The sequence below is a fragment of the Sphingomonas mucosissima genome (assembly GCF_002197665.1).
In the GTDB taxonomy this organism is placed as follows: domain Bacteria; phylum Pseudomonadota; class Alphaproteobacteria; order Sphingomonadales; family Sphingomonadaceae; genus Sphingomonas; species Sphingomonas mucosissima.
On record NZ_NBBJ01000003.1, the window covers coordinates 396,378 to 511,720 of the forward strand.

Below are 115,343 nucleotides of genomic sequence, written 5' to 3' on the forward strand. Positions count from 1 at the left end.
GACACCGAGGAGCTAAAGGCGGCGTGGAAGCCGATCTTCGAGGCGCGCGGCGTCGATCTCGTGCTGCAAGGACATGATCATTGTTATAGCCGGCTCACCAGCGAACAGGGGCGTGATGCCTCCAATCGCGCGCGTGCCGCCGGGCGCGTACAAGGTCCGGTCTACTTGGTCTCGGTCGTTGGCTCCAAAATGTACGCGCTCAACGATCGCGCGGCGACGCAGCCCGATCGCGTGGCCGAGGATACCGAATTATATCAGCGCATCGACGTTGACGGCGACCGGCTGACCCTTCGTAGCTTCACCGCCACCGGCAGGCTGTACGACGGTTTTCGTCTGAACAAGCGGCGTGACGGCAGGAACCGGCTGGAGGTGTTGAGCGATCGGCCGATTGATACCCGCCGCTGCGCCGGAAACGTTGGACCCGATGGCTTCCCGTGCACGGCCCGAGGCCGCTAGCGATACCGCTCCCAGCAGGAGAAAGCCGCTAGCATTCGGCACAGTGCACCGGGTGTGCGGCCAAGCCCAGTTTCATCGAGGACAGTATACTTGCCTATATGAAGCCCGAAGACTGAGGCGCGCCACTGCGCCGAAGCTCGGCCTGCTGTTGAGGGATGCCGCCTTCGACTCATAACTCGGCCGTATGCCGCAGTCCGGCGATCTCAAGCTAAACTCCGGTCCGAGTTCAGGGAGTGCAGTACCTCTTCCGTATGCTGTCCCAGCCGCGGCGGCTCGCGGGTAATCGCCATCGGCGTGGCGGAGAATTCTATGCCGGGCGCCATTGCAAGATAACTGCCTACCTCATCGTCGATCGGCCTTGCGGAGAAGAAGCTGACGTCAGTGAGGTGTGGGTCTTCAAGCACGCTTTCCAGGCTGTTGACGCGCATGATCGGGATGCTGTGCTTCGTCCCGAGATCCATCCAGTCCGTTGTGGTTCGGGTCGCCGCGGCTTCCGCTAGCATGCGGTGATAGGCAGCCACGCGTCCGCGACCGTCTGGCTCCGCGGCGTAGCGACGCTGGACCTCTGCCGCATCGATCCCGCCCAGCGCGAGATAGCGGTCGGAGGCATCCACATCCTGCGCCAATATCATGATGTAGCCATCGCTCGTCTGGAGAGCCTTGCGGAAAGGCGTGAGTGCGCCCGGGTGGCCGAGCTTACCGCGCGGGGGGCTGTAGCTGTGTCCGTGAAGATGCTCGACAAGGAGGAACCCCGCAAACGACTCGAGCATTGGCACCTTTACTTCCTGCCCCTCACCAGTGCGTTCGCGGTGAAGCAAGGCGGATTGGACACCGATCACTAGCATGAGGCCGCACACCTTGTCGGCCATGTAGGTGGGGATCGGCCGGGGATCAGGATTGCCGTCGTACATCGGGAGCAAGGCTGTCGCCCCCGCCGCGCCCTGAATCAGATCGTCAAAGGCCTGTCGACCAGCATAGGCCCCGCCCTTGCCGAACCCACAAGCCCAGCCGTAAACGATGTCCGGGCGGATCGCCTGCACCTCGCGATAGCCGAAGCCAAGCCGTTCGACCGCTTCTGGACGCATGTTGTGGACGAACACGTCGGCCGTGCGGATTAGCGTGCGAAGGTGCTCGCGACCCGCGTCAGATTTCAGGTCGAGCACCACCGATCGCTTGTTCCGGTTCAACTGGAGGAAGGTGGCGGATACGTCCTCCGCCGGTGCGATCCGGCCCATCTCCCGCCGCTGGCGATCGCCCGAAGGTGTTTCGACCTTGATTACCTCCGCTCCGAGATCGCCGAGGATCTGAGTAGCGTATGGGCCAAGCACAAATTGCGTTATGTCGATCACTCGAATGCCCGCGAGCGGCCCAGAACGATCAGCCAAGATCCTGTCTCCTTGAGGTAGCCGAGTATGGCTGCGCGCTTCTACGCGCTTAAGCCGACCATCGCCTTTGATCTTCTCCGGATCAACCCGCCGAAAGTGTGCGGCTCAACAAGGATGTGGAGCCGATACCAACATCCAGCAGTCCGTCGATGGACTCAGCATGGCCGTGACGTGTCCGTTCACAAGAGCGCGCTGCCGGAACCGCCACGTTGACCGGAATGGTTGTGGTTATGCCCTATGCTGCTCATGAGCGGGCGCCGCGATGCCGAGTCCCTGGCGGCTGTCGGCGGCGAAGCCTGCGGCGCGACGCCGCTTCACGCCGTGGCGGCAGGTGTAAGCTTCGGCAGCACTGCTGCCTCGTAATCGCTCTCGGCAAGCCGGATGAGCGCGCGATCATCATGTTTCCACGGATGAAAACCCGGCAGGAAATAGGACAGCCAGACCCGAGCAACTTTGCGGGCCATGCCTGGATTGCCAAACGCATACCAGCCGAGTCTCGCCCAAACACGCGGCCCAGTGAGCCCGTCCTGTCTCAAAAGACCCAGCATCCCACGGGCTCGACCAACGAAAAACTGCCAAGTCGTGATGATCATCACGAAGGATTTCACAAACCAGCGCTTCCGTCTGGTCCAGTCCTGCGTCGCATGTTGCCATGTGTCGTATGCGACACCTTTGTGTTCAATCTCCTCCGCCGCGTGCCAAAGCCAAAGTGCGCGTGCTTGCTCATCCGCACCTTCCAGGTGCTTCGGATTTGCAATCAGCTCATGCGCGAGCATGGCGGTAAAATGTTCAAGCGCCGTGGTCACGGCAAGCGCGGCAATCGGATCACGGTTGTTGGTCAATGCCAATGCTTTGTCCACATCACGGTCGAGCAACTTGGTATCATATCCCTGCTCCGCTACGTGGCGGTTGAACGCAACGTGCTCCCGGGTGTGCATCACTTCCTGTTTGACGAAGGCCTGAATCTCCGCCGCCAGCTTCGGCGACGCGCCCTCTCGAAACTCGCGAACGCTGTCGACGAAATACCCTTCGCCTTTGGGGAAAGTCACGGACAGCGCGTTGTAAAAGGCCGTGGCGATCGGATCGTTGTTGAGCCACCAGCGCTGCATCACCCGTCCCCTAGCGAAACGGCGGTCTCGCGGCGTGATTGTAAGATCCTTTGGCGTTGCTGTGTTCACGGCCAACCTCCGGAAATGAGACAAAACTTTCCTTGAGACGAGATATGGCGTCGCAACCGATCGGCAAGTGCATGGGTGTCATCTTGTCGCGCCGACATGCCTTGGGAGAAGGCCGCCAGTTTTCTGTAGAGGCGCTGAGGCGAGCGGCCGACGTTCGGAGCGCTTGCTGACCGCCGCTCCGCAGCTGCAAGGACCGACAGCGGAACGTCCAAATCTCGCTCCGCTACTTGAAACGGCCGCCCTTTCGTATTCCGCTGCGCTTAACGGCGCGTCAGGCCCAGGAAAAGGTGATCCTATTGCCGACCCGAACGACTTTCCGCAGGAGCAACGCGGCGTCGTGCTCGGGATGGCGGCGGCACTGTGCATCACTGTCCTGGTCTCGGCAACGTGTCTGTACCGAGGTGTGGCAGACCCAACCACATTGGCCGAACGCCTGATTGTCACAGGGGGGCAGATGTGTTCGTGTTGTGCTGGCTTGCCGTGACGATCGGCAATGTCGGGCGACTGTGTTTTGGTCGCGCCAGTGGACGGCTATTCGGACGCTTGAGCTCAGTCTAATCGCTCATCTTCGTAGAGTGAGGCCTGAGTCGAACAGCAATCGCGCGCGGTAAGTGAACGGCTCAAAAATTCGGCTGTCGAAAAAGAACCCGTGGCCCGCAGGATACCTTAACCTCGCAGCAACAAAGAAAGGTACCGCTCAGGTCCCAACCGCAGTCTTTGTGCACATCGCGGCGAGTTCGCCCACGCCGATTGGCCGGGAGAGCAGGTATCCTTGAAGCGAGTTGCACCCAGCTTCAGTCAGAAACGTACTCTGCTCGGCCGTCTCTACGCCCTCTGCGGTCACTTGCATGCCGCTCGCCTTCGCCAGGTCGACGATCGCTTGAATGATCGCGCTCCCCCCCGCTTCGGCATCGATGCCGTTGACAAAGCTCTGATCGATCTTGATCCGATCGACGTCGAAGTAGCGCAGGTGGGTGAACGAGGAATAGCCGGTTCCAAAATCATCAAGGGCGATCTTCACGCCTCGAGCGCGAAGCGCGGCGAGGTTAGGTTGGCAGTTCGCCACGCTCTCGATGAAGCTTGTTTCAGTGATTTCCAGTTCAAGCCGCGACGGCTTGAGGCCGGTGCGCTCAAGGACAGCAATCACGCGTTCGGCGAACTTTTCATTGCGAAGTTGAACCGCCGACACGTTCACCGAAATCGAGTTGAGCGGCAGCGCTACTGCGGCACGGCAGGCCTCTTCTAGCACCCACTCACCAAGCGGTTCGATCAGGCCGGTCGATTCCGCCACGGGGATGAAGGTCGAAGGCGACATCAGGCCCTTGTGGGGATGCTGCCAACGCACGAGTGCTTCGGCGCCAGTAATCCTGCCGCTCTGCGCCGAATAAAGCGGCTGATAGACCACGTGCATCTCGTCGCCGGCTGCAATCGCGGCGCGAAGGTCACGCTCGATCTCGCGTCGGTGACGAATGCTGGCGTCCATCTGCTCGGCAAAGAAGACATAACGCCCACGCCCGGCCGCCTTTGCCTCGTAGAGAGCAATATCCGCCTTGCGCGCCAGTTCGGTCCGATCGCGAGCATCGGTTGGCGCCATCGCGACCCCGATGCTGACGCCGACGTTGAGCTTGGTTCCGGCCAGAAGATACGGCTCGCTGACCGCCTCGACGATCCGCATGCACAGCACTTCCGCTTCGGCGACCGAGGCGACGCCGGTCTGGATGATCGCGAATTCGTCACCGCCGATTCGCGCAACAACATCGCTCGAGCGGGTAGCGGCGACCAGACGCTTCGCCATGGCGCAGATCAGCTGATCCCCGGCCGGGTGGCCCAAAGTGTCGTTGACATGCTTGAAGCGGTCCAAGTCGAAATAAAGCAAGGCAACGGAGCGCGAGCTTTGATGCGCTTCGGCCAGCGCACGGGTGAGCCGCTCATCGAACAGCGCGCGATTCGCCAGCCCGGTAAGCGCATCGTGAAACGCCAGATGCTGTGCTTGCGCTTGGCTGGCCTCAAGTTGGAGCGTGCTGTGCCTGATACGCCGCAACAATAGCAAGATCGTCACGAGCATGATCAGCAGCGCGCCAACGGAATAAGGCACGATCTGCTTGATCATCAGCGCGCCAGGACCGAATGGCCGCCACGTAAAATATCCGAGAAGCGCGCCAGAGTCCGAGCGTAGCGGCACGGAACGGTAACCATCGTCCGATCGCGCAGACGGGGCAAAGCTCGCCTGATCAAGCTGATATTCTCTGCTCATCCCGGCGGCGAAATCGGCGTCCAGGTAGCGCACGCTGACATGAACATATACGCGATCGGGCACTTGGCGCGGCGCGCCGTGTTCGAAGATGATCGGCTTGACGCTGACAATTGCCGGATGGTTGCGGATCATCGCGAGGTCAACAACACCGGGGCTTTGCTCAGCCTCGTTTAACTGCGTTTTCGCGGGCAGGCGCAATTTGGCGTGCAGCTTGGCAATCAGCGGCGCAACGACCGGTCGGGTAGGCTGATAATCAGACGGCGATCCGCGCTTGCCGCCGCGCATGGTGTAGATCGGGTGATCAGAGCAATCGACAATATATGCCTCGTCGTGACTATAATAGGTGTGCAACCAAACCCCGAGATTGGCGTCAAGCCACGGCCAATCAGGCTGGGAGCTGCGCACCTTTTCAACTGCTTCGTCCCAAACGGTAACGGCTTCCTGGTCATGCGCCACTTGCGCCATGCTTTGCTTGAGTACGGTCGTCGCCAAAGCTTGCTGCCGATCGGCAGCCAGTTGGTTCGCCTGTCGAGCTGCCAGCAGCATGACGGCGGCGAGCACGCCGGCAAGCACGAACACCGCCGCGATGGCCGGCAGGGCGACGCGCGTGAAGAAGCGCCACTGACGGTCGACAGCCGGATGACTCGAAGGGGTGCCGAACATCAGCGGCGCGTAACAACAAAGCACTTAAAGACGACTTAAGGGCGTCACGAGAGAGAGCTGAATGTCGCTCGCTTAACGCGATCTTCAGTAGCTTAGCTCAGAGGAGCTACGTGCCTAGCTTCTCTGCGCAAATGCTCACATCGTCATCGATTGTTCCGGGTCCGCGCGGCGGGCCGGGCAGATCGCGCGCTATCTCTTTTTACTTGGGTGCAGCGTCCCGCTGCGATGCCACTTTGCGCTGCACACTCGGGGCGATTGTCGCAGCAACCCTCGCACCAGCGCCAGCGGCTGGACAATCAGCCGATGAGCGTCCGTCCTCGGCCGAGGCGCCGGGAGATATCCAAGTCACCGCGCAGCGGCGACCCGAGCTGAGCCGCAAGACGCCGCTCGCGCTTGCCGCATTCGACGGCGGCTTCATCGCCCGTACCCGTATCGACGACGTCAAAGACCTTGCCATCTATGCTCCTGGATTGAGCGGCAATTCCGAAGACAGCTATATCGACAGTCTCGCCATTCGCGGCATCGTTTCGAACGATTACGGCATCGGCGGTGATCCGGCGATTGGACTGTTCAAGGATGGGGTTCACCAGGGCCGCAGCGGATCCGCGGTCACCTCCTTCTTCGACATCGCACGCGCCGAGGTGCTGCGCGGTCCGCAAGGCTTCCTGTTCGGGCGCAACGCCATCTCGGGCGCGATCAGCGTCATTACCGCGAAACCGGAGCTCGATCGCACCGCCGGCTATGTCGATGTGGCGATCGGTCAGCCGAGCCGGTTCGAGGCGGAAGGCGCGATCAACCTGCTACTAGGACGCTCATCGGCCCTCAGGATCGCGGGTTATGGCGTTCGCGCCGATGGGTGGATCGACAATGCGTTCACGCCGGGCAACGATCGGCTGCTGGGGCAGAACAAGACGGCTGGGCGCATCTCACTGGCGCACGAACGGGGCGCGGTACGCCTGCTGTTGACCGCCGAACATGAACGCCGGCGGCTCGACGGCACCGTCTATCGCGGTTCGAACGACGATCGTGAGGTCCTCGACTATCTCGACCAGACGCTCGGCACCGCCGTGGTGATCCGCGGCGATGCGCGCTCGATCGACAGCGACCTTGTCGAACCGCGCGACCGGGGATCGATCACCAGCATCACCGCGCAGGCTGATTTGGAGCTCGGCTTCGCCACCCTCACATCGCTTACCGGTTATCGTGGGCACAATTTCTCGTACTTCGAGGATTACGATGGGACGGCGCTCCCGCTCGGGACCTATCGACAGTGGCAATCGGGGACCTACGCCAGCCACGAATTCCGGTTGGTCTCCCCGGGCGGGGGGTTGCTGAGCTGGTCGGCCGGCGTGTCCGGTTATCGTGAGCGCGTGCGCGCGCATTATGACGACGAGGCCGCCGAAAATCTCGTCTGCGTCGCCGGCTATGGCTATTCAGACTGCGAGGAGCTGACGCAGGATCTGTACGGGACGTCGTTCACGCCAAGCCCGGACGGCATGATCGTGCAGAGCAACGCGGCCCGCAATGTCGCTACCGGGCTGTCGGCGTTCGCCGACGTGAACGTCAGGCCGATGCCACGGCTGCAGCTGGGGGCCGGGCTACGCTACACCTGGGATCGCAAGGACTTCTCGCTCAACATCCCGCCGACGGAGAGCAGCCTCGGCAACATCTGGACCTTCAGCTATTATACGCTGGGCGCCGTCAGCGACGCGCGCTCGTGGCATGGGCTGACGCCGCGCTTGTTCGCGCGCTACGAACCGAGCGATCAGATCAACCTCTACGCAAGCGTCACGAGGGGTTACAAGGCGGGCGGGTTCGGCACCTTCACGGTGGATGCACCCGCGCCGATCCCCGAGTTCGGCGAGACACCGGCGGGCACCCGTCCCGATGCGTTCGACCCTGAGACGGTGTGGAGCAAGGAGCTCGGCGTCAAAGCCAATGTGTGGAGCCGCCGCCTGCAATTTGATGTGGCCGCTTTTCACTACGTCTACCGCGACCTGCAGACCAATCACTGGGACACCGCGACGAGGACGCAGCAGGTGATCAACGTGGGCAAGGTCAGTGGCTACGGCGTGGAAGCCGCGGCGACCCTCCGGCCCACCCGGTTCTTCGACGTCTACGGCAACGTGACCTGGACGCGGACGGTGACCAGCGGCGATCGAGGCTGCACATCAAACGATTGCGGCGGGCTCGCCAATCCGACCTGGGCGTCGAACGGGGTGGCAACGGCACATTACCCGCTTGTGTCCGGCGAGCTCTTCCTGTCGGGAGAGTGGAGTTATCAAGGCCGCCGCCGCGAGGCGTTCGACTGGCGCGGCGTTACTCGGCGTGACGCTTATGTTGCCGTCAACCTTCGCGCGGGATTTCGGCTCGGAAGCCGGCTGGAAGTTGGCGCCTATGTTCAGAACCTCTTCGACGCTTCTTATTATCAGGGAGCGTCAAACGGTGGCGATCTCACCCCCGCGAACTGGTGGGGCGCATCACAGCCGCGCAACATCGGCATCAACCTTCGTCGCAGCTTCGGCGGCTGATCGCACCCGAGCCGGAGCGTGAACAGATGGTCCTTCGGGGGCCTTCGCACGCCCGCTAATCCGGTGCGGTCACGCGAAAGCGAGGAGGCCAACCGAGCCGTCGACAGCGGGCGCCCACGCCGCTGCCTCCCGGCATCACCATCCGCACCCTGGTGGCGGCGGCGCGGTTGGAGCGCACTCTAACAGGCTGGTCATATTCGGCCGAAGGCGCCCTGGTCGCGGGCACTAACCGCTAAGTAAGGCTTTCCGGCCAAAGGCTCGCTCGAAGGAGGAGCCCGTGCGACTTACGATCTCAACACGCGTGTCAATCGCTTGCGCCGCTGTGATCGTATTGGCCTTGGTCCTCCTGGCGATCGGTCTCACCGTTAGCGACAAGATCCACGATGCGGACGCAAGCATCGCTTCAATGAGCGAAGCTTTACGCATCGAAGATCAGCATGATCAGGCGCAGCGTCGGTTGCGTCTCGATGTCGGTGATGCCACGCGAGAGGCGGAACGCGGGATCGCTATCTCTGTTGCCCGGTGGGAACAGCTTTCGAAACAGGCGGATGCTTTTGAACGCTTAGCGTCCAGACCTCTAAAGCTGATGAGAACCGACCGCAGCTTTCGGTGGGACCAGATCAAGGAGGCCCGGCGAGCAAGCATCGATTTCGCTCGCATTTCAAAGGCACTAATCCGAGTCGCTCGGCAGGAGCCCGGCCTGATCAAGAGGACGATGCCGCGCTTCGTCTTATCCTTGAAGCACCTTGAAGCCAGCCGTAGCGAGGCTCGCGAGACGCTGGTGCTCGGTATTTGGCGAGCCGCCGAAAAGAACAGGCTGGAGAGCCGTAGAAGCATCGTGGAAGTGCTTATTGGCGGCCTGATTACGGTCGCCATCATCTTTGGCATGGCGATTTGGCTTCGACGCAATCTCTTGTTGCCTATTACCGGCCTGGCCGCCCGCCTGGGTGAGTTCAGGATGGGACTCGGCGACGGGCAGATTGATGGTCTCGATCGCAAGGACGAGCTGGGCGATTTGGCCCGGGGATTATTTGAATACCGTGGTGCGGTCGAAAGCCGCCGCACGGCAGAGCGCCGCGTCGAGTTCCTGGCGCATCATGATATGCTCACCGGACTGGCAAATCGCCTGTTGTTCGAAAGTCGCCTCGCACACGAACTATCGCGCAGTGAGCGAACCGGCGACGTGGTGGCGGTGCTGGCCATCGACCTTGATGATTTCAAGGCGATCAATGATCGACATGGTCACGCCGGCGGTGACCAGGCCCTGAAGCGCGCCGCCCATCTTCTGTCCTCCTGCGTTCGTCAGGACGATCTTGTTGCCCGGATCGGCGGGGATGAGTTCGCCATCATCCAGGTCGCTCATGCGCAGCCGAACGCGGCGGAAATGCTAATTTCCCGGATCTTCAAGGAAGTGCGGGAACTCGCGAGCGAAGACATTCCGATCAGGATGAGCATCGGTGCGGCGCTTTCAGAGCCGGGGCAGGCAGGCGAATCTCTGCATGAGCTCGCCGACTTGGCGCTTTATCGGGCAAAGGCAGATGGCAGGAACACTGCCCGCTTTTTCAACAAACACCTAAAGGAAGAGGAAAGCCTTCGCTTGATGCTGGCCCGGGATCTCGAACAAGCTATCTCGGGTGACCAACTCCGCCTTGTTTTTCAGCCAATCGCCGACGCGGGGTCCTTGCGGATTGTCGGATATGAGGCTCTGTTGCGGTGGAAACACCCGACCTTGGGCGACATCGCGCCCGACCTCTTCATTCCGGTAGCAGAGTCGACCGGGATAATAACGTCAGTTGGAAGTTGGGTTATCAGCCGCGCACTCGCCGCGGCTTCATCATGGCCACCGCACATGGTGGTGGCTATCAATTTGTCGCCGCTTCAGTTCCGATCCGGTGATCTGGCTGACGAAATCATCGAGGCAGCGCGCCGCTGGAATGTCGCACCGTGTCGACTTGAGCTGGAGGTGACAGAAAGCGCCACCTTGTTAGGCTTCCAACGTGACAACGTGCTTGTTGCCTTGGAGTCGCTGAAGAATCACGGCGCGAAGGCGGTGATGGATGACTTTGGCACCGGACACTCGTCACTCAGCAACCTTAAGGACTTTGCCTTCGACAAGATCAAGATCGACCGGAGCTTTGTCGCCTCCATGCTGACGCATGCACCGTCGGTTTCGATCGTGAAAGCAATCATCGGTCTCGGGAAAAGCTTGGGCCTTACCATCTTGGCGGAGGGGGTCGAAACTGAGGAGCAGCTTGCAGACCTACGTGCTTGGGGCTGCAATCAGGTGCAAGGGTACCTGATCGGCAAGCCCGCGGAGACGATTATAGGTTCGAGTTTAGCGATGCCGGTCAGCTCAAACATAAATAGCTTTACAGACACCCTTTAGTTGAGTAATTTTCCAGGTGCAAATCATCCTGAGCTCTTGCCGACTCATGTTTGTGCCAATTACTTGCACAGGAACGATATCGACCCAGTTCTTGACGCGATCTTAAAAGTTTTCCAATAATAAGTTATATCCGAATATATCGCCTCAATTGCGGGCAAGACTGTGCAACGGGCCCGGCAGCATCGCCGGCGTCAGCGAGCCTACTTCGCCATCCGGCCGCGTTTGCTTGTAATTGTCGCGCCAGTTGCCCAGCATCGAGCGGGCTGACTCGGCGACGCGAATAGCGTGCTGATCGGGCATTTGCCGCACGACTGACCATTGAAGCTCTGTTCGACGCTTATCCCGACGAAAACATCGCCTCGACTGTGGCCAGAGTTCCGTTCCGGCACTGTCGAAGCAATCGTGCGCCCGCAGATCGCGAAGCCGACTGTCGCCGAGCTACTCCGCTCGATCCGCTGACAAGCGCGTCTCCGCGGCCTGACGCGTCCGAGCAAACGAGACATCCGCTAAGACCCCGACGGTCATTAAGCTTCTGCCTTTTGGTGTCAGCCTCTTGGAAATGAAGAGGTCGTTCTGAGGCGAGACGGCGAAAGCGTTCGGACCGCGAGGTGACGCAGGCGTCCGTCTGGCTTTGGTAAAAACAAGGAAAGCGACAGTCGCTCGTTCGTTGAGCGACCGACAGTGTCAAGCGCCGGCGCTCCCTCCACTATCATCAAGGACGGTAACATGCCTCACTTCCCTCCTCCCGGTCCGCTTGGCTTTGGCGGCGCGCCGCTCGGCAACATGTTCGAGCGCGTTGACGACGTGACAGCTGAGGCCGCGCTGGTCGCCGCTTGGGACAGCGGCGTACGCTACTTCGACACTGCGCCGCATTACGGCAGCGGCTTGTCCGAACACCGCTTCGGCAACGTGCTGCGGCAATACCCGCGCGAGGACTTTACCCTCTCGACCAAGGTCGGCCGCCTGCTCCGTCCCGATGCGGGCCGACCGGACAATGCGCCTTTCGTCGATGGTCTGCCATTTCGCGTACAGCCCGACTATTCATACGACGCGACGATGCGCTCGATCGAGGACAGCTATCAGCGGCTCGGCCTTGCCCAGATCGACATCGCCTTCGTCCACGATCTCGCCGCCGACCATCTCGGTGACGCATGGGAGGAACAATTCGAAATCGCGCGAACCGGCGCGTTTCGCGCGCTTACGCAACTACGCGAAGTGGGGGCCCTCAAGGCCTGGGGCCTTGGGGTTAACCTAACCGAGCCGTGTATTCGCGCGCTGGAGCAGGCAGACCCCGACGTTTTCCTGCTCGCCGGCCGCTACAGCCTGCTCAACCAGCCCGCGGTGGAGCGCTTGTTCCCGATGTGCGGTGAGCGCGGCGTACATGTCGTGATCGGCGGCCCATATAATTCGGGTCTGCTCGCGGGCGGACGAACCTTCGATTATAAAGACGCGCCACCCGAGATGATCGCGGGACGCGACCGGATCGCCACGATATGCGATCGCCACGGTGCCGACATCCGCTCTGTGGCGCTGCAGTTCTGCGCCGCGCACCCGGTCGTCGCAGCGATCATCCCCGGCGCGAAGCGCGCGGAAAAGGTGACGGAGAACGCGCGGTTGATGGAAGCCGTCGTTCCGGCCGCGGTTTGGCAGGAGCTGAAGCATGAGCAACTCATTCCCGCCGACGTGCCGACGCCGAATTGAGTCACGGTACGACTATGGAGAAACGACTGATCGGACTGTCGCCCGGCCCGCGATTGTTCGATCAGTCTGTATGTCTGGCGTATCAACTTTGTCCGTGCGCTTGAGGCCTCGCCAACAGTCCGGACCTGTGGGCTTGACCGTCGCGTTACGCCGACTATTCGCAGCCTCTTAACCGGGGGCGCCAGCGTGAAGACCCGTGGCGCTTTCCCAGAGACCGAACTTGTTTCCTGCCTAGGCGCTACCTCGATTTTCACAGGAGCATCAGTGCCGACCTGGCGCTACCGGTGTTTCCCGATCCGGACCTTAGATCAGGCCGCGTCGTCCAGGCCGCGGGGCCGTCCCTCGTTTGTCATGGCAACGTAGGTGAACACGCCTTCGGTAACTTTCTCTGCTTCTTTGGTGCCCCGCACTCGGGTCCACGTCTCGACCTTGACCTTGATGGACGTCGATCCCTCGTCTTCCCATGAGCAGAAGCAGCTTACCTCATCGCCGACAGATATCGGCCGTAGGAACCGCATGGCGTCGATTGCGACTGTGGCGACCGGCCCTGTCGCTCGTTCAACAGCGAATGTCGCCCCGGCGAGGTCCATCTGCGATAGGGTCCAACCGCCGAAAATATGGCCGCTGGGGTTCGCGTCCCTAGGCATCGCGATGGTTCGCAGGTGAGCGCCGCCCGGAGGGTTTGGAAGTGTGTGCATACTGCGGCAACGACTTCAGGTGAAAAGGTGTCCGAAGCTTGGCACCTATCTTGCGCGAGCCTCCACATCGCCGATCGCCGCAACGACCTGCTCAGGCACTGCATAGTGCAGCATGTGCCCTTGGTCCGGCACGATCCGCAACTCCGCTTCTTTGATGTCACCAACGAGGCGCTCGGCGTGCTTGTCGATATGGACGATGAGGTCCCCTCGCCCGGCCATGATGATCACCGGCAAAGTCAATTCGCCATAGCGGCGGCTCACCGCCAACGCACTGGGCACCATCAGGGCTGCGTCAGCGGAGCTTGCATGGATCTGCGACGGGCGCAGGGCCAGTGCCTTTGGAAAGTCAGCAAACTTGGGGGATACGGGCGCAGGCGCAAAGCTTGCTCTAACCCCGATGGAACCGCTGAGAACACCCAGCAATGGACCTACCGTGTAGGTAAGCAAGTCGCCGACGAGCGGTATGGCAGGCACCGACCCCGAAATAACGTCGGGGCGAGCAGTGCCGTAATAGTAACCCGACAGCAGCACCAAAGCTGAGACGACGCCCGGATGGTCAAGCGCCATCGAAAGCGCCACCAGCGTCCCCCAGCTGTGCCCCACCACCACGGCGCGATCTACGCCAATTGCAATCAAGGCCTTTGCGATCAGCTCTGCCTGCGCGGCTGGCGTCCAAACAGTTGAGCGCGGGCGCTCGCTATAACCGTATCCTGGACGATCAAAGGCGATGACCCGATGCTGCTCGGCCGCGAGCGACAGGACGCCGCTGACCTCAAAGTCCTGCAGCATGACCCCGTCACCGTGGAGCAGCACAACTACGGCACCCTCACCCCGGTCGAGATAGTGCAGCCGGACACCGTCGACCTCAACAAATTTGCCGGCGGGCGGCGTTTGTCTCTCGGCACGTTGGGCGCTTGCCCGGTTGTATAATGCGGTTCCGACGATCGCCGCAGTGCCTGCTCCCGTGGCGAGCCATCCCCTGTTCTGAACGATCCACTCCCTCCAGGCAGACTCGCGGCGGGGAGCGGCGGTGGAGGCCACACGCGACTTACGATTGGGCTTCTGTGTCATAGCGATGTAAGCGCTTCGCAGCATCCGAAGTTGCTGCCATCTCGCGGAGGTGCCAGGATTGGTCAGCGAGCGGATCTACCCGCCGGCGCCGCCTCTCGATCAGCTTTCCGGCAGGGAATGCGCCTGGGTTGTCCATGAGGCGGTTCGGAGGCGCTTCCGAACATCGGTAATTCGTTCAGGTGCCACTTGGCCGTTGAAGTGATCCAATAGCGGAATCAAGCTCGCGGCTTAGGCTGAAGGTGTTGCGGAGCGTTCTTCGCGTAAGTGTCCCGACACGGCGTCCGATTAGCGCATCTCAGATGGCGGCATGGAAACGGAACGCGACGAACTCACCCGCGCCGTTCTATCTGTTGACGCGGATACGCGCGGAGTACGCCTCGTTTACACCGCAATATCGCTCGAACGTAGAGGCTCGATCATCTTCAATCTCGTCTTCGCCGTGCCAGCGCTGGTCGTCTTGGTTCGTTGGTTGTGGCCACTTCCGCTTCCGTTCTGGGCCAAGATACCCGTCGCGCTCATGACGCTTGGCGCGTCGCAGTTTCACCTGTGGAGCCGGCTCTCGTCGGGGTCGGTGTTCGCCCCCGAGTTCCCGCGCTCGTTCGTGATCCTGTTCAACTGGGCGTTTGGCGCGCTGCTCCTCCTTGCTGTCCTTCAGCTTCTCTTGGACGTCGGCGCCCTGCTGACGATGCTCGTCCGGCGCGAAATGATCCGAGAGCCTGACTGGCTCCGCTATGCCGCAGCACTGCTGGCGGCGCTCCTCGCGGTGATCGGCGTCGGCAACGCTCTTCGCATACCGCCGGTCAAGGACGTGGCGGTCGTGATCCGCAACCTTCCGGCCCCTTTGGACGGGTACCGCATCGTCCAGCTCACGGATCTTCATATCAGCCGCCTGTTTACGGCGAAGTGGGCAAGGGCCGTCGTCACTCGCTCCAATGCGGCTGGCGCCGACCTGATCGTCGTGACGGGCGACTTCATCGATGGCTCGGTGCAGATGCGCAGGATGGACGTGGAGCCGCTCAGGGACTTGCATGCACCCGACGGGGTGTACGCGATCCCAGGCAATCACGAGTATTTCTTCGACTACCATGCGTGGATGCGTCACCTCTCGAGCATGGGCATTCGTATGCTACCAAACGCCCATGCCGTGATTCAGCGCGGCGATGCTCGACTAACCCTCGCCGGTGTTACGGACTTGTCGGCGCCGAGCGTCGGCGAGGCTGCCCCTGACCTCGGCCTTGCCCTCAGAGGCGCTCCTGCCGAAGCGCCGATTGTTCTTCTGGACCACCAGCCGCGAGACGCTCGAGCGGCTGCGGGGCGCGGCGTCACGCTCCAGCTGTCGGGACACACGCATGGTGGCATGATCAAGGGCCTGGACCGGCTTGTCGCGCGCGGCAACGCCGGGTTCGTATCGGGTCGCTATGAGTTAGGCGGCATGACGCTTTATGTGAGCAATGGCACTGGGCTGTGGCCGGGTTTCGCGCTCAGGCTCGGCGTGCCTTCTGAGATCACGCGGATCACACTGCGACGCATGTAGAGTTTGACGTTGGCAACCGCGTCAGATCACCCCATGCCGGAACAAACATCGGCATGAATGTTCAATAATCGCTTATTCAGCGCGGCTTGCCGTTTCTCTACACCGAATGCTCGCTCACGTTGCTCAGCCGCGCCTTTCAACGGTTTAGACGGCTAGACGGAACGGCAACTGGTGCGACTATCACCCGATCGGCATGCGTCGTCGCAAACGTTCTAAGTCTTGAACGCAAACACCTGGAGGCGTTTTCAAGATAAAACGGCCGGGGCCAGGGGGGGAGATGCGGGAGTACGCGCCGCCCCCGATGCGGTTCGGTCAAAGCGACGGTCGCCAATCAATGCAAGTGAAGCGCGTCGTTGATGATGTAGTGAAGGTCGGTCTGGTCGAGCAGGCCGCTGACGTTTACGCCGCGCGGGCCATAAGCGGCGATGCGCAGCTGCGTGCCGGTATGCCCCTGCGAACCTTCTTCCGCCGTGCCGTAGTTGACCGTCATTAGCCCGCCCTCACGCGTTCTCAGCGTAGCGGTCAGGCCAGGCGCGCGCGTGCCGTTTCCGATGATCTGGCTGGTGTGGGCATGGTCGGACGTGACGATCACCAGCGTGTGGCGGTCCGCCTTGGCAAACGCCATCGCGACCTGAACGGCTTCGTCTAGATCAACCGTTTCGCCGATCTGCCCGCAAGGATTGGCGGCATGGTCCTGCTTGTCGATCGACGCGCCTTCGACCTGGAGGAAGAAGCCCTTCCGATTGCCCTTTAGCAGAGCGATCGCCTTCTGCGTCATCGCGGCGAGCGTCGGGATATTGGCGTTGCGCGCGGGATTTGCAGCGCAGGTAATGGCAGGCTTGTCGATATTGCCGTGGTAGCTCGCCTTCGGTCCCGTCCAGCGGACAGGCATGTGCCCTTCCGAGAAGATACCGATCACCGGCGCCCCGTCATCGGCGCGCGTCACCGTTTCCAGCTCGGACGCGTTCCGGACGAACCGATAGCCGCGCGCCAACGCTTGCTGGGAGAGCGTCATGCCCTTCCACTTGCCCGCGGTCGCGACCGCAGCGAAACTGGCCGCGCCGCCGCCCAAGACCAGGTCTGCGCGCGTGTCGAGCAGCTGTTCGGTGATCGAGCCTGCGCCGCCATTCTCCAGCGCGTTTTGTGGGCAGGTCTTGAGCGTGGTGGCCGGCGTGTAGCAACTGCGGTGCGTTACATGCGCGAGCAACGCGCCGGGCGTGGCGTCCTGGATTTCGGCCGTCGACACGTCGCCGGTGGCGAGGCCCCTCGCCTTGGCGCGTTCCAGCAGCGTCCGGTGGGGTCGACCCGCGATATCGACGCCGATCGCGCCGTTATAGGTCTTCACACCCGATGCCCAGGCGGTGGCCGAGGCCGCGCTGTCGGTCACATAGTCTGGCTTCCCGGTTTCCCGATCGAGCGCATAATGCGTGTACTGGCCGGTGAAGGGCAGCGCGTCGATCCCCTTGAAATAGCCTCCCGCGCCTTCTGAATAATTTCGCGCGATCGTGATCTCGGAATCCCCCATGCCGTCTCCGATCAACAGGATGACGTTGCGCACATCGCCCCGGACACTCAAACGGGCATATTGGTCGCGCATGTCGCCTTTCAGGCGACGTGCCCCGCCAGGTTCGCGCAGGTCGCCGCGCGCCGCCCGCGAGAGGTCAGGGCCGCCTTCCTGCGCGAGTGCCGAATGGCACGTGCAGGCAAGCACGGCGACGAGGGCAAGGCGAGCGAACATGGCGGAACTCCGGGGTTGGGAAGAGCGCCATACCGGCGGCCCCTTCCGCGCAATAATAGATTTCGACTCTTGTTCGTCGTTGCGGCGCCTGCGCTGGCGCCGCGATCAGGATGCTGACCAGCGCCTCTACGGAAGCGCCGGCCAGCGAACGACCTCAAAACTGGGCGCGCACGCCCAGGCTGATGCGGCTGCCCGACGCTTCATAAAGGACAGGGAACAAAGGATCCATGGTATAGCCCTTGGTCTTCGCGTTGCCGATGTTGATGCCCTGAAGCTCGACGCGAAAATTGGGGGTCAACTGGTAGCTCGCGGCGAAATCGAACTGCCCATAGGCGTCGCGATAGACTGGGTACATATTGCGCTCGACCCGCTCCACATAAGCGCCCTTGCGATTGTAGGACACCCGCAATGACACCGGCCCGCGGTCATAAAAGACCGTGGCGTTGTAGACCGTATCAGCCAGGCCGACCGGTGAGGTGTCGATGCCAAGATCCGACTGGCCGGTAAGCGAGCTGTCAAGGAACGTCGCATTGGCGTTGATGCCGAAACCATCGGCCCAGTCGGCGAACATCCCGAACGGAACCACCGCGTTCAGCTCGATTCCGTTGATGTCGTACGATCCCTCGACGTTCACCGGCTGGTAGACGTCGAAATCGTAGACACCATCGACCGTCCCGTTGGCATTGTACTTAGTGACGCCGGGCACGGTTCCGGTCAGGCGGTTCTGGACGACACCCTTGATCTTCTTCCAGAAATAGGATGCAGCCACGATGCCGCCGCGCCCGAAATACTTCTCCGCGCCGACCTCCCACTGGTCGGCAAAGGTTGGCTTCAGGTTCGGGTTGCCGTCGGTGAAGCGGAAATCGTTGAAGCTGGCAGTGCGCTTGTAGGCAAGATCGGTCAGCGCCGGGCGGATCAACGTCTGCGATGCCGCTGCACGCAGGAACAGGCTGTCGGTCAGCTCGGCATGTGCGTTGAACGAGGGCAGGAACTTGTCATAGCGCCCGGTGCTCGAGACCGGAGCGTCGGTGTACCCCGTGCTGCCGTCCGGATTCTGGATCTGGAAGAACCCTTCCGACCGGATGGTGGTGCGAAGATAGCGTCCGCCCACATTGACGAACACCGGTACCGCGACGTCGAATTGGAAGTCCGCCATCGCATAGGCCGCGACCGTCTCCTCGCGCACCTTGTAGTAATTGCCATCGGAAAACGGCGTAACGAAGCCGTCAGGACGGAAGAAATCGCGCGCATAGTCGTTGGAAACCTGCGACCAGTTCAGATCCCGCACCTGATATGCCTTGCCGCCGGCAATGTCGGTGACGGGCGTGAGCGGGCTATCGGCCAGCGTGCGTTTGTTGACGTAAGCCGTGCTGCCGCGTGTCGGCCCCTGGATCCTTTCTTCGCCATATGCGCGCTCGTTGGTCTTGTTCGTGTAGCGCGCGCCCACATGGATCTGGCGCAGGAAGCGTTCGCCGAAATCATATCCGACATCGGCCTGCGCGGCATATTTGTCGTCCTGGATACGCTCGCGCTGCGTTTCATACGCCTCGAAGAGGTAGGAGGCAGGTGCGTTGTACATGTCGATCGTGCGCGGATTGTCGCTCGGAACCGTTTCGCCGCCAGTTTTGGTATAGCGGGTGCGTGACGGCGCGTAGGCGACGTGCTTCAGATTGGCACTGTCGAGCGTCTTCTCGGCGCCGGAATAGCCGCCCAGCACGTTGATCTTCCAGCTTCCAGGAGTCCAGTTCATCTCGGTGCCGAACTGGCGGTAGTCGGTTTCGCGAATGAACTCCTTGCTTAGGAACTCATGCTGCGTGTTGGTGTACGAAACGTCACGCAGGACCACGATCCCGTCCTTCGACAAAGTCTTCGCGTCGAACTCGTGGATGGTCGCAAGCGTCGAGTTGCTCGATGCCGAATAGCCAGCGGCATCATATTCGTCTTCGGTAACGTCGTAGGACCCGAGGAATGCATCGACCGACAGGCTGAACTCATTGCTGGGCTTGTACTGGACCGAACCGGACAGGCCAAGGCGATCCTGGTCATTCTGGTAGACGCGGTCGCCAACCTTGTCGAGGAAGACGATACGGTTCTTGTCCGCGTTAGTGAAGGTGATGCCGGCGTCGCGCTGAAGCACCGCGAGCGCCTGGTTGCGATTGGCACCGGTGCGATCGGTCCAGCGCGCGATCGGACGAAAGTTGATGCCTGAGTTGCTGTCGGTGCGGTTGGTGCGTTGCTGCTTGGCCGCCGACACTAGCACGCCAAAATCGCCCAAGGTGTGGCTGGCGAGGAGGGAGAAGTTCGGATCGACCTTCTCCGAGATCGAGTTGTACGCGCCTTCGACACTGCCGACGAGACGCAGGCCCGGGTTGTCGAACGGCCGCGCGGTCCGGATGTAAACCGACCCTGCGATACCGCCTTCCTCATCTGCGGCGGTCGGCGACTTCTGAACGGTGACCGACTGGATCAGTTCGGAGGCGAAAATATCGAACTCAACGTCGCGTCCACCCGACCCCGACGCGGTGGCCAGCTTGTTGATGGATACGAATGTAAACTCAGACGGCAGTCCACGAACGTTCACGCGCGTACCCAGCCCGCGATTCCGCTCGATCGCCACGCCCGGCACGCGCTGCAACGCTTCGGACAGGTTCTGTTCAGGAAAATCGGCGATATCCGTAGCGACGATCGAGTCCGAAAAGCCGATCGTATTGCGCTTCAATTCGATCGCTTCGTCGAGGCTGCGGCGATAGCCAGAGACTAGAATATCGGCCCCGTCCGAATTTTCGCTCACCGGATCTTCGTTGGCGATCGCAACGGGCGCGACCTGCGCAGCGACAGGCATGATGGTGAGGGCCGCAAGGGCGGTGCCCAGAAGAAGATGTGCGGAACGCGCGCGGTTGAAACTGAACGGCATGAATTGAACCCCCCGTGACGATTGGATGTCCATCGCTAAAGGCCTGAGACAGGCGCCTGCCGCTCCCGAACCGTACTGGTTCGGAATCGCGGCGCTGCCGACGAGCATGCAGCAATGATCTTGACCCGTGACCCGTGGGCCCGGTGCTTACCCCCCTAACCCAACTCGCAGCGTCGCTGTCGGTCGGTTGACGACGCCCGTGGCGAAGGGATGTGACGTGCTCGTTACGGGAACGCGGTACTCGACGTGTCGGCGCGATACTGCATCGCTTTGAAGGCTAGGCACGGCGGACGCCGTCGATGATCCAGCAGATCTAACATTGAATATGCGCGAAGTGATCCAACTTGCAGAGCATGTGAACCTGGTTGACGCCCACTTGGCGATTCGGCTTCATCACTTCCACTGCGATCAGCACGCGAGGAAGTTTTCTGCATTCGATGCGGGCAGCTATGGAGGTCAATGACCGGCATGGGGGCGAGCTGCCATTCTCGGAGTGGATGGTGAACTTCGCATCTGCCGTAGAGATCAGAACAGTATTGATCCTCCCAGTGCAAATCGAAGGTCTGGCGTCGCCTTGGTGAGCCCAGCTGCAAAGATAAGATCAAGCTGCGTTCGCCTGGTCATTTGCAATGACGCCGAATGTGCCGCCAGAACGTGAGTCTCGCTCCCCATCGGATCATTGTCTTCCTCCACCGATACTTCGCTGGCCAATGTTATCGCATCTGAAACGTTGTAGCTGAGGCCGACCACGCCACTGTAGTTACGATGGCGACCTTGGCCATCCTCGTCTGTAAGCGCCGCAACTCGGCCGGTGAAAGCGAGGTTAACTGATTCAGACAGGTCGTAGGTAATTGGCACCTCCACCCCTGCGCCCCAATCGCCACTGCCAATTGGCTGACGCCCCAGCGGGAGGATAGCGAATGGTTCGACACCGAACGACAGACCATCACCATCAGGATTACGGAGATTCCGTCGTACCGCTAATCGGACATCCCCGATGGCGTTGATCTGGCTGACCCTGCCTGAACCTTTGCGCCGCTCTCGATCCGTGCCGAAGGCTGTCCAGCCGATCTGCACCTCTGTTTGCTTACCTATACCTATTCTCGCCAGCAGGTCCGCGATGATGAGCTGGTCCTCGCGTTCTAACGCGTTGCTCTCACGCTGCCAGTCAACAAGGGAATATTCGAATTGCACATGCCCGGGGTTGGTTGTGCAGGCAGAGGATCCAAGGCTGGGCCGATTGGGACAGAAGCGCAGGTCCGGGCTATCTGATGCTCCACCCATGCTTCGAGCGCTATCCTCAGCCAGCGCAGGCGAGGCCGCCAGAACACCAGCGGTAGTCAAGTTTATCAAGAATGCGAGCGTCTTCATCGCCTGCCCCCCTAGACACCCGGTACTCAGCTGCCTGAAGCTCAGGCTTACACAGGCAGGAAAATGATCGCTGATAATTTTTGCAGGTGAAAGTGGCCCCAAGCCTTTCATCCTGCGGCGAACAAGCTTCCCATGACGTTCTGGCCCATATCCCCCCCCTTCCGCTCCGGAGCTACCGCTTGAAACAAAGTGCAGCACGAAACCTCACCGTGCGGGCTGTTCAAATGAGCGACAGCTGCACAAGCAGTGCGTCGAGCTCGGTGTCGTAAGGCAGAGCCTCCGCAATACGCTCGTCGAGAGCGGCAGCCGATTTACCCAGATCATGAAGGCACAAGGTGCCCGCCATGCCTGCAATCCGGTGAGCGATTTTCTGCACTTCCACGGGCGGCAAGGTGCCGCTGCGCAACGCTGCTGCGTCCTCTCGGCAGCGCGCCAGGAAGCGCGCCTTGAAACCCTGCAAACGATCCTGGATATCTTGGGTCACAGGAACTGTCTCGCTTCGGCTGCGAGGCCCATCGGATCGAATGGCTTCGCCAGAACACCTGCGGCACCCAGCGCCAGCAATCGCTGGACATCGCGCTCGGAGGTTCGGGCGGTGATGAAGACGATCGGCGTGTCGCCGCTCTCGGGCTGGGCTCGCAAAGCGTGCAGGGTAGCAGGGCCGTCCATCACCGGCATCATGAAGTCCAGCAGGATCAGCTCCGGCTGCCAGGTCCGCGCAACGGCGACCGCTTCTTCGCCAGAGGCGCACAGCCGCACCTCCAGCTCCGGATCCAATCCGAGCGCGATATCCGCAATCTCTCGAATGTCTGGCTCGTCATCGACGTAAAGTACGCGTATCATGGCGCTGTCCTCGCGGCATCCTGCTGCCACAGATGGTGAACGGTGGCGACCAGCCGGTCGATCGGCGTCCGCGACTTGGTAAGATATGCCTGCACCGACGCGGCCACTTCGGGATCGGCATCCTGCGCCGAGAATATGATCACTGGCACGGGCAAATTATCCACACGGCGCAGATCGGGTAGTAGATCCAGCCCTGATCCATCCGCCAGACCAAGATCAAGGATTGTGAGATCATAGGTGCGCGTGCTCAGCAGCCGCCGCGCCTCCTTCACCCCGCCCACTGACTCCACTTCCGCCTGACCCTCAAGCGCGGTTGCCACCAGCCGCAGGACGTCGGGGTCGTCGTCCACGTGGAGAATGCGCGGCCTGCCGCTACGCTGCCGCCCGTCCAGCGCCGCGCGGACGGCCGTGATCAGCCGATCGAGCGGCAGCGGCTTTTGCAGCCAGTCGACGATGTGTAGCGCCTCCGCCTCGATTCCGTCCTGCCGGCTATCTACCGAAATCATGAATATCGGGACTGCCTGCACGGCGTCGATCTGACGCAGCCCGCGCACGAGGGCGATGCCGCCGCCACTGGGCAGATTGGTATCGACCAGGATGACGCGATATTGGCGCTCCTGTGCGGCCATCATCGCCTGGGCGCTGCTGTGCACGATATCGCAGGCAAGCCCGGTTGCGGTGAGTGCCTGAGCCATTTGCTTCGCGAGTTCGGCGTCTCGCTCGCAAATCAGCAGGCGGTCGACCAGACCCTCCGCCTCCTCTGGCGTCGCGGCGGCGAGATCGACCCGAAAGCACGTCCCTTCTCCAGGCTCGGACACGAAGTCGATCGATCCCCCCAGACGTGTGACAATATCTTTGACGATGCTGAGCCCCAGCCCGGTGCCGCCCTTTTCCCGCGCGTCCGAAGAGTCGGATTGGGAAAACCGTTGAAAGATGCGCTTCCGAAAGGCTTCATCGATGCCGCGCCCACGATCAATGATGCTGATCCGGTGTTGTCCACGTCCGGTCTCCACGGCGATGCGAACTGTCTCGCCCCTAAACGAGAATTTGATCGCATTGGATATGAGGTTCGCGAATACCTGCATCAATCGATCTGGATCGGCCCATACGAACGTGCCCGCGGGGATGGACTCGAGGTGCAGCGTCACTTGGTATTTTTCGGCATAGCCTTGGTGCAGATCCACGGCTTGCTGCAGCAAAGGGGCGAGATCCAGGTAGCGATTGGAAAAAGTCATGCGGCCTGAATCGACTTTCTCGATGTCGAGAATGTCGTTGATCAGCCGGATCAGCCGATCGGCATTGTCCCGCGCGATATGGATGAGGCGCTGCGCCTTGTCGGGCAGCGCCCCGCCGGCGCCGCCGACCAACAAGCCAAGTGACCCGGAGATCGAGGTCAGCGGCGTGCGCAGTTCATGGCTGACGGTGGCGACGAATTCGCCCTTCACGCGCTCCGCGCGCTTGCGCTCCGTGATGTCGCGCGCCACCGCGACATAATGCACACCGTCCGACAGGGCGACGGCCGAAACGGCCACGTCGCAGGCGAATATCTCACCATTGTTATGCCGGCTCTGGACTTCGTGGATCATTCCCGGCTCCCCGCTGACCAGTCGCATGCTGCGCAGATAGGCGGCCACCTGCCCGGGCGGGGGCTGCGTTTCGAACAGCATGCCGATGTCACGTCGCAGCAGCTCGTCCGGCGTATAGCCGAACATGCGGGCCGCGGCTCGGTTCATCGACTCGATACTGCCGCTGGGATTGAGGATGAAAATTCCGTCCATGGCACTGTCCAGAATCGCTTGGCGCCGGCGGGACAGATCATCGAGGCGCTCGAATGCGCGCCGCCGCGAGGAAAGCGCGCGCAAAACCACGAGCCCGCACACACACAGAATGGCGGCCAATGCGGCAAGCAGTAGAAAGCTGTTGCGGCGCATGGCGACCTGCGCCTGCTTCGACTGGGCGGAAACGGCAGCGAGCCGTGATACTTCGGCGCGGGTTTCTCGGCTGATCTGTGCCCGAATGCCGTCCATCAGCTGCTTGCCGCGGCCGGATCGTACCATCGCAAGGGCTCCGGCCGGATCGCCCTCCTGGAAGCGCGCCAGCGTCTGGGCGGCGAACACCGCCTTTTGTTCAGACAAGCGTTTCAGCAGCTGCATGTTTGCATGCGCTTCTGCCGAGGCGGGCATGGCCGCGAGGGCGTCGAGGCCCCGTTCCGTGCGGCGCAATGCTTCTTCATAAGGACGTAGGAAGGAGCGTTGCCCCGTCAGCAAATAACCGCGCTGCCCGGTTTCCATGTCCTGGTGATCGGACAAGACGGTTTGCAGCAACGTGCGTCGGTGGTGCGAGCGTTGAACCTGTTCATAAAGGCGGGATTCCTCGAGACCCTGTGCTTGCAGCATCACGGCCACGCCGACCAGCAAGGCCACCAGCAGCGTCGCAATGCCACTCGCCCATAAGCGCCCGTTGCGGCTGCCGGTCATTCCGGATCCTTCTGATAAACGCGGACGTAATCGACCTCGAGCCGGGCAGGCAGCGCTGCCGCGTCAATACCCTGCGCACCGCCCCAATGCCCGCCAATGGCCAGGTTCAGGATTAAATACATCGGTGTGGCGAACCGTATGCCGAGATCTGAAACACGCACCGACAAGCCGATGCGATCGTCAACACCGATGCGAACCCACTCCTCGGTCCAGTGAAGCTGGTAGCGATGGAACGTGTCGCAGGCGTCCGGCAACTGGGTCACGCCATTCGGGTGATTGGCGGCACGGAAGTTACGATCCGGCGTCTGCACGGAATGATGAACGGCACCTGGTTCGGACCCGACATGTTCGGCGATGTCAATCTCCCCGCCGTGCCAGCGCCCGGTTTCGCGCTCGGGAAGCAGCCATATTGCCGGCCAGGTACCGCGCCCGCATGGCAAGCGCGCGCGCAGTTCGAAGAAGCCCGTGCGCCAGCTTTGGCGACCACGGGTGACCAGCCGGCCAGAGGTAAACTCCTGTCCGCCCCAATCGGGATAATCCGTCCGGTTCAACCGCTCGGCATGTGCCTCGATGATCAGGCGGCCGCCTTCGAGCCGGATGTTTCGGGAGCGGTTGCGGGAGTAATATTGCGCTTCGCCATTATACCAGCCTTGGCGATTGCGATGGGTTTCGTAGGTCCAGCGCTGCGGATCCGGCTGATCACCCGTGTCGAACTCGTCCGACCAGACCAGGCGATAATCGGCCGGGCGCGTCAGCATGGGAGAAAGCGGCTCTGCGGCTATCGGCAGCGGAGGAACAGCGGCGGGAATGCAGCCAAGCAAGAGCAGCGGCCCCAAGGCCGCATAGCTGCGCATTCCCGGTCGCCCGGCCATGGCGCCCGCCGCCTAGAAGAGCCGGCTGATGCCAAGCGCCGCATACGGCCGAGCCTTGCGACCTGCCTGTTCGCTGGCACCGGCCGAAAACTGGCCTAGCCATCCCCCCCCAAGCGCGGTTGCGACATGCCCGCCCAGGCTGCCGCGGGTATAGGTCGGATCGCCCTGCACAATCCCTTCCAATCCGACGCGCGTCTGGCTTCCTTCGTTCAACAATCGGGTCAGCCGGAGCTGGCCGATATAGGATTCGTTCCGGATACCCCAGGTGCCGAACCAGCTGGTCTGCCATCGATTGCCGAGCGCGCCGTCGGTCTGCACCCCCGCGTCAAAGCGGGTGCCACGCAGCTTGTTGCTGGGATCGTCGGGATCAAGGCTGATGTCGGTGACGCGCGGCCCGGCGGCCACATTGGCCCATCCCCAATTGCCGGAGAATTGGTATACCAATGCCACTTCGGCGCTGATGTAGGTCGCCTCGATCCGTTCGTTAGTGCGATAGCGATAGGTGCCGCCATTCACCCCGCCGCGTACGGCCAGCCCATCGCCCAGCGAATTGCCGGGCAGCGCGACCAGCCCGCCGATGAAGCCGCCCTCGCCGTCACCCGCCGCGGCGCCAGCATAAACGACACCCTTGTTCTGCGCCTGCGCAACGCCGGGCGCCGCTATCAAGACCAGAAGTTGAACCAGAGACCTGATTTTCACGAACAACTCCGCAAACGACGCCACGAGCGGCGGGCTTGATCCCGTGCGTCGCAATCTCGACCGGACAGCTAAATTTTATATTAACTGCCTTGCGACCATTCTCGAAGATCAAGGGGTTAGCGCCGGATCGGACCAGCTCTTACGCAAGGCCAGCGGGAAAAAGAGGCGGATGAAATGGATCATGTAGCATCGCTCGCCGCGCCGCGGCCCGCCGATGCCACCCGGCCGCTCATGGTCCTCGCGGTGGACGACGATGAGCTGTTTCTCGATTATCTGACTCTGGAACTCGAAACGCTGAACTGCATGGTGATGGCCGCGGCTAACGCGGAGCAGGCGATCCGCTTCCTTGATCATCATGCGTTCGATATGTGCATCACCGATTGGCAGATGCCGGGCATGGACGGGCTGGCGCTGGTTCAGCAACTGCGCTCAAGTCACGGCCCCGATCAGTTTCTCCATGTCGTGATGACAACGGCGCGCGGCGATGCGCGTACCGTTCGGGCGGCGCTCGATGCTGGCGTGGATGGTTTCCTGTTCAAGCCGCTTGATCGCCTGCAACTTGAACTCGCGATGGCGTCGGCGCGCCGCAACGTTCTTCTGCACCAGCGACTGCGCCGGCGAAATCATCATTTGGCGGTGGCGCATGGGCGCACCCGCGAAGCCTACCGTCGAATGGAAGCGGATCTGAAGGCGGCGGCCGCGCTGCACCGGCAATTGCTGCCGGCCCCGCATAGTGCCGGCGATCGGCTTCGCCTCGCTTGGACATATCGGCCGGCACAGCACATCAGCGGCGACACCATTGGCGTGATCCCCTTGCGCGACGGCAAGCGGTTGTTCTTTCTTGCCGATGCGCAAGGCCATGGCGTGCCGGCGGCGCTGACGTCGTTTCATATTCATCACCGTCTGGCGCAATTGGCGCCTGATACGCCTACGGCGCTGGAGGTCGCGCTTGCCGAGCTCAACCGCGAAATCAACGCGCAGGCGCTGGAGAGCTATGTGACTCTGATCTGCGGCGTATTGGCGCCGGGATCGGGCGATGGCTGCATCGTGCGCGCGGGCCATCCTTCACCGCTGCTGATCGGCCCCAATGGCATCGAGCCCATGAAACTGGAGGGCGCCTTTCCGATTGGCTGGTTTGAACACGCGACCTTCGAGGCGGAGCCGCTGCGTCTCGCGCCCGGTACCCAGCTTTTTCTATATTCCGATGGGGTCACCGAGGCGCGCGACAAGGATGGCGTGGAGCTCGAGTTGGATGGCCTGCGTGCTATGTTAACGGCAGCGCCCGAGGCGTCAGTTGATGTCCTCGTGAGCCATGTCGATGCCGCGCTGCGGGCCAGGCGAGGCAATGCCGGGCTGGAGGATGACATTTCGATTCTGGCGCTTGAGATCAAGGGAGACAGGGAATGACGGCGAGCGGTCCTGATGACGATATCGCGTTGATCGACGTGGACGTCGACCGTCTAGATGCGGCCGCCGCACCGGCATTGAAGGCCAGGCTGCAGGCGCGGCTCGACGGCAGCGCACGCAAGATCCTGCTCAACCTGGAACGCGTGTCGTTCATGGACAGCACGGGACTGGGCGTGCTGGTATCGCTCATCAAGATGCTGGGCAAGGATGGCGCGATCGCCGTCACAGGCGTTCAGCCCCCCGTGCGCCGCCTGTTTGAGCTGACGCGGCTGGACACGGTGTTCCGCATGGCGAGCGGCATCGAAGAAGGCAAGGCGGCGCTTCGTGGCTGAACCTGCCGTCTTCAGCTGTGCGGCACGGCTGGAGGAGGTGGAACGGCTGGCGGCGCATCTGCGTCGCTGTGGCGCGGCGCTGCACGTCGACAACGTCGCCATGATCGATCTGGAGCTGGCGCTGGTGGAAGCGGCCAACAACATCGTCCTGCATGGTTACGCCGGGCGGGGGGACGGCACGATCGGGTTGACCGTGGACCGCCTGGGTGATGTGCTGATCATGGAATTGCGCGACGGCGGTGTGCCGATCCCCAGCAGCGTCCTATCGGCACACCTGCCTCCCTCGCTCGACGCCGAAAGCGGCCGCGGCATTGCAATCATCCGATCCTGTATCGACGAAGTCGGCTATTCGCAGGAAGGCGGCGTCAACGTGCTGCGCCTGGCCAAGCACCTGCCCAAGCCGCCAGCCGCTTAGCGTGCAATGACCCAGCAGGCGCGCCCACGCGTCGAGAGCCGGTCGCACATCGCGCGCGCGGCGGTACGATCTGCCGCCGTGAAGCGCACGCGATAGAAACCGCGGTACCGCTCGATCTTCAGCGCGACGTCGCCGATCCCCGTCAGTTCCTTCAGCATCATCTCGCCTGCATGCTGTGCGTCCGTGTGGGTATCGTAGGCACCTGCCTGCACCATCGCCATTGGGGCGGTCCGCTCCGCCGAAGGTACTACTCGGTCGTGTTCCGGCGGGCGATCTGCGGTTGCCGGGGTACGGGCCGGCGGAGCCAGGGCCGTTGACCGTGCGAGCGCCACCGCCGGCACATCCGATCGCGCCGCTGGCCGCTTGCCGGTTTCCGCCTCTAGCGTGTTGTCCTCAATCTGAACCACGGTCGCGCCCCCGACCGCCAGGACGATCACGAAGATCACATGGCTTCGCCCCCGCCGCAGGCCCTCGCGCCAGTTCATGCCGTCGCCTCCGGTTTCCAAAGCGCGGCGCGCACCATCACCGACATGGCCAGCACATTGTTGAGCCCCCACAGTCCGTTCGCGATCAGCCCGCCCGGCGTATAAGCGCCGATGCCTTGCGACAGCGCAAAGGCGGCCCAGCAGAACGCCGCCACGGTTGTCACCATCAACGCAACCTGCGGCCACACCAGGTGCAGGAAATTGCCGTCCTGCCGCTCCTTGGGCGTCACGGGAAACTTGATCTTCTGCTTGCGTAGCACCGCCCACAGCGCCCGCAGCGAAATGGGGAAGGACGCCAGGTAGCTCACTTTGCCCTTGTACCCCGACAAGCCCCAGGTGCCGGCGAGGAACGCGATCTCATTGGCGATGAGGAAAGGCAGCGCGTGGCCGAAGAAATCGCCGGTGTAGGCGCTGACGGGGGCCACCCCGAAGAAGAAGAAGACTAGAGGCGCGAGCAGGAAACACAGGTTCCAGACGGCGCCTAGATAGGACCAGAAGGTCGTCAGGTACATCAGCCGCTGGCCGATCGACATGCCCGGCGCGGTGACGGGATTGTCGTGAAAGAAGATGTCGAGGCTGCCGCCAGCATATTTGAACCGCTGGATGGTCCAGGTGAGCAGGTCTTGCGGCGAGAGCATCTTGGATTCGACATAAGGGTGCAGCACGGATTTCCAGCGCCGATGCCGGTCCTGGTGGAGCACGATGGAGGTGTAGATGTCCTCCGACACATGGAATTTATAGGGCGTCAGTTCCTCTTCCTGCGCTGCCTGCCACCGGGCGAGCGCCTGCGCCTCCGGATCAGATTTCCGCCGGGTCAGCCGCGTCAGCCGCGAGCGCCCCTCGTCGCCAGCTTTCGCGATCGCATCGCCAAAGGCTTGCAGCGCAACGAACATCACCGCCTCGCGACGGTGCAGCGAAGCCGCGCCACAGCAGAACGCGGCATTATAGGCGTTCCGCCGGCGCTGAATGATGTCGTAGAACATGGCGGGATCGTTCGCGAACGGATCTTCGCCGATCCGAATCTCGCCCGCCACCGCTTCCACTGCGCCGCCGAACCAGCGGCCCACTCGCCCCAGTCGCTGCCACAGCCAATCGCGCAGCCGGTCGCCTTCGGGGAGGTCGTAAAACCACTGTGGCGTTTGTACGAAGGCGACGTCCGGATCGCGAAAATAGCCAAGCGTCCGTTCCAGCAGCGTGGGGAAAGGCCGGGTGTCGGCATCGCAGATCAGAATGAAATCGCCGCTGGTCTGCTCCATCGCGTTGCGCAAGTTGCCAGCCTTGAAGCCAACATTGTTGTCGCGGCTGATGTAATTGACGCCTTCCTCATCGGCGACGGCGCGCATCGACGCGCGCCGTCCGTCGTCCAGCACATGGATGTTGAGTTCGATCGGATGAGGGTAGCTCATCGCTTTGGCATCGCGGATGCTCAGGCGAACCAGTTCCTCTTCCTCATTGTACGTCGCGATGAACACATCAACAGCGATCGGCCGCGCGTCCGGGATCTCGCCAGCCAGGCATTCGTCGATCCGCGCAGGGGCGGGCCGCATGGGATAATCCTGCGTCTTCCAGAGGTTCAGTGTGAAAAGGATCAGGCCGAAATAAGCGCAGCTTTCTGCGATGACCAACGGCACGGCGAACCACCACGCATCCCAGTTCAGCGAGCCGGTCCAGCGCCACACGATATAGCGCGCGCCCAGCAGCAGGCTAACTACCGCCAGAATTTGCCAGATCCGCTCGCCCGTTCGTGAGCGCTTCAGCGGTTCGGGTGGGCGGCGGTGTTCATATCGCGAGAAGTAGAAGCTTGTCTCTTGATGCCGTTCCGCGGGTGCATAACGGGGCAACGAAAGCGTCTCTTCCTGCATGCTCGCTCGCCAAGCCCTTGTCTCACCTTGCCGCTGCGGCGGCGTTTGGACGGGCGCGGGCGCGAAGCGCGCCTATTTGCCCAGGCTGGAGCTAACGCGCGGCCGCGTTACAAAGTGGTTAACACGCGAAACATTCTAGTCTGATTGATGATTATGCTTCAGCAAGCTCCCGAGAGGTTCGGATGAATGGCCCGCCTTATCGGTTATTCGCGGGCCGGTGAGTGAAGTGACGGTGCTTAAGTGTGTCCACACTATCTGGCATGACCTGTGCGCTGCTGGTGCCGAGTTGGGCAAGATATTCGACAGCAAGCGGTTGCTCGCCCTGTTTGCTGTTGATGATTGACGCCGTCATGTCGATGCTGCGCACGCGGCGCACAGCGAAGTCGACTGACGAACGGCTGTCACGCGACAGCGCCGCAACGCTGCTCGATTTGCGCCTCGCATACAGCGCTGTACGGCATCAATTTCGTTCGTGGGAGCACCGTACCACTTGCTAAGGCGGTGTGGTTGCCCGCGTTGGCCGCCTAATGGCGGTTGCGATTGGTTGCCCTCACGATCATCTTCTTGGTCGCTCGCAATACCGTCGATGCACGCTGCGAAGCCTTGACCATGAGACGTCGCCGATGGGCCAATAGACAAAGCCCGCCTCCCGCCGTGACACGGGGGAATACGTCCCCGCCGCGAGCGTCCGCTGCCCTTGCGGGGGCTCCGATCAGCAGTGGGATTATGTCGGCATCCAAGGGACGGCTGCCGCCCGCCGTCAACGCCTCACCGCAGTCGATGGCATAGCTTGGTAGCCCGTTCGGAACGGAAGCGCGTGGGTGTCACGTGGCGCCTTGTGAGTCGGCTGTTCGCGATGAGCCGAGCAATTCGACATCCGGCGACCGGTCAGCGCCAGTCCGCACCTGAAGCTTCCAGACCTCGCGTCAGTCGCAGGTTAACGAACGGGGATGATGTGCCTAGACCTTTCGCAGACAAGATCTGGCGGATTGACCCGTCAGCAGCCGATTGGGATGTCTAGTCGGCCTCCGATGCGCAGCGAAAGCCGATGTGTACCGACGCGGTGTCGATCATCTGCGCCTGTCGTGCCGCAGGCCGGTACCGCGCGCAGTAATTGGGGGCGCACAGGAAGGACCCGCCTTTAAGAACCCGTCTCGGGATTCGGATCAGGGGCTGAGCGGGATCGTAGCTGTCCGTCGGCGGCGAGCAGCAGGAAGATGCCGCATCGGCTTTTGGGCCAGCGCTATACCAGTCGCCGGTCCATTCCCAGACGTTGCCGATCATGTCGACAAGGCCGAAGCCATTCGGGGGAAAGCTGCCGACGCGCGTGGTGCGATGCCCTTTGAGCCGCAGGTCGCGTCGAGGAAAATCTCCCATCCAGATGTTCGCCATCCGCTTGCCACCTGGAGTCAATTCGGCGCCCCAGGCATAGGTCGCACCCTCAATGCCGCCACGCGCGGCGCGTTCCCATTCCGCTTCGGTGGGCAAACGCTTGCCCGCCCAAGTAGCGTAGGCCGCGGCATCCTCGTACGCGACGCAGACCACAGGATGGTCGAGACGACCAGCGAACACTGTGGCCGCGGCTTCCGGCCGCCGCCAGTGCGCACCCGGTACATACGCCCACCAGTCGCCGACATCCTTGGCGGGCGTGCCCCGCTTGGGTGCGCGGAAAACCAGCGCACCCGGCATCAGGCGGTCGGGCTCGATCCCAGGGTAGGTCGCCGGATCCAGCGGGCGTTCGGCGACGGTTTCATATCCGGTGTCCGTCACGAACCGCGCAAATTGGCGGTTCGTGACGGGATGACGGTCGATGCGGAAAGCTGCGACATCAACACTGCGCACCGGAGCTTCTTCCGGATAATGATCGCTCGCGCCCATCAGGAATGTACCGGACGGCACAGTCACCATGGGTACCAAATCGAGCGTTTCCGTCATCGCGCCTCAGCTTCCACCTTCTCCCGCGCGTCAGAACTTGCCGCGCACACCGATCGCATAGCGCCGATCGGCGATCCGTTCCTGCCCGATCGGACCGTCGATGAAGATCGCGCGCTCACGGTTGGGTTGATTGGTCAGGTTGACGCCTGAGAAGGTGATCGCGAACTGCGGATTGATGTCGACCGAGACGGACGCATTCAGCTGGCTGCGTTCGTCCTGGTACAAGGGCAGATTGTTGGTCAGATCGACCGCTTCCACGCGCAGGAAGGGATCGCGGAAGGTGTAGCGGACGCGCGCATTCACTCCGTACTTTTCATAGAATAAAGTGAGATTGTAGTTGTTCTTCGACAGGTCGCGCAGCGGCAAGGCGAACTGTTCCTCCACGCCGCCCGTTGCGAAGCCCGGTACGGTGAACGTGGTTTCGCGCTCTCCGTCCTGATAGGTATAGTTCGCGATGACACCGAGCCCGTCGAGGGCGCCGGGGAGATAGGTGAAGCTGTGCTGGAAGTTCACTTCCAGTCCCTTCAGCGTCGCGCTGCCCGCGTTGACCGGGCGATTGATGCCCACGCATTCGCCGACCGCGCCGGACTGGTCAATCGACACAGGGTTGAAGATGCCGGTCGCACAATTGTTCGGATCGAACGGGCCGCGCGCCGGGTCGATCAGCGTAGGGGCGACTGCAACCGTCGTCACCAGGTTCTGGTACTTCTTGTAGAAGCCGCCGACCGACAACAGGCTGTTGCGATCGAAGTACCATTCCACCGCAGCGTCGTACTGATCGACCGTTTGAGGCCGCAGATTGGGGTTGCCGGCGCTGACATAGACGTCGAGCAGCGGGAACTGCACCGTTGGCGACAATTGCCCGAAATCCGGGCGGCGCAACGAACGACCGTAGGATGCGCGCAGTAACAAGGACTCAACAGGTTCGGCAGTCAGGATCGCGTTAGGCAGCCAATAGGTATAGCTCTGGCGGACATCGACGTCGCTCGCGACGCCATTCGCAAGCGTCACGCCCGAGGCGGTCTGGCTGGTACGTACGACACGAACACCCGCATTGCCACGAAGACCAACGCCGCCAACTTCCGTTTCCAAATTGACGCGCAGGTAGCCGGCATAGCTTTCCTCCTTCACCCGGAAGCGCGCACCCAAATCTTCAGGTGGCACCGCAGCCAGGCCCAGCGCTTGGCGGACACCCGCCGGATTGCGCGTCAGCGACCCCGATGGGACGATGAACCCGCCGAGATACTGGTCGCCTGTGAACGCAAAGAAGTCAGTCGGCGCGATCGAGTACAGGTCCGGCCGGTTCGCGGCAGTGATGCCGGGAAATTGGCGGGATGCCTGGGTCGTGCGCCGGCGGCGCGAATCCGTCTGGTTCAACCGTGCACCGAGCTGGATTGAACGGATCGGGCCAATGTCGGCACTCCATTCCAAGTCGAGCCGCTGGGCGTTTTCCACGTTGCGGAAACGATTGGCATTATCGCGACCGATGAAGGTCTGGAAATAAGCCCGATTTCCGAGGTTCGCGAACAAAGGACTGGACGGGTCCGGCGCGAAAAACAGGTCGTCACCAGTAATGTCGAACAGGAATGGCGGACTGATCCGGCCGCCAGCATTGCCGAAGTTTGCACTGGCCGGATCGTTAAACTGGCTGACCAGCTGGAAATTCGCGTCGTGCGAGGTGGAACCGGCGCGGCTTGCCTCCACCTTGATCGAGACTTGACCCGACTCCCATTCCGCCCCGCCTGCGGCCAGGTAGGACTGTGTCTTGCGCAGTGGGCTACTGTTCTGCGGCCGGAACTGCGTGCCGCCGATCCGACCGCTCACCAATTGGTTGTAGCTGAAGCCGCTGGCGTCGCGGCTCTGGATCACGCGGTCAGCGGGGAACGCCAGTTCGGCGACGTCCGCGGCCTGTTGAATGAACACGCCAGCTTCATCGCCGACAATCCGCTGATTTACATAGGTGCCGTCGACGAACAGCTTCAGATTGCTGTCGGCCTGCCATTCGGCCGAACCGCTAACCGACGCGTTGCGGCGATCCCGAGTCGAGAAGAATTGTTGGGCGTAGTTTGGCCGAAGATATGGATCGGCAACACCGTCGCCGTTCAGGTCGACGCCGGTGCGTGCGGCATAACGCACGTTGAGCACGTCTTCGCGCACCGTCTGCTCACCATAGGCACCCGACAGGACAACACCGATGTCGCCGATGCCGGTTGCGAACTCCCGCCCGAACACTGCCGAAACGCGCGGATTGAAGGAGTCGGCGTTCTCGGCATATTCCATGTCGGCCCGGACTGAGGCGATCGGCTCGCGCAAGCCAAGTCCGCGATAGGTTCGCAGGTCGACGATGCCGCCGACCGATCCTTCGATCTGGTCGGCGGTGGCCACCTTGGTCACACTGACCGATGCGATCAACTCCGCGGGCAAGTCGTCGAAGCTGATTCCGCCGCGTGCATCGCCGGCCGGGGTCGTCGCGCGGCCGTTGATCAGGACAAGGTTCTGGTTTGATCCGCGGATCGATACATTGCTGCCGACGCCCTGTGCACGATCGATCTGCACTCCGCTGACATTCTCCAGGACCTCAGCGAGGTTCTGATCGGGCAGCTTGCCCACGTCCTGGGCGTTGATGACGTCGACGATCGTGTCGGATGCCCGCTTTTCGTTGATGGCGCTGGCGAGGCTGGCACGGATGCCGGTCACCACGATATCCGTTTCGGCGTCCTCCGCCTGCGCTGGTAGCGTCGGGTCCACCTGTGCGAAGGCTGGGCTCGTCACGAGTGCGGCCGCAGCGACCCCCGTCATCATTGCGAAGTTAAAACGTCGCTTCAACACCCAGCCAGTCATACCGAACCTCCCCCTGTTCACCGGCTCTTTGCCGAGTGAGGGGGATGTCCATAACGAAGCAAAGCGCGTCCGACAATATTGTCAGTGTGTACGCCGGCCGCCTTCGTTTTTTGTTGCCTCGTTAAGGTCGGCTTCTTCGCCACTGCGTAACCAGCGGTCCGGGAACTGAGCGGCAGTTGAGCCGCTGCGGCGCCGAAAGGTGGACCCTTCGCCAAGTCGCTCGGTGAAATTCACGTTGTGCCCGCCATTGCGCTTCTTGAGTTGCTCGAACAGCTGGCGGCGCATTGCGCTCAGGACAGGCTGTAGCGCGGGAGTCGCGATGAGATTATTGGTTTCCTTCGGATCGGCCTGAAGGTCGTACAGTTCCTCCGTGTCCCAAACGCCGTGATACTGGATGAGCTTGTACCGGTCGCCGCGCAGCGCGAATGTCGTCGGGGTCTGCGGGTAGTTATATTCCCAATAATATTCGTAGATGAGCGATGTACGCCATGGTTGCGCGGGCGCATGCCCTTCAAGCTGGGGCATGAAGCTGGCGCCGGAGAATTGCGGCGGGCGTGCGACACCGGCAAGGTCAAGGATCGTCGGCGCGATGTCCAGGTTGGCGACCATGTCGGTCACCGCCTTCCCCCGCTGAATCACGCCAGGCCCATAAGCGATCAGCGGGACGCGCATCGATTCCTCATACGCATTGCGCTTATCGATCAGGCCATGCTCGCCGAACATGAAGCCGTTGTCGGCCATGAACAGCACGACCGTGTTGTCGAGCAGCCGCTTTTTGCGAAGGTGATCGAGAAGCTTGCCCGTTGATTCGTCCACGGCGGCCAGCGTCTGGTGATAGCGACGCTTGTACTCCTTCAGGTCGAGCGTGGAATGATAGGGAAATTCCACACCGTGCCAGCTATTGCGCTGGTCATGAACCCAGCGCGGCTTGCGATCGCTGTCGGGCGCTTTGGTCTCGTCGTAAGTGGCCGGCATTTCGATGGCCGTGTCCGTGTACAGGTCCTTGTGCCGGGTTGCCGGTTGGAAATCGGCGTGAAGCGCCTTGTGCGACAGGTACAGGAAGAACGGCTTGTCCGCGTCGCGCTGCTTCAGCCAGTCGAGCGCATAATCGGTCAGCTCGTCGGTGATATATCCCTGTTGCGGGACGTGACGCCCATCGACGTTCAGCTGTGCAATGCTTCCATCAGGCAGCTTGGGCCAGTAGACGCCCTGCCCCTCGAAACTGACCCAGCGGTCGAAGCCAGGGCGGGGGTCATCGTTAACCGCCCCCATGTGCCATTTGCCGAAAAATGCCGTCTGATATCCGGCCTTCTTCAGATATTGCGGGAAGTAGATCTGGCCGCGTTCATCGCCGGCGTTATTGTCGACAATACCGTGGTCATGCATGTACTGGCCGGTCAGGATGGTCGCACGGCTCGGTGAACACAGCGACGTCGTGACGAACGCATTCTTCATGTGCACACCGTCGCGTGCCATGCGGTCTAGGACCGGCGTGCGGATCTCGCGGTTCATAAACCCGAGTTCGTCATACCTTTGATCGTCGGTCAGGATGAAGATGATGTTTGGGCGGCGCGTAGCCGGTGCCTCATTCGCGGCGCGGACCAATGCCGGTCCGTTCGGGCGCGCATGCGCAGGCACCTGCACCATCGCCAGCGTCAGGACACCTGCTGAGAGCAAGTTGCGCCAACTCCGCGACCTTAGTTTCATCCGCATATCCCTCGCACCAGCATTGACCCAAGCTATCGTCCCTCGCATGCCTAACAGCGGAGAGCGGGAACGACAATATTGTCAGTTTGATGCGGGGAGTAGGTAGCGTGGTTCAGTCCAGTCGGCCTAGACGGTCCACTCTGGCCGACATTGCAGCGATTGCAGGTGTGTCGATCAAGACCGCGTCACGCGTCATACGCCGCGAACCCGTGGCGAATACCACCCGGGAGCGAGTCGAGCGCGCGGTAAAGGAACTCGGATACAGGCCCATCACTGCACCGCGTAGCGCCGCAAGCGATCGGTCATACCTGATCGGCCTGCTGCATTTCCCTCCTGTCGCCACGTTCGTATCCGGCCTTATCATGGGTGCCAGCGAACGGGCGCGGCAGGAGGGCTACCATCTTGTTGTTGAGGCTTGCTCGGTCGGAACGCCGGAAGAGCGCGCCCGGTCGCTGCGCCAATTGGTCATCCAGTCAAATCTCGATGCGATGATCCTAGCCCCGCCCTTAGGAGACGATCCGATCGTACTGGCCACGCTGGCAGACCTTCAGTTGCCAACGTGCAGTATAGCGCCGGGCGACACAGATCCGGATCGCCCATCCGTTGCAATTGACGATCGCGGCGCCGCCCGCGAAGTGACGAAGCGGTTGCTAGACTGGGGGCATCGCCACATCGCATTCCTGACCGGAGCGGGCGGACGCAGCACGACCGCCCGCCGCCTTGCCGGTTTCCAAGATGCCGTTTCCGAAATGCCCGAGGCACGTGCCACCGTAGTTGAGGGTGATTATAGCTTCCGGTCAGGATTTGAAGCAGGGCAGAAGTTGCTGTGGGGCAAAGAGGCGCCCACTGCTGTGTTTGCGAGCAACGACGAAATGGCAGCTGGCATTCTGGTCGCCGCGCACAAACTGGGTTTGGCGATGCCTGGCCAACTCTCAGTATTCGGGTTCGACGACGATGTGATCGCCAATGCGGTATGGCCGCCGCTCTCCACAGTGCGTCAGCCCGTTTATGAGATGGGCGGCGCGGCGGTCACATTGTTGGTCGATAGTTCGCTTCGGCCCTCGGCAAAGTCCAGCGACGTTCCCCTGCGCCAGCAGATCCCCTATGAGATCATCGAGCGGGAGACGAGCGGCCGGGCACCGCGTTCGTGACGAAGGAATGGCGACACGATCGCACGCCTCGCCCTTATGGGCGTAGCTACCTTGGCTGGTACGGCCTAGCATGGGCGGGTGCGACGATTGCGTACCAACCATTCCTCTCATTCCTCTTGCCGCTCAGAATTGTTGAGATCGGCGGGCGTCCCGATCCGGTTCTGCTTAGCGCAGCCGTCCTGCTGGGGGGATTGACAGCGGGACTGGCCAACCTGGGCTGGGGGATACTCGGCGATCACGTCGTTGAGCGTGGGGGCGCGCGGCGGCCGTTGATTCTGGTCGGGCTTGCAGGAACGCTGTTCAGCTACGGCATGCTCGCGCTAGCCGACTCGCCGGCCGAACTGCTCATCGCCTTGTTCTGCTTCCAAATCGCGCTCAACCTTCTTCTGTCCGCGTTAGTCGCCGCCGCGGCGGACGAAGTTCCGGCCCGTGACAAGGGGCTGCTCGGCGGCGTGCTGTGTGTGGGTGCCCCCGCCGGCGCGGCAGCCAGCGTGCTCGCTACGCTACCGGAGATCTCAGTCGAACGCAGCCTATTTTGCACCGCGTTGATCGTCCCCATATTCGTGTTGCCCTATGCTCTCCAGCGGCATGCGCCATACGAACGGCTTCTGGTGCAGGAGCCTTCCGCCGATCGAGCACCCGAGCAGTTACATGCTTTCGTCCTGCTGTGGTTCGTTCGACTGCTGCTGCAGATAGCGAGCAAAGCGATGTTCTTCTTTCTCGTATACTATTTTGCCGAGACGGTCAGGCAGGTCCGGCCGACCGTCCTAGCGCAGCTTACATTGATTGCCGCCGTCGGCGCCGCACCTTCCGCGTTGTTTCTGGGGCGCTTGTCCGACCGGTATCGCGGCCACCGAACCATTTTGTTGGTCATGATTGCCGCGATGGCAGGCGGGCTGATCGTCATGGCGGTGCAGACGAATTGGATTTTGGCGCTCTTTGGATATCTGATATTCGCCTGCTCAGCCGCGGTCTGCCTCGCGCTCCACGCCGGGTTCGCGATGCTTCGGCTACCGACCGGGCTTGCGAGCGGTAAGGGGCTGGGCCTGCTGAACCTGACGAATACTCTGCCAGCCGTTGCCGTTGCAGGACTGGGGATGGCGATTGTCCCGCAATACGGATACCGTGTGCTCTGCTGGGTTCTCGCCGCTGCGGTTATCGTAGCGGGCGGTGCCCTGACGTACCGCCGGCTCTAAACAGACCGTAGTCTGTCACGTAGGATACCTGCATTCGCGAGAGCCCGAGCGATCGACCCGCGTCGCGATGAATTGTGGGTCTGCCCTGCCAGAGACCGGCCAGTCGGCTCCCGCTTAAACGCGGAGTTGTTGAAGAGCTTTAGACATCCGAAGGACCTTGGGCGAACCCGACTGTTCCTGCAGGCGCTGTAAGGGCGCTCCTACTCTCACGCGGGCCATCCCAATCTACGCAGGTACGCAGCCCGAGCGAGGACCGGTCGACGCCTGAGTTTCGACGCGCTTGGCCAGCAAGCGGCTGGTGGCCTCCGCACCTGGAGCCCCCATGCTCCTAGAATGCCGATGCTCATGATAGCTGGCGTCCTTTGTGGCTTAGTGTGATCGGAGCAGTGAAGCGCTCCTTTAGTTGCACTTGGAGGCGATGCTCGCGTTCGTTCAGACTGTCGCGCCCGACGTGCGAGGCGGCCGCAACTCGGGCTCGTCTTGCCTTCGAAGCATACGCGGCAAGAGCACCTCTAGGAGCGGCGCAAGGAGCAACGCAAAAGCAACTGGTATGATGAAGGCTCCTACGATTTCGACTGAAGCTGGCATGCCGCCAACGCACGATTTCAGCAGCACCAGCAGCGGCCAATGGGTGAGATACAGTGTGAACGACATGCCCGCGAACCGTCGTGCTACCGGCTTGAGGCGGGTCGGATCGATTGCCAGCTGGCGAAGTGCGACGAGCGCCCATCCGACGCACACAGCTCCGGGGAAGTCGGTGATGAAAAATGTTGAAAAGCGTAGCTCCGTCAGGTTGATCCCCAGTTGGCTCGCCACCCAAACCACATCATGCGGCAATCCACTCCATTGGGACACGGCAAAGCCGAGCAGCGCTAGTACAAACATCGATCCAGGATGGGTAAACCTAATCCTTTCCCAATAGAGCGCCGTTGCAACACCAACTAACCAAGTCGGCATGAGCAGCAATATATGTGCGTCGGCGAACATCGAAGCCGATGCGACTAACAGAACGCGCACCCGGCCCTGTGTGAAGACGCACAGGCCAAAGATCAGGTAGAACCAAACCTCGTAACACAACGACCAGAACGGAGGGTTAAGAGGCGGCCCCACGCCGTTCAACCGCTCGCTTAGAAACAGAAGCGGCATTATTATAGTGGAGACAGATACGCCATAGCGCCCGCCGCTCTCGAGCACCGTTAATCCAGCCCAGGTCATCAGGATGAGAATGGCCGTCGAGAAGATGATCGAGAACACGGCGGCAGGCAGAATGCGCGCCACCCGTGCTCTAACAAACCGGGGCAGCGTCATATCGGGATGAGAAGCGGATTGCTGGATCAGAAGTCCCGACAAGACAAAGAAGACCACGACTGCCGAATGCTGGAACAGGTCGTTCAGCGGCCACGCATCTCCGAGCAAGCCGATCTGTCCTGCGTGTCCGGTCAGCACCATTAGTGCAGCGGCGCCGCGGGCTAAATCGAGGTGTATCGACATGCGATCATTCAAGAATTGATGTTCACGCATGGAAGGTTTGTCATGCCATGCATTCGTATTTGTCGTGTTAACAGAGTGAAGAAGCACCGCCTTTCAGTCGCCGGATATAAACATAGTGGTCAAGCGATCGCCACATATGAGCCCATGGGCCTCCACCGCACCTGGCGTTTGCCACGGTACGGGCAAGGCAGAGCATACTCGCTGATCCACCTGGTCCATCAATGCTGAGCGGGTAGCGGCTTTCTACCCACTTTCAGCCGTTCTGATTGGCCAAGCGGGCTGAAGGGCGCGCGCCCGCTGCCCCCCAGTAAACCTTCAGTCATCCCGATAGCAGCCGCTAGTCAGGGCATTTTCCGCCGCGCTCGACAGCGTTCCGAACTCCGCTGCAGTGGTAATCTCCCAACGAAGGCACCAACCACCCCGCTCGCTGAAACTGTCGTGTTCTCTCCGCTCCAGACGCGAGCGGACCATCGACCGGTGAATATGGATGGAACGCTAGTGATGGCGAGTTTAGCTTGATTGCGGTCGTTTTCCGGCGTTTTTTCTGACCCTCGGTTTCGGTCAGTTCCACCTCAACGCTCCACCAGGGCCAATCTCGACGAGACCGGTTCGAGGTGTCACGAGCGATGCTGGCCCCGAACACTCCTTCACCTTTACACGACACTACGAGAGCATCGAGGTCAGCGATGAGGATTTATGAACCGGTCACTGCGAGATACGGATCACGTCACCCGGTAGCAGTCCCGACTTCTCGCAACGTTTGCTAACCACCAGCACCGGCCATTCACATTCGGTGCAGCGCTTGAGACCGGAAGTACCGCTGACGCCCGGTGCGGCCATCCAGGCGAGCTTCGTGGCTCCCAAAAGCGGACATCCGTTCATTTCCGATTGGTGAGCCGCAAGGCTGTTTCGTAGCGGCGACGCACCGCCGCGCCGTAAAAGCCAAGAAGTGTCACGCGGGGGCCGTAAAACCGTTGCGTGAAAAAGAACGTGCCCTCAATCCTGCGGTGGGCTTTATGGGTAGATGGTGTCTCACGGTCGCTTTCGCTCTGTCCGGAATGTCGGCTACCGCTAAAGCGCAAGTAGATTGGGGTCCAATCATTCAATCGGAGCCCATGGGCAGCGCGGTAGAGGAAGCCGGACGCGGGAAGAGGACCAAACCGCAACAGCGGCCTCCGCGCGATGCGAACGACCCGCTCCGACATCAGTGCAAGGCAGCTCGAGCCGCGGCGAAGGGCAAGACGCCACCGAACTGGTACTCGATACTTAGCAAATGCCTCGCTGCTGGATACTGATGAGGTCGTGATCCCTCAGCAAGTGAACGGGTCTGAAAAGGCTCAAAAGCAGATCATGCTGGGTTTCGGCAATGCCGTGAAAAGCGGGCACTGTTACCCGCACCGATCTCAAGGTGGGATGGAGTTTGAACCATCTGGCTATGGCAAGCGCTGGCAGGAGAGGATCGGCGGCGTGGTATTCAAGCGCAAAAGAGCTCGCTTTCTCTCTGTTGGCCTCACTTCGCGGCTGAGACGGTACTCGAGGTCGGTGCTGGCTGGTTGGCTTGCTCGCCGAGCGGCTTTACATGTCGGGTATGGAAAGCATCGGCGATGATCTCAATACGATGGCGCCGCGGCCTTTCGCCGACGGGCAGCTGGCAGCAATCCGAGGTATCTCCACTTCACGCCGCTACCGGCCCGGCGAGGTAGTGCTCGCAGCTGGAGACGCTCTGGACCGCTTCGTACTGGTAGAGGAAGGAGAGATTGAAGTCACCGATCCCGCCACGGGTGAGCGCCTGCTGCCTTCGACATTGAAGTCGGGACAATTCATGGGTGAGCTTGCCTTCTTAACCGGTGGGCCGATGACGCTGACCATGCGCGCAAGCGTCCCAACCCGCACGCTTGAGGCACCTCGCGCGGCGATGCTCCGCTTGATGAGCGATGTGCCAGAAATCGGGGATCACGTGCTGACCGTCTTTGCGGCTCGGCGGCGACGCATCTTTGAGGCAGGGGACAGTAGCTTGATTGTGCGCGGTGCAGATCGCGATCCAGCGGTCGCCCGAGTCGCAGGCTTTCTTAATCGCAACCGCATACCCTTTCATGAGGAGACCGAGGGTCAACCTGAGGTCATCTGGTCGGGCCGGGCGCTGGTAGATCCGACCCCTCGTGCTGTTGCTCGTCATCTCGGGCTCGATCTTAAAGCGACTCCCGCCGAAACGCTCGACCTGATCATCGTGGGAGCAGGGCCGGCTGGCGTCGCTGCGGCAGTCTACGCCGGTTCGGAAGGACTAAGGGCGCTGGTGATCGAGGACATTGCGATCGGTGGGCAGGCTGGAACGAGCTCCAGGATCGAAAACTACATGGGCTTTCCCACGGGGATTTCAGGCGCCGACCTAACCTTCCGAGGCCAAGTTCAAGCAATGAAGTTCGGGACACGTTTCGCGATGCCGCGCAAGGTCGAGGCGTTGTCGAAGCGAGAGGACGGCTTCTGTGTCACGCTGGACGGACGTGAGGAGTTGTGCGCCCGAGCGGTGCTGGTCGCAACAGGCGTTCAATATCGCCGCTTGCCGCTAGACCGGCTTGAGGAGTTCGAAGGCGCAGGCGTCTATTATGCTGCGACCGAGATGGAGGCACGCCTCTGTTCGCAGACCGAGGTGGTGGTAGTCGGAGGTGGCAACAGCGCGGGTCAGGCCGCTATGTACCTCTCGAGGGTCGCAGATCGAGTGCATGTGCTGGTACGTGGTGCGAGCCTCGCGGAGACGATGAGCGCCTACCTGCGCGAGCGCCTCGAGGCCGATCCGCGCATCACCATACACACAGGCAGCCAGCTAGAGCGGCTCGACGGTGGGGCGCACCTCGAGCAGGTTACAGTGGCGACGCCATCGGGCAGCATGTCAGTCGACTGCCGCGCTCTCTTCATAATGATCGGCGCAGCGCCCAATACCGACTGGCTATCAGGCCTCGTGAAGCTCGATAGTCACGGGTTTGTGCGCACCGGTGCGGAAGTGGGCGCCCTGTCGAGCTTTGCCACATCCTGCCCCGGAATATTCGCAGTAGGCGACGTTCGCTCCGGTTCGGTCAAAAGGGTGGCGAGCAGCGTCGGCGAAGGTTCGGTTGTTGTCAGCGCAATCTGGAGCCACGTCAACGCGCCGCCGCCTCAAACAGTTGGGATAGGCGGCTGACGAGCGCCTGCGCCACTTCTGCGGCCTGTTCCATAAAACAAGTGTGTTCATCCGTATTGTTCATCGCCTTGTTTACCTGAGCAGACGCGGCGCTTAGGACTTATTCACGTCGCCGAAAGAGCTCGGACGACTGTGAGCCAGATGACAGAATCTCAGCGTAGCATCATCTTTGAAGCGTGTTTACTACGCCATGCGCCGTCAGTTACTCTGGTTTTTGCGGCAAGCATGCGCCCCGCGCGAAGGCCCGCAGCTCACAATGCGCATGCATCATCCGCAAGCTGAATCGTAGTCGTTGGCGGCTCCAGCAGTGCCGCGATCGTGACGGTGAGTCCCCTGCCTGCCGCGCATCATCGATCAGGGTGGTGAGTAACGCCGCTCGACGTGCGGCTGGCGATCGCCAGTTCAGGTACTGGATATGGAAGAGCGACTTGCACCGTGAACTCTGCGCGGCTGAGCTTGTCCGCGATGGTCGCCAGAACAGGCGCAGTTCGACACTCAGCGTCTCGCTGGACTAGTGAAGGTCCGCTCGAACGAGTTCCATCAATCGGCGCACCAGCCGTGACAATCGCTCGGCATCCACCGTCGCGCAGGAACTGACTGCGGCTGTAGGGAGGCGCATTTGGCGGCTGATCCTGCAGCGGGTCTATTACGCGCACTTGGTGCAATAAACGCGGGAAAGATCTATGATCTGGCGGCCTCAAAGCCCATGGGTCTTTGATGGCCGATCACATCCTCTACAGTTTCCGTCGGTGCCCATATGCAATGCGAGCACGATTGGCCCTAGCAGTAAGCGGGACACGCTACGAACTTCGTGAGGTTCGGCTTTCTGATAAACCCCTGGGCTTGTTGCGCGCTTCGCCGAAGGGAACGGTGCCCGTACTTCAAACGGCAAGTGGAGCGATCATCGAGGAAAGTCTTGCGATCATGCGCTGGGCCTTGGAAGCGCAGGATCCGGAAGGCTGGCTTACACGCGTTGATCCCGAGTTGATCTCCGCAAACGACGGCATGTTCAAGCACCACCTTGATCGGTACAAATATCCCGACCGATACGGTTCAAAGCCCGATAAGCACCGCGCTGATGGCCTCCACTTTCTGCAGGAACTTGACTCACGAATAGCGCGTGCTGGCCAACTTTGCGGAACGAAACAGGGATTCACCGATACCGCGATCATGCCTTTTGTTCGACAATTCGCCGCAGTGGACCGTGACTGGTTCGACGCTCAGCGGCTGCCTTCCCTGCAGGGGTGGCTTGCGAGCCATCTTGCTTCCGATCGCTTCGCCAGCGTTATGTATAGGGCTGCCCCTTGGTCTGAGGGCGACCAGCCGATCATCGTGGACGGCTTCAAACATATCCACCAGTCGCACGAACTGGTTTGATTGGCGTTAGCGCCCGGTTGGCAGAACGGACGTCTAGTCTGGAGAGGCAGCTCAGATCGCCTGAACAGCGGGATTAAGTCATTGTTGCGGTGGTATGGGGATACTAGCGGGCCACAAGCCCGGCACTTTGTGAGTGGAACTTGCGGGCTAGGCACATGATCGGGCGATCGATTTTCCCTTCTCGCGCATGTGATGAGATGAAGCGGCAGGAGCGTTTCGACGGCCGATCTGCGGCTGCAATACCGCGTACGCTGATCGTTTTGCGATGACCCACGGCTAATTGGTTGGGTGGTGCCGCAAGCGAAAAACGGCATCAAATGGATCGCCCTGCACAGGTTCTTGGACAAGGTAAGCAACGGTCCCCGGTTGGCGCGCAGGTTGACCGAGGATGCCAGAGGGCGGACAAGGGTGACGCCGAAACGATGAACCAATTGATTGTTAAGGAGCTTCGCGACTGTATCGCGACCGTGCCGACAGAGCGTGTCGCGCGCGAGGTGTTGGAGCTTAGGCTGCGGCACGCGACCGTGTGGGGCAAGGTGCTCGTCGCGCACCTCGCCAACGAAGTCATGCGCCGGCCGAAGAGCTCCACAGCGATACCGTGGTGATGCAGCTGATGGGGCGGATGCACGGTGCGGGCACCTATCTGTACAAAACAGACATCTTCAACATGACGCGCACGGCGCTCGACCCTTTGCGCGTGAAACCTGGAGACGCCCGATGAGGCCGATCAACCGCATCGACCTGAACCTGCTCGGCACCTTCGAGGCGATCTACACGCAAGGCGGAGTGTCGGCGGCGGGGCGGCATCTGCATTTGTCGCAGTCGGCGATCAGCCATGCGCTCGCCCGACTGCGCATTGCGTTCGACGACGAACTGTTCGTCCGGGTCGGCAACGCAATCGTGCCCACCGCCCTGGCGCGCTCAGTGATTGATCCGGTTCGTGATGCGTTGCAGGGAGTGGAGCAGGCGCTCGCCGCAGCGGCGCGCTTCGATCCCGCAACTTCCACGCGCGCCTTCCGTATCGGGCTGCGCCAGGCGAACGAGGCGCGGGTGTTTGCCGATATTGTAGCCCATGTCGTACGCGCTGCACCGGGCGTGACGCTCGCCAGCGTCAACTTTCGCCGCAGCGACGTGGCGGAGGAGTTGGCTCGCGGCGATCTCGACCTTGCGATCGACGTGGCGAGCGATGTCACCGTTGGTCTGCACGCCATCCCGCTGCAGACGGATACAATGGTTGTCGCGGCGCGCCGCGGCCATCCGAGGATCGCGGGTGCGATCGACCTGATCACCTATTTGGCCGCCGATCATGTGCAGGCCTCGCCGCGCCGCTCAGGACCGGGCCTGGAGGACGAGGGACTAGCTGCGCTGGATGAGACACGGCGAGTGGCGATCCGCTGCCAGAACATCTGGTCCGCGTGGCAGGTGGTCGCCGAATCGGACTTGATCCTAACGTTGCTCGGCACCCACGCCGCGACACTGCTGCCCGTGGCTGACAACCAAATCGTGCCGCTGCCATTCGAGATCGCGCCGCGGCCGCTGCAGTTGCTGTGGCATCCCGCGGCAGAACGCGATCCCGGTAACATTTGGCTGCGCCGCTTGGTTCAGGAACACGCTTCCAACGATGAGGTCATGCCTGATGCTCATGGCGGCGATGGTGGATGATCATTACCGCTGATGATCCTCCCGGTTTAGGATTGAATTCAACCAAAAACACGGTGGGGCCCAATGTCGAACATCTTCACGATTCCGGAACTAGACGATCTGCGCATGTCCGAGGGCGTGCGCCCGCTTTTCGAGGCGGTGAAAGCATTCATTCGCGACCATGTCGATCCCATCTATCCCGAGTTCGAGCGCCTTGGTGAAGGGCGCGAGGATCGCTGGAGCTTCGCGCCGGGGCAGCTGGAGCTGCTGCAGGGTGCCAAGGACAAGGCCAAGGCGGCAGGGCTGTGGAACTTCTTCCTTCCCAATGCGGAGACGGGCGAGGGGCTGTCGAACCTTGATTATGCCTACATCGCCGCCGAACTCGGCAAGTCGCCGCTCGCCTCCGAAGCGCTAAACTGCTCGGCACCCGACACCGGCAACATGGAAGTGCTGGAGCGTGTCGGTACGCCTGAGCAGAAGAAGCAATGGCTCGAGCCGCTACTCGCCGGTGAGATCCGCTCCGCCTATGCGATGACCGAGCCTGATGTTGCTTCTTCCGACGCGAAGAACGTCCGCTGCGCCGCCCGGCTGGAAGGCGACGAATGGGTCATCAACGGCGAGAAGCACTACATTTCGGGCGCTGGCGATCCGCGCTGCAAGGTGATGATCACGATGGTGCGCACCAATCCCGACGCGCCGTCGTCGCAGCAGCAGTCGCAGATCCTCGTGCCGATGGACGCGCCGGGCGTCGAGATCATCGGCGCGATGGAGGTGTTCGGCAAGGATCACGCACCGCGCGGTCATATGCACCTTCGCTTCAACAACGTGCGCGTGCCGCGCGAGAACATCCTGTTGGGCGAAGGTCGCGGGTTCGAGATTTCGCAGGTCCGCCTTGGCCCGGGCCGTATCCATCATTGCATGCGCACGATCGGCAAGGCGGAAATCGCGCTCGACCTGATGGTCAAGCGCGGCAGTTCGCGTGAGGCGTTCGGCCGCTCGCTGATCATGCTGGGCAAGAACATTGAGCTCGTCAGCCGCGCGCGGATCGAAATAGAAGCGATGCGCCTGATGGTGCTGAAGGCCGCAAAAGCGATGGACGTGCTCGGCAATCGCGAGGCGCGCGTCTGGGTTAGCATGGTGAAGGCGATGGTGCCCGAAAAGACGTGCCAGATCATCGACCAGGCGATCCAGATCCACGGCGCCTATGGCATGAGCCAGTTCACCCCGCTTGCCGAGCTCTACGCGGACGTGCGCCACTTGCGCTTCGCCGATGGACCCGATGAGGTGCACCACATGGTGGTGGGCCGCAATGAACTGGCGCTGCACTGAGGGCACAAGCCTGATCAACCTGAGAGACGGCAGAGGAGGCGTCGGGAACAAGGCTGTTCCCCGACGCTATGCCTTGCTGGACGGGAGCCAAAGCCTTCGTGAGCCCGCCACCCGGCGAGTTGTTAAAGTAACTGCGTCGAACTCGGGACGGTTCGCGTCCCGGAAGTCCCAAGGCGGTCTGGTGCCTGAAACTGATCCGAACGGAAGGCTCAGCCGAACTCGGCGAGATAGGTATCAAACGCGTCCAGGAAGAGGCGGAGCTTGGCTGGTTGGTGGCGCCGGCTCGCTAGAACGGCCCAGATGCCCTGATCGGCTAGCTTTCCGTCGGCCAGAACGACGGGCGTGAGCCGGCCGTCCGCCACTTCTTCGCGCACGTTCCATTCGGACAGCCGAGCGATCCCTAGCCCCGATACGCTCGCCTGGTGAAGGGCTTCGACGCTGTCGGCCATGAAGCGGCCCCTGATAGCCTGCCGTACCGAGCGCCCGTTGCTGTCAAATGTCCAATGCGTAGTGGTTGGCGTCGACAAGCACTCGTGATGTTGCAGATCCTCCAGCGACGCCGGGGTGCCGTGCGCAGCAAGATAGGCAGGTGCGGCGTAAAGCCCCCTTGGATTATCCGCCAGCCGCCGTGCCACCAGCCCGTTCTCCCGCAACTCTCCCAGCCGCAGCGCGATATCGATGCCTTGCCCGGCGATGTCGACCAGGGCGTCGCTTAGCCGCAACTCGACTCGCAGGCGCGGGTGCATGCCAAGGAACGGTGCCAGCATCGGCGTCACCACCTTGCGGCCGAACGGCACGGAGGTGGCGATCCGAAGCATGCCGGACGCCCCGGCGCCGTCGGGCGTTGCCGCCGCGCGCCCTTCCTCCGCATGGTCGAGCATGGCTTCCGCGTGCGGCAGAAAGGCCTCGCCCTCGGGCGTAAGCGACAGCGACCGGGTGGTACGATTGACCAGGCGAACGCCCAATTCCTGCTCGAGCGCGGCGAGCCTGCGTGACGCGACAACCGGGGTTAGGCCCAACCATCGCCCGGCAGCGGAAAGGCTGCCTTGCCGGATCGTGTGGACGAATACCGTGATGTCGGCGATTTCGATCATATCACCTGATGATAAGCCGGCTTTACAGCTGGCGCTACTTATCCGCTGAACGAAAAGCTCCACTTTGGAACGACACGAGATTGAAGCAGGAGATTTCCGTGGAACACAGGGCAGAACGCGCTGGTGCATCGCCGCATGCCTGGATGGGGCAAGGGCTCACCCTTGCGATGGCCGGTGCCGCCGGTGTCGGTGTGGCCAATATCTACTACAACCAGCCGATGCTCGGCATGATGCAAGCCGATCTGCCGGGGCCCCTCACCACGCTGGTGCCCACTGCCACTCAGCTGGGCTATGCGGCGGGACTGTTCCTGCTGGTGCCGCTCGGCGACCTGGTGGAGCGCCGACGCCTCATTCTGATCCAGTTCCTGGCGCTCGCCGCTACTCTTGCGCTCGCCGCAGTGGCACCCGGCCCGGCACTGGTGCTCGCCGCCTCGCTGCTGGTCGGCGTGCTGTCCACCGTGGCGCAGCAGATCGTGCCGTTCGCAGCGCATCTCGCATCGCCCGAGCGGCGCGGTGCCATGGTTGGCGCGGTCATGGCCGGGCTGTTGTGCGGCATCCTGCTCAGCCGCACGCTGGCCGGCTTCGTCGGAGCGCATGCCGGCTGGCGTGCAATGTTTTGGCTTGGCGTGCCGATGGCGCTTGGTGCGGGCGCGGTAATGGCGGCGCGGCTGCCCCACAGTCGGCCCGACAGCAGCATGAGCTACGGCGCGCTGATCCGGTCGCTGGCCGCGCTCTGGGGGGAGTTCGCACCGCTGCGCATGGCGGCTATCACGCAGGCGTTGTTGTTCGGCGCCTTTAGCGTCTTCTGGACGATCCTGGCATTGCGCTTGCAGCAGCCGAGGTTCGGAATGGGGGCGGAGGCGGCCGGCCTGTTCGGGATCATCGGGGCGGTGGGCGTTCTCGCCGCGCCGATTGCCGGGCGCGTTGCCGATCGCCACGGTCCGCATCTCGTGATCATGCTCGGCGCGGTGCTGACGCTTGCCGGCTGGGCGATCTTTGGCCTGTGGGGGTCGCTCGCCGGGCTCATCATTGGGGTGATCCTGCTCGACTTCGGCGTCCAGAGCGCGCTCGTCTCCAACCAGCACATCGTTTACGCGCTGCGGCCCGAGGCACGGGCGCGGCTCAACACGATCTTCATGGGCGCCATGTTCCTAGGCGGGGCAGCAGGGTCCGCCGCGGCGACCTGGGCGTGGAGCACAAGCGGCTGGACGGCGGTGTCCATCCTTGGCGCAGCCTTGTCGGCGGCGGCGGTGGCGGTGCAGCTTGCCGGCGCCAGCCGCTTAACGTGATCGGCCGTCTCGGCACGATGCTATTGCGCCTGTCCGCAGCGCGGCTAGGCAGCGGCGCGACGCAGCGCTGAGAGTATTGGGACACATCAATGGCAGGGACGCGGTATCGGTTCGGCCCCTTCGTGCTCGAGCTCCCTCACCTCACCCTTGCGCGCAATGGTGTGCCGGTGAAGCTCGGCACCCGCGCGCTCAACCTGCTTGCGGTGCTGGCGGAGGCCGCGGGGGAGCTGGTCCCGCGCGACGAGCTGACCGAGCGTGTCTGGCCCCGGCAAGCGATCGACGACAGCGCCATTCGCGTGCATCTCTCCGCCGCGCGCAAGGCGCTGGGACAGGACGGGGGCGAGCCGCTGATCGTCGCGGAGGCGGGGCGCGGCTATCGCCTAACTGTGCCGGTTCTGCGTGAAGACCTTGCTCCGACGCCCGACGCAGACGCGTCTCGTGCGAAGTTACCCTCGCGGGTCGGTGCCATTCTCGGGCGCGAGCCGGTGATCGCAGCACTTGTCTACGAAGTGACCGCGCGCCGGTTCCTTTCACTGGTGGGGCCGGGCGGGATCGGCAAGACGACGGCGGCGCTGGCGATCGGGCAGCGGGTCGCCGACCAGAACGCAATGGACGCCTGGTTCGTCGATCTGGCACCGGTCAGCGAGGGTTCCACCGTCGGGACGACGCTGGCGACCGCGCTGGGGCTGCCGGGCGCCGGCTCCGATCTGGCCGGGCGTGTCGCCGCCCGCTTTTGCGACCGACCGGGGCTGATCCTGCTCGACAATTGCGAGCATGTCGTGGACGCGGCGGCCGCGCTTGCCGAGACGTTGCTTCAGGCCGCGCCCAGCCTGCTCCTGCTCGCCACCAGCCGCGAGCCGCTGCGCGCCGAGGGCGAATGGGTGCACCGGTTGGCCGCGCTGGAGGTGCCGAACGACGCGGATCGCAACAGCGTTGAGCAAGCGGAATCCTGCGCCGCCACCGCCCTGTTCACGGATCGCGCCCGCGCCGTGAACGCCGATTTCCGGCTCGATGAAGATAATCTGTCCGCCGTGGTCGAGATCTGCCAGCGGCTCGACGGCATTCCGCTCGCCATCGAGCTCGCCGCCGCGCGTGGCGATATCATGACCCCGCAGGCGATCGCGGCAGGGCTGGACGACCGCTTCGCCCTGCTGAACCGTGGCCGGCGAACCGCGGTACCGCGCCAACGTACGCTGCGCGGTGCATTGGACTGGAGCTACGACCTGCTCGATCCGCCAGTGCGCGCGCTACTCGATCGCCTGTCGCTGTTCCGCAGCAGCTTCGCGGCGGACGCGGCCGCAGCGCTGGCCACCGGCCTCCCGCCATCCGATTACGGGGCGCAGGACCTACTCGACGAACTCGTTGCCAAGTCGATGGTGGTGGCAACACCCGCCGCCGACGGCGCGCGCTTTCGGCTTTTGGACACTACTCGCCATTATGGTCTCGCGCGGCTCGACGCCGCCGGCTTCGACGAAGGCGCGCGGCGGGATCACGCCCGCTATTTGCTCGGCCGGCTGGCGGGCAGCGCGGCCGCCTGGGAGGGCAAGGCGCAGCGCGAGTGGCTGGCGGGCTATAGCGCGCAGATCGACGATGTTCGCAGCGCCATCCTGTGGGCGAGCGGTGCCGCCGGGGGCAGTGGCGATCCGCGCCTCGCCACCGAGCTGGTGATCGCCGCCGCGCCCTTGTGGTTTCACCTGTCGCTGCCCGGCGAATTCCTTCGTCACGCCGAGGCTGCGATCCCCGGCATGGAGGCCGGCGGCGTCGCCCCCTCCCGGCAGGTCGAGCTGTTGTCCGCGTATGGCCACGCGCTTTGGCACATCCAGGGGCCAGTGCCCGCCATGGCTGATTCGTTCGCGCGGGCGCTGGATCTCGCCCGAAGCGTCGGGTCCGCGCCGCTGGCGCTGCGCGCGCTCTGGGGCGTTTGGGCGCAGCGCATCCTGGCCGGTGAGTATGCCGAAAGCCTTGCGCTCGCCCGGCAATTCGATGCGCAAGTCGGACCACAGGGCATGGCGGCGGACCGGCTGACCGGCGCGCACAACCTCGCGCTGTCGCATCATTTTTCCGGAGATCACAATGCCGCCACCGCGATGTTGAAGCTGGTGATGGCCGGCGACGCCGCGCCCGAGCGCGCCAACCACGCCAATCACGCCCAGGTTGATGGCAAGATCGCGGCCATGAGCCTGTTGATGCGGCTGCACTGGGCGCGCGGCGATCTCGGGGGCGCGCTCGCGATCGCTCGGGACTGCGCGGCGGATGCGGTGCGCATCGATCACGCTTTGTCGCTCTGCTACGGCCTCGCCATCGGCTGCATCCCGGTCGCCATTGCCGCCGGTGAGCCGGCGCTGGCGGAGGTGTGGATCGCCGCCTTGCGGGCGCGCACGGAGCGGCACGGCCTCGATCACTGGCACCGTTTCGTGCTCGGCTACTCCCGCGCACTGGTGGGGGACGACACACCGGTGGAGGGCATGAGCGCCATGCAAGCCGAGATGTTCGCCGTCGCGCGCGATGCCCATGCTCAGGTGCCCTGGCGGCGCGAAGCCGCTTAACGTCTCTTCACGACGCTTCACTCGCGAGCCGATCAGAGGGCGGGCATAACTCTCCTTGCCAAGCCGGCATACGCCCGGCGCCAAGGTCAAGGAAGACGCCGTGCCCCAATTCACTCTCTGCCCGATCGCCGCGCGCCGCGCCGCCGCGCTGGTGGAGCCAGCGTCGGCCCTCGCGGTGCTCGATCCCGTTGTCCGTTCCTTTCTCGATCGCTGGGATGAGCGGCCGGCCGAGCTCCTGGGTGCCGAACCGACCACGGCTGGGGTTGCGCGGCTGGCACCGGATTGCGTGCTGGTAAGACCAGCCGACGCATCCGGGCCGCTACCCCTCTTCCTCTATCTGCCCGGAACCTCGGAGCATGCCGGCCTGCGAACCTCGGCGCTGCAGACGCTGGCGGCGCAAGCTGGGATTGCCGTCCTGGAGATCGCCGTGCCGTTCGACGTGACGCCAGCCGACTTGCAGGCCACGATCGATGACCGGGTCGCAGCGGTCTCCGACCTTACCGATCGTCCCGATCGCATCGCAATCGGCGGCGATGGGCTTGGTGCGGCGCGGGCGCTCAACCTTGCACTCCATGGCGGCGAATACCGGCTGTTGGTGATGGCCACGCCTGTACTGGGCTCCCCGGTTGAAAGCAGGGCCGACGCATGGATGCCCTGCCGCCGAGCGGCCGGGCTGGCAGCAGCGTCGGAGGTAATCGATCCCACGCACCTTGCAGCAGGATCGGCGAACCTCCCGCCGGTGCTGATGCTGACGGCGGAGGCCGATCCGTTCCGCGAGAGCGCGGAGGCAACGGCGCACACGTTGCTCCGCCAGGATGTCGAGGTCTCCGCCGTCCGGTTCCTTGGCACCATTCACGACTTCACCTGGCTTCCGCCGCTCAGCGACGCGTCCGCGTCGATGGAGGCATGCCAGCTGATCGCGGGGGCGCTGCGCCAGCGCCTCCACGCACCCACCTGGCAACAGGCGGGCTAACACCGCGCCGCGTCTGACGCGGCAGCACTGTTCAACTCTCTCGAACGATCAAGCCGATTATATCCGGATAACCCGGGTGAACGGACGTGCCTATCGTCCGCTCAGACCGCTGCCCACGACCACCACCAAGAAAGGGAAAACGACCATGACCAATGCCACCGCAACGCCCGGCAAAACCCTCCTCAAGCCGAACGATCACACCCTTATTCTGATCGACTTCCAATCGCAGATGGCCTTCGCCACCAAGTCGATCGCCCCCGAACTGCTGCGCAACAACGCCGCCCTGGTGTCGCAGGCCGCCGCCGGCTTCGGCGTCTCTACCATCCTCACCACCGTCGCCGAGAAGAGCTTCTCCGGCCCGATGTTTGACGAGATCACCACGCCGTTCCCCGGCCAGAAGCTGCTCGACCGCACCAGCATGAACACCTGGGAAGACGAAGCCGTGATCGAGGAGGTCAACCGCATCGGCAAAGGCCGCATCGTTTTCGCGGGTCTCTGGACCAGCGTCTGCATCGTCGGCCCCGCGCTTTCCGCGCTCGACCAGGGCTTTGAAGTCTATGTCATCACCGACGCTAGCGGCGACATCTCCCCGGAAGCGCATGAGCGCGCCGTCGAGCGGATGGTGCAGGCCGGCGCCCGTCCGATCACGTCGCTCCAGTATCTGCTCGAGCTGCAGCGCGATTGGGCGCGCGGCGAAACGTACAACATGACCACCGGCATCGCCCGCAAATGGGGCGGCGCCTACGGCCTGGGCATCACCTACGCCAAGACGATGTTCAACGCCTCCGAAGGCGCACACTGATCGTTGCGCGGTCGAACCAATCGTGGTTCGGCCGCGCTCCTTCTCACCCGATCGAAACGGACCTCATGATGAGCACGATCACCACCCAGGACGGCACCGAAATTTTCTTCAAGGACTGGGGGCCGAAAGACGCCCAGCCGATCATGTTCCACCACGGCTGGCCGCTGTCGTCGGACGATTGGGACGCGCAGATGCTGTTCTTCCTGGAACAGGGCTTCCGCGTCGTCGCGCATGATCGCCGCGGCCACGGCCGCTCGGCACAGGTCGACCACGGCCATGACATGGCGACCTATGCCGCCGACGCCGCTGCGGTCGCCGCGCATCTCGATCTGCGCAATGCCGTCCACATCGGCCATTCGACGGGCGGCGGCGAAGTCGCGGCCTATGTCGCGCGTCACGGCATTCCCGAGGGCCGCGTCGCCAAGGCGGTGCTGGTCAGCGCGGTGCCGCCGATCATGGCGAAGACCGATCGTTACCCGGGCGGCCTGCCGATCGACGTGTTCGACGGTCTGCGCAGCGCACTCGCGGCGAACCGCGCACAATTCTTCCACGATCTCCCCGCCGGGCCGTTCTACGGCTTCAACCGCGAGGGCGCCGACGTGAAGCCGGCGGTGATCGACAATTGGTGGCGCCAGGGCATGATGGGCAGCGCGCTCGCCCATTATCACGGCATCAAGGCCTTCTCGGAAACCGACCAGACCGACGATCTAAAGGCGATCACCGTGCCGACGCTGATCCTGCACGGCGATGACGATCAGATCGTGCCCTACCAGAACGCCGGTGTCCTCTCGGCCGACATCGCGCCCAACGCGACGCTGAAGATCTACCCGGGCTTCTCGCACGGCATGCTGACGGTGAACGCTGACGTGCTCAACGCCGACCTGCTCGCTTTCATCCGCGGCTGACGAACAGGGGAACGGCGCCATGAAGCCTTACATTCTCTCACTCGGCGCCGGGCTGCTGATCGGCGTGATCTATAGCCTCATCGACGTCCGTTCCCCCGCCCCGCCGATCGTCGCACTGATCGGGCTCGCCGGCATCCTCGCCGGCGAGCAGATCGTGCCGCTCGCCAAGCGGCTCATCGACACCCCCGCGATCACCCGATCGGAGCCAAGACCATGACCGATCTCACCCGCCGCGGCCTGCTCGCCGGTGCCGCCGGCACCGTCCTCGTTACTGCCACTGAAAGCCTCGCCATGCAGACGCAGCCCGACCTCATCATCACCAATGCCAAGGTCACCACGCTCGATCGGTCCAACCCGGTCGCCCAGGCGGTCGCGATCCGCGACGGCAAGTTCCTCAGCGTCGGTAGCGAGGCCGAGGTTCGCGCCGCCACGCGTGGCAATCCGCAGGTGATCGACGCGCGCGGACGCCGCCTCATCCCCGGCCTGATCGACAGCCACATCCACGTCATCCGCGGCGGGCTGAACTATAACATGGAGCTGCGCTGGGAGGGCGTGCCGAGCCTCGCCGACGCGATGGCGATGCTGAAGAAGCAGGCTGAAAACACCCCGCCCCCGCAATGGGTGCGCGTCGTCGGCGGCTTCACCGAGCATCAGTTCGCCGAGAAGCGCCTGCCGACGCTGGACGAGATCAACGCCGCCGCGCCCGACACGCCGGTGTTCATCCTCCACCTCTACGATCGCGCCCTGCTCAACGCCGCCGCGCTGCGTGCGGTGGGCTATACGAAGGACACGCCCAACCCGCCGGGCGGCGAGATCGTCCGCGATGCCGCCGGCAACCCGACCGGGCTGCTGCTCGCGCAACCCAACGCCACCATCCTCTATGCCACGCTCGCCAAGGGCCCGAAGCTGCCCGGGGATTACCAGCTCAACTCCACCCGCCACTTCATGCGCGAGCTGAACGGGCTGGGCGTCACCAGCGTGATCGACGCAGGCGGCGGCTACCAGAACTATCCCGACGATTATCAGATCATCGAGAAGCTGCATCAGGACGATCAGCTAACCGTGCGCATTGCCTACAACCTCTTCACGCAAAAGCCGAAGGAGGAGCTGAAGGACTTCGCCACCTGGTCGACCAAGGTGAAGCCGGGCGACGGCGACGACACCTATCGTCACAATGGCGCTGGCGAGATGCTGGTCTATTCGGCCGCCGACTTCGAGGATTTCCGCGTCGAGCGGCCCGACATGCCGCCGTCGATGGAAGGTGACCTCGAACCCGTCATCCGCCTGCTCGCCGAACGCCGCTGGCCCTGGCGCCTCCACGCCACCTACGACCAGACGATCGGCCGCGCGCTCGACGTGTTCGAGAAGGTCAACCGGGACATCCCGCTCCAGGGCCTCAACTGGTTCTTCGACCACGCCGAGACGATCAGCCACCGCAATATCGATCGCATCGCCGCGCTCGGCGGCGGCATCGCCGTGCAGCACCGCATGGCGTTCCAGGGCGAATATTTTGTCGAGCGCTACGGCGCCCGAGCGGCCGAGGCGACCCCGCCGATCCGCCGCATGATGGAGGCGGGCGTTCCCGTCGGCGCCGGCACCGATGCGACCCGCGTGGCGAGCTACAACCCCTGGGTATCGCTGTCGTGGCTCGTCACCGGCAAGACGGTCGGCGGCCTGTCGCTCTATCCGGTGCGCAACCGCATCGATCGCGAGACCGCGCTGCGTCTGTGGACCGAACGCAACACTTGGTTCTCCAACGAGGTAGGCAAGAAGGGCCAGATCAAGGCGGGCCAACTCGCCGATCTGGCGCTGCTGTCCGAGGACTATTTCTCGGTTTCCGAAAGCGAAATCGCGCACCTGCGTTCGGTTTTGACGCTGCTCGGCGGCAAGGTGGTGCACGGGGAGGGCGATTACAGCGCGATCGCGCCCGAATTACCCCGTGCCATGCCCGACTGGTCCCCGGTTGCTACATTCGGCGGCCACTATAGGACAGAAACTGCCCAGAAGCTCGCCGCCGCCTGCGGCTGCGCCTCGGCCTGCAACGTCCACGGCCACGACCATGCCGGCGCACTGGGCGCCAACGTGCCCGCGGCGGACGTCCAGAGCTTCTGGGGTGCGTTCGGCTGCGGCTGCTGGGCGGTCTGAGCGATGGCACCTGCAACCTTTGCGAGCTTGCTCGCCAACCGCCGCGTGACCATCGCTGCGACGATCCTGCTCACCTTGCCCTATTGGGCCAGCGGCATCGCCAAGCTTGCCGACCGGAACGGCGCGATGGCGGAGGCCGAGTATTTCGGCCTCCATCCTGCCAGCGCGATTGCTGCACTCACCATCCTCGTCCAACTCGGCGGATCGCTGCTGGTGATCATGGGGCGCCAAGCCTGGCTGGGCGCCGGCGCGCTCGGGGTCTTCACTGCCGCTGCTACGCTGATCGCGCACCCCTTCTGGACCGTCGCCGATCCGATCGCGCGCTTCCACGAACGCAACACCTTTCTTGAACATGCCGGGCTGGTCGGGGGGCTGATGCTCGCTGCGATCGTGCGGGAGAAGACACGATGACCGACGTTACGGAAAAGCCGCTCTCCAGCCCCGTCTTCCGCGCGCTCTGGATCGCCACCATCGTCTCCAACATCGGCACCTGGATGCACGATGTCGGCGCTGGTTGGCTGATGACCTCGCTCTCCGCCAACCCGCTGATGGTGGCGCTGGTGCAGGCGGCGACCACCCTGCCGATGTTCCTTCTCGCGCTCCCCGCCGGCGCACTGGCCGACATCGTCGATCGCCGTAAGCTGCTGATCGGCGCGCAATTGTTCAGCCTTATCGCCACCGCCCTGCTCGCGCTCGCTACCTTCGGCGGGATCACCACCGCGCCGCTGCTGCTCGCGCTCACCGCCGCGATCGCGGTCGGCGCTGCCCTGTCCGCGCCTACCTTCCAGGCGATCGTTCCCGAACTGGTGCCCGGCAAGGCGCTGCAACAGGCGGTCGCGCTCAACAGCCTGGGTGTCAACATCGCCCGCGCGATCGGCCCGGCTTTGGGCGGCGTTATCATCGCCGCCGCCGGCACCGGCGCGGTCTTCGCCTTGAACGCCGTCTCGGTGCTCGGTGTCGTCGCCGTGATCGCCCGCTGGCGCCGGGACGTGCAGCAGCGCCACCTGCCCGCCGAGCATTTCGTCGGCGCGATGCGCGCCGGGATGCGCTACGCCCTCAGCGCGCCCGAGCTGAAGACGGTGCTGATCCGCTCGGTTGGCTTCTTCCTGTTCGCCAGCGCCTTGTGGGCGCTGCTGCCGATCGTCGCGCGGCGCGATCTCGGCCTCGGCCCGGCGGGTTATGGCGGCCTGCTCACCTTCATGGGCCTCGGCGCGATTGCTGGCGCGATGCTGATGCCGAGGCTGCGCGGCAAGCTCGGCGCGAACCGCACCACAATCGCCGCCTCCCTACTACTTGCAGCGGCGATGATCGGCCTGTCGCTGTCGCACAGCTTCGTCGCCGCCGCCGCTTCGCTCGGCGCGGGCGGCTTCGCCTGGATTACAATGATGGCGATGCTCAACGGTGGGGCGCAGGCCAGTTCGCCCGGCTGGGTCAAGGCGCGCGCGCTCGCCATCTACCTACTCGTCTTTCAGGGGTCGATGACCGCCGGCTCCACCCTGTGGGGCGCGATCGCCGGGCGGATCGGGGTACCCTCGACGCTGCTCCTCGCCGCGCTGCTGCTGTCCGCCGTCACGCTGCTGCTCGCCTGGCGCCGCCCGCTCGACGGCATGGCGAAGCTCGATCTCGCCCCCTCGCTCCATTGGCCCGCGCCGATGATCGACAACGAGGTGGAGCATGATCGCGGCCCGGTGCTGGTGACGATCGAATATCGCGTCGACCCCGCCCGCGTCCCCGCGTTCTTCGCCGCGATGCAGGACATGCGCCGCATCCGCCGCCGGGACGGCGCGATCCACTGGGGGCTGTACGAGGATGTCGCCGCGCCGGGCCTCGTCATTGAGACGTTCACCGTGGAAAGCTGGCTCGAACACCTGCGCCAGCACGACCGCGTCACCAACGCCGATCGGGTGCAGCAGGATGCGTTGCGTGCCTTCCAACGCGATGGCACGCCTCCCCTTGTCCGCCATCTGATCGCTCAATGATCCGCGCGCTGATCCTCGCCGCACTGCTCGGCCTGCCGCTCCCCGCGGCCGGGCAGATCGAGCGAACCAACCTTCGCTATGACGAGGATTGGTCCCACTTCGCGGCGCGCCCAATCGCGACGCGCAATGGTGGGCTCGACTGAAAAACAAGCCGGTCGACCCTGATGGCATCGTTAGCGTCACCTTGGGGGCCGAAGCCCGCGCTCGTTATGAAGGGTTTGACAGCAACAATTGGGGTCAGGCGCCGGCCCCAGACGACGGCTATCTCTGGCTCCGCTTTCTTCCGCTCGTCGACGTTCACGCCGGCCCGGTCCGCGCCTTTGTTCAGGGGATCGCCGGCTATGCAAGCGGCGTCGGCGCAGGCGCGGGACCGGCCGATGAGACCGGGATTGATCTGCTCCAAGGTTTCGCCGACCTCCAGCTGCCGCTCGGCGATCGCGGCAACGTCACACTGCGCGGTGGTCGGGAGCTGATCGCGCTCGGCTCGGAGCGGCTGGTGGGGTCACGCTATGGCCCCAACATTCCCCAGCCATTCGACGGAGCGCGGTTGATGGTCACACACGGCGGTGCGCAGGTTCAGGGGTTCCTCATGCGGCCGGTCGCGACCGGGCCGGGCAATCTCGACGATCGCAGCTCGCGAACACGCCGGCTCGGCGGCCTATATGCCACATTGTCGCTCGGGACAGGGAACAGCGTCGATATTTACTGGCTGCGCTATAGCGATGATGCCGCGCACTACCGGGACGCACAGGTCGGGGAGCGACGCGACACCTATGGCGTGCGGCTGTTCGGAACACGCACTGGCCTCAGATGGAATTGGGAAGCGATGCTCCAGCGCGGCCGGTTCGGTACGGCGGATATCCACGCCTGGTCGATCGCAACCGAAACCAGCTATTCCTTCGCCAAGGCCCCGCTCGCACCTCGTCTGCGACTGCGCGCTAATATCGCGAGCGGCGACCGCGATCCGAACGACCGCAGACTTGGCACGTTCAACGCACTGTTCCCCAAGGGCAAGTATTTCGGCGAGCTCTCCCCAATCGGGCCGCGCAACATCGCAAACCTGCATCCCAGCATCGATGTCGATCTGGGCCGCGGCGTGACGGCCGAGCTTGCCGGTGTGGCCTATTGGCGAGCGAGCCAAGGAGACGGCATCTATGACGTGCCCGGCCAGCAGATCCGCCCGACCGGCGATAGCGACGCTCGCCACATCGGCAATCAGGTGGAAGTCTTGGTCGGCTGGCAGGCTAACACGATCCTGTCTTTTTCTGTGTCGGCCTCTTTGTTTGCGCCGGGCGAGTTCGTGCGCGAAACCGGGCCGGCGCGCCCGATCCACATGCTAGGCGCAGAGGCGATGCTGCGCTTTTAACAATCAAGAAGCGAAGATTGTCCGGCCGTAAGCTCCCTTTGAATGCGGCAGAATAAGCGTCCGCTCTGGGCGAAAGCAGATGTCCGCCGTTCTCAGTTCGTGTCGCGAGCGTGGCTTAGGTCATAATCGTGTTCAGGGCGGCAGCGGGACGATCTAGGTCCAGCCCAGGACTTCCGTCGACAATTCTTTGTATTCGTAGACAAAGGCATCCCTCGGTCTTCTTCGACGTGCGCGAGGTCAGCCCAGCGGTAATTGCGAAGCTTGCGGCCGATGGAAAGCCGGTGCCGGTCGATCGCTCGCTCGCTACCATTCTCGCTTGAGGCGACTTGCTGCGCAACGCACCAGCGCGCACTGGAATGGCAACAATCGTTTCGGCTCCGTCGAAGTCACCTACAGCTTCCGAGCGACCTACCCCCCGTCTGCTGGCTCGCGCTCGCGCCGACCAGCCGCGCACTTCGCGTTCTATAATGATGGAGATCTTCACGCACCGCATGGCTGCTCCGTCAAAGGCAAGTTCACCGTGGCCCACATTCTCGCCCGCACAAAGATTTCAACCAAGGTCATCGGACTTCTTTTGTCACTTGGAGCCGTCGTGCTCGGGGTCGCTCTGCTTGGGTCTCGATCGCTCGACAGCGTCAACCAACAATATTCCGTGCTGGTTGAGTCCAAGCTTCCGGCGACGACGAAGTTCGCGCGCATCAACCGGCGTACGACGCAGATGGTCTACGAGGGCTATCAAGCTATGGTTTACCCGGCCGGCTCGGTTGAGGGCAAGAAAAGCGTTGAAGCTGAGCAAGAAGCGTTCGAAAGTGCGGAGGAACTGCTTCGCGCGATCAAAAAGATCGACCCTGCTTCTATCGAGACCGTTGGCCATATCGAGGAGCAGGTCGCAACGATCCACGCAGGAGCGGCACGTGCTATTCAACTCGGCAACGCCGGCCAGAACGAGGCTGCTCGCGCACTACTCGCGGATCTCGATGTGAAGCTAGAGGAGATCTCGTCAACGCTGTCGAAGGCGAACGATCTGCGCATCAAGGAGGGCGAGGAACTATCCGTCGAACTGACCGCACGAACCAGCTCGGCCTCGACGATGATGCTGGTGGTGAGCGCGATCGGCATCGCCCTTGGCATTGGTGCCGGGCTCATCGTTTCGCGTGTCGGCATAACTGGACCCTTGGCCCGCTTGCAGGACGCGATGGGCACGCTTGCCGCCGGGAACAATGATCTTGAGATCCCCGGCGCCGATCGAGGCGACGAGGTTGGAACGATGGCCAAGGCCGTTCTGGTCTTCCGTGACGCAGCGAAGGCGCAGGAACTTGCTCAGGCTGACAAGGCTCGCGCAGACGCGGAGCAGAGGTTCGTCGTCGACGCCCTGGAGCATGGCTTGGGCAAACTGGCGCAAGGTGACCTGACGGCTGATATCCGAGACGAATTCTCGCCGTCCTATGTTTCCGTGAAGTCTAACTTCAACGACGCGCTGGCTTCGCTTCGCGAGTTGATCGGATCAGTCGCGGAGAGCACTGCCACCATTCGTACCGGATCAGGCGAGATCGCCCAGGCGTCTGAGGACTTGGCGCGCCGCACCGAGGCTAATGCCGCCAGCTTGGAGCAAACCTCCGCTGCCGTGACCCAGATGGACGATCGCCTGAAGACGACCGCCCATGCCGCCGGCCGTACCGTAGAGCGTGCGGATGGAGCGATTGCGAGCGTCAATGGCGGCCGCGCGATCGCCGATGAAGCAATGCAGGCCATGTCTCGAGTGAGCGAGAGTGCGAAGGGCATTGATGGCGTTATCGAAGGCCTCGACAAGATCGCTTTCCAGACGCGGGTGCTGGCCATGAATGCTGCAGTGGAAGCCGGACGTGCCGGAGAGGCGGGTCGTGGCTTCGCGGTGGTTGCTGACCTTGTTTCTGCCCTTGCAATGCGGGCAGAAGAGGAGGCGGGCCGCGCCCGTGATCAGCTGACGGCTACTCAGACCGACATCGTTGCAGCGGTTGACATGGTGCAGAAGGTCGACTCGGCGCTAAGTGATATCTCGGGCGACGTTACTGAGGTGCACACGCTCTTGGCCCAGATGGCACATGACAATCAGGTGCAGTCAACTGCTATATCAGAGATCTCCGTAGCAATCGGGACGATGGATCAATCAACGCAGCAGAACGCTGCGATGGTGGAAGAGACGTCGGCTGCAGCGCGCAACCTCTCGGGCGAAGTTGCCACTCTGAGCGAGCAGGCGTCCAAGTTCAATGTCGGCCCCGGCGGCAGGGCTGCTCCCGTACGGTCGACGCTAGCTCCTTTCCAGATTGCGGAACCGAGCAGCTATCTTTCGCCGGTGAAGGCGCTAGCCATCGGCGCGCCGACAAAGGGTGAGGCTTCGGACGATTGGGCCTCGTCCTAACCGCGAATGCTACTTTAGGGAGGCGCCGAGGCTTATCGTCGCGGCGCCTCAGCCATTGCGCAATCCAGATTTGATCCGTCTTTTGAAGCCGCTAAACAGGACACAGCTGCAGTTGCGGAACACGTCTAAGGCAACTTGGTCGCTAACCTCTGACGAACATCAAAGACATAGCTGTTTTAGCGCGCAGCGAGAGGGAGTTCGTTGTGCCGATCGCTGCAACCAATCTTCTCGATACGGGGACGGACACGCGATCGCCTTGGCTCCCGGGCAGCATATAACAAGCCGCTTTCTCCTTCCCCGAAATAGAACCTTAGGTGCCCGCTCGCCGGCGCTTGAACACGAGCAGGCACAAGGCCCGGACTCCGCCCAGATGTTCTGATCCGTGTGGCCAAACCTTCGCCCGCACAGCGATCGGAAGCGCGTGAGAACGTCCTCCGCCACGCAAGTCACGGCGATTCACCGCGTCCGCGGCACACTGCCGCGTTGTAGGCCAGCCCAGTACCTTCGTCCCGGCTTTCTTCGCCCAGTCCACGAGGGGCGGTCGTTGGCCGCTCCCGGTGCTTCATGCCTGCGGAGTTTCGCCCCCGGGGCAAGCAGGCACGCCGGTTCAAATTCGATGATCGTTCTACTTTGTGTCCGTCAGCGCGACAGGGAGAGTGGCTGAGCGACCATTTCCTCATGCTTTCAGGCCGTCCGGTTCGCCGCAACGGCGGAGAGCGTCGCTCAAGGCACACTCTTCTTACGAGGCTTCCTCTACGGGCGGACACGCCCCTCGCTACCGCTGAAGCCACAAAGCATTTTTTGCGCGTCTATGTCTCCGGATAGAACAGCCTCCCTCAAAAGGGGGATGATCGATTGTACATAATGGTTTACACAACCTTAATGAGAGAGTGGGACTCGGGGCGGGGCAATGTCGACTTTGATAACGCTGATGATTGCTGCAGCTTGCGCCTGCTTCCTCACAGTTAGGTTGATCAACGCGCAGCGAGCACGGGCGCGGCGCCTTGCAAGGCGCGATCGGTGGGCGGCAGAAGCTCGCGAAAACATGCTGCGAGCCGGTATCTTTACCTCGCACACTATTCAGTAGCGGCCGCACAGCAATCGACTGAGTGGAATTCTGGTGCCCAGGGCGGGACGTTGTTCGGCGTTTCGCCACCGCTACGGGCCTTTTTTCTGAAATACGGATAATGACGGGGGAAATGATGAGAACGAGTTCGCAGATCAGTGGTGATGCTCCTTGGCTTCAAAGCGCACATCCCTGGCTTGTTGCTGTGTTTGTCCTGCTGAGCGGAGCTGCGAGCCTCCTCTCCTGACAATATCGTTGGTGAGCAGGACGTGGCGAGATCAGATCTTCGTCATTGAGTCACGTCGATTACAATCAGCTCCGGCGAAACCTGGGCGTGCAGGTTGAATTGATCGTTATATGCCCCTCGCCAGCCGACGGCAGCGCATGACGGGTGTTGTGACAGGCAACTGACGTCTCGACGCTCCGGCGCTGGCGAAAGCTGCGCAACACAGAGCTAGGGCGACTAGTTGAGGCTTGTGGAGCGGCGCCATCGGGCAAGCGCAGCGCCTATTTCGCAGGCCTGCCGTTCACCTCGTTGCCAAAGCCGCTTTTCGCTTGATGGGCCGACTAATGCGGTACCCGGCTTTAGGGCGCCCTGTTTGAGGGCTGCTGTGCTTCGATCATCGCTCGGATGCGGGTTGCAAGCGCGTCGATAGCGAATGGCTTCGTGATCATTTCCATTCCGGGCTCCAGGAAGCCATTGGCGATGGTGGCGTTTTCGGCATAGCCGGTCATGAAAAGAACGTTGAGGCCTGGGCGCCGCTCGCGTGCGGCTTCGGCAAGCTGGCGGCCGTTCAGGCCGGGCAAGCCGATGTCGGTAATGAGCAGGTCAACCCGCAAGTTCGAATGTAGCAGCTTCAAGCCCGATGGCCCGTCGACCGCTTCGATCGCGCGATATCCCAGTTCTTCCAGCACATCGACAACAAGCGCGCGAACGGCCGTTTCGTCCTCGACGACCAATACCATCTCGCCGTGTTCGGTGCGGTGCTCGTCTCCGAGTCCGGCAACCTGCGCTTCGGCTTCCTCGCCCTCACCGTAATAGCGGGGTAGATAAAGTTTGAACGTCGTGCCCTTGCCCACCTCCGAGTAGATTTTGGCATAACCCTCGGACTGGCGGGCAAAGCCGTAGATCATCGACAGGCCCAGACCCGTGCCCTGGCCGATGGGCTTGGTAGTAAAGAACGGCTCGAACGCCTTCTTGATCGTGTCGGCGGTCATGCCGACCCCGGTGTCGGTGACGCAGATGCAGATATATTGCCCGGGCTTCACCTCTCGCTGCAGCGCGGAATAAGCGTCGTCGAGGTGAGCGTTGCACGTCTCGATAGTGAGCGTGCCGCCCTCCGGCATAGCGTCACGAGCATTGATCGCAAGATTGAGGATCCCGCTTTCGAGCTGGTGTGGATCGCACAGGGTCTGCCACAAGCCGCCAGCGGTCACGATTTCGAGCCGCACGGCTTCACCAATCGTGCGGCGGAGCAACTCCTCCATGCCGGTCACGAGCCTGTTTGCGTTGGTCGGCTTGGGATCGAGCGGCTGACGGCGTGAGAAGGCGAGCAGACGGTGAGTCAGGGCTGCTGCGCGGTTGGCAGAGGTCACGGCGGCGTTCGCATAGCGCTCGACCTTGTCGGTAACCCCTTTCGCCATCTGGCGCTGCATCATGTCGAGCGAGCCGATGACTCCGGTGAGCAGATTGTTGAAATCGTGAGCGATACCGCCGGTAAGCTGGCCCACCGCCTCCATCTTCTGCGCCTGACGAAGTTGCTCCTGCGCCTGCTCAAGCTCAGCCTCCGCCTTCTTTTCGGCATCCACGTCACGAGCAACCGCGTGGATGAAACTTTCGTCAGGAACCGCAGTCCAGGAGAGGAATCGGTACGAGCCGTCCTTGCGCTGGTAACGATTCTCAAAGCGCAGCGTGGTGAGCCCGTCCGCAAGTCTCGCCGCTTCCATCAGCGTACGCTGGCGGTCTTCGGGATGCACGAGGTCGATGAACGGTCTCCCGATCAGCTCGCCCTCACTCCATCCCAACAGTGTCGTCCACGCTGGGTTCACTGCCGTGATCGTCGCATCAAACCGGGCGACGAGCATCAGATCAGTCGACAGCCGCCACATCCGGTCGCGATCAGCTGTCCGCTCTGCTACTTGCGCCTCTAAAGACTCATTTAGCCGCTCTAGAGCCTCCTGCGCGCGCTTCTGCTCGGTGATGTCGATCAAGACAATGATGGCTGCCGCGAGCTGCCCGCCAGCGCCGGACAGCGGCACACCACTCACCCGAACCCACGAGTCGCCATCGGCTGCCCGGCAAAGGAACTCGGTGCCGGCGGTCGCCTCACCGCGCAGCGCGCGTGCGCCGGGATATTCCTCGCGAGATAAAGGCTCGCCGCGCTCGTTCCACCCAGCCCATTGCTGGTCCGTGTCGGGGAGATCAGAGGGAAGAATGCCATGAGGCACGAATCGTCGGTAGGCTGGGTTAGACAGCAGGACATCACCCGCTGGCGTGAGGAAACACACGCCCACGGGCAGGCTCTCGATGAGCGTTGCCAATCGAGTACGCTCCTCGAGAAGGCGCGCCTCGCTCTCGCGTAGGCGCTCCTCGGTGTCCTTACGCTCGGTGATGTCGATCGACGATCCAACCAGACCAATCACCGCTCCTCCTGCGTCACGGAACGGCGCCTTCGTAGAGAGCCAGGTCGCGCGACTGCCGTCGGGGCGGCTGACCGCCTCTTCCAAAACCTCGGTCCGGTTTTCCGCCATGATGCGGGCATCATTCGCCATAACGGCTTCCGCCTGGGCAGCGTCGTCAAGGAACTCGACATCCGTCCGGCCGATTATCTCGATTAGCGGCTTACCAACCAGTTCCACCGTCCCGCGATTGGCGGCGAGCATGCGCCCTGCGTGATCCTTGGCGTAAACGACGCCCGGGACGGCCTCCATTACCGCCTCCAGCAGCGTGTTGACCCGGCGCAGGGCATCCTCTGCCTCCCGCCGCTCGTCGATGTCGATCACCGAGCCGACATGGCCCAGGAACCGACCATCTTCGCCGAATCGCGGGGCGGCGGCGTCGATCGCCCAGCGATAGACACCATCAGCACGGCGCAGGCGGAATTCGATGCGATATGGGCCCTGCGCAGCGGCTGCGGCCATGAATGCCTCTTCCGCCATCCTCTGGTCGTCGGGGTGGGTGGCATTGGTCCACCCGATGCCGAGCGCCTCCTGCTCATCCTGGCCGGTGAACTCGTACCAGCGTTGATTGAGGTAGGTGCAGTAACCGGTCTCATCGGTCACCCACATCATCATGGGTGCGTGGTCGGCCATGTTGCGGAAGCGCGCTTCGCTATCGACGAGTTCGGCACGGGTACGTGCAAGTTCCTCCGCCTGCTCCCACCGGTCCGTCTCATTGCGGGCGATCTTGAGAAAGCCTGCCGGTCGTTCACCGTCCACGATGATCGGGTGCGTCGAGCCATTCATGAACACGCGCGATCCATCTGCGCGGATGTGCCAGCGCACGTCGGGGGCGCAGCCGTCGATCAGAGCCTTTTGCGCCTCTAGAGCTGGAGCACCAGCCGCACGATCCTCGGGCGTGAAGATGTCGTCGATCAGTCGGCCTATCGCCTCCTGTTTCAACCATTCAAATATTGCCTGCGCGCCGGCCGACCAGCTCGTGATCCGCCGCTCCTCATCGGTGGTGATGATCGCGTAATCGCGTGCACTGTCGAGAATAAGACGGAGTCGCTGTTCGCCGGCTGAAGCCGTCTCAAGTTCTCGGGTCCGTTCAGCCGCTGCGCGTCTTAGCTCCAGCTGCGTCATGACCTGCCTGGCCAGCACACACAACGTTTCCTGCTGCAGCTCGGTTAACTGCCGTGGGCGGTAATCCAGCGTGCACAAGGTGCCGATGGGAAAGCCTTCCTCCGTCTTGAGGAGCGCGCCGGCGTAAAAGCGGATATGAGGCTCACCGACCACCAGCGGGTTGCATGCGAACCGCGGGTCCTGCGTTGCGTCGGGAACGAGGAGGAAATCTTCCTCAAGGATCGCCTGGGTGCAAAACGAGTTCTCGATTGGCGTCTCGCGCATTCCCAAGCCCACCTCGGCTTTGAAGAACTGCCGGCCCTCGCCGATCAGGTTGACGACAGCGATCGGAACGTCGCAAAGCTTGGCTGCCAACGCGGCGATCTCGTCAAAGGAGCGTTCGCCCGGCGTATCCAATACGCCGTAGCGTGCCAATGCAGCCAGCCGCTGCTCTTCGCGGTCGTTCATCTCGTTCATGTCTTTGGGAAATCCCTTTGCGATCATCTAGCGGACTGCAGGGTTTTTCACCAGCACTGTGGTAACCCATCACGGCGCGCGCGGATGCGTCCGAGCGCGTTATCCGAATAGCCAATTCGGCCCCTTTTGAAGGTGCTTACGTCGGCTTCGAGGCGATTGCCAAACCGGCGGCGCCACCGGCGAATAACATCATGGCCGGCGCTGCGCTGTGATCGCCCTGTGGCCAGCGCGCGCGACAGGGCAGCGGCGTATTCGACCACGGCTGATAACCAATAGCTACGAGCGGCAGGAAAAGAGCTCGCCCGCTTCTTCCAGCGCGCATCAATTAACGCTTCAACGATTGGCATTTCCCCGTGATGTACTGACGGTAGTTGAGGACCGACGCGCGCGCCTCAGACAACCTCAGTAACCGCTGAGACCGCGAGCCATCTTTAGCTACAGGCTTAGTCCGACCCGAACAAATCCCGCGTAAACACCTTCATCCGCACGCCCTCGAGCTCGTCAGTCATACGGTTCGCGATTATGACATCGGCTGCGCCTTTGAATGCCTCCAGATCGTGCACCACGGCGGACCCGAAGAATTCATCCTGATCCATTGCCGGCTCGAAGATCACGACTTCGATGCCCTTGGCCTTGATCCTCTTCATGATCCCTTGAACCGATGACTGGCGGAAATTGTCCGAGCCCGCCTTCATCACAAGCCGGAACACGCCCACCGTTTTCGGTCGAAGTGCGATGATCTGGTCGGCGAGGAAATCCTTGCGGGTGCGATTGGCGTCAACAATCGCTCTGATCAAGTTCTGTGGTACTTCAGAATAGTTTGCCAGTAGCTGTTTAGTATCTTTTGGCAGGCAATAGCCACCGTAGCCGAAGCTCGGATTGTTGTAATGCTTGCCGATGCGCGGATCGAGTCCAACGCCGTCGATGATCTGCCGCGTGTCCATGCCGCCGGCAATCGCGTAGCTGTCGAGTTCGTTGAAGAAGGCGACGCGCATCGCGAGATAGGTGTTGGCGAATAGCTTGATCGCTTCTGCTTCGCGCGCATCGGTGAATAGGATCTCGACGTCCTTCTTCACCGCGCCCTGCAGAAGTAGATCTGCGAAGATGCGCGCCCGCTCCGAGCGCTCGCCAACGATGATGCGCGAAGGATAGAGATTATCGTGAAGCGCGCGGCCTTCGCGAAGGAACTCGGGGCTAAAGATCACCTGATCGGTGCCCAGCCGCTCACTCACGTCGTCGACGAAGCCAACTGGGATCGTCGATTTGACCACGATGGTCGCCGTACGGTTCACCGCGAGGGTCGTCGCGATCACTGCCTCGACCGAGGAGGTGTCGAACTTGTTGGTATCGACGTCATAGTTCGTGGGGGTCGCAACAATGACATAGTCGGCGCCCGTCAGCGCTTCTTTCGGGTCGAGGGTCGCGGTGAGGTTCAGCGGGACATCCACGAGAAACCGCTGAAGCTCCTCGTCCACGATCGGCGAGCGGCACGCGTTGAGCATGTCGACCCGTTCCGCGGTAATATCCACTGCCACGACCTGGTTATGCTGCGCGAGCAGCACCGCATTGGAGAGACCTACATAGCCCAGGCCGAATACCGCGATCTTCATCTCGTTCTTTACCGCTTTCTTTTGGGTCGAAACGAGGTGTGAGATGACAGACAGCGTGCAGCGATGTTGTCCCGTCCGCTCCCCCCGAGCGCGCTATTCCGCAGCGGATACCAGCTGGTCAATCGATTCTACACCTTAGCTCCCGATAGATGTGCTCGCTGCGTCCTTGACGGGTTGCGCTGCCGGCAGCAGCGAGACGAGCTTTGCCTGCCTTAGTAGTTCGTTGAGACGCAGGCTTACACGTCGGGAAGCCACCGAGTGTCTACCCAAGTCGTCGTTTCCCATGCCTCCTGAAGAAGGCTGCTGCGTCTGGAATTTGACGAGACTACTTTACAGAAATAGAATGGTCCCATTCGGAATGGAGGAGGTGACTTTGTGCGCGTGACCGCAACCGAATTGCTGGAGGCCATTGGGCACCTCAACGTGCGCCTTGCGGCTAAGGTCGCGCGGCAGGTTCCGGCAGGTGGGCTGACCACCGCCCGCTACCGCACGCTCCGTTTCATTCAGGCCCGGGCGCCCGCGACGGCCGGGCAGGTCCGCTCTTTCTTCGGCCTGTCGCCCCGGACCGTCACCGAAGCGGTGGACTCGCTCGAGCGCGACGGACTGATCCGGCGCGAGCGCGACGAGCGGGATCGGCGCGTCACCAACCTCATCGTGCTTCCTGCGGGAGCAAAAGCACTGGAAGCGGCGCAGCCGCTCCTCAACGATACCGCGGAGGCTGCCTTCGCCGAACTGGACGAAGGCGAACGTGAGCAGCTGTTGAAGCTTCTCAACCGCGTGCTGGAGAATGTGGGATGATGAGAGCCAGCGCAGCGCTGGGCGCACTGGCATGCATGCTTATGATAGGTGGATGCGCAACGAAGTCACAGCCCCAACTGGCGCTCGGCTTCGGCCTGCCGGCAGCCTTTGGTGGAGCTGCGACAACGGCTGCACCGGTGGATGGATGGTGGCGACAGTTCGGCGATGCGCGGTTGTCCGCCTTTGTCGATCAGGCGGTGTCGACCAACCCGCGGGTCGGCCAAGCGATCGGCCAGTTCCGGCAGGCCAATGCGCAGGCGCGGATCGCGCGCGCCGACCGGTTGCCGGAGGTGAACGGCAATTTCACGGCCTCGCGCCAACGTTTCAATCTGGCCGGCGCAGCGCCGGTGGACGATCTGCAAAGCGAAGGCCTGGAGCTGCCGAGCGGCTTCGTCTTCAACTCTTTCCAGCTGACCGCCGACGTCAGCTGGGAGTTGGATCTGTGGGGCCGCATCTCCAGCCAGACGGCTGCGGCGCGTGCGGAATATCTCGCTTCGGCCGAGAACCTGCGCGCCGTGCGCCAGTCGATCGCGGCGGAAGCGACGCGCCTATACTTTACCGTAGCTGAGGCGCGCAGCCAGGTGGCGCTGGGCGAACAGACGGTCGAGTCAGTGGGGGAAGTGACGCGCCAGTTGCGCAACCGCGCGGACGCAGGGATCGCCTCGCCCAGTGACCGGCAGCTGGCGGATGCGAACCTCGCCTCCGCCGTCGCCAATCTAGCGCAGCGGCGTGAGACGCTCGACCGCACGACGCGGCAGCTGGAGGTGCTGTTGCGCGAATACCCCGGCGGCACGCTCGAGACGGCCAGCTTCCTACCCAAACTGCCGCCACTCCCTGGTGCGGGTTTGCCTGCCGACCTGCTCGCCCGTCGCCCGGATGTGGCTGCGGCCGAGCTCGCCCTGCATGCCGCTGGATTCCGGCTAAACGCGGCGCAGCGCTCCTTTTTTCCCGGGCTCTCGCTGAACGCAAATGTCGGCACCACGGGCAATTCTATCGAACGCCTGTTCGGCGCCAACAGCCTTCTCTGGTCGATCGCGGGCAGCATCGTCCAGCCGATCTTCCAGGGTGGGCGGCTGCGCGCGCAGGTCGCGGCGGCCGAAGGCGTGAAGGCCGAGGCGATTGAGTCCTATGCTGAAGTTGCGCTGAACGCGCTGACGGAGGTGGAGGGTGCGCTTGCCGCCGATCGCTTCCTCGCCGCGCGCGAACAGGCGCTGCTGGAGGCGGCGACTGCGGCTGAGGGTGCCTCACGGGTGGCGTTTAACCGCTACCGCGAGGGCATCGACCCATTCATCGCCGTGCTGGAAAGCCAGCAACAGGCACTCGACAGCCGCGCAGCCGCACTCACCGCGAGGCGTACCCGGCTGGAAAACCGTGTCGCGCTACATCTGGCACTCGGAGGCGGCTTCGATGAGGCGCCCGAGACTACGCTTGCGCGGGCCAGGGAGAATTGATCATCATGCATCGTCTGATTGCCGCCACGTTGTCGGTGTCGCTGGTCGCTTGCTCGGGCTCCAAGGAAGAGGAGCAGGCGCCGCAGCAGGATGTGGTAAGCGTCCAGGCGGCGCAGGTGGGCAGTGATCAAGTGCAATCCTGGGTCTATGGTCAGGGCACCGCGCGGGCGGTGCGGCGCGAGTTCCTGACCTTCACCGCCGAAGGTCGCGTCACCTATATCGCGCCGGGCATGGAAGTGGGCCGGCCGGTCCGCAGAGGGCAGCTGATCGCCAGCCTTCAGCCCGAACGGGTGCAGGCGGACCTTACCGTGTCCCAGTCGGAACTCACGTCCGCGCGCGCCGCGCAGCGCGAGGCGGCGGCGACGCTGGAACTCGCGCGGGTGACGCTGGAGCGATATCGCAAGCTGATCGCTCAGCGCTCGGCTTCCGCGCAGGAGTTCGATCAGGCGCAGGCCGAATATACCCAGGCGCTGGCCGCCAAGCGCCGCGCCGATGCGCAGGCGACCGCCGGTGCGGCGCAGGTGGCGCAGCAGCAGGTGATCTTCTCCGAAACGCGGCTGGTTTCGCCGATCAACGGCGTGCTTGGCCGTTTGAACCTTGAACGCGGCCGGCTGTTCGCGCCCAGCACGGTGCAGTCGACCAGCGAGCAGTCCGCGTTGCGCACCGTGCCGGCATTGGTCATCGATCCGTCGTCGTTCGAAATTCGCGCCGACCTGCCGGCGACCGCCTTCCGGGATGTCGTTGTCGGCAGCGAGGTTCTAATCGGCGCGGGGCCGGCGCAGATTCAGGCCCAGAACCAAAAAGGCGGCAACGACGAACGCTTTGGCCGCGAAGCCGGGCCAAGCCAGCCTGTTTCCTCCTTCCAGCTGCGCGGACGCGTCTATGCGATCAGCCCGTCGCTTGATCCCGACACGCGCACGTTCGAAGCGGTAATCCGCACCACCACGCCGCGCCCGCCGCTGCAGGACGGCGAGTTCGTTGCGCTGTGGATGGCGCGGCCACTTGGCGGGCGGACGCCGGTCGTCCCGCTCGGCGCCATTCGCTATCGCAACGACCGACCGTTCGTGTTCGTGGTCGATGCCCAGGCTGGCGTCGCGCGCGAACGGCCGGTGCAGCTGGGCGTGCAGGGTGATGGCAGGCAGGCGATCCTGCGCGGCGTTCGCGCCGGCGAACGGGTGGTGACGGCGGGTCGTGCTCAGCTGTCGGACGGACAGCGCATTCGCATCGTACAGCCGCAACGCGCATCTCAGCCTAAGGCGCAGGGTGCCGCCCGATGAGCGATCGCTCACCGGAGGACGGCAGCGTCCACGAAGCCGAGCAGCAGCACGAGCAGGAAAGCGAGGAGGTCCGTGCCGCCTCGCGGCTGAAGCGCTTCTTCTTCCTCAAAACGACCTTCGGCCTGCTGATGACCGCAATCCTGCTGATCGGTGGGCTGCTGTCCTATGGGCTGCTGGTGAAGGAGGCGCTGCCCGACCTCGATATTCCCGCCGCCACGATCACCACCGCCTGGCCCGGTGCCGACGCTCGCTCGATCGAGGAGCAGGTCACAGAACCCATCGAGGAGGAACTGACCAGTCTGAGCGGGGTCAAGGCGCTCAACAGTGCGTCCTACGACAGCTTTTCGGTCATCTCGGTCGAGTTCGACGCGACTGTGAACACCGATGCGGCGATGAACGAGCTGCGCGCCGCCGTCTCAACCGCCGAGAGCGAACTGCCCGAGGCGGCAGAGCAGCCTAGTGTCACCCAGATCAGCGTCGACGACCGTCCGATTTTGACGCTGGCGCTGCACGGCAGCAAGAACGGGCGCGTGCTGAGCCAGGTCGGCCGCGACATCCAAGATCGGCTCGAGCGCATCACCGGTGTCGACGAAGTCACGCTGGGCGGCGAGCGCGAGGACATCGTGCAGATTCTACTGCAGCCGGATCGCCTGCTGGCGCTCGGCATCTCTCCGTCCGCGATCCGCACGGCGGTGCAGCAGGCCAACATTCAACAGCCGTTCGGACAGATCGAAAGCAACGCGATCGGCGCAACCGTGCGACTGGAAGGCCGGTTCGACAATCTCGACGACCTGCGCGCTCTGCCCATACTGCGACCGACGCAGGACGGTGTGAACCGCCCCGCCGTGCGGCTGGACGAGGTGGCAAGCGTGCGCCGCATGCCGGAGCGCGAGACACAGCGCGCCTTCTTCACGAGTGGCGGCGCGGCCTTCGCGCAGTCGCTCGAACTCTCGATCACCAAGACGCCCGGCGCCGACACCGTCGACGTGGTCGACGAGATCGTTGCCAGCATGGACGAGATGGAGCGCAGCGGCGTCTGGCCGCAGGGCATCCACTATTCGGTGGTGCAGAACGGCGCGCAGGAGATCTGGAACTCGCTGGGAGACGTGTTCTCCAGCGGCATGCAATCGATGCTGATCGTCTTCGTGATCCTGTTCGTGACGATCGCTTGGCGTGAGGCACTGCTGGCGGGGCTCTCGATCCCGATCACCTTTGCCGGCGTGCTGCTGTTCCTGATGCTCACCGGCCAGACGCTGAACGAGCTGGTGATCATCGGCATGGTGATCGCACTCGTCCTCATCATCGACGTGTTCATCATCCTGCTCGAAGGTTTGCACGACGAAATCTACGTGCAAAAGGCGACGTTCGGGCAGGCGGTGCTGCGCACGGTAAAGCGCTATGCGGTACCGACTTTCGCGGCGCAGCTCACTACCATTCTTGCGCTGGTGCCGCTGATGGCGATTGGCGGCACGGCGGGCGCGTTCATCCGCATCCTTCCTGTCACCACCGTGCTGTGCCTGGTGGTTGGCTTCGTGCTGGCGATGTTCGGTACGCTGCCGCTGTCGCGCTACCTGCTCGGCAAGCAGGCAAATTCCGGTGCGGAGTTAAAGGAAGGGCGGTCTGACCGGGTGACTGCTCGCGCGATGGACTGGCTGGAGAACTGGAACAGCCGGCACGTGCTCGCCACCCGCAAGCGGGCGGGACTATGGGTGATCGGCGCGTTCGTGATGTTCGGCCTGTCGATCGCCGCCTTCACCATGACGAAGATCGAACTCTATCCGATGGTCGATGCCGAGCAGCTGGGCATCAACATCGAACTGCCGCCGACCACGCCACTGGCGGAGACGCAGCAGATCGCCGAGCGGGCCGGCGAAATCCTGCGTAACAAGACCTATCTGGCGAACAGCGTGATGCTGGTCGGCCGCAAGAGCCCGTTCGCCGCAGGCTCGGTCGCGGGACAACTTCAGCCGGACGAAGCGGAGAACTTCATTGGCTTCTCTAGCATCTTCACCGACCAGTCCGAACGCGACGGGCTGTCGTTCGAAGTGGCAGAGGAGCTGCGCGGGGAACTGCGCGCCTATCTGGACAGCCAGGTCCCGGGCGCGGTGTTGCAGGTCGTGCCGCAGCAGCGGTCCCCCACTCCGGGCGATCCGGTGGTGATCGAGGTATCCGGGCCGGAGATCGATACGTTGCTCGACCTGTCGGCGCAGGTGCGGACGGCGCTGCGCCGGGGGGGCAGCGTAGTCGACGTGCGCGACAATGTCGGCGCACTCAATCCGGAGATCGGCTTGCGGCCTAACCGCGAGGCGGCCAACTTCTTCGGCATCACCGAAACCGATCTAGCGGGGCAATTGCGCGCGGCGTTCAGCTCGGACGAGATCGGTACCTTCGCCACAGGCGCAGCGGAGGACGATCTGGAGATCCGCCTGGGCACCGAATGGCCGAGCCGCCCGGGCGTGGCGGGGCCACCCCGCGATCTCAGCGAACTGGCGATGATCCGCGCATATACGCAGCAGGGCCGTTCGGTATCGCTGGCGCAGCTCGTTACGGAGAAGCGCGGCGAAGGGCCGATCGCCATTTCACGCGCCAGCGGCGAACGCGCGGTGTCGGTGCTCGCCCGCAACCAGGGGCGCACCGTTACCGAGATCATCGACGACATCACCCCCACACTGGATCAGATGAAGGCGCAATGGCCGGCGGGCTACAGCTACACGGTTCGCGGCGAGGCGGAGGAGACCGGCGATACCTTCGGTTCGGCGGGCATCGCGCTGGCCGTGGCGATCATGCTGGTCGTAGGCGTGCTGGTCATCATGTTTGACAGCTACCGGCAGGCGCTGATCATCGTCGCGACGATGCCGCTGGCGATCATTGGTGCGTTCCTCGGCTTCTTCCTGTTCGGCCTGTCCTTCTCGTTCTTTGCAATGATCGGGGTGGTGTCGCTGATCGGCATCGTCGTGAACACAGGGATCATCATGGTCGACACGATGAACGACTTTCTGCGGGGAGGCGCCACCGTGGCGGAAGCGGCGGCTGCGGGGGCAGCACGCCGGTTGCGCCCAGTGCTCACCACGGCGGCGACCACCATCATCGGCCTGATCCCGCTTGCAATCGGCAGCAATTCCTATCGACCCCTGACGCTGGTCATCATTTTCGGACTGATAACTGCAACGATCCTGTCGCTCTTCGTCGTGCCCGCACTTTACCTGCTGCTGACGAAGCAGGCGCAGGCAGGCGAGGCCGCGCTGGACTGACGGGAACACGACCGCCCGCAGTGCAGGCGTGAACACGCCAGAAAGTCGGGGTCCAAACGACCGGTTTCTATCACGCGTCGGCTCCACCTAGCTTTGTACGATGCCAATCCCGGCGGGGGTCGAGGCGGTGATTGCAAGGTACACGCCCGGTGGCAGGTGCTGCTTCGCTACGCTGAACGCAGCGAGAACGAGGTGTGTCGCCACGTCCGTCTCGCCATATCAACGACGGTGGTTCCGACGTTCGCCCGTTCTTCCCCTAGACGCTGCCGAAGCGGACGAGGACGACAGCATCCGGTTCATGATCCTTCCGAACAAGAAGGGCATCTTCATTTGCGCTTTCGTTATGGAATGCACTGAAAGCATCAACCGTTGCGACAAGCCCGCTTTGCTACCGGTCACCGAAGCGGCACCCACCCGGCTGTCGCAAAAGGCAGGACTTTCGAGACATCCGAACGTCAGCCCTGTCGCGTCACGGCTGCGGGTGCGGGCCGCAGCTTTCACGAGCCGGACACTGTTACTCTGGTGTGGCGGGCCGCTTGCTCGCTCGCCCTTTATGGAGCCTCCACTTCATCGAGCCGGGGTGCATCCCAGACGATTACGGAGCGCTTTCAATCGTGTGGCTGCCGTTCCATGGCTCTCCCGCCGTTCCCCAAAGTCAGAAGCTGGTCCACTCGTCTGCGCCTACGCCTGGCGAAATCGAGGCCGGCAATGGCTTCACAGGCGCGGTATATCCGGTTCTCGGCATGTGCGTGGTTGGGGCTAAAGGCCGGAGCGACTTACGCTCGCTGCCGACGTTGAACTTGGCTGCCTGCTCAACCATCGTCAGAACCTCGCTCGAGAGGTTGCGAGCAGCAGCCGAGGTCTGCTCCACCATCGCGGCATTCTGCTGGGTCGACTGGTCCATCGTGCCAATCGCGATGCTGATCTCAGTGATCGCCGTCGACTGGGCCTGATTGTCACTCGCCATCTGCCCGAGGAGCGTATGCACCTCAGCCACATTGCCGGATATATCAGCCAGGGCGCCATCGACCTTCTGCACCATTTCCACAGCGGCCACGATGTCGGTCTGGGTCGCGGTCAGCTGACCGCGAGCGCGAGCAGCCTCCTCTTCGGAGCGCATTGCGAGTGCGGAAACGAGGTCAGCAACGACAGCAAACCCGCGACCCGCCTCGCCAGCGCGCCCTGCCTCAACCGCCGCGTTCATGGCGAGCACGCGCGTCTGGAAGGCGATCTTGTCGAGACCTTCGATGACGCTGTCGATGCCCTTGGCGCCATCTGCAACGCGCGACATGGCCTGCACGGCGTGATCGGTTATAGAACGGCCCTGCACCACCGTTGCTATGGCACCGTCAGCACTTGTCACAGTTCGAGTTGCAGCAAGAGCAGTTGCCTTCAATCGGCCATCCATCTGCGTGACAGCCGCAGAGGTTTGTTCCAGGCTTGCAGCGTTCGCTTCAGTGCGACGGGCGAGATCCTCAGAAGCCTGCGCGATCTCAGTGGAGCCGGTGCGAATGCCCGCAGCGCTTTCACTGACCGTGCTTATAAGGGCGCGTAGGCTGGTCAGAGCTTCGTTGAAGTTGGTTTTGACCGCTTCGTAGCTCGGCGAGAACTCGGCGGTAATCTGGGCGGTAAGATCGCCCTTCGACAATTGTGACAGGCCACGCTCCAAGGAGTCCACGACCTTCTTCTGCTCCGCATCGGCGAGCTTCTGCGCCGCTTCGATCTTCTGCTTTTCAATTGCGGCATCGCGAAAGACCAGGACGGCCTTGGCGATCTTGCCGATCTCGTCCCCCCGCTCGGTGTTCTCGACCTTGATGTCGTTCTGGCCGCGCGCAAGGCTGCCCATGCGGTCGACCATGTCGCCAAGGGGGCCGGTGACGGTCCGACGAATGCCGATCACCGCCATTGCCGCGACGAGAACAAGGCTGACGAGCGACGCGACTACGAGCCACCAGATCGTCTCATCCGCGGACTGCTTTGCAGCTACCGCTCCGGCGTCCAGATCCCTGTCCTGGCGTGCGACCAGCGTGTCGAACGCATCATCGATCTTCGCGTACAGGTCGCCGCCTGTGTCCTGACCGATCTGCTCAGCACCCCGAACGTTACCGGCGTTCAACAAATCTTCGATTGGAGCCATAAGCCGGTGATACTCGGCCAACTCGCGTTCAATTGCGATGAAGCTAGCTTTGTCTTCCCCTTCCATGAACGGCTTTAATTCGCTGAGCAGGCTCGCCAGACGGGTCCGCTCCTCGTTGATCTCACCCCGAAGAGAAGAGAGCTTCTCCGTGTCGGTCTCGATCAGGCGCTCCAGCCAAACCTGATGAAGCCGGGCCAGCTTCGTGCTTGCCGCAGAAGCGATCTTCACGCTTTCGGCTTCGTCGCCGATCAAATCGCTGGTGGCAGAGGAGAGCTTCGAGAGCTGCATGGAGGCTCCCGCAACTACTGAAAGTGTCAGCAACGCTAAAACGCCAATCACAAGCAGTATCTTGGTCGCGATACCTACGTTCGACAAAAATCGCATTCTAAACTTCCTAATCACCCGCCGGCGCGCACGACCAGGTGTCGGCCACCTCTATTTATAGCAGCCAAGAACACTAAGACGCCTGGGTAAGTGAAATTACCTATCCGTGTTTCGCGGTACTTCCGTCCTATAACTAAACTGGACGAAAACCTGCGCTAGGTTATAGTAAATGAAATTTAAGCTTCTTAATTGCGTTGTGGCCGCAGGATCTTTGATGTGCTGGGCAACAAATCCGGCCTTGGCACAGGCTGACGGGAACACGTCCGAAGCGTTGGCGATCAATGCGCACTATATCGCTGACGCTATCTACGTAGCTCAGGGAGAGCGGAGCCCGAAGCTGTTCATGGTCCACGACGCAGAGGTTTCCGCAGAGGTGAAGCTTGATCGTTGGATCGGCACCTCAGGCACGACACTTGGCCTGCATGCGCTGGCAACCGCAGGTGGCCGACCAAATGATGCGGCGGGAACGCTGCAGGGGGTCGACAATGTTGAAGTCAGTTCGCACCGTCTAAAGCTATACCAAGCCTGGCTGGAACAAGCGTTTGCCGGGGGGCGAGGTAGCTTTCGGCTTGGCCTGACGGACCTCAACGCTGACTTCTACCAGAACGATTCCGCAGGCGTTCTGCTCGCTCCCGCCTTCGGCATAGGCTCTGAGTTGGCGGCCACAGGTCCTAACGGCCCCTCGATCTTCCCTTCGACCGCACTGACGGCCAGAGTCTCTGTCGCAATTGGGAAGTCAGGATACGCGCGTGCAGCCGTCGTTGACGCCAAAGCTGGAGTGCTGGGCGACCCAGACGGCGTGGACTTCTCGATGCGTCACGGCGCGTTGGTGATCGGCGAGGCTGGCTTGATCGAGAATGGGAAGATTGGCTTTGGTGTCTGGCGCTATACGCAACGTCAGAACGACATCAGAACGCTTACCCCCGATGGCTCCCCGGCCAAGCGCATTGCGGGCGGTGCGTATATCATCGCCGACCAAAAGATCGGCGGCACACAAGAGCGGCCAACTAATGCCTTCGTTCGTATCGGCGTATCGGAGGGGAAGACCACTCCTTTCCGCGGGGGGTTCCAGGCTGGCATCCTGATGTCTGGCCCTTTCAAAAGCAGGCCGGACGGGCAGCTCAGCTTCGGTGTTCAACAAGGCATACTTTCCCGCGGCTTTCGACGAACCCTACTCGACGATGGCTTCCGCACAGCACGGATGGAGTGGGGGATTGAGGTGACGTACGCGGACAAGGTTCATCGGAATGTGACCTTACAGCCCGACGTCCAGTATGTACGGCGCGCCTACAGCCCGTCAGGTGGTCGCGACACCGTCGTGCTTGGAATTCGAATGATTCTGAGCAACGCCGAGTAGCCTCAGCCGACCGCTCAGCAGTGCGGCTATCAATCCGAAGTCGCAAAAGCGGCGACATACGCAACGCTCAAAAATCAGAATTTTTGCGGCAGGGCTAGGTCGGCTTCCGCCCATTTCCGGCCGTTCGGCAGGTCAGCGCAGCTTCTCGAAACCAGCCCTTCTGGCAATCGCCAGCAGCCCCTTTCTCCATGTTCAACGAACCATCCGGGGAACGCAATCGCGAACAGGTATCGGGGACGCTGTTCGACCCCACCCTCGGAGGAGCCGAGCCTGCCTTCGCCTTCCTGCTAGGCCTTCCTTTTTCGGGAGAGCCGGCGTTCCTAGGCTCGAAGGGCGGCGGCGATCATTCGAGCTAGGCGCTCGACATGTGCTCGGTCCGAGCGTCCGCCTAGAACCGCCAAACGCCAGTAAAGCGGCGCTGCGACAAGGTCGGCTGCCGTTTCACGATCGATCAATGGCTCTACGTCGCCCCGCTCGATCGCGCGATCGATCAACGCGTCGATCCGTTTCCGGCGGGCGCGCTGGAATGGCCGTATCGCCCGTTCGAGTGCTGGGGTTCGTTCTATCTCCGCATGAAGGTCCATGAGGATGCGCTTCACCAGCGGGTGGCGAAGCACCCGGCGTATGGCGAACAGCAACGCTTTCAGGTCGCGTTCCAAGGATCCTTGCTCACCGACATCAGTGATCGTCAGGCCTACGCGGGAGAGGAGATCACTAGCCATGACGGCCTTTTCGGGCCACCTCCTGTAAAGCGCGGCTTTCCCAACACCTGCCGAACGCGCGACATGCTCTAGGCTTAGACCCGAATAGCCGGTGCGCGCCCACTCTTGAAAGAAGGCCCGCGTCAGGGCTTCGGTCACCTCGCCGCGCATGACTGCCGCGCCGCTGGGAGGGCGGGATGTATCTTTTTTTACGTCGGAACGGTTGCGTTCCATCCTCAAGCACCTATCTTTCGACGGAACGGTAACGTTCCATCGAGTCGGAGATAGTCCATGACCGAAAACATTCAAAGCTTCTCGTCCATGCTCCGTCAGGCGCTTGGCCATAGAATTGACGCCGACGCCGGCACCTTCGTGGAAATGATGGCTGAGGACGGGGTGATGGAATTCCCCTATGCACCAGCCGGTCTACCAACCCGCTTGGAAGGCCGGGCTGCAATTGTCACTCACTTGGAAGAGCTGGGCGAGATGATTGCCTTTGACCGCATGGGAGAGGCAGTCGTTCATCCATCAACCGATCCCAATATCGTCATCATCGAGTTCGAGGGGTTTGGACGCGGAGTGACGACGGGAGACCCGTACGACCAACGCTATGTCTCGGTGATCCACACAGCGGGGGGGCGCATCGTCCATTACCGTGATTACTGGAATCCGCTTGTCGTGCTGCGCGCAACCAAAGGTGCTGCGCTGGTTGACGCACTCACGACCAGGGAGGCCGGTCATGCGTGATCGGATATTGGTAACTGGGGGCACCGGCAAGACGGGGCGATTGGTCGCGGACGGGCTTACCGACCGCGGGATCGAAGCGCGGACCGCGACCCGTCGACCATCTTCAGCCGATCAGGTTCGGTTCGACTGGACCGATACGACGACCTATGACGCAGCGCTGGATGGCGTGGCTTCCATTTATCTCGTCGCACCGACGGATCGGGCCGACCACCTTTCCGTTATGCGGCCCTTCCTCGAAAAGGCGCTGGCGCGAGTGCCGGGGCGACTTGTGCTGCTGAGCGCGTCGTCGCTTAACGAAGGTGACCCCATGATGGGTGAGGTACACGCTTGGCTTCACGCCCATGCCCCGCGCTGGACAGTTCTGCGCCCGAGCTGGTTCATGCAGAACCTCACGACCCAGCATCTGTCATCGATCCGGGGCGATGGATGCATCTACTCCGCAACGGCGGACGGGCGCGTACCGTTTATTGATGCCGTCGACATCGCTGCCGTCGCGGTTGAGGCGCTGTGCAATCCGGCGCTGGCGTCGGGCGACCAAGTGCTAACTGGACCCGAGGCTCTCACCTATGACGAGGTGGCGCGCGCAATAAGTCAGGTAATCGATCGCCCTGTGCGACATTGCCGCCTGTCCACGCAGGAACTGGTGGCTCGCTACGAAGCCTCCGGCCTTCCTCATGACTATGCGGTGATGCTTGCCGGCATGGACGAAGCGATTGCGGGTGGCGCTGAGGATCGCATAACCATGGACGTTCAGGAAATAACCGGTCGACCCGCGACATCGCTCGCGAGCTTCCTCGCCTCGCAGCGCGCTACGTTTGAAGGCGTGTAGGTTTTGGGCGCGTTAGATCGCCGCTTTGATCTACGCGACATTTGGCGTTTCGGCATGGCGTCAATGAGCGAACCCCGCTGGTCAAGAGAGGGGCAACTGGCAAAATCCCATGTTGATGCGGATCTCGTTACAGGCCGGAGCGATCTCCATTCTCACGATTAACTGCCCCGGTTCTGTAGCCCGCCACGGCGAAACTCACCTACCTCGGAATAGCATCGTCTTCGGAACAGCTGGCGACGTAGCAAACCGCAGCTATTCGCTGCGGGTTCCTGATAGCTGCCGGGCGGGAGAGTCCCCAGTCTCGGTCGCTCAAGCCGTCGTCCAAGCAAGATCGATGAACAGCGGCTTGCGGGAGCAGGCAGGCCGCGGCTGAACGGCTGAGTTGGGGCGCATAGCTGCCGCGCCGAAGCCGGCCAATTAACGTCTGCTTACCTCGGTTCAGCGCTCCAAAGCGGCCATTCCGGGTCCCACCAAATTCGGCCGCTCACGACCGTGATGGAGGCACCCGAAAGCGGGCAGGCCGCAAACGCCTATATGCCGCCTTTGGTCGTCCAACTATGATCGAAGCATGAGGGCGCAATCCTGAAGACAAAAGGGTATAATATGCCGACGGTGGTAAACGATGTAAAGAGCTTCGCAGCGGAACGTGCATGGGGCGCTCGGGACATTGCTGAAATCGAAGGGGCAACCGTTCGCCTGCATTGGACGAATGAGCCATATCGATGGCACATCAATGACGGTCCGGAAGTCTTCGTCGTGCTCGATGGTGCAGTCCGGATGCATTATCGTGAAGGCGGGCAAGAGAACGACGTTCTTCTGCGCGCAGGGGAGATATTTGTTGCCGATGTTGGTGACGAACACATAGCTCATCCCGTAGGCGAGGCTCGTATTTTGGTCATAGAGAAGAAGGGTTCCGTCTAGCTCCCCGCACTACGGCTGACCCCAGCGGTCGACCAAAGCCGCAAGCGTAGAGCACAGCTTTCTTGATCCTATCCTCGAAAGCGGACCTTCCGCTTACGCCCAGTTCTCGACGTTCGGCTTGACCCGACTCGTCCCCGAATTCCTCCGTTTGTTCATCTTGCTCCCAGCGGGCACTTAAACTCCATTGGTCCTGCCGACGATTGGCGGGTCCGCTGTGCCGTCGAGATGTTCTCGTCATTATTTTCGCTCAAGCAGGATTGATGGTAGGTGGAGATCATGTTGCTGCCTCAGCCTCATCTCGGTCCTGCGCTGAGACGCTGGCGCGTTCTTCATCGCGTTAAGCAGGCGCATGCCGCTGAGTTGATCGGCGTGGCGCAGTCGACCATCTCGCGTTGGGAATCAGGTTTACAGCAGATGGATCCTGATCAGCAAACACGCGTGGAAGCGCTGGTCGGGGCGCGGCTGACTTCGGCAGCGGACCGGGCGCTTGCGCGGCTTGTCGAGCGCAGTCCAGGCGGCGCTCACCTGATCTGCGATCATAGTCATAGGCTGCTCGCGCTCTCGCCCACTCGGCGCAACGAATTTGGTTGTGTCGCCGACGCGATGATTGGTCAGTCGCTATGGCGCTTCGCGACCGACGAGCTGGTACGCAACGAAGCCACTCTCCCTTCACTCGGATGGCATGACTTGGCCGCGCCTCCGGAGATTGTGGCCGAGACCGGCGCCAACGGATCGAACCTCATTCCCATCAAAGCGGGCCGCTGTCGCTGGACAAGGCTCCTGCTGTCCGATGGCGCGGCCGTTCGGCTAGTGGAGACGCTTAGCTGACCTACGGCGCGCATATGTTATGCGTTGCCCAGTGCTTCCTCCCGCCGCATGTCCGCCAGGTATCGCGCACGAAGCGGAGGAGAGCATGGGTCGTGCCTGGGTGACGCTGGCGTTAGTCGTGGCCAGCACCGTTGTTGGCTTGATGGGAACGGACCTGGTCCTGCCGGCGGTTCCCCTCCTCCCGGATGCGCTTGGCGGCGACGCATCTGGCGCACAGCTGGTTGTTGCGGCTTATGTCGGTGGCAGCTGCGCGGGGCTACTCGGCTTCGGTGCACTAAGCCAGCGGTTCACGACGCGGGCGCTTTTCATCGGCTCGCTGATCTCGACAGCGGCGCTGTCTTGGACATGCAGCATCTCCCCGTCGCTCAACGCTCTTGTAGCTCTGCGCGCGGTTCAAGGTGCAGCTGCCGCTGGCCCTGCCGTGTTTGCCCCGGCCGTCGTGAAGGTGATGTTTGACGAGGCAAGAGCGATGCGAGCTTTGGGGCTGCTCGGCAGCATCGAGTCGCTCGCGCCAGCACTCGCACCGATCGCAGGCGCGGTCCTCCTGTCGATTGGCGGGTGGAAGCTCTCGTTTAAGGTGCTTGCAATATCGGCGGGGGTGCTGGCGGTACTGCTGCTAGCGACTAACCGGCTGCCGCAAGTAGATCGCCGGGTCGGCGGCAGCTACCTCGGACTACTGCGTGACCTGATCTTCCTGCGCTATGCGCTCAGCCAGGCTCTGGTTCTTGGTGGCCTGCTCACCTTCGTATTCGGGATGCCGGCAGTATTCGTGCGGGTACTCGGCGGCTCAATCGTCGATTTCATCGTTATGCAGGTGTCCGCCATCGTGACCTTCATGGTGGCCGCGAACTTCGCCGGACGGGCAGCGGAGCGCTTCGGCGCCGAGCGAATGATCACCCTTGGGACCATGCTGGCGGCCGTTGGTTCGGCCGGACAGCTCGCCTATGCGCTCGCGGGTGGCGCGGAGACGCTGGTGATCACGTCCCTATTCGTCCCGGTGAACATCGGTCTAGGGCTGCGCGGTCCTCCCGGTTTCTACCGGGCGGTTCTCGCCTCGCGCGGAGACGATGCGCGCGGCAGCGCTCTCGTAGTGTTGGGTATACTCGGAGCTGCTGCGATCGGGACAGCTCTTGTTGCGCCTTGGATCGAGGAGGGAACCATCCCCCTCGCAGGTGTATCGCTCGTCATGCATGCCGCGGCGGCAGCAAGCCTGGCGCTCTTGCCGAGGCTGAACGTCAGGCCGGCAGGGGCATAACACCGGGGGCGGTAAGATCTGGAGGTGGTGAACTATACAGGGTAGCGCTCCCGTACGGCTGACAAAGAGCAGGTGGCATCATGGTTGTGATCCGGAGATCGAACATCGGAGACGGCGACCGGATCGTTCAGATATGGCGCGACGCCGTCAACGCTACACACGACTTCCTGATGCCGGAAGATCGCGCCGCTCTCGACGAGCTGGTAAGCGGATTTCTGCCGGGCGCCTCGTCCTGGTTGGCCGTGGATGGCAACGATCGTCCGATGGCATTCATGCTGATTGAGGCCAGCCACATGGAGGCTCTCTTCGTGGACCCCGCTGTCCGGGGAACCGGCATTGGCGCTGCGCTCGTTCGGCACGGCCTCGCTCTGCATCCACGCATGACGACGGATGTGAACGAGCAAAACGGGCAGGCGATCGGCTTCTACGAACGGATGGGCTTCCATCGCACCGGTCGGTCACCTCTCGACGGTCAGGGCCGACCCTATCCTCTGATCCATCTCGCATACGACGGATAGCGGGCGTTCGGCTCGCCAGAGCAAGCGGCGGGCGGTTTGAACCGGAAATCGCATCTGCACCTTTTGGAGGCCGCTATACGCCGTGACGAGTTTCTGCTGCCGCCCATACCCGCTCGTTCCAGCCACCATCAGCGCTTCCTGAGTACAGACATTGCCGGCAGTTCAAATCGGAAGCTAAACTGCCCCGCCAGCGCAGAAGCGGTAGACGTATCGCCACAGCGATCCCGGGGGCGGGTGCGGGTTCCACCCTGCCGCTGGCAACTCCCGCCCATCGGCCAATCTAACCTAAGTTGCTCAGAATACTCGGAACTGACCTTTCGTGAGCGGAGTTCGAAAATCACCAAACATGGAGGCAGATCGTGGCACAGAAAGGCGCAGGCGGTAATCCGGGCGCGATTACGACTAAGGGCGGCGATGGCGCACGTGGCAGTCTCGGCACCGGGCGCGGCGGCGGATCGGAGAACGGCGCCAAAAAGACATCCACGAAGAAGTCACCGAAAGACGGTGATAACGCAGGCCAGAAGATCAGCGGCGCCTAGCCCGCGCCGCCTACGCTGCTAATTCGCTCCCAACCGGCCGCGAGCTCGCGAGCGGGTCCCAGCTGCAGCCGCCCGAAAGCGGAGCGGCAGAGAACGCCGATCAGCGGACATACGGTCAGCTCCCGAGCTGATCGAAGGAAGTCAATATGGGGCACGGCCCAGCCGAGCCGCTACCACACTCATGAGCGAGCCGGCTTAGCGCAGCGCGGGCTCGTTCCAATTCCGCGATCTTGGCATCAAGCGCCGCGATCCGCTCCCCGGCAAGCGCGCGCACGCGCGTCCGGTCGTCCGTGGCATCGAGCGCCAGTAGCTCGTCAATCTGCGCCAGCGTGAACCCTGCCGCCTGCGCCGACCGGATGAAGCCGAGGCGGCGCACGTCTTCATCCCCGTAGCGCCGCACCCTCCCGCCGCTTCCCGTGCTTCCCGGCCGCTCGGGAGTCTTCAGCAGTCCTCGACGCTGATAGTAGCGCACCGTCTCGACACCGACGCCCGCCCCGTTGGCAAGTCCGGCGATGGTCAGTCCAGGCACCTCTTGACTCCGTACTGTGGTACGGACCCTATATGGGTAGCAGCCCGACGGACACCAGCTCGAAAGCCGCTGCCATGACCACAACCGCCGAACCTCCTCGCGCGACCCTCTACCGGATGGTGATGGACAAGCATGTCTGCCCCTTCGGCCTGAAAGCGAAGGACCTGCTGCAACGTCAGGGCTACACGGTTGACGACCATTGGCTGACCACGCGCGAGGAAACTAACGCCTTCAAGGCAAAGCATGGCGTGAAAACGACGCCGCAGACCTTCATCGGGGGCGAGCGGGTCGGCGGTTATGACGACGTGCGCCGCCATTTCGGCAAGAGTGTCGCCGACCCCAAGGCGACCACCTACAAGCCGGTTGCGGCGCTATTCGCGATGACGGCTCTGATAGCGCTGGCGGCCAGCCACGCCGCCTACGGCACCCCGTTGACGCTGCGGGCGGGCGAGTGGTTCATTGGGTTCAGCATGACAGTGTTGGCGCTGCTCAAGCTCCAGAACGTCGAGAGCTTCGCCACCATGTTCCTCAACTACGACCTGCTGGCGAGGCGCTGGGTCCCCTACTCCTACGCCTACCCCTTCGCTGAAGGGCTGGCCGGCGTGCTGATGATTGCGGGCGTGCTGACCTGGCTATCGGTGCCGGTCGCGCTGTTCATCGGCACGATCGGGGCGGTGTCGGTGTTCAAGGCAGTCTATCTCGACAAACGCGAACTGAAGTGCGCGTGTGTAGGCGGGTCCAGCAACGTGCCCCTCGGCTTCCTTTCGCTGGTCGAGAACCTGATGATGATCGCGATGGCGGCCTGGATGGGAATGGCGGCGCTGGTTCTATAATAGTTGACAATTCAATTTAACGAACAGCGCTAGAGATAACCTTGTTCGGTTGATACTGCGCATTACCAATCAGTTCACTTAAGTTCGTCAAGCATCTCAAACTGGGATTTATTGGTAAATAGTATCATTTACTATAATATGATCGGAGAATGATCGTTTTAATCTCTTTATGTTTCATCGTCTGACACAAAGACGAAAAATATACTTCGTATAGCGCCCTTGGCTTGAGAGCATCTCGCCCAAAGGGGTTTTCTGGTAATGCGAAAGAAAGTGTGTCTGCGCCTCTGGCTGCTGTGCGGTGTTGTGGTTCCCGTGACGCCGACGATTGCTCAGGCGGAAAGTACAGCGCCAGCGGTTGATCCATCACCGGCGGGCGAAGGGTTGGATGATATCGTGGTTACCGCGACCAAGCGGGAAACCAGTCTTCAGAAAACGCCCATTTCAATCAGTGTCGTCGATGCCGAGATGATCCGGGACCGCCGCGTTCAGAGCCTGCTGGACCTCGCCGATGGCAGCGTGCCGTCGCTGCGCGTCACGACCTTCGAAGCGCGCCAGTCCGCGCTCACCATCGGCATCCGTGGCATCGTGCCGCTCGACGCCAACCAGCCCGCCCGCGAACAGGGCGTCGGCGTCTATATCGATGGCGTGTACCTGGGGCGCCAGCATGGCCTCAACGCCGCCCTGTTCGATACCGAGCGGGTGGAAGTTCTGCGCGGCCCGCAGGGCACGCTGTTCGGCCGCAACACCGAAGGCGGCGCGCTGTCGATCGTCACCAGGGCGCCTACGGGTGTGTTCGGGGGCCGGGTCGAGGGCGGCTTCGGCAACCTGGGCGCCTACACCGGCACCGCGCACATCGACCTGCCAGAATACAACAACCTGTCAGTCAAGATCGACGCGGTGAAGCAATATCAGGGACCGACGACCGAAAATCCGCTGTCGGGACAGACCGGCTGGGGTTATTTCGATCGCGTCGGCGGCCGGGTCGCCGCGCGCTGGCGCCCGATGAGCGACATCACCAACGATTTCAGCTACGATGTCGCCCAGGACAAGAATTCGCCGTTCTACAGCCAGTTGCTGCGCTACAATCCGTATGGCTGCGTTGCCGGTCCGCAGGCCAACGCGCCCGATTGCGTCCTACCCGGCACCGATTACACCAACCTGACCGGGGTCGTGCGGCCGATCGGCCCGGGGGTCGAGATCAATGGCGACACGTTGATGCGCAAGGCGGACATCGGCGTGCCGCAACAGCCCAGCGTCGACAAGACCTTTGGCTTCACCAACAACTTCCGTTGGAATTTTGGACGGGGCCTCGAGATCCGCTCCATCACCGCATGGCGCGGCGTGGATGTGGAACAATGGGACAATGCCGGCGGTGCGCACCGCCCACCCGTTCTGGCGATCGACCGCAATGCGACCACGGGGCTGTTTCCGACCAGCGTTCCGTTCAGCCGCTACAGCCTCGCGAACCTGCGCCAGCGCCAATTCAGCCAGGAATTCCAGGCGGTCGGCGCAATCGACCGGCTCGATTATGTGGCCGGACTGTTTTACTTCAACGAACGGGTGAGCGACGACGCCGCGACGCCGAACTCGAACAGCTGGACGGTTGATCCGAACTCGGGGCAGGTCACCGGCGTCACGATCAACCCTGCGGTGTTCACGAACCCATTCGCCCGAATCGATCGTGCGTCGGACGTGCGCTCGCGCAGCTATGCCGCCTATGGGCAGGCCACCTGGCACGCCACCGACATGCTGCATCTCACCCTCGGCGGCCGCTACACGCGCGACGTGAAGCACGGCGACCTGCGCATCGCCAGCGGCGTTGATTACGGCACTAATCCGGAGCAGGCGGCACTCCGCGGCTATCAGCCGCTCGACCGCAGCTGGAACCGCTTCGATCCGATGGTGACATTAGCCTATGACGTGAACCGCGACGTCCACGTCTATGCCAAATATGCGACCGGCTATCGCGCGGGTGGTGCCAGCTCACGGACGATCAACTACCAGCCGTTCGATCCGGAGGACGTGAAGTCCTACGAACTCGGCATCAAAACCGACTTCTGGGATCGACGCGCGCGCTTCAATCTGACCGGCTACATCATGGACCGGAACAACAGCCAGGTCGACATCAACAGCTTTCTATATCTCGGCTCAAGCACCTACAATAACCTGGAAACGATCAACCTGCCCGGCACCGCCAAGATCCGCGGCATCGAGGCGGATCTGACGGTGCGCCCGGTTGATGGCCTGACGCTCAACGCGGCGTACGCCTACACCTATACTCGCCTGCCGCTCACCCCGATCACCTACACCGCTCGCAACGCGGCGGGCGTTGTCACCGACCAGACCACGGTGCTGCAGCAATTCTATGTCGTGTTTACACCCCGCAACGCGGCGAGCGGCGCGATCGATTATGTTTTGCCCGTCGGCAACGGCGATACTGAGTTCCGCTTCCACCTGGACGGCAATTACGCCCAGTCAACGCAGACCTTCGACGCTTATGCCACGCGCAACGACCCATCGCTGATCTTCAATGGGCGGCTTTCCCTAGCGAACATCGCGATGGATGATCGCGATCATCGGCTGACCATCGCGCTGTGGAGCCGCAACATGTTCAACAGGCAATATGTTTATCGCCGCGACCCGACCCAGGCGCTGCCCGGCGCGCCCAGCGCAACCAACGTCCGCACGGGCAGCATCGCCAATGTCATGGGTGAATACGGCAATTTTGCCATGCCGCGCACCTATGGCCTGGACGCCTCGATCCGGTTCTGATCGATTTACCGGAATGAGCAAAGGGGGCGGCGCCGCGGCGTCGCCCTTCGTGTCTCGCACCGGCGGCGTTCTCGCGCCGGCAAAGCAGCACCAGAGGCGACCGGGCACGCTTTTGCCGCGCCCGTTCAGCGACAGCCCGGCGACTATAGAGCGGGCAGACGGAAAATGGACGGGCGGACGCCGCGCACCAGCACTTCGGGCATGTCGTGCCGGAGCCAAGCAGCTATGGAACGGCCATGAACATATTGATTGTGGAAGACGATGCCGAGCTTGCGGCATCGCTGGCCGCCGATCTGACGACCATGAACTACACCGTCACCACCGTCGTCACGGGGCGAGAAGCCTTGGCGGAAACGGCACGCCAGGTGTTTGACGCCCTCCTGCTCGATTGCATGCTGCCGGAAATGGACGGGGTATCGGTCGTAAAGGCACTGCGTGATCGCGGGCAGATGCTACCCGTGCTCATGCTTTCGGCTTTGGGCCGATCGGTGGAAAAGGTCGAAGGGCTTGAAGCGGGAGCAGACGATTATGTCGTCAAACCAGCGCCCGCGTCGGAGATAGCCGCGCGGCTGAAGGCGTTGGTGCGGGCGCGAAACTGGACCGCGGGCGAGGGAGATACCCTTACTGCAGGGCTCATCGTGGTCAGCCCGGTGCAGCACCGCGCCTGGTACGACGGCCAAAGTGTCGATCTGACCCAGTTTGAATTTAAGTTGCTTCTTGAGCTCGTTCGTCACCGTGGCGGATATGTCGGTCGCCAGATGCTGCTCGAGCGTGTCTGGGGTTATGACTTCGAGCCCGCCACCAACATCGTCGAGGGGCTTGTCCGCTCCCTGCGGCGCAAGCTGGTGGGAAACGGGCGCGCCGACCCCATCATCACCAAACGTGGCGTCGGTTATAGTCTTCGTTGCTGATCGTGGCGCTGCGCACGCTCACCATCCTGTTTCTTCTCGTATTCGGTGCGGCGACGCTGATTACGGGCCTCGCGACCTATTCTGCGTCGTCGCAGGCGCTTGAGCGCTTGGTCGATCGCCGTATTGCAGACGTCAGCAGCGCGGTCTTGTCCCAAGCGTCTCCTGGCGACAAGGCGTCGATCCTGGCCCTGATCGACACGTTCTCGCGCCAGCGTGCCAGCGGGGATGTCGGCTTTGAACTGGAGGATGCAGCAGGTCGCAGGCTCGGGGGCAATGTTACGCTCGCACGCCCCGTTCCGATGGGTTTCTCAACGCTGCATCCTGGTGATCGAATTGCGGGCTTGTCGAGCGGGCGCGCGGAGATGCGCGACGCCGGCGGAGGCCTGCGCCTCATCACCATTATCGAAACAGAGCCGATCGACGGCTTCACGCGGGTACAATGGCGAAACTACCTGCTTGGCTTCGGGTCGATTGCTGCGATTGTTTTAGCGGGCACTGCCATCTTCGGCATTTTGGTGCGCCACCGCATCACTGACGTGCGTAGAACAGCGGAGGCGATCATCGACGGCGACATGAAGCGCCGAGTGCCGCGTTCCGGCGACGGCGGGGTGTTCGATGCTCAAGCCGCGGCATTCAACCGCATGCTTGATCGGATAGAGAGCCTGCTAGAAAGCGTGCGCAACGTCAGCAGCGACGTCGCCCATGATCTTCGGACGCCGCTGGCGCGCCTGCGTGGCCGGTTGCAGCGGATCGCCGGTGCGCCCTTGGCTGACGACGCGGCCATAGAACTCGACGCTGCGGTGGAGCAATGCGACGAAATCCTCGCGATCTTCGCAGCTATTCTGCGCATCGCCGAGTTAGAGGGTAATGAGCGACGAAAGGCCTTCGCGCGCGTCGACCTTGCCGAGATCGCGGCCGGTGTCATCGCGGCGCTGTCGCCTGCCGCATCGGAAAGCGGCCATGTCTTGATACACGATGGTTTGTCGTCGGTGATTGTCGACGGCGATGGCGCCTCAATCACGCAAGCGGTGTTCAACCTGGTGGAAAATGCGCTGCGCCACACGCCCGCGGGCACCGCCATCATAGTCTCCGCCGGGCAAGCGACAGGCACGGCCACTCTAGCCGTGCGCGATCACGGGCCGGGAATCACCCATGCGGACATGGCCACGGCGCTTCGGCGGTTTGGGCGGATCAACCCGAGCCGTAGCGCGCCGGGGCATGGGCTTGGGCTACCGCTCGTTGAAGCGGTTGCGCGGCTACACCGCGGCGCTCTGACACTTGCCAATGCGAATCCGGGCTTGCTGGCGATGCTAAACCTTCCTCTGCGAGCCGAAGGCGGGCCAGCCACCTGATAGATCGGCCGGGCTCGTGGAACGAACCCCGCCCACTTCAACTCCGGCTACAACTTTGCTCCCCAGCTCAAAACGAGCTGCGGCCTCACGGCAATGTCGTAATCTGTCAGGTGAACAACGTACGCTCGGCTCGTACAGCGGCGCTCATTCGGTCGATCTCCGCTTCCGTGTTGAACAACGCAGGGGTCACGCGCAGCACCGGTCCGGACGCGAGCCCCTGCTTGGCAACCACGAGCACGCGATGCTTCTCCAGCAGCACCTTTTGTGCCCGCTGGGCATCTGGCCAGCTACTCTGCTTCGGCAGACGAAAAGCGCCGATTACCGCGTGGCGATCGGGTTCCTGCGGATGAACGATCTGGAGGCCCGCGACGCCACTGACCCCCGCCACCCACCGGGCTTGCAATTCGCTGAGGTGCGCGAGCTTGCGTTCGGGCCCGCTCGCCAGATGCTCGGCGATGGCATGGGGGACAGTCAGCCTGGCCGCGAAATCGACGGTGCCGGTCGGCACGCGCGCGCGCACGTCATCATCCGCCCGGATGTGGTTGCCAAGCCAGGGCGCGATGTCGGCGAGCCGGTTACGCCGAATGTAGATGCCGCCCGTGCCGAGCGGCGCTGCCACCCACTTGTGCAGGCTGAAGCCCATGAAGTCGACGCCGAGCGCATCGACATCGACCGGCAAAAGGCCAACCGCCTGTGCGCTGTCGAGGATCACGTCGGCACCCCGTCGACGCGCCATGTCAACGATCTCGCGGACCGGCATGACAAGGCCGTTGCGGTTTGACACATGGGTGAGGAGGACCAGCCTGATCCGCGGGTTGCGGAGAAGCGCTTCGTCATAAGCGGCAAGGATGTTGGCGGCCGTGGCAGGCTCGGGCACGGTCATCCGCTCGACACGAATATCGCGTGAGCTTTCCAGATACGCCATGGCGTGCTGCATCTCGTCATAGTCGACGTCCGCCATCAGCACCGCGTCACCGGACTTGAGCAGCCTATAGTTGACGATCAGCCCGTACAGCGCCTCGGTCCCGCCGGCGCAGAGCGCGACCTCGTCCGGCTTCGCTCCGATCAACGACGCCGTGGCATCGGTGGCGGGCTGCAACCGCGCGTCCCGCGTTGGCCCGGGCAAGGCGCTGCGCAGGAACAATGCGTTGTGCCGGTTCACCCACTCGCCATGCCGGCGATACGCGGCCGCAGTCGTCCGGGTCATCGCGCCATAATAAGCTGCATCCAGGTTCACGATGCTGCGATCGACGTCATACCGTGCCGCGAACGAGGCTCCGCTTGCGCGCGCCCCGTTCGCGTTGGCAGCGCCTGACATTGCCGCCATCGCTGCCGCCGCCCCTCCGATGAAGCCTCGACGATTGTGCATTGTACCTACCTTGATCCGGACCTACCACTTGCCTACGGACAATACGTAATAACATCACAACACCAAAGGGATTCCGATGAGATCGTTCGCGGTCGTACTCTGCGCTGCCTGCGCGCTACCGCTATCGGCTCTGGCCCAGGAGACGAGCCGGGAGGCCGATCCGAGCAGCCAAAGCCCCGATGGAGAGATCATCGTCACGGGAAGCCGTTTCGGTGGCCGCACCGCCACGCAATCTTCGACGCCGGTCGACTCGATCTCGCGCGAGGAGTTGCAGCAGAGCGGGCGCGTCGATCTGATCCAGATGCTCAAGGTTCAGGTGCCGAGCTTCAGCGCACCGCGCCCGCTCGCATCGGGCGTAGGCGACTTCATCCAGCCACCATCTCTGCGCGGTCTTGGCGCCGGCGAGCTGCTCGTGCTGGTCAATGGCAAGCGCCGCCACACAACAGCCGATCTCAACTCCAGCAACGGCATCGGGCGTGGCGACGTGGCTGTCGACTTTAACGCAATACCAACTCTCGCGCTGTCGCGGATCGAAGTGCTTCGCGACGGCGCTGCGGCCCAGTACGGCTCCGACGCGATCTCGGGCGTCATCAACATGATCCTCGACCGGTCGGTGGGCACCCGCGCGCAGGCGAGCTACGTTCAGACGACCAAGGGCGATGGCGACACCTACGAGGTTTCCGCTTCGACTGGCGTGTCGCTTGGCAATGAAGGCGTGTTTCGTCTCACCGCCGCCTATCTGGACCGCGGCGGCACGAACCGCGCTCGTCCGGACACGCGGCAGCAGTATTTCGGCATGAACGCCGCTGGCCGGCCGGTTGCACCTTCAGCAAATTACGGCTCGGGCGTTGGCCTCACGCCCTCCAACGGTACGCTCGATCCCCGCGAAGCAGGGTTCAACCGTGACGTGTTCCAGCAAGGCGATCAGCCGAGCCGCAACTATCAGCTGTTCTACAATCTCGTGGCGCCAACGGTAGACGGCACCGAAGTGTACAGCTTCGGCGGGTACAATCGCCTCGACGGCGATATCCGGTATCTCTTCCGCCGGCCTGGTCAGGACGAGACCGTTCGCGCGCTCTACCCCATTGGCTACAGCCCTGGTCTCGATACTCGATTCGAGAACGTCTCCACCGCGCTTGGTCTGCGCGGCGATCTCGCCGGCTTCGGCTGGGACCTGTCGACCGTATATGGCGTCAGCACGGTCCGCACCAGCTACGTCAACAGCGTCAACGTGTCGCTGGGCGCCGCGTCGCCCGCGCGCTTCTATCGCGGGGGCAGCGACTTCTATCAATGGACCAGCAATCTCGATCTCACCCGCGAGATCCCGCTTGGTGACGATCAGCCGTTGCGCCTCGCATTTGGCACCGAGTACCGGGAGGAGACCTATCGGCTGTTCTCCGGTGCGCCCGACGGTTATCGCAACGGCGGCGTGCTGATCCCCGATGGTCCGAATGCCGGCCGCCCAGGGCCGATCGGCTCGCAGCCCGGGCCCAGCAACGGTCCCGACGACCGCGCTTCCATCGACCGCAACAGCGTTGCCGCTTATGCCGAGCTTGAGAAGCAGTTCTTCGACCGACTGCTTCTCTCTGGCGCCGTTCGGCACGAGCATTATTCGGACTTTGGCGACACCACCAACTTTAAAGTCGCTAGTCGTCTAGGCTTGTTCGGCGGCTTTGCACTGCGCGGATCCTATAACACCGGCTTTCGCGCGCCCGCGCTGGCGCAGTCCGGCTACAACGCTTCGAACACGCTCATCCTCAACGGGACACAGGCAATCGTCCGGGTCGCGGCGGTGGACAACCCCGCAGCACGGCTGGCTGGCGCATCGGACCTCAAGCCGGAAAAGTCTCGGAATGTGTCGGTAGGCGCTGTGTTCGAGGCCAGCGGCTTCACAGCGACACTCGACGCCTACCGCATCAAGGTGCGCGACCGTATCGCAATCTCGTCGACGTTTCAGGACGCCCGGCTAACCAACTTTCTCGCCGCCAACGGCCAGTCCGGATTTGCCGCGCTGTCGTTCCTCACCAATGCCGTCGACACCAGTACTCAAGGCATCGACCTCGTGATGAACTACCGCCACCGCTTCGGCGACGGCAGCCAGTTCAGCGGCACATTGGCGGGCAATTATAACAAAACTGAGTTCGACCGGATCTCCGGCACTCCGACACCTATCGCTGCTCTCGGCATTGCAACGCCGCTGTTCGACCTCACCCAACAGCTGCGCTTTTCCGACAGCCTTCCCCGCGACAAGATCACGCTCGATCTCAATTATGCGCGCGGACCCTTCACGCTTTCGGTCACCAACACGCGTTACGGTAGGGTCTCTACCGTCGCATTGCTCAACCGGACACCTGCGCAGGTCGCCGCACTGGTGCCCGGCTACGATGTGCAATTGTCGCCGGCATCAAGCAACGCGACGAACTCCGACATCATCCAGAGGTTCGGGGCCAAGGTGCTGACCGATGTTGAACTTGGCTGGCAGGTGACACCCGCCCTGCGGCTGAGTGCGGGCGCTCAGAATTTGTTCGACCTCTATCCCGACGAGAACATCGCCTCGACCGTGGCAAGCGTCGAGGCCGGGACCAATGGGGCGGACAATGCCGGAACCCAGCCTTACAACGCGATTTCGCCTTTCGGCTTCAACGGCCGGTCGGTCTTCGTGCGAGCTGGCCTGAGCTTCTGAGGCCAGTGTGGTGCCGACAGCAAGTCCGCACCACACTGGCCAACGTCGGACTGGCGAAAGCATCATGAGCCTGTCCACTAGCCATGCATGTGTTGAAAGAGTGGCGACATTTGAGACGCCAGGAACTTAACACATCAGCGAAAACCAGCATCGAGCGTAATGTGACGATCGCTGGCGGTGCCATACCAGCCTGCCGCTCGAACAAACGACGATAATGTCTATCGTCCGCTTGAAGAAGCGCACCATGCGTGCCGTCCTTGGCGATCCGTCCGCCCGCGAAAACGCGAATGCGATTGAGCGCCCGAACCGTCGATAGCCGGTGCGCGATGATGATGGCGGTGCGGTTCACCATCAATCGCTCCATGGCCTGCTGGATCGCTGCCTCACTCGCGGAACCGAGGCTGGAGGTCGCCTCGTTTAGGATCAGGAACGACGCATTCGCGAGGATAGCTCGCGCGACCAGTGCTTATGAGTGGAGCCGAGTTTTTGATGCGTTGCGATCACAACAACAGCGGCGACGTCAAACCTGCTGCCTTTCCGCTGCGGCCGGCCGACGCGATGGCGATCAGTGCGATCTCGGGCCATTCAGACACCGGCGACAGTACCGCTGACACGCACTGTGGTCCGCGCGACCGTCGCCGACGGCCTTGACGGTGATCGCGCGCGGATCGTCCGGCTGGGTCAGATAGACTGAAGTGGGCTTCGCCGAAGCAAGCGCAGGGATCAGCACCGCCGCAGCGTTGCCGCCCAGAACACCTTCATGTTTCAACCTCCGCTGCCATGTGGCTCGACGTGTAGCGGGACAATGCGCCGCCACCACCCACTACCAAGGTCTTGCTAGCCACGCCCGGTCGCCCGCGGAATGATGGCGTGGTGACTCGCGTGGCCGGGTCGAGGGCTGAAGCGGGACGAGGAGCAGGATCAATGCCGCACCGCATCACCGCGGCACTTCTGCTGCTCGCGAGTTCGCTCGCCAGCGGATGTGCTTGGGCGCAGGTGGCAGAAGTGGCCGCGCCGACGATTCCGCTCTGGCCAGAACGCGCGCCATGTTCGGAGAGCCGGCGCGACGAGGCCGAGCGGGTCGAGAACAGCTACATCAGCAACGTCCATGCTCCGTCGCTGACCGTGCTGCGCGCGGACCCGAGCCATACCAACGGTGCCGCGTTGATCGTGGTGCCCGGCGGCGGCCACCGCATGCTGGTGTGGAACAACGAAGGGCTGGGCCCTGCGCGGGCGCTCAACCGCTACGGTGTGACCACCTTCGTCCTGAAGTACCGGCTCGCCGGCGATCCGGGCTCGGGTTACTCTATCAAGCGTGACGCCGCAGCCAACCTTGCCCGCGCCGTCCGCCGGGCCCGGGCGCATGCGCGGGACTATGGCGTTGACCCGGCGCGGACCGGCGTCATTGGGTTTTCCGCGGCCGGCAAACTGGTGTCGCTGGTCGCCAACAATCCCCTGCCCGACCGGCCCAACCGTGACGCGGTGGACCGCGTGAGCGCCCGTCCCGATTTCCAGGTCCTGATCTATCCCGGCCAGCTGGGCACGCCCGCCAAAGCACCGAGCAAGGCGCCACCGGCGTTCATCGCGGCAGGCACGCTGGATGAATGTTGCGCGCTGCCAGCCATGGCGCTGTACTCGCAACTGCGTGCGGCGGGCGTTCCGGCCGAGTTGCACATGTACGCGGACTCCGGGCACGCCTTCAACAACGGCGCGCGATCGGAACGCATCTCCATCCTGCACTGGCCCGATCGCCTGGCCGACTGGCTAAGCGATGGCGGCTGGGTCCGTCCTCGCGTGCCGAGCCGGGAATCATGAGGGCAGTGTCATGAACCTGGTGCGGCCCGGTTTCCCGATGACCACGCCTGCGCACGCCCGTGCGGCGGCCTGCCGGCTCGATACCAACCTTCATCGCATAACAAAGGCACGAGATCATGAGCACTAAGGTTGCGCGCCTGTTCGTGGGCTTGCCGCTGCTGGCACTGTTGGTGGGCGCTGCCTCCGACGATCCGAAGCTCAAGCTTAGTCCCAAAGGATATCTGACGGAACCGGGGCTGGACGTCATCGTGTTCGACGACATCTACCCGGACGGACACCAGACCGGCGTTACAATCATTCAGCACGGCACCCGCGTCGCGGCAAACGGCGACCTCAGGCTGGAACCGGAGCCGGGCCAATGGTCCCCCATGCCGGCCTCGGCAGGCAAGCGCGTGATCGACCCGACAACGGGAACCATCACCCAGGCGCTGACCTATCCGGATGCCGCGAAGAACCGGAAGGGGTTCAATCCGATCTTCTACCCGGACCTGAAGCTCGACTACCGCGTGCGCGTGACTCCGGCGGGCGGCAACAGCTTCCGCATTTCGGTCGACCTCGACCAGCCGATCCCGCGCGACCGGGTTGGACGGATCGGCTTCAACCTGGAGCTGTTCCCGACCCTGTTGTTCGGCAAGGGCTGGACGCTCGACCACCAGACCGGCATCTTCCCGCGCCAGCCCGACGGCCCGGTTGACCGGTCCAGCGACGCCGGATTCGAGGTACCGCGCACCGCGCAGCCCAACGGTCCGGTGCAGTCGCCCAACGGTCAGGCGCTGGCCCGCCCGCTGGCCCGCGGCCGCACCCTTATCGTGGCGCCGGAGGAGGACCGCCAACGCATCCGGATCGAAAGCCGCAACGGCGAGCTCGAACTGCTCGACGGTCGCTCGGCGCACAACAATGGCTGGTACATCGTGCGGCAGGCTGTGGCGGCCGGGGCGACCCGCGGCGCGGTGGAATGGATCGTCACGCCCAACGTGGTGCCGAACTGGCGCTATCAACCCGCCATCCAGGTTTCGCAGATCGGCTATGCCCCGGCTCAGCCCAAGCTTGCCGTGATCGAGCTCGATCCTGCCGACCCGACCGACGCCCCGGCCCAGCTGTTCCGCGTCACCGCGGACGGACGGCGCGAGGTGATGCGTGCCGCGCCCCAGCGCTGGGGCGACTTCCTGCGTTATCGCTACCTGCAATTCGATTTCAGCCGCGTGACCGAACCGGGCATGTACCAGGTCGGCTATCGAGGTCAGATCTCGCATCCCTTCCGCATCGATGCGCAAGTCTATGCCCGGCACGCCTGGCAGCCGACGCTGGAATATTTCCTGCCCATCCAGATGTGCCACATGCTGGTGCGCGAGAAGTACCGTGTCTGGCACGGCCGCGATCATCTGGACGATGCGCGAATGGCGCCGATCAACCTCAACCACTTCGATGGCTATGCGCAAGGTCCCTTGACGCTGACTAAGTTCCAGCCGGGACAGTCGGTGCCGGGGCTCGACGCGGGTGGCTGGCACGATGCCGGCGACGATGATCTGCGCGTCGAATCGCAGATCGGCGAGGTGTGGATCTTGTCCAAGATGGTCGAGGAGTTCGGGCTGGACTACGACGCCACCCGCATCGATCAGCAGAGGAAACTGGTCGAGATCCGGGATCCCGACGGCAAGAACGACGCGATCCAGCAGATCGAGCACGGCCTTCTTAGCGTGCTCGGCGGCTATCGCGCGATGGGACGCCTGTATCGCGGCATCATCACTCCCACGCTGCGGCAATATGCGATGCTCGGCGATACGGTGAACGTGACCGACAACCAGCCCGGTCACGGCGGCGAGGAGCTGGGCATGGATGCCAATGGCACGCCCGTCACCGCGGACGATCGCTGGGTGTTCACCGAAGATAACCCCGACCGCGAGCTCGATACCGCCGCGGGCTTGGCGGCCTCGGCGCGTGTGCTGCGGGCGAGCAACCCTACCCTTTCCGCCGAGGCGCTCGCGGCCGCCCGCGCGCTGACCGCAAAGGGTGCCACGAGGGCCAAGCTCGTGCCCCACGTCTTTGCGCTCGCCGAGCTGCTCCAGACAACGGGCGAGCGTGGCTATGCCGATCAACTGGCGGTGCTGGAGCCCGAGATCCTGAAGGATGTCGAGCACACGGCGTGGATGCTCCATTCGGTGCAATCCCGTCTTCCCCGCGGCTTTCGCGAACGGCTGGCAAAGGCAGTCGCAGCCTATCAGGCGACAGTCGCCGCTGACGCACGCACCGACTCCCCTTACGGCGTACCGTACAAGCCGGAGATCTGGGGAGCAGGCTGGCAGATCCAGGAGCGCGGCGTCCGCCAGTATTTCTTCCACAAGGGCTGGCCAGGGTTCACGAGCACCGACAGCTACGTCAACGCGCTGAACTTCGTGCTGGGCGTCCACCCGGGCGAGAACACCTCAAGCTTCGTGTCGGGCGTGGGCTCGCGATCGGCGACCACCGCTTACGGCCTCAATCGCGCGGACTGGAGCTACATCCCCGGCGGCGTGATCTCGGGCACCAACCTGATCCGCCCCGACCTGCCCGAGCTTAAGGTCTGGCCCTATTTCTGGCAGCAGACCGAATATGTGTTGGGCGGCGGCGCGACCAACTACATGTTCCTCGCCCTCGCGGCCGACCGGCTCTATCGCGGTCCAGCCAAGTGAGGACTGCCATTGCGCTGGCCGTGTTAATGGGGTCCGCCGGCTCGGCGCAGCTGCCCGCGGACGAAGCGGCGATCCAGGGATACTCGTTGCGCAATGCGGCAGGCATGACCGTCCGCTTCCTCGATTACGGAGCCACGATCACCGCGATCAACGTGCCCGACCGCGCGGGAAGGACGGCGAACGTGGTGCTCGGATACGGCTCCGCCGCCGAATACCGTGCGAAGAACGTCAAGAACCGCTTCGGGGCGACGATCGGGCGGTATGCCGGGCGGATCGCCAATGCCCGCTTCTCGCTGGACGGGCAGACCTATCGGCTGACGCCGAACTCCGGCGTTCACGCGCTTCATGGCGGCGCGGCGCCGGGGTTGGACACACGCCGCTGGCACGTGCGCCGCTTCCGCGAAGGAGCGATCGATGCCGCCACGCTGACCCTGCTCAGCCCCGATGCCGACCAGGGCTTTCCCGGTGAGCTGACCGTGACGATCACCTATCGCCTGCTGCCCGACAACGCGCTGCGGATCGACTATGCGGCGCGCACGACCAGGCCGACGGTGCTCAACCTCACCAATCACAGCTATTTCAATCTGGCGGGCCATGGCTCCGTCACCGCGCAGCGTTTGCGGATCGCCGCCACCCGCTGGGTGGAGACGGACAGCGACGGAATCCCCACCGGGCGCCTTGCTCCCGTCGCGCACACTCCGCTGGACTTCCGCACGGAGCACGCCATCGGTGAACGGATCAACCACAAGGGTCCGCCGATGAGCGGACCGGGCGGCTACAACCATGCATGGGCGGTCGCGCCCGCCATGCGCGCATCGCCTCGCCCGGTCTTGTGGATGCGCGATCCCGCTTCCGGCCGCACACTCCGCGTCGACACGACCGAACCTTCGGTGCAGCTGTACACGGGCGATTATATCGACGGCCTCGATGTCGATGCGAAAGGTCGGCCGATACGGCCACGCGACGGGATCGCCATCGAACCGCAAGGGCTCGCAGACGCCCCCAACCGCCCCAGCTTCCCCTCCACTCGCCTGAACCCGGGGCAGGAGTTCAGGTCGACGACGATCTATCGTTTCGGCGCAGATGGCCGCAGTTGAGCCTTGACCCGGCGGATCGTCGGGCGAGTACGGTGTATGGGTTTGAACGGAAGATGACATGCGCGCTCTGACGATCCTTGCCATCATGATTTCGGCCACATCGGCCTTCGCTCAATCCCCTGGCGATAGGTCCCGTGCCACGACCGACACGGGCATCGTCGCGGGTAGCAGTGCCGACGGCGTGACATCGTTCAAGGGCATCCCCTTCGCCTCGCCTCCGGTCGGCCCGTTGCGCTGGCGTGCTCCACAGCCCGCCGCCAGGTGGACGGGGGAGCGTGACGGGACCCGCTACGGCCATGATTGCATGCAGCTGCCGTTCCCGAGCGACGCCGCCCCCCTGGGAACGGCCCCCGCCGAGGACTGCCTCTACATGAACGTATGGGCGCCCGCCGGCGCCAAGGGGAAGGCGAAGCTGCCGGTGATGGTGTGGATCTATGGCGGCGGGTTCGTCAATGGCGGCTCTTCACCCCCCACCTATTCGGGTGCCGAGCTCGCCAAGCAGGGCATCATGGTCGTCAGCTTCAACTATCGGCTAGGCCGGTTCGGCACGTTCGCCCATCCGCAGCTGACCAAGTCCGATCCGGACGCCGGGTTGCTGGCGAACTACGGCTATATGGACCAGCTGGCCGCCTTGCGCTGGGTACGGCGCAACATTGCGGCGTTCGGCGGCGATCCGGCCAACTTGACGATCATCGGCGAAAGCGCCGGCGGGATGTCGGTTCATGCCCTCCTCACCTCTCCTCACGCAACCGGCCTGTTCCACAAGGCGGTGATCCTGTCCGGCGGGCCTGCCACCAACCCTCCTCCAACCCTCCAGAACGCGGAAGACATCGGCGTCGCGTTTGCGCGCTCGAAAGGGATCGAACCCAATGATCCGCATGCCTTGGCACGGCTTCGTGCGCTGCCCGCCGACCAGGTGGTCGGCGGGCTGAATCTCGCCGCCATGGGCACGCCGCCGGGGCAGCCCAAGACCTTCAGCGGCCCGATCGCCGATGGAACGATCGCGGTAGATCCGCTCGCCGCTTACCGAAGTGGTCGGTTCAGCAAGGTGCCGGTGATGCTCGGCGCGACCAGCGCCGATATCGGCGGCCCAACGGGCTATATGATCACCGGCGCACGCACCATGGCAGCGCTGCTCGCGGCAAAGGGCGTGCCGGCCTATCACTACATGTTCTCATACGTCGCCACGTCCGCCCGCGCCCAGGGCAAGGTCGGAGCGGGTCATGCCACCGATATCCCGTTCTTTTTCAACACCGCCCACATCAAGTACGGCGCGGAAACCACCGCAGCCGACCGTGCCGCGGCCCGCACGGCGAGCCGCTATCTGGTCAACTTCGTGAAGCATGGCGATCCCGCCGGCGCTGGACTGCCGGCATGGCCGAGATCCTCCACAGCTCGGCCTACGATGCTGGACCTCGACGCAAATGGTGGCGCTCAACTTCTGCCGCATTGAAGGAGCGCGTGCCGTGGTGCAGGTCGATCTCGCAACCCGCAAGCGCACCGTGCTGACCGATCGTTTCGAGGGCAAGCGCTTGAACAGCGTCAACGATCTGGTCGTCGCGACCGACGGCGCGATCTACTTCACCGATCCGCCTAATGGGCTGGAAGGGGGGCCATGCCTCTCCGTTGCGCAAGCAAGCGGTGAACGGGGTGTACCGGCGGGCGCCCGACGGACGTATCAAGCTGCTCGACGGCAGTCACAAGCGGCCGAACAGCATCGGCCTGTCTCCCGACGGGCGCACGCTGTACCTGTTGCTGTCGGACGAGGCTCAGCCGAAAGTGCTTGCCTATGCACTCGACGCCGGCGGCATGCCGACCGCAAGCCGGGTGTTCTGCGACATGCGGCCGCAATTCGCGCGAGGTTGGCCGGGCCTGCCGGACGGAATGGAGGTGGCTGCGTCAGGCCTGGTCTTTGCGAGCGGGCCGGGCGGGATACACGTGCTTGCGCCCGGTGGACGGCTGCTGGGCATCGCCTCGACCGGTAAGGCGATCGCCAACGGCTGTATCGGTGAAGGCGGAAGAAGCCTGTTCCTAACGTCCTCCGACACGCTCTGCCGCATCAGCCTGCGCGGCTAGCGAGGAAGGAGCAGGCAGGCAGCGCTGCACCGCCTACGGCTTGCTCGATCCGAGGGGTTCTACCTGAACTAACGTCCGCTGATGCCGGTTGCCGCTCGGAAGCTGCCATTCCGCTTTCCACCCGCCTTCGGCCATGCCGCTGTTGCACAAGCCGCGACATACGCGACTTCGAAGTCACCACATTCGCGACACGGCTATGTCGGCTTCGCCCATTTGCAGACGCTCAGCGCCTCATCTGCAGGTCACTGGATCTTATGGAGACTAACCCGATTGATCTTCCTCCGGCTCATCTCCTCGACGACCAGTCGATAGCCCTTTCGCTCCAGCGTTGCTCCCTTATCCGGGATCATTCCGTTTGCAGCAAGGAACAGGCCCGCGACGGTCACAACGCCAGGCTGCTCCAGATCAATTGCGAAATCCTCCCGCAGCTCGGCCAGTGTCACCTCGCCGTCAAGCTGGAAGCTGCCGTCCGACAGCTTGCGGATCCAGTCGGACGCGGGGTTCTCGTCCTCGTCGATCAGGTCCTCAACCAAGTCATCCATCGTCACCATGCCCAGTGTACCGCCGAACTCATCGACGACCAGCGCGGCATGGACACGCTGCTTCTTGAACAACGCCATCAACATCGTCGCTGATGTAGTTGCCGCAACGCGCGCCAAGGGGCGGGCAATCACGCGAACATCGAAATCACCGCCGCGCAGATGAGCGCGAATGAAATCCTTGACGTGCAGCACGCCGATAACGTCATCGAGCGACCCGCCATAGACCGGATAGCGGGTCTGAGTATTGGCACCGATCTTAGCTGCGATCGTCGCAGCATCGGAGCCCAGCTCGACGGCGACAATCCGCGCGCGTGACGTCATCAACTCCTCAGCAGTTCGATCTTCCATTTCGAAGATATTGCCGATTAGCATCCGTTGCGCCCTGTCGAACTGGCCGCTAGCGGCGACTTCTTCGGTTGCGATCGCCAGTTCCTGTGCGGTGTAGAGCGTTGATGACCTACCGGGATCCTTGATGCCCAGAATTCTCATGAGGGCGAAAGCGATCTGGTTCAGCACGTATACCATTGGCCGGAAAACGAAGCCGAAGGCCCGCATGGCCGGATTAACCGAGATAATAACCGATTCCGGCACCTGCAGCGCCAGCGCCTTCGGGATCATCTCACCCAAAACGACGTGAAGGTAAGTTATACCCCCCAACGCGATGACGAATGCGACGCCATGCGATTGGTCCTCAATGAGACCCCAGCCTTCGAGCGTCGGGTATAACCACGCCGCCACCGCCGGTTCGCCGTACATGCCCAGCCCAATGCTGGCGAGCGTGATGCCAAGCTGTGCGACCGCGATATAGGCATCTTTGCCTGCTTCACGATCGAACACGCCGACCAGCCAGCGCGCCGCGCCGCTCCCGCCCTGCGCAAACGTTTCCAATCGACTACGGCGCGCGCCCACCAACGCGAATTCGGCTGCCACGAACACCCCGTTCACAAGAACGAGGACTAAGATCGCTGCAATCGGGATCAGGTATTCGCTCATACCTCTTCGTCCGGAGCGGTTGCGATTACCAACACGCGCTGAACGGCGTGGCGGTCCATTGCCTCCACCTTCAGCCGGTATGGAGTACCCTGCACCACCACCTCGTCACCGGCCGCTGGCAGGCGCCCGAGCTCATGCCACACCAACCCACCGATTGTGTCGGCCCGGTCATCAGGCAGGGAAAGTCGATGACGGTCAGCCAACGTGGATAGCGACATGTCGCCGCGCACGCTGAGCGCGTCGCCGCGGTCAATCACCGGGTCCTCCTCCTCGTCGAACTCGTCCTGCAACTCGCCGAACACTTCCTCGAGCGCGTCCTCCAGCGTCACCAACCCGGCAACGCTGCCATATTCGTTGATGACGATCGCGCTACGTCGTTTTGCGGTACGTAGGGTTTCCCATAACCGCGGCACGGTCATCAGTTCCGCAACGACCAACGGATCGCGCCGGATCGTGTCGACGCTGGCACTGGCATTGCTCTGGGCAGCGGTAAACAGCTGGCGCAGATGGACGATACCGGTGATATCATCCGCATCTTCACCGGTTACGGGAAAGCGCGAATACGGCAACTCAGCGACACGGGCGAGTGCGGCACCAACCGTTTCGCTCGCAGCGACCGTCGCCATGCGTGTGCGGGGCGTCATGATCTCCCGCACGAGCTTGTCGTCGATGCTCAGCGCTCCGGCCAGCATATCCCGCTCTTCGGCATCGATCAGGCCGCCCGCTGCGCTTTCGCGGTACAGCCCTTCCAACTCATCCGGCGAGTGGATGTGCATGTGGCTGTGGTCGGAATGTAGCCGAAACAGCCGCATCAGTGCGAAGGCAGTGCCGTTAAAAACGAAGATCAACGGACGGAACAGCAGCAGGCTGATCCGCATGGGCACCATCGTCGCCATTGACAGTCTTTCGGGATAACGAAGCGCGACGGTCTTCGGCAGCAGTTCGCCCAGGACGACCTGCAGCACCGTGACCAGCAACAGCACAACGACGACCGCCGCCGCCTGCCCACCCACCGCACCCAGATAGGGCACGAGAATGGGCGTCAGCGCTGCCTGTCCATAGGCACCTGCAATTAGGCTGCTCAGCGTGATGCCTACCTGGCATCCGGCGACATAGTAATCGAGGCGCTTGGGATCACGTAGAATGGCCAACAAGTCGCCGGCCGTCTTATTTCCCGCTTCCGCCGACTCTTGCACTCGAGACTTGCGCGCGCCCACGGTCGCGAATTCGGCAGCAACATATAGGGCGTTAATGGCGACCATCAGCATGATGATGCCCAGTGGAACGACCACAGTGGTAATTGGCGTGCCGATCAAAATAGCGGTGGATAGAGCGGAATTATCTAGCACTCAGGCGACAGCCTAACAACAAGAACGAGATCGCGAAACGCCTATCGCAGAGGATCGTGTGAGCAGAGCTTTACGCCCACGTAACGACTGACCGCCCGATCGATCAGTGCGGGAAGCCGTCCGTTCGTCCAAGCCCCTGTGCTAAGGCGGACCGGCTGCTTCACCAGATTGTGCCATCATTCGAGCGCCTCAACGCCTCAGCACGGGATCCGAGGCCTTCTGCCGGATATGACGCTGTCACTCCAGGACGTGCCTATGGCGCGACCACCATTGTTTGGCATCACAGTGTCGCAGAATTGCGGACTTACGCGGCACCAGAAAATCAGCACTATTGCGACAACGCCGCTCAATTCCTGGCCTGACGCATCCTGCCGATGCGCTGAGAGTGGATGCGATCTGGTTGATCGCACGAGGCCGCCTGGATCGCTGGTCAGTGCGCAGTATCAGACTTGCGATCTGAGAAACCGCAGCAGCGCTGCATTAAAGGCATTAGGCGCTTCGAGTTGCGGCCAATGTCCTACGCCCTTCATCGCGAGGAAGCCTCGGAGTCCCGGCAAGGTTTGACGGAGCGACGCCTCGGTCGGGTTGCGCACGGCATTTAGGCCGTCGGCCTCGCCGGTGAGAAAGAAGCTCGGCTGCTTAATCACGCAGCCCGCGAATGCGCGGTTGGCGACGGCAAAGAAGGTGTCGATCGCCCGATAGTAGTTCAGCGGCGCATGGAAGCCCGTTCGGCCGAATGCCTCCACCATTTCGTCGACATAGGCGGGGTCGATGGTCGTGGGAGCTCCCGGGGCGGGACGGAGCATGTGCCGGGCCGGATCGAACGGATCCCACCGCGCATCCTTCGGTGCCTCCCCCGACAGCCAATATAGGCTGGCGGGGATGCTGTGTGCCGCGTCCGCCCACTTCGCGTCGGCTTCAGTGGTCATCTGGTCGAACATGTAGAAACCGTCGGCACCTGCGGCGCGAAGCTGGTCGAGGAAGCTCGGGCCGCCGGGCTGGAGAAAGGGGACGCTGACGCCGAACACGGCTGCGATCCGATCGGCACGCATCATTGCCGCGTTCCACGCGACATTGGCGCCGAAATCATGCCCTACAAGGATCGCGCTGCCGACCTGAAAATGATCAAGTACGGCGATCACGTCGCCGACCGTGTGGAAAGGCGTATACAGGTTGGCATCACTCGGAGCGTCGCTGTCGCCATAGCCGCGCATGTCGAACGCGATGGCATGGAAGCCGGCGTCCGCGGTCGCCTGCATGGTCCGGCGCCAGCTCGCCCATGTCGTCGGAAAGCCGTGACAGAAGACGACTGCGGGGCCGCTTCCCTGCTCGACGACGTGGAGACGGATGCCGCCGGCATCGACAGAATGGTGATTGGGATCGATCATGATCAACGTCATCCCACGGCCGAAGCTGGTGGTCAATACGATCGTATTACGATACGAAGGGGGTATGTCACAGCCTCTAGTGCCTACCCAGCGCGATCTTCTGGTCGAAACCGGCGCCCGCATCTTCCACGAGCGCGGCTATACGGCGACCGGGGTGCGCCAAGTTGCCGCGGCCGCAGACGTGCCTCTGGGCTCTTTCACCAACCACTTCCGATCCAAGGAACGGTTCGCTCTCGTCGTGCTGGAGCATTATGTCGCCCGCCTGGACGGGATCATGGACGCGACGCTGCACGATGCTTCGCAGCCGCCAGCAGGCCGCATTCAAGCCTATTTCGATGCCATCGGATATGCGCTCGGCGAACATAACTGGGGCGTCGGCTGCCTGATTCCGGACTTGGCGACAGAGACGCCGGCGCATAGCGAGTTGCTTCGTGGCGCTCTGGTTCAGGTACTGGAGCGGCAAACTACTGCCTTCGCCGGGGTCTTGCACGAAATGGCACAACCCGGCGACGCTGACGATCTCGCAGCCGTGCTGCTCGCGGCATGGCATGGGACCTTGCTACGCATGAAGGTGGAACGTTCCAGCGTGCCTCTCGCGCGGTTCAGGCGAACGCTCCACCGCCTTCTCTTGGCGTAGCAATCACCGCTTTCCGTCTATGGCCGCTCTCACCGTCCCGTGTCGCGAAAGCCGGGACATACGCGATGTCCGAAACTCAGCAATTTCGCGACAGGTCATTGGTCTGAGGCCCGGTCGTTCAACCAGTGCGCGGCCTCTGCGTCTGTCACAGATGATGGGCGACGCCAGCAGCTTTGCGACGTCAGGCAGCCTCGGTGATCCGAGGGGATTGGCCGTCCAGCAGCATGTACGCTGCATTGAAATTGCCGATTTTAGCCAGTTGATCCCAGTCGTGGATTGTGACCGTGCCCGAGCGCAATTCCACTGCGGATCGCATCCTCAGCTCTTTCAGGGTGCGGTTGACATGAACGCCGGTCATGCCGGTCGCGTCCGCGAGATCGGTTTGGGTGATCGGCAGTGAAAAGGAGAGCCGGTGGCCTTGGCCCGCCTGCTCGCACCTGATCGCCATTTCGCAGAACAAATGTGCCACGCGAGACATAGCATCTCTGCGACCGACGTTGACCACCCACTCCGAGAACATCGATCCATCCGCCACGCAATCGCGCCACAATGCTTCAGCGACGCCGGGGTGCTTGGCGGCCGCACGACGAAGGTCAGCGTGCCGTATATGCAGGATTGTCGTGCCGCTTAGCGCAGCGAGCGCCACCCCGACTTCGGGCTTACCACCGAAGGCAGATCGGCCATGTCACCAGGAACGTGAAGACAGGTGATCTGTCGAGCCCCGTCGCTATTCTGTCCGAAACGGCCAACGAGGCCTTTGACCACCAGGGAGGAGTGATCGACCCGCTCGCCGAGCCGGACGAAATCGGTGTGCGCGGCAACCCTTTTGATTTGGCCTTTCAGGGCGAGCAACGCACCCACTTCGTCGTCGGTGAGGATCGACCGCGATGCGAGGCGCTTCACAAAGAGCTGAAGGGCGGAGGTTTGTAAGTCGTTCATGCATCTACTCCGCCAAGAGGCGAGAGCGCACAAGTCTCACAGCCACAGACGCCAAAAAGGGTCCTTGGCCTAGGAACCGGCGGAGGGCGAGGGCTTTGCTGGCCCTGCGGCTTCGCCTGCGATTCTCGTCAGTGTCCCGCGCACGTTGTTCGAAAAGGCCATGGCATTCTCGAAGGCTGCCTTCGCGAACTGGCTCTGAACCCGGAGCAAGTCAGCGGGGGACCTAACCTCGGCGAAGCTCCTGGCCATCGCAAATGCATCTTCAAAGTTTTTCCGTTGGTATTCCGTGACCTCCCGCGTCAGGCTCTCGGCGGCCCTTCCAGCGACCTTCGCAGAAGCGACAAAAGCCTCCATATTGTGGGCGCCAAGCTCGGCCACCGCCTTGGCCATTTCCGCTCCGCGCTCGAGGAATTCGGCGGTCCGGGCGCTGGCGGCTTCCGAGGGAGCGCGCCCAGCATCATTGAGGCTCGCCGCGTTTGCACCGGGGCTTTGCTTTGGGTCCTGTTCTGACATCAGTCTCTCCTTTAGTGTTCCATTCGGAAGGGAGGGTGACCTTCCACGCTCCTACGGCACCCGCCGTCCCGAGATTGCGGCGCTGCTGTCCAAACTCGCAGCCATCACTCCAACCTTACGCGTTCCAGTACGGCCCGAACGGCACTAACGAGCGCGTCGGGACGGCTATGGTGGAGCATGTGCCCGACCCCTTCGAGCCGCGTCAGCACGGCGTCGGGCAGCCGATCAGCCACAACCAGGCCTTGACGCAGATCCTCGATGATCAGATCTCCCGTGCCGGTGAGCACCTGGACCGGGGTCCGGACAGCATCCAGATCCACATAGCTGTCGAGCCGCCACGGATGCACTGCGGAAAAGTCCTCGGCATTGGCGATGATGGCAGCCGGATCGAGGATTTGATCCCAGGGATAGTTCGCCTTCCAGGTGTCCGGGGGCTCGTCGGGCGAGAACATAATCCGGTGGTGCGCCTCGAGCATCGGGCGGTCGAAAGCCGGCGCGATGTTCGCCCAGAACGGGCCAACAAACGGCAGTGCGCGTGGCGCGAAAAACGAATGCTCAAGAGGCCGGAACTCAGGAAAGGCGAGCGGCGCGATGAGGACGAGCCCTGCCACTTCGGCCGAGAATTGCTCGGCAAAGGATAGGGCGGAAAGCGCACCAAAGCTGTGCGCGACGAAAACCGGACGGACAACGCCAAGAGCTGTGAGGCCCTCGCGCATGTGCGCCGCCTGGGCGCGTGGCCCACCCTCAAAACGCGGCCTTCGACTCAGACCATGACCAGCGCGGTCGATTGCCGTAACGCGGCCCAGTTCCGCCAAGGCCGCGAATGGCCCATCCAGCCAATCGCGGTGGGTTGCGAATGCTCCGTGCACGAGGACAATGTCCGGACCTGTCCCAGCAGTGAGGGCGTGGAAGGAGCGATCAGGTCCAAGATCGACCGTTCGCGCCTCTTCAACGCTGTGCTTGTTCGACGAAGTGGCCTTGGCGACGACAGCGGCTGCAACAGCTGCAACGCCGAGAACCGACGCTGCCCCCTTCCAGCCAGACGATGCTGTTTCTGGCTTCGCGATCGCGTTGGCCGCTTCGGAACGAGCGGCTGCCGACGCGTGCTCAGCACGGTCTTCAAAGTCGGAACGCTCGTCGGGATCCATGGAGCACCTTCGCGGCAGCAGGACGCCTGTTACGAACGCACAGGACTAACAAAAGGCCCACAGCCACCGTGCTATCTTGCTGCACAAAGCCTTAGCGCGCGCCCGGCGACACCGCGCCGACGACGATCTGCTCGATGCCAGCATTGCGGATCAGGCCGAGGGTGTTGCGCTAGCTCCGCCCGCTTTTGTCGCCGATAGCTGCGGAGTGCAATCCAATCGCAAAAGCGACGATATTCGCGACGTTCGCAAATCAGCACTTTCGCGACAATCTTGGGTGCCACTACCTGCCCAAGTGTGTGGTCCTGTCGGGATTGCGATCAGACGTGCGATCCCAGACTGTCATGTCGATACCCACAAGTGAGGCAGCTGGAACCGAGAGCCGGCAACACCCACTACTCTGCTTCGTTAAGCTAATCCGAACACGAGGACCTGCATGATGAAGCTGCATGAGGATGCATCCTTGCATGGCGACGCGCCGGTGGCCGCCCAGGCGGGAATGATGAATGACCGGCGCGAGCTTGCACTTGTGGCCGTTGAACGCACCCGAATGCCTATGGTCGTCACTGACCCCCGACAACCAGATGCTCCGATCGTGCTGGCCAATCAGGCCTTCCTCGATCTCACGGGTTACTCATCAGAGGAGGTGCTGGGTCGCAACTGCCGCTTCCTTCAAGGGCCGGGAACATCTGCGGATGACGTGGATAAGATCCGCCACGGCCTGGCAGAGGGCAATGACGTTGAGGTCGAGCTGCTGAATTACCGAAAGGACGGATCATCCTTCGTCAACCAGCTTGCGATCAGCCCGGTTTTGGCCGACGATGGTACCCTCCTCTACTATTTCGGTTCACAAAAGGATGTGACAGAGCGGCGCCGAGCGCAGCTTCTCGAAGACACCGAGCGCCGGCTCCTCATGGAAGTCGATCATCGTGCCATGAACGCGATGGCACTCGTGCAGAGCATTGTTCGACTGAGCCGCGGCGACACCCCCGAAGCTTATGCTGCCTCGATCCAAGGCCGCGTCGATGCGCTCGCGTGCGCTCATCGGCTACTTGCCAAGCGAAGCTGGACTGGCGCGCAGCTTGGCGAACTTGTTTCCGTGCTGGTAGCCAGCCGCGGCGATACAGCACGCGTCCGACATGATGGACCGGATGTGCTCCTCGGGCCCCGCTTGGCACAGCCGATTGCGC

Annotated in this window: 84 protein-coding genes and 2 pseudogenes (2 of these 86 cut by a window edge); 51 read left to right on the forward strand and 35 right to left on the reverse strand. The window is 62.8% G+C overall.

The genetic code is table 11. From position 1 onward, the window contains the following. Nucleotides 1-456: the 3' portion of a purple acid phosphatase family protein gene (locus SPMU_RS11500; RefSeq protein ID WP_245833137.1), read on the forward strand. Its footprint begins 969 nt before the window's first position; 456 of the gene's 1,425 nt are visible here — the last part of the coding sequence; its start codon lies beyond the left edge, outside the window; the stop codon is at nt 454-456. 203 nt (nt 457-659) lie between these two features. Here the strand turns inward: SPMU_RS11500 and SPMU_RS11505 are convergent, their stop codons facing one another. The 3 genes from SPMU_RS11505 to SPMU_RS11515 all read right to left on the reverse strand — a co-directional run bounded on the left by SPMU_RS11505 (nt 660) and on the right by SPMU_RS11515 (nt 5,936). Further along, nucleotides 660-1,841 (reverse strand): CaiB/BaiF CoA transferase family protein, encoded by a 1,182-nt coding sequence (locus SPMU_RS11505; protein ID WP_169715702.1) that lies wholly within the window; start codon nt 1,839-1,841, stop codon nt 660-662. 314 nt (nt 1,842-2,155) lie between these two features. Further along, nucleotides 2,156-3,019 (reverse strand): metal-dependent hydrolase, encoded by an 864-nt coding sequence (locus tag SPMU_RS11510; RefSeq protein WP_281250986.1) that lies wholly within the window; start codon nt 3,017-3,019, stop codon nt 2,156-2,158. A gap of 697 nt (nt 3,020-3,716) precedes the next feature. Beyond that, a complete protein-coding gene (locus SPMU_RS11515; protein WP_088334006.1) occupies nt 3,717-5,936 on the reverse strand; it encodes a putative bifunctional diguanylate cyclase/phosphodiesterase in 2,220 nt (739 codons plus the stop codon). A gap of 233 nt (nt 5,937-6,169) precedes the next feature. Here SPMU_RS11515 and SPMU_RS11520 point away from each other — a divergent pair, with 233 nt between their 5' ends. Both SPMU_RS11520 and SPMU_RS11525 read left to right on the forward strand, forming a co-directional pair. Next, on the forward strand, nt 6,170-8,467 hold the full coding sequence (locus SPMU_RS11520; protein ID WP_169715703.1) for a TonB-dependent receptor: 2,298 nt from the start codon (nt 6,170-6,172) through the stop codon (nt 8,465-8,467). A gap of 277 nt (nt 8,468-8,744) precedes the next feature. Further along, nucleotides 8,745-10,853: a putative bifunctional diguanylate cyclase/phosphodiesterase gene (locus SPMU_RS11525; RefSeq protein ID WP_140418462.1), complete on the forward strand. Its 2,109-nt coding sequence runs from the start codon at nt 8,745-8,747 to the stop codon at nt 10,851-10,853. 144 nt (nt 10,854-10,997) lie between these two features. Here SPMU_RS11525 and SPMU_RS16950 read toward each other — a convergent pair whose 3' ends face one another. Continuing rightward, the gene (locus SPMU_RS16950) at nt 10,998-11,153 is read right to left on the reverse strand and encodes a hypothetical protein (protein ID WP_169715704.1); all 156 of its coding nucleotides are present in this window, start codon (nt 11,151-11,153) and stop codon (nt 10,998-11,000) included. 426 nt (nt 11,154-11,579) lie between these two features. Between SPMU_RS16950 and SPMU_RS11530 the strand changes: the two genes are divergently transcribed. Continuing rightward, a complete protein-coding gene (locus SPMU_RS11530) occupies nt 11,580-12,554 on the forward strand; it encodes an aldo/keto reductase (RefSeq protein WP_088334009.1) in 975 nt (324 codons plus the stop codon). Nucleotides 12,555-12,862: 308 nt separating this feature from the next. On the opposite strand, the gene SPMU_RS11535 is transcribed toward SPMU_RS11530, so the two are convergent. Together SPMU_RS11535 and SPMU_RS11540 are read right to left on the reverse strand one after the other, a co-directional pair. Continuing rightward, nucleotides 12,863-13,252: a hotdog domain-containing protein gene (locus SPMU_RS11535; RefSeq protein ID WP_088334010.1), complete on the reverse strand. Its 390-nt coding sequence runs from the start codon at nt 13,250-13,252 to the stop codon at nt 12,863-12,865. A gap of 45 nt (nt 13,253-13,297) precedes the next feature. Beyond that, nucleotides 13,298-14,347, reverse strand: coding sequence for an alpha/beta fold hydrolase (locus SPMU_RS11540; protein ID WP_245833144.1), 1,050 nt, complete (start codon nt 14,345-14,347; stop codon nt 13,298-13,300). Nucleotides 14,348-14,630: 283 nt separating this feature from the next. Between SPMU_RS11540 and SPMU_RS11545 the strand changes: the two genes are divergently transcribed. After that, nucleotides 14,631-15,857: a metallophosphoesterase gene (locus SPMU_RS11545; protein ID WP_088334011.1), complete on the forward strand. Its 1,227-nt coding sequence runs from the start codon at nt 14,631-14,633 to the stop codon at nt 15,855-15,857. Nucleotides 15,858-16,188: 331 nt separating this feature from the next. Here the strand turns inward: SPMU_RS11545 and phoA are convergent, their stop codons facing one another. From phoA to bcsS, 8 genes are all read right to left on the reverse strand, one after another. After that, nucleotides 16,189-17,595 carry an alkaline phosphatase gene (gene phoA / locus SPMU_RS11550; protein ID WP_088334012.1) on the reverse strand — a complete coding sequence of 469 codons (1,407 nt, stop codon included), beginning with the start codon at nt 17,593-17,595 and terminating at the stop codon, nt 16,189-16,191. 154 nt (nt 17,596-17,749) lie between these two features. After that, nucleotides 17,750-20,509, reverse strand: a complete 2,760-nt coding sequence (locus SPMU_RS11555) for a TonB-dependent receptor (RefSeq protein WP_088334141.1) — start codon at nt 20,507-20,509, stop codon at nt 17,750-17,752. A 525-nt stretch (nt 20,510-21,034) separates the two neighbouring features. Further along, nucleotides 21,035-21,880: a transporter gene (locus SPMU_RS11560; protein ID WP_169715705.1), complete on the reverse strand. Its 846-nt coding sequence runs from the start codon at nt 21,878-21,880 to the stop codon at nt 21,035-21,037. A 220-nt stretch (nt 21,881-22,100) separates the two neighbouring features. Then, nucleotides 22,101-22,364 carry an Hpt domain-containing protein gene (locus SPMU_RS11565; RefSeq protein WP_088334014.1) on the reverse strand — a complete coding sequence of 88 codons (264 nt, stop codon included), beginning with the start codon at nt 22,362-22,364 and terminating at the stop codon, nt 22,101-22,103. Further along, on the reverse strand, nt 22,361-22,723 hold the full coding sequence (locus SPMU_RS11570; RefSeq protein ID WP_088334015.1) for a response regulator: 363 nt from the start codon (nt 22,721-22,723) through the stop codon (nt 22,361-22,363). The genes SPMU_RS11565 and SPMU_RS11570 overlap by 4 nt, the downstream gene beginning before the upstream one ends. Beyond that, on the reverse strand, nt 22,720-25,200 hold the full coding sequence (locus SPMU_RS11575; RefSeq protein WP_088334016.1) for an ATP-binding protein: 2,481 nt from the start codon (nt 25,198-25,200) through the stop codon (nt 22,720-22,722). Before SPMU_RS11575 ends, SPMU_RS11570 begins: the two co-directional genes overlap by 4 nt. After that, nucleotides 25,197-26,054: a glycoside hydrolase family 16 protein gene (locus tag SPMU_RS11580; RefSeq protein WP_211275779.1), complete on the reverse strand. Its 858-nt coding sequence runs from the start codon at nt 26,052-26,054 to the stop codon at nt 25,197-25,199. The genes SPMU_RS11575 and SPMU_RS11580 overlap by 4 nt, the downstream gene beginning before the upstream one ends. 30 nt (nt 26,055-26,084) lie before the next feature. Continuing rightward, nucleotides 26,085-26,771 carry a cellulose biosynthesis protein BcsS gene (gene bcsS, locus SPMU_RS11585; protein ID WP_169715706.1) on the reverse strand — a complete coding sequence of 229 codons (687 nt, stop codon included), beginning with the start codon at nt 26,769-26,771 and terminating at the stop codon, nt 26,085-26,087. A gap of 231 nt (nt 26,772-27,002) precedes the next feature. Between bcsS and SPMU_RS17560 the strand changes: the two are divergent. Beyond that, nucleotides 27,003-27,275: pseudogene (locus tag SPMU_RS17560) on the forward strand (response regulator); the annotation flags it as partial. On the opposite strand, the gene SPMU_RS17295 reads toward SPMU_RS17560, so the two are convergent. Continuing rightward, entirely contained in the window at nt 27,201-27,626 is a 426-nt protein-coding gene (locus tag SPMU_RS17295) for a hypothetical protein (protein WP_245833149.1), read from the reverse strand. The pseudogene SPMU_RS17560 and the gene SPMU_RS17295 sit on opposite strands and share 75 nt — an antisense overlap. On the opposite strand from SPMU_RS17295, the gene SPMU_RS17300 reads away from it, so the two are divergent. From SPMU_RS17300 to SPMU_RS11600, 3 genes are read left to right on the forward strand one after another with little or no spacing between them, the layout of a single operon-like run. Beyond that, on the forward strand, nt 27,585-28,178 hold the full coding sequence (locus tag SPMU_RS17300) for a PP2C family protein-serine/threonine phosphatase (RefSeq protein ID WP_245833152.1): 594 nt from the start codon (nt 27,585-27,587) through the stop codon (nt 28,176-28,178). The two genes, SPMU_RS17295 and SPMU_RS17300, sit on opposite strands and share 42 nt — an antisense overlap. Then, nucleotides 28,175-28,510 carry an STAS domain-containing protein gene (locus tag SPMU_RS11595; protein ID WP_088334019.1) on the forward strand — a complete coding sequence of 112 codons (336 nt, stop codon included), beginning with the start codon at nt 28,175-28,177 and terminating at the stop codon, nt 28,508-28,510. Before SPMU_RS17300 ends, SPMU_RS11595 begins: the two co-directional genes overlap by 4 nt. Further along, entirely contained in the window at nt 28,503-28,925 is a 423-nt protein-coding gene (locus tag SPMU_RS11600; protein ID WP_088334020.1) for an ATP-binding protein, read from the forward strand. The genes SPMU_RS11595 and SPMU_RS11600 overlap by 8 nt, the downstream gene beginning before the upstream one ends. Here the strand turns inward: SPMU_RS11600 and SPMU_RS11605 are convergent. The 5 genes from SPMU_RS11605 to SPMU_RS11625 all read right to left on the reverse strand — a co-directional run bounded on the left by SPMU_RS11605 (nt 28,922) and on the right by SPMU_RS11625 (nt 37,755). Beyond that, the gene (locus SPMU_RS11605; RefSeq protein WP_088334021.1) at nt 28,922-29,410 is read right to left on the reverse strand and encodes an SPOR domain-containing protein; all 489 of its coding nucleotides are present in this window, start codon (nt 29,408-29,410) and stop codon (nt 28,922-28,924) included. The genes SPMU_RS11600 and SPMU_RS11605 overlap by 4 nt on opposite strands. Continuing rightward, nucleotides 29,407-31,251, reverse strand: coding sequence for a glycosyltransferase family 2 protein (locus SPMU_RS11610; protein WP_245833165.1), 1,845 nt, complete (start codon nt 31,249-31,251; stop codon nt 29,407-29,409). The genes SPMU_RS11605 and SPMU_RS11610 overlap by 4 nt, the downstream gene beginning before the upstream one ends. Nucleotides 31,252-32,289: 1,038 nt before the next feature. Continuing rightward, on the reverse strand, nt 32,290-33,207 hold the full coding sequence (locus SPMU_RS11615; protein WP_245833168.1) for a formylglycine-generating enzyme family protein: 918 nt from the start codon (nt 33,205-33,207) through the stop codon (nt 32,290-32,292). Between the two features lie 30 nt (nt 33,208-33,237). Then, nucleotides 33,238-36,048, reverse strand: coding sequence for a TonB-dependent receptor (locus tag SPMU_RS11620; protein ID WP_088334023.1), 2,811 nt, complete (start codon nt 36,046-36,048; stop codon nt 33,238-33,240). An 81-nt stretch (nt 36,049-36,129) separates the two neighbouring features. Next, nucleotides 36,130-37,755, reverse strand: a complete 1,626-nt coding sequence (locus tag SPMU_RS11625) for a sulfatase family protein (RefSeq protein WP_211275780.1) — start codon at nt 37,753-37,755, stop codon at nt 36,130-36,132. A gap of 89 nt (nt 37,756-37,844) precedes the next feature. On the opposite strand from SPMU_RS11625, the gene SPMU_RS11630 reads away from it, so the two are divergent. Together SPMU_RS11630 and SPMU_RS11635 are read left to right on the forward strand one after the other, a co-directional pair. After that, the gene (locus SPMU_RS11630) at nt 37,845-38,906 is read left to right on the forward strand and encodes a LacI family DNA-binding transcriptional regulator (protein WP_088334025.1); all 1,062 of its coding nucleotides are present in this window, start codon (nt 37,845-37,847) and stop codon (nt 38,904-38,906) included. Between the two features lie 116 nt (nt 38,907-39,022). After that, entirely contained in the window at nt 39,023-40,102 is a 1,080-nt protein-coding gene (locus SPMU_RS11635) for an MFS transporter (protein WP_088334026.1), read from the forward strand. A 432-nt stretch (nt 40,103-40,534) separates the two neighbouring features. On the opposite strand, the gene SPMU_RS11640 is transcribed toward SPMU_RS11635, so the two are convergent. Then, nucleotides 40,535-41,623 carry an acyltransferase family protein gene (locus SPMU_RS11640; RefSeq protein WP_088334027.1) on the reverse strand — a complete coding sequence of 363 codons (1,089 nt, stop codon included), beginning with the start codon at nt 41,621-41,623 and terminating at the stop codon, nt 40,535-40,537. Nucleotides 41,624-43,151: 1,528 nt separating this feature from the next. Here SPMU_RS11640 and SPMU_RS11645 point away from each other — a divergent pair. The 5 genes from SPMU_RS11645 (at nt 43,152) to SPMU_RS11665 (ending at nt 49,115) form a co-directional block, all read left to right on the forward strand. Next, nucleotides 43,152-44,768 (forward strand): FAD-dependent oxidoreductase, encoded by a 1,617-nt coding sequence (locus SPMU_RS11645; protein ID WP_342746446.1) that lies wholly within the window; start codon nt 43,152-43,154, stop codon nt 44,766-44,768. A gap of 717 nt (nt 44,769-45,485) precedes the next feature. Then, nucleotides 45,486-46,145 (forward strand): glutathione S-transferase, encoded by a 660-nt coding sequence (locus SPMU_RS11650; protein ID WP_088334028.1) that lies wholly within the window; start codon nt 45,486-45,488, stop codon nt 46,143-46,145. A 422-nt stretch (nt 46,146-46,567) separates the two neighbouring features. Continuing rightward, nucleotides 46,568-46,750 (forward strand): hypothetical protein, encoded by a 183-nt coding sequence (locus tag SPMU_RS16705; protein WP_140418464.1) that lies wholly within the window; start codon nt 46,568-46,570, stop codon nt 46,748-46,750. A gap of 112 nt (nt 46,751-46,862) precedes the next feature. Next, the gene (locus SPMU_RS11660) at nt 46,863-47,807 is read left to right on the forward strand and encodes a LysR family transcriptional regulator (RefSeq protein ID WP_088334030.1); all 945 of its coding nucleotides are present in this window, start codon (nt 46,863-46,865) and stop codon (nt 47,805-47,807) included. 63 nt (nt 47,808-47,870) lie between these two features. After that, a complete protein-coding gene (locus SPMU_RS11665; protein WP_088334031.1) occupies nt 47,871-49,115 on the forward strand; it encodes an acyl-CoA dehydrogenase family protein in 1,245 nt (414 codons plus the stop codon). A 209-nt stretch (nt 49,116-49,324) separates the two neighbouring features. On the opposite strand, the gene SPMU_RS11670 is transcribed toward SPMU_RS11665, so the two are convergent. After that, the gene (locus tag SPMU_RS11670) at nt 49,325-50,209 is read right to left on the reverse strand and encodes a LysR family transcriptional regulator (RefSeq protein ID WP_211275781.1); all 885 of its coding nucleotides are present in this window, start codon (nt 50,207-50,209) and stop codon (nt 49,325-49,327) included. A 167-nt stretch (nt 50,210-50,376) separates the two neighbouring features. Here SPMU_RS11670 and SPMU_RS11675 point away from each other — a divergent pair, with 167 nt between their 5' ends. The 12 genes and pseudogenes from SPMU_RS11675 (at nt 50,377) to SPMU_RS11725 (ending at nt 64,612) form a co-directional block, all read left to right on the forward strand. After that, nucleotides 50,377-51,498, forward strand: coding sequence for an MFS transporter (locus SPMU_RS11675; RefSeq protein ID WP_088334146.1), 1,122 nt, complete (start codon nt 50,377-50,379; stop codon nt 51,496-51,498). A gap of 89 nt (nt 51,499-51,587) precedes the next feature. Continuing rightward, entirely contained in the window at nt 51,588-54,044 is a 2,457-nt protein-coding gene (locus tag SPMU_RS11680) for an ATP-binding protein (RefSeq protein WP_088334032.1), read from the forward strand. A gap of 100 nt (nt 54,045-54,144) precedes the next feature. Further along, the gene (locus tag SPMU_RS11685) at nt 54,145-55,017 is read left to right on the forward strand and encodes an alpha/beta hydrolase (RefSeq protein ID WP_169715708.1); all 873 of its coding nucleotides are present in this window, start codon (nt 54,145-54,147) and stop codon (nt 55,015-55,017) included. Between the two features lie 145 nt (nt 55,018-55,162). After that, nucleotides 55,163-55,819, forward strand: coding sequence for a hydrolase (locus SPMU_RS11690; RefSeq protein WP_088334147.1), 657 nt, complete (start codon nt 55,163-55,165; stop codon nt 55,817-55,819). Between the two features lie 68 nt (nt 55,820-55,887). Further along, the gene (locus SPMU_RS11695; RefSeq protein ID WP_088334148.1) at nt 55,888-56,724 is read left to right on the forward strand and encodes an alpha/beta fold hydrolase; all 837 of its coding nucleotides are present in this window, start codon (nt 55,888-55,890) and stop codon (nt 56,722-56,724) included. 19 nt (nt 56,725-56,743) lie between these two features. Continuing rightward, a pseudogene (locus SPMU_RS11700) lies at nt 56,744-56,920 on the forward strand (DUF1427 family protein); the annotation flags it as partial. A gap of 17 nt (nt 56,921-56,937) precedes the next feature. After that, nucleotides 56,938-58,869, forward strand: coding sequence for an amidohydrolase (locus tag SPMU_RS11705; protein WP_088334035.1), 1,932 nt, complete (start codon nt 56,938-56,940; stop codon nt 58,867-58,869). A 3-nt stretch (nt 58,870-58,872) separates the two neighbouring features. After that, complete coding sequence (locus SPMU_RS11710) at nt 58,873-59,280, forward strand: DoxX family protein (protein ID WP_088334036.1); 408 nt, start codon at nt 58,873-58,875, stop codon at nt 59,278-59,280. Then, nucleotides 59,277-60,848: an MFS transporter gene (locus SPMU_RS11715; RefSeq protein WP_088334037.1), complete on the forward strand. Its 1,572-nt coding sequence runs from the start codon at nt 59,277-59,279 to the stop codon at nt 60,846-60,848. The genes SPMU_RS11710 and SPMU_RS11715 overlap by 4 nt, the downstream gene beginning before the upstream one ends. Continuing rightward, on the forward strand, nt 60,845-60,991 hold the full coding sequence (locus SPMU_RS17305; protein WP_245833173.1) for a hypothetical protein: 147 nt from the start codon (nt 60,845-60,847) through the stop codon (nt 60,989-60,991). The genes SPMU_RS11715 and SPMU_RS17305 overlap by 4 nt, the downstream gene beginning before the upstream one ends. A gap of 41 nt (nt 60,992-61,032) precedes the next feature. Then, the gene (locus SPMU_RS11720) at nt 61,033-62,214 is read left to right on the forward strand and encodes an alginate export family protein (RefSeq protein ID WP_245833175.1); all 1,182 of its coding nucleotides are present in this window, start codon (nt 61,033-61,035) and stop codon (nt 62,212-62,214) included. 520 nt (nt 62,215-62,734) lie between these two features. Then, nucleotides 62,735-64,612, forward strand: a complete 1,878-nt coding sequence (locus SPMU_RS11725) for a methyl-accepting chemotaxis protein (protein ID WP_281250988.1) — start codon at nt 62,735-62,737, stop codon at nt 64,610-64,612. Between the two features lie 1,651 nt (nt 64,613-66,263). On the opposite strand, the gene SPMU_RS11730 is transcribed toward SPMU_RS11725, so the two are convergent. Both SPMU_RS11730 and SPMU_RS11735 read right to left on the reverse strand, forming a co-directional pair. Next, nucleotides 66,264-69,938, reverse strand: coding sequence for a PAS domain S-box protein (locus SPMU_RS11730; RefSeq protein WP_169715709.1), 3,675 nt, complete (start codon nt 69,936-69,938; stop codon nt 66,264-66,266). A 443-nt stretch (nt 69,939-70,381) separates the two neighbouring features. Next, a complete protein-coding gene (locus tag SPMU_RS11735) occupies nt 70,382-71,548 on the reverse strand; it encodes a nucleotide sugar dehydrogenase (protein WP_088334038.1) in 1,167 nt (388 codons plus the stop codon). Nucleotides 71,549-71,923: 375 nt separating this feature from the next. Here SPMU_RS11735 and SPMU_RS11740 point away from each other — a divergent pair, with 375 nt between their 5' ends. Genes SPMU_RS11740 through SPMU_RS11755 form a run of 4 tightly spaced genes read left to right on the forward strand, consistent with a single transcriptional unit; the run spans nt 71,924 to nt 78,325 of the window. Further along, the gene (locus SPMU_RS11740) at nt 71,924-72,346 is read left to right on the forward strand and encodes a MarR family winged helix-turn-helix transcriptional regulator (protein ID WP_169715710.1); all 423 of its coding nucleotides are present in this window, start codon (nt 71,924-71,926) and stop codon (nt 72,344-72,346) included. Between the two features lie 35 nt (nt 72,347-72,381). Beyond that, nucleotides 72,382-73,797: an efflux transporter outer membrane subunit gene (locus SPMU_RS11745; RefSeq protein WP_169715711.1), complete on the forward strand. Its 1,416-nt coding sequence runs from the start codon at nt 72,382-72,384 to the stop codon at nt 73,795-73,797. Between the two features lie 5 nt (nt 73,798-73,802). Next, nucleotides 73,803-75,074 (forward strand): efflux RND transporter periplasmic adaptor subunit, encoded by a 1,272-nt coding sequence (locus SPMU_RS11750; protein ID WP_140418465.1) that lies wholly within the window; start codon nt 73,803-73,805, stop codon nt 75,072-75,074. Next, the gene (locus SPMU_RS11755) at nt 75,071-78,325 is read left to right on the forward strand and encodes an efflux RND transporter permease subunit (protein ID WP_088334042.1); all 3,255 of its coding nucleotides are present in this window, start codon (nt 75,071-75,073) and stop codon (nt 78,323-78,325) included. The genes SPMU_RS11750 and SPMU_RS11755 overlap by 4 nt, the downstream gene beginning before the upstream one ends. A gap of 655 nt (nt 78,326-78,980) precedes the next feature. Here the strand turns inward: SPMU_RS11755 and SPMU_RS11760 are convergent. Beyond that, nucleotides 78,981-80,846, reverse strand: coding sequence for a HAMP domain-containing methyl-accepting chemotaxis protein (locus SPMU_RS11760; protein WP_088334043.1), 1,866 nt, complete (start codon nt 80,844-80,846; stop codon nt 78,981-78,983). A gap of 169 nt (nt 80,847-81,015) precedes the next feature. Here SPMU_RS11760 and SPMU_RS11765 point away from each other — a divergent pair, with 169 nt between their 5' ends. Next, entirely contained in the window at nt 81,016-82,203 is a 1,188-nt protein-coding gene (locus SPMU_RS11765; protein ID WP_245833179.1) for a carbohydrate porin, read from the forward strand. Nucleotides 82,204-82,523: 320 nt separating this feature from the next. Here the strand turns inward: SPMU_RS11765 and SPMU_RS11770 are convergent, their stop codons facing one another. Next, complete coding sequence (locus SPMU_RS11770; RefSeq protein ID WP_245833181.1) at nt 82,524-83,138, reverse strand: TetR/AcrR family transcriptional regulator; 615 nt, start codon at nt 83,136-83,138, stop codon at nt 82,524-82,526. Between the two features lie 57 nt (nt 83,139-83,195). Between SPMU_RS11770 and SPMU_RS11775 the strand changes: the two genes are divergently transcribed. The 6 genes from SPMU_RS11775 to SPMU_RS11800 all read left to right on the forward strand — a co-directional run bounded on the left by SPMU_RS11775 (nt 83,196) and on the right by SPMU_RS11800 (nt 88,002). After that, nucleotides 83,196-83,651: a nuclear transport factor 2 family protein gene (locus SPMU_RS11775; protein ID WP_245833183.1), complete on the forward strand. Its 456-nt coding sequence runs from the start codon at nt 83,196-83,198 to the stop codon at nt 83,649-83,651. Further along, nucleotides 83,644-84,480, forward strand: coding sequence for an NmrA family NAD(P)-binding protein (locus SPMU_RS11780; RefSeq protein ID WP_088334045.1), 837 nt, complete (start codon nt 83,644-83,646; stop codon nt 84,478-84,480). Before SPMU_RS11775 ends, SPMU_RS11780 begins: the two co-directional genes overlap by 8 nt. A gap of 603 nt (nt 84,481-85,083) precedes the next feature. Next, entirely contained in the window at nt 85,084-85,401 is a 318-nt protein-coding gene (locus SPMU_RS11785) for a cupin domain-containing protein (protein ID WP_088334046.1), read from the forward strand. Nucleotides 85,402-85,677: 276 nt separating this feature from the next. Further along, on the forward strand, nt 85,678-86,229 hold the full coding sequence (locus SPMU_RS11790; RefSeq protein WP_088334153.1) for a helix-turn-helix domain-containing protein: 552 nt from the start codon (nt 85,678-85,680) through the stop codon (nt 86,227-86,229). Between the two features lie 85 nt (nt 86,230-86,314). Then, nucleotides 86,315-87,484: an MFS transporter gene (locus tag SPMU_RS11795; protein ID WP_088334047.1), complete on the forward strand. Its 1,170-nt coding sequence runs from the start codon at nt 86,315-86,317 to the stop codon at nt 87,482-87,484. An 80-nt stretch (nt 87,485-87,564) separates the two neighbouring features. Then, a complete protein-coding gene (locus tag SPMU_RS11800) occupies nt 87,565-88,002 on the forward strand; it encodes an acetyltransferase (RefSeq protein ID WP_088334048.1) in 438 nt (145 codons plus the stop codon). Between the two features lie 654 nt (nt 88,003-88,656). Here the strand turns inward: SPMU_RS11800 and SPMU_RS11810 are convergent. Continuing rightward, nucleotides 88,657-89,061, reverse strand: coding sequence for a MerR family transcriptional regulator (locus SPMU_RS11810; protein WP_425442182.1), 405 nt, complete (start codon nt 89,059-89,061; stop codon nt 88,657-88,659). 83 nt (nt 89,062-89,144) lie between these two features. Here SPMU_RS11810 and SPMU_RS11815 point away from each other — a divergent pair, with 83 nt between their 5' ends. The 4 genes from SPMU_RS11815 to SPMU_RS11830 all read left to right on the forward strand — a co-directional run bounded on the left by SPMU_RS11815 (nt 89,145) and on the right by SPMU_RS11830 (nt 94,938). Then, on the forward strand, nt 89,145-89,903 hold the full coding sequence (locus tag SPMU_RS11815; protein WP_088334154.1) for a MauE/DoxX family redox-associated membrane protein: 759 nt from the start codon (nt 89,145-89,147) through the stop codon (nt 89,901-89,903). A gap of 258 nt (nt 89,904-90,161) precedes the next feature. Beyond that, the gene (locus tag SPMU_RS11820; RefSeq protein ID WP_088334051.1) at nt 90,162-92,675 is read left to right on the forward strand and encodes a TonB-dependent receptor; all 2,514 of its coding nucleotides are present in this window, start codon (nt 90,162-90,164) and stop codon (nt 92,673-92,675) included. 236 nt (nt 92,676-92,911) lie between these two features. Then, a complete protein-coding gene (locus SPMU_RS11825) occupies nt 92,912-93,586 on the forward strand; it encodes a response regulator transcription factor (RefSeq protein ID WP_088334052.1) in 675 nt (224 codons plus the stop codon). A gap of 2 nt (nt 93,587-93,588) precedes the next feature. Next, entirely contained in the window at nt 93,589-94,938 is a 1,350-nt protein-coding gene (locus tag SPMU_RS11830) for a HAMP domain-containing sensor histidine kinase (RefSeq protein WP_245833215.1), read from the forward strand. A gap of 106 nt (nt 94,939-95,044) precedes the next feature. On the opposite strand, the gene SPMU_RS11835 is transcribed toward SPMU_RS11830, so the two are convergent. Continuing rightward, nucleotides 95,045-96,307 carry an aminotransferase class V-fold PLP-dependent enzyme gene (locus SPMU_RS11835; protein WP_088334054.1) on the reverse strand — a complete coding sequence of 421 codons (1,263 nt, stop codon included), beginning with the start codon at nt 96,305-96,307 and terminating at the stop codon, nt 95,045-95,047. 76 nt (nt 96,308-96,383) lie between these two features. On the opposite strand from SPMU_RS11835, the gene SPMU_RS11840 reads away from it, so the two are divergent. The 6 genes from SPMU_RS11840 to SPMU_RS11875 all read left to right on the forward strand — a co-directional run bounded on the left by SPMU_RS11840 (nt 96,384) and on the right by SPMU_RS11875 (nt 106,647). Continuing rightward, nucleotides 96,384-98,990, forward strand: coding sequence for a TonB-dependent receptor plug domain-containing protein (locus SPMU_RS11840; protein WP_088334056.1), 2,607 nt, complete (start codon nt 96,384-96,386; stop codon nt 98,988-98,990). A 924-nt stretch (nt 98,991-99,914) separates the two neighbouring features. Then, entirely contained in the window at nt 99,915-100,805 is an 891-nt protein-coding gene (locus SPMU_RS11855) for an alpha/beta hydrolase (RefSeq protein WP_088334058.1), read from the forward strand. 116 nt (nt 100,806-100,921) lie between these two features. Next, complete coding sequence (locus SPMU_RS11860; protein WP_088334059.1) at nt 100,922-103,474, forward strand: cellulase N-terminal Ig-like domain-containing protein; 2,553 nt, start codon at nt 100,922-100,924, stop codon at nt 103,472-103,474. A gap of 26 nt (nt 103,475-103,500) precedes the next feature. Then, nucleotides 103,501-104,571, forward strand: coding sequence for an aldose epimerase family protein (locus SPMU_RS11865; RefSeq protein ID WP_088334060.1), 1,071 nt, complete (start codon nt 103,501-103,503; stop codon nt 104,569-104,571). A 58-nt stretch (nt 104,572-104,629) separates the two neighbouring features. Further along, nucleotides 104,630-106,024, forward strand: a complete 1,395-nt coding sequence (locus tag SPMU_RS11870; protein WP_088334061.1) for a carboxylesterase/lipase family protein — start codon at nt 104,630-104,632, stop codon at nt 106,022-106,024. Nucleotides 106,025-106,167: 143 nt separating this feature from the next. After that, a complete protein-coding gene (locus SPMU_RS11875) occupies nt 106,168-106,647 on the forward strand; it encodes an SMP-30/gluconolactonase/LRE family protein (protein WP_245833186.1) in 480 nt (159 codons plus the stop codon). Between the two features lie 242 nt (nt 106,648-106,889). Here the strand turns inward: SPMU_RS11875 and SPMU_RS11880 are convergent, their stop codons facing one another. The 3 genes from SPMU_RS11880 to SPMU_RS11890 form a co-directional block, all read right to left on the reverse strand. Further along, entirely contained in the window at nt 106,890-108,182 is a 1,293-nt protein-coding gene (locus tag SPMU_RS11880) for a hemolysin family protein (RefSeq protein ID WP_088334062.1), read from the reverse strand. Further along, the gene (locus SPMU_RS11885) at nt 108,179-109,531 is read right to left on the reverse strand and encodes a hemolysin family protein (protein WP_211275783.1); all 1,353 of its coding nucleotides are present in this window, start codon (nt 109,529-109,531) and stop codon (nt 108,179-108,181) included. The genes SPMU_RS11880 and SPMU_RS11885 overlap by 4 nt, the downstream gene beginning before the upstream one ends. Before the next feature lie 443 nt (nt 109,532-109,974). Beyond that, on the reverse strand, nt 109,975-110,919 hold the full coding sequence (locus tag SPMU_RS11890) for an alpha/beta fold hydrolase (protein WP_088334063.1): 945 nt from the start codon (nt 110,917-110,919) through the stop codon (nt 109,975-109,977). Between SPMU_RS11890 and SPMU_RS11895 the strand changes: the two genes are divergently transcribed. Continuing rightward, nucleotides 110,918-111,556, forward strand: a complete 639-nt coding sequence (locus tag SPMU_RS11895; RefSeq protein ID WP_088334064.1) for a TetR/AcrR family transcriptional regulator — start codon at nt 110,918-110,920, stop codon at nt 111,554-111,556. The genes SPMU_RS11890 and SPMU_RS11895 overlap by 2 nt on opposite strands. A 181-nt stretch (nt 111,557-111,737) precedes the next feature. On the opposite strand, the gene SPMU_RS11900 is transcribed toward SPMU_RS11895, so the two are convergent. From SPMU_RS11900 to SPMU_RS11915, 4 genes are all read right to left on the reverse strand, one after another. After that, nucleotides 111,738-112,202, reverse strand: a complete 465-nt coding sequence (locus SPMU_RS11900) for a Crp/Fnr family transcriptional regulator (protein WP_140418466.1) — start codon at nt 112,200-112,202, stop codon at nt 111,738-111,740. Beyond that, nucleotides 112,184-112,495: a cyclic nucleotide-binding domain-containing protein gene (locus SPMU_RS11905; protein WP_088334066.1), complete on the reverse strand. Its 312-nt coding sequence runs from the start codon at nt 112,493-112,495 to the stop codon at nt 112,184-112,186. Before SPMU_RS11905 ends, SPMU_RS11900 begins: the two co-directional genes overlap by 19 nt. Before the next feature lie 69 nt (nt 112,496-112,564). Then, a complete protein-coding gene (locus tag SPMU_RS11910; RefSeq protein WP_088334067.1) occupies nt 112,565-113,008 on the reverse strand; it encodes a phasin family protein in 444 nt (147 codons plus the stop codon). Nucleotides 113,009-113,112: 104 nt separating this feature from the next. Next, nucleotides 113,113-114,156, reverse strand: a complete 1,044-nt coding sequence (locus SPMU_RS11915) for an alpha/beta fold hydrolase (protein ID WP_088334068.1) — start codon at nt 114,154-114,156, stop codon at nt 113,113-113,115. Between the two features lie 433 nt (nt 114,157-114,589). Between SPMU_RS11915 and lov the strand changes: the two genes are divergently transcribed. After that, on the forward strand, nt 114,590-115,343 hold the 5' portion of the coding sequence (gene lov, locus SPMU_RS11920; RefSeq protein ID WP_211275784.1) for a blue-light-activated histidine kinase. Its footprint extends 293 nt past the window's final position; 754 of the gene's 1,047 nt are visible here — the first part of the coding sequence; the start codon lies at nt 114,590-114,592; the stop codon falls past the right edge of the window.

Bases quoted from the DNA above. Each gene is read 5' to 3' on its own strand.
- SPMU_RS11515 (WP_088334006.1), bottom strand. From the start codon at position 5,936: ATGTTCGGCACCCCTTCGAGTCATCCGGCTGTCGACCGTCAGTGGCGC.
- SPMU_RS16950 (WP_169715704.1), bottom strand. From the start codon at position 11,153: ATGCCCGATCAGCACGCTATTCGCGTCGCCGAGTCAGCCCGCTCGATG.
- SPMU_RS11530 (WP_088334009.1), top strand. From the start codon at position 11,580: ATGCCTCACTTCCCTCCTCCCGGTCCGCTTGGCTTTGGCGGCGCGCCG.
- SPMU_RS11535 (WP_088334010.1), bottom strand. From the start codon at position 13,252: ATGCACACACTTCCAAACCCTCCGGGCGGCGCTCACCTGCGAACCATC.
- SPMU_RS11540 (WP_245833144.1), bottom strand. From the start codon at position 14,347: ATGCTGCGAAGCGCTTACATCGCTATGACACAGAAGCCCAATCGTAAG.
- SPMU_RS11545 (WP_088334011.1), top strand. From the start codon at position 14,631: ATGGAAACGGAACGCGACGAACTCACCCGCGCCGTTCTATCTGTTGAC.
- phoA (WP_088334012.1), bottom strand. From the start codon at position 17,595: ATGTTCGCTCGCCTTGCCCTCGTCGCCGTGCTTGCCTGCACGTGCCAT.
- SPMU_RS11555 (WP_088334141.1), bottom strand. From the start codon at position 20,509: ATGCCGTTCAGTTTCAACCGCGCGCGTTCCGCACATCTTCTTCTGGGC.
- SPMU_RS11560 (WP_169715705.1), bottom strand. From the start codon at position 21,880: ATGAAGACGCTCGCATTCTTGATAAACTTGACTACCGCTGGTGTTCTG.
- SPMU_RS11570 (WP_088334015.1), bottom strand. From the start codon at position 22,723: ATGATACGCGTACTTTACGTCGATGACGAGCCAGACATTCGAGAGATT.
- SPMU_RS11575 (WP_088334016.1), bottom strand. From the start codon at position 25,200: ATGACCGGCAGCCGCAACGGGCGCTTATGGGCGAGTGGCATTGCGACG.
- SPMU_RS11580 (WP_211275779.1), bottom strand. From the start codon at position 26,054: ATGCGCAGCTATGCGGCCTTGGGGCCGCTGCTCTTGCTTGGCTGCATT.
- SPMU_RS11595 (WP_088334019.1), top strand. From the start codon at position 28,175: ATGACGGCGAGCGGTCCTGATGACGATATCGCGTTGATCGACGTGGAC.
- SPMU_RS11605 (WP_088334021.1), bottom strand. From the start codon at position 29,410: ATGAACTGGCGCGAGGGCCTGCGGCGGGGGCGAAGCCATGTGATCTTC.
- SPMU_RS11615 (WP_245833168.1), bottom strand. From the start codon at position 33,207: ATGACGGAAACGCTCGATTTGGTACCCATGGTGACTGTGCCGTCCGGT.
- SPMU_RS11620 (WP_088334023.1), bottom strand. From the start codon at position 36,048: ATGACTGGCTGGGTGTTGAAGCGACGTTTTAACTTCGCAATGATGACG.
- SPMU_RS11625 (WP_211275780.1), bottom strand. From the start codon at position 37,755: ATGAAACTAAGGTCGCGGAGTTGGCGCAACTTGCTCTCAGCAGGTGTC.
- SPMU_RS11630 (WP_088334025.1), top strand. From the start codon at position 37,845: ATGCGGGGAGTAGGTAGCGTGGTTCAGTCCAGTCGGCCTAGACGGTCC.
- SPMU_RS11640 (WP_088334027.1), bottom strand. From the start codon at position 41,623: ATGCGTGAACATCAATTCTTGAATGATCGCATGTCGATACACCTCGAT.
- SPMU_RS11650 (WP_088334028.1), top strand. From the start codon at position 45,486: ATGGCCGATCACATCCTCTACAGTTTCCGTCGGTGCCCATATGCAATG.
- SPMU_RS16705 (WP_140418464.1), top strand. From the start codon at position 46,568: ATGAACCAATTGATTGTTAAGGAGCTTCGCGACTGTATCGCGACCGTG.
- SPMU_RS11660 (WP_088334030.1), top strand. From the start codon at position 46,863: ATGAGGCCGATCAACCGCATCGACCTGAACCTGCTCGGCACCTTCGAG.
- SPMU_RS11665 (WP_088334031.1), top strand. From the start codon at position 47,871: ATGTCGAACATCTTCACGATTCCGGAACTAGACGATCTGCGCATGTCC.
- SPMU_RS11670 (WP_211275781.1), bottom strand. From the start codon at position 50,209: ATGATCGAAATCGCCGACATCACGGTATTCGTCCACACGATCCGGCAA.
- SPMU_RS11675 (WP_088334146.1), top strand. From the start codon at position 50,377: ATGGCCGGTGCCGCCGGTGTCGGTGTGGCCAATATCTACTACAACCAG.
- SPMU_RS11680 (WP_088334032.1), top strand. From the start codon at position 51,588: ATGGCAGGGACGCGGTATCGGTTCGGCCCCTTCGTGCTCGAGCTCCCT.
- SPMU_RS11690 (WP_088334147.1), top strand. From the start codon at position 55,163: ATGACCAATGCCACCGCAACGCCCGGCAAAACCCTCCTCAAGCCGAAC.
- SPMU_RS11695 (WP_088334148.1), top strand. From the start codon at position 55,888: ATGAGCACGATCACCACCCAGGACGGCACCGAAATTTTCTTCAAGGAC.
- SPMU_RS11705 (WP_088334035.1), top strand. From the start codon at position 56,938: ATGACCGATCTCACCCGCCGCGGCCTGCTCGCCGGTGCCGCCGGCACC.
- SPMU_RS11710 (WP_088334036.1), top strand. From the start codon at position 58,873: ATGGCACCTGCAACCTTTGCGAGCTTGCTCGCCAACCGCCGCGTGACC.
- SPMU_RS11715 (WP_088334037.1), top strand. From the start codon at position 59,277: ATGACCGACGTTACGGAAAAGCCGCTCTCCAGCCCCGTCTTCCGCGCG.
- SPMU_RS17305 (WP_245833173.1), top strand. From the start codon at position 60,845: ATGATCCGCGCGCTGATCCTCGCCGCACTGCTCGGCCTGCCGCTCCCC.
- SPMU_RS11730 (WP_169715709.1), bottom strand. From the start codon at position 69,938: ATGAACGAGATGAACGACCGCGAAGAGCAGCGGCTGGCTGCATTGGCA.
- SPMU_RS11735 (WP_088334038.1), bottom strand. From the start codon at position 71,548: ATGAAGATCGCGGTATTCGGCCTGGGCTATGTAGGTCTCTCCAATGCG.
- SPMU_RS11745 (WP_169715711.1), top strand. From the start codon at position 72,382: ATGCTTATGATAGGTGGATGCGCAACGAAGTCACAGCCCCAACTGGCG.
- SPMU_RS11750 (WP_140418465.1), top strand. From the start codon at position 73,803: ATGCATCGTCTGATTGCCGCCACGTTGTCGGTGTCGCTGGTCGCTTGC.
- SPMU_RS11755 (WP_088334042.1), top strand. From the start codon at position 75,071: ATGAGCGATCGCTCACCGGAGGACGGCAGCGTCCACGAAGCCGAGCAG.
- SPMU_RS11760 (WP_088334043.1), bottom strand. From the start codon at position 80,846: ATGCGATTTTTGTCGAACGTAGGTATCGCGACCAAGATACTGCTTGTG.
- SPMU_RS11765 (WP_245833179.1), top strand. From the start codon at position 81,016: ATGAAATTTAAGCTTCTTAATTGCGTTGTGGCCGCAGGATCTTTGATG.
- SPMU_RS11770 (WP_245833181.1), bottom strand. From the start codon at position 83,138: ATGGAACGCAACCGTTCCGACGTAAAAAAAGATACATCCCGCCCTCCC.
- SPMU_RS11775 (WP_245833183.1), top strand. From the start codon at position 83,196: ATGACCGAAAACATTCAAAGCTTCTCGTCCATGCTCCGTCAGGCGCTT.
- SPMU_RS11780 (WP_088334045.1), top strand. From the start codon at position 83,644: ATGCGTGATCGGATATTGGTAACTGGGGGCACCGGCAAGACGGGGCGA.
- SPMU_RS11785 (WP_088334046.1), top strand. From the start codon at position 85,084: ATGCCGACGGTGGTAAACGATGTAAAGAGCTTCGCAGCGGAACGTGCA.
- SPMU_RS11790 (WP_088334153.1), top strand. From the start codon at position 85,678: ATGTTGCTGCCTCAGCCTCATCTCGGTCCTGCGCTGAGACGCTGGCGC.
- SPMU_RS11795 (WP_088334047.1), top strand. From the start codon at position 86,315: ATGGGTCGTGCCTGGGTGACGCTGGCGTTAGTCGTGGCCAGCACCGTT.
- SPMU_RS11800 (WP_088334048.1), top strand. From the start codon at position 87,565: ATGGTTGTGATCCGGAGATCGAACATCGGAGACGGCGACCGGATCGTT.
- SPMU_RS11815 (WP_088334154.1), top strand. From the start codon at position 89,145: ATGACCACAACCGCCGAACCTCCTCGCGCGACCCTCTACCGGATGGTG.
- SPMU_RS11820 (WP_088334051.1), top strand. From the start codon at position 90,162: ATGCGAAAGAAAGTGTGTCTGCGCCTCTGGCTGCTGTGCGGTGTTGTG.
- SPMU_RS11825 (WP_088334052.1), top strand. From the start codon at position 92,912: ATGAACATATTGATTGTGGAAGACGATGCCGAGCTTGCGGCATCGCTG.
- SPMU_RS11835 (WP_088334054.1), bottom strand. From the start codon at position 96,307: ATGCACAATCGTCGAGGCTTCATCGGAGGGGCGGCGGCAGCGATGGCG.
- SPMU_RS11840 (WP_088334056.1), top strand. From the start codon at position 96,384: ATGAGATCGTTCGCGGTCGTACTCTGCGCTGCCTGCGCGCTACCGCTA.
- SPMU_RS11855 (WP_088334058.1), top strand. From the start codon at position 99,915: ATGCCGCACCGCATCACCGCGGCACTTCTGCTGCTCGCGAGTTCGCTC.
- SPMU_RS11860 (WP_088334059.1), top strand. From the start codon at position 100,922: ATGAGCACTAAGGTTGCGCGCCTGTTCGTGGGCTTGCCGCTGCTGGCA.
- SPMU_RS11865 (WP_088334060.1), top strand. From the start codon at position 103,501: ATGGGGTCCGCCGGCTCGGCGCAGCTGCCCGCGGACGAAGCGGCGATC.
- SPMU_RS11870 (WP_088334061.1), top strand. From the start codon at position 104,630: ATGCGCGCTCTGACGATCCTTGCCATCATGATTTCGGCCACATCGGCC.
- SPMU_RS11875 (WP_245833186.1), top strand. From the start codon at position 106,168: ATGGGCTGGAAGGGGGGCCATGCCTCTCCGTTGCGCAAGCAAGCGGTG.
- SPMU_RS11880 (WP_088334062.1), bottom strand. From the start codon at position 108,182: ATGAGCGAATACCTGATCCCGATTGCAGCGATCTTAGTCCTCGTTCTT.
- SPMU_RS11895 (WP_088334064.1), top strand. From the start codon at position 110,918: ATGATCAACGTCATCCCACGGCCGAAGCTGGTGGTCAATACGATCGTA.
- SPMU_RS11890 (WP_088334063.1), bottom strand. From the start codon at position 110,919: ATGATCGATCCCAATCACCATTCTGTCGATGCCGGCGGCATCCGTCTC.
- SPMU_RS11905 (WP_088334066.1), bottom strand. From the start codon at position 112,495: ATGAACGACTTACAAACCTCCGCCCTTCAGCTCTTTGTGAAGCGCCTC.
- SPMU_RS11910 (WP_088334067.1), bottom strand. From the start codon at position 113,008: ATGTCAGAACAGGACCCAAAGCAAAGCCCCGGTGCAAACGCGGCGAGC.
- SPMU_RS11915 (WP_088334068.1), bottom strand. From the start codon at position 114,156: ATGGATCCCGACGAGCGTTCCGACTTTGAAGACCGTGCTGAGCACGCG.